The 112,295-nt window shown below is 64.1% G+C and carries 114 protein-coding genes, 5 tRNA genes and 1 pseudogene (2 of these 120 only partly in view); 67 read left to right on the forward strand and 53 right to left on the reverse strand.

Annotated elements, in window-relative coordinates:
• Positions 1–100: the start of an inorganic diphosphatase gene (locus tag NED97_RS11585; RefSeq protein ID WP_252487200.1), read on the reverse strand. Its footprint begins 434 nt before the window's first position; 100 of the gene's 534 nt are visible here — the first part of the coding sequence; its start codon is at positions 98–100; the stop codon falls past the left edge of the window.
• Between the two features lie 203 nt (positions 101–303).
• Between NED97_RS11585 and NED97_RS11590 the strand changes: the two genes are divergently transcribed.
• Positions 304–663 (forward strand): PadR family transcriptional regulator, encoded by a 360-nt coding sequence (locus NED97_RS11590; RefSeq protein WP_252487201.1) that lies wholly within the window; start codon positions 304–306, stop codon positions 661–663.
• A gap of 68 nt (positions 664–731) precedes the next feature.
• Here NED97_RS11590 and NED97_RS11595 read toward each other — a convergent pair whose 3' ends face one another.
• Together NED97_RS11595 and rnhA are read right to left on the reverse strand one after the other, a co-directional pair.
• Positions 732–1,370 carry a DUF7108 family protein gene (locus NED97_RS11595; protein WP_252487202.1) on the reverse strand — a complete coding sequence of 213 codons (639 nt, stop codon included), beginning with the start codon at positions 1,368–1,370 and terminating at the stop codon, positions 732–734.
• Positions 1,371–1,477: 107 nt separating this feature from the next.
• The gene (gene rnhA / locus NED97_RS11600) at positions 1,478–2,071 is read right to left on the reverse strand and encodes a ribonuclease HI (RefSeq protein WP_252487203.1); all 594 of its coding nucleotides are present in this window, start codon (positions 2,069–2,071) and stop codon (positions 1,478–1,480) included.
• Between the two features lie 162 nt (positions 2,072–2,233).
• On the opposite strand from rnhA, the gene NED97_RS11605 reads away from it, so the two are divergent.
• Positions 2,234–3,196, forward strand: coding sequence for a transcription initiation factor IIB (locus NED97_RS11605; protein WP_006108914.1), 963 nt, complete (start codon positions 2,234–2,236; stop codon positions 3,194–3,196).
• Positions 3,197–3,385: 189 nt separating this feature from the next.
• On the opposite strand, the gene NED97_RS11610 is transcribed toward NED97_RS11605, so the two are convergent.
• A complete protein-coding gene (locus NED97_RS11610) occupies positions 3,386–3,661 on the reverse strand; it encodes a hypothetical protein (protein ID WP_252487204.1) in 276 nt (91 codons plus the stop codon).
• Between the two features lie 337 nt (positions 3,662–3,998).
• Entirely contained in the window at positions 3,999–4,649 is a 651-nt protein-coding gene (gene gfcR, locus NED97_RS11615; protein WP_252487205.1) for a transcriptional regulator GfcR, read from the reverse strand.
• Between the two features lie 290 nt (positions 4,650–4,939).
• Between gfcR and NED97_RS11620 the strand changes: the two genes are divergently transcribed.
• The 3 genes from NED97_RS11620 to NED97_RS11630 all read left to right on the forward strand — a co-directional run bounded on the left by NED97_RS11620 (position 4,940) and on the right by NED97_RS11630 (position 8,340).
• Complete coding sequence (locus NED97_RS11620) at positions 4,940–6,190, forward strand: HAD family hydrolase (RefSeq protein ID WP_252487206.1); 1,251 nt, start codon at positions 4,940–4,942, stop codon at positions 6,188–6,190.
• A 233-nt stretch (positions 6,191–6,423) separates the two neighbouring features.
• Positions 6,424–7,107, forward strand: a complete 684-nt coding sequence (locus NED97_RS11625; protein ID WP_252487207.1) for a helix-turn-helix domain-containing protein — start codon at positions 6,424–6,426, stop codon at positions 7,105–7,107.
• A gap of 87 nt (positions 7,108–7,194) precedes the next feature.
• A complete protein-coding gene (locus tag NED97_RS11630; RefSeq protein ID WP_252487208.1) occupies positions 7,195–8,340 on the forward strand; it encodes an acyl-CoA dehydrogenase family protein in 1,146 nt (381 codons plus the stop codon).
• Between the two features lie 125 nt (positions 8,341–8,465).
• On the opposite strand, the gene NED97_RS11635 is transcribed toward NED97_RS11630, so the two are convergent.
• On the reverse strand, positions 8,466–9,749 hold the full coding sequence (locus NED97_RS11635; protein WP_252487209.1) for a hypothetical protein: 1,284 nt from the start codon (positions 9,747–9,749) through the stop codon (positions 8,466–8,468).
• Between the two features lie 316 nt (positions 9,750–10,065).
• On the opposite strand from NED97_RS11635, the gene NED97_RS11640 reads away from it, so the two are divergent.
• Positions 10,066–10,605 carry an HAD family hydrolase gene (locus tag NED97_RS11640; protein WP_252487210.1) on the forward strand — a complete coding sequence of 180 codons (540 nt, stop codon included), beginning with the start codon at positions 10,066–10,068 and terminating at the stop codon, positions 10,603–10,605.
• A 14-nt stretch (positions 10,606–10,619) separates the two neighbouring features.
• Here NED97_RS11640 and NED97_RS11645 read toward each other — a convergent pair whose 3' ends face one another.
• The gene (locus tag NED97_RS11645; RefSeq protein ID WP_252487211.1) at positions 10,620–10,853 is read right to left on the reverse strand and encodes a DUF5822 domain-containing protein; all 234 of its coding nucleotides are present in this window, start codon (positions 10,851–10,853) and stop codon (positions 10,620–10,622) included.
• Positions 10,854–10,957: 104 nt separating this feature from the next.
• Between NED97_RS11645 and panB the strand changes: the two genes are divergently transcribed.
• Positions 10,958–11,770 carry a 3-methyl-2-oxobutanoate hydroxymethyltransferase gene (gene panB, locus NED97_RS11650; RefSeq protein WP_252487212.1) on the forward strand — a complete coding sequence of 271 codons (813 nt, stop codon included), beginning with the start codon at positions 10,958–10,960 and terminating at the stop codon, positions 11,768–11,770.
• 7 nt (positions 11,771–11,777) lie between these two features.
• Here the strand turns inward: panB and NED97_RS11655 are convergent, their stop codons facing one another.
• Complete coding sequence (locus NED97_RS11655) at positions 11,778–12,554, reverse strand: alpha/beta fold hydrolase (protein ID WP_252487213.1); 777 nt, start codon at positions 12,552–12,554, stop codon at positions 11,778–11,780.
• A 240-nt stretch (positions 12,555–12,794) separates the two neighbouring features.
• On the opposite strand from NED97_RS11655, the gene NED97_RS11660 reads away from it, so the two are divergent.
• The 3 genes from NED97_RS11660 (at position 12,795) to NED97_RS11670 (ending at position 15,867) form a co-directional block, all read left to right on the forward strand.
• A complete protein-coding gene (locus NED97_RS11660; RefSeq protein WP_252487214.1) occupies positions 12,795–13,043 on the forward strand; it encodes a DUF7127 family protein in 249 nt (82 codons plus the stop codon).
• Positions 13,040–15,301 carry a CDC48 family AAA ATPase gene (locus NED97_RS11665; protein ID WP_252487215.1) on the forward strand — a complete coding sequence of 754 codons (2,262 nt, stop codon included), beginning with the start codon at positions 13,040–13,042 and terminating at the stop codon, positions 15,299–15,301. Before NED97_RS11660 ends, NED97_RS11665 begins: the two co-directional genes overlap by 4 nt.
• Before the next feature lie 233 nt (positions 15,302–15,534).
• Entirely contained in the window at positions 15,535–15,867 is a 333-nt protein-coding gene (locus tag NED97_RS11670) for a NifU family protein (protein ID WP_252487216.1), read from the forward strand.
• A gap of 36 nt (positions 15,868–15,903) precedes the next feature.
• Here NED97_RS11670 and bcp read toward each other — a convergent pair whose 3' ends face one another.
• From bcp to NED97_RS11690, 4 genes are all read right to left on the reverse strand, one after another.
• Positions 15,904–16,383: a thioredoxin-dependent thiol peroxidase gene (gene bcp, locus NED97_RS11675; RefSeq protein ID WP_252487217.1), complete on the reverse strand. Its 480-nt coding sequence runs from the start codon at positions 16,381–16,383 to the stop codon at positions 15,904–15,906.
• An 83-nt stretch (positions 16,384–16,466) separates the two neighbouring features.
• Entirely contained in the window at positions 16,467–17,408 is a 942-nt protein-coding gene (locus NED97_RS11680) for a DNA replication complex subunit Gins51 (RefSeq protein ID WP_252487218.1), read from the reverse strand.
• Entirely contained in the window at positions 17,405–18,580 is a 1,176-nt protein-coding gene (gene priS, locus NED97_RS11685; protein WP_252487219.1) for a DNA primase small subunit PriS, read from the reverse strand. Before priS ends, NED97_RS11680 begins: the two co-directional genes overlap by 4 nt.
• A gap of 105 nt (positions 18,581–18,685) precedes the next feature.
• A complete protein-coding gene (locus tag NED97_RS11690; protein ID WP_252487220.1) occupies positions 18,686–19,162 on the reverse strand; it encodes a GNAT family N-acetyltransferase in 477 nt (158 codons plus the stop codon).
• 183 nt (positions 19,163–19,345) lie between these two features.
• Between NED97_RS11690 and NED97_RS11695 the strand changes: the two genes are divergently transcribed.
• The 3 genes from NED97_RS11695 (at position 19,346) to NED97_RS11705 (ending at position 22,499) form a co-directional block, all read left to right on the forward strand.
• Positions 19,346–19,765: an archease gene (locus tag NED97_RS11695; RefSeq protein ID WP_252487221.1), complete on the forward strand. Its 420-nt coding sequence runs from the start codon at positions 19,346–19,348 to the stop codon at positions 19,763–19,765.
• A 133-nt stretch (positions 19,766–19,898) separates the two neighbouring features.
• A complete protein-coding gene (locus NED97_RS11700) occupies positions 19,899–20,930 on the forward strand; it encodes a DoxX family protein (RefSeq protein WP_252490617.1) in 1,032 nt (343 codons plus the stop codon).
• Between the two features lie 108 nt (positions 20,931–21,038).
• On the forward strand, positions 21,039–22,499 hold the full coding sequence (locus tag NED97_RS11705) for an RtcB family protein (protein WP_252487222.1): 1,461 nt from the start codon (positions 21,039–21,041) through the stop codon (positions 22,497–22,499).
• 1 nt (position 22,500) lies between these two features.
• Here NED97_RS11705 and NED97_RS11710 read toward each other — a convergent pair whose 3' ends face one another.
• Both NED97_RS11710 and NED97_RS11715 read right to left on the reverse strand, forming a co-directional pair.
• On the reverse strand, positions 22,501–22,731 hold the full coding sequence (locus NED97_RS11710; protein WP_252487223.1) for a hypothetical protein: 231 nt from the start codon (positions 22,729–22,731) through the stop codon (positions 22,501–22,503).
• Between the two features lie 58 nt (positions 22,732–22,789).
• Positions 22,790–23,458, reverse strand: a complete 669-nt coding sequence (locus tag NED97_RS11715; RefSeq protein WP_252487224.1) for a helix-turn-helix domain-containing protein — start codon at positions 23,456–23,458, stop codon at positions 22,790–22,792.
• A gap of 200 nt (positions 23,459–23,658) precedes the next feature.
• Between NED97_RS11715 and moaA the strand changes: the two genes are divergently transcribed.
• Positions 23,659–24,648: a GTP 3',8-cyclase MoaA gene (gene moaA, locus NED97_RS11720; protein WP_252487225.1), complete on the forward strand. Its 990-nt coding sequence runs from the start codon at positions 23,659–23,661 to the stop codon at positions 24,646–24,648.
• A gap of 45 nt (positions 24,649–24,693) precedes the next feature.
• Here moaA and NED97_RS11725 read toward each other — a convergent pair whose 3' ends face one another.
• The 3 genes from NED97_RS11725 to NED97_RS11735 are packed head-to-tail and all read right to left on the reverse strand — an operon-like array spanning position 24,694 to position 28,168.
• Complete coding sequence (locus NED97_RS11725; RefSeq protein ID WP_252487226.1) at positions 24,694–25,242, reverse strand: DUF7519 family protein; 549 nt, start codon at positions 25,240–25,242, stop codon at positions 24,694–24,696.
• Positions 25,239–27,203 (reverse strand): DUF58 domain-containing protein, encoded by a 1,965-nt coding sequence (locus NED97_RS11730; protein WP_252487227.1) that lies wholly within the window; start codon positions 27,201–27,203, stop codon positions 25,239–25,241. Before NED97_RS11730 ends, NED97_RS11725 begins: the two co-directional genes overlap by 4 nt.
• Positions 27,200–28,168 (reverse strand): DUF4129 domain-containing protein, encoded by a 969-nt coding sequence (locus NED97_RS11735; RefSeq protein ID WP_252487228.1) that lies wholly within the window; start codon positions 28,166–28,168, stop codon positions 27,200–27,202. The genes NED97_RS11730 and NED97_RS11735 overlap by 4 nt, the downstream gene beginning before the upstream one ends.
• Positions 28,169–28,363: 195 nt before the next feature.
• On the opposite strand from NED97_RS11735, the gene NED97_RS11740 reads away from it, so the two are divergent.
• The 17 genes from NED97_RS11740 to NED97_RS11810 all read left to right on the forward strand — a co-directional run bounded on the left by NED97_RS11740 (position 28,364) and on the right by NED97_RS11810 (position 36,787).
• Positions 28,364–28,446 (forward strand) — tRNA-Ser (locus NED97_RS11740).
• Positions 28,447–28,519: 73 nt separating this feature from the next.
• Positions 28,520–29,038, forward strand: a complete 519-nt coding sequence (locus tag NED97_RS11745; protein ID WP_252487229.1) for a 30S ribosomal protein S13 — start codon at positions 28,520–28,522, stop codon at positions 29,036–29,038.
• Positions 29,038–29,559 carry a 30S ribosomal protein S4 gene (locus NED97_RS11750; protein WP_252487230.1) on the forward strand — a complete coding sequence of 174 codons (522 nt, stop codon included), beginning with the start codon at positions 29,038–29,040 and terminating at the stop codon, positions 29,557–29,559. The genes NED97_RS11745 and NED97_RS11750 overlap by 1 nt, the downstream gene beginning before the upstream one ends.
• Position 29,560: 1 nt before the next feature.
• On the forward strand, positions 29,561–29,950 hold the full coding sequence (locus NED97_RS11755; protein WP_148860386.1) for a 30S ribosomal protein S11: 390 nt from the start codon (positions 29,561–29,563) through the stop codon (positions 29,948–29,950).
• A 3-nt stretch (positions 29,951–29,953) separates the two neighbouring features.
• Positions 29,954–30,703, forward strand: coding sequence for a DNA-directed RNA polymerase subunit D (locus tag NED97_RS11760; RefSeq protein ID WP_252487231.1), 750 nt, complete (start codon positions 29,954–29,956; stop codon positions 30,701–30,703).
• A gap of 136 nt (positions 30,704–30,839) precedes the next feature.
• A tRNA-Leu gene (locus tag NED97_RS11765) sits at positions 30,840–30,924 on the forward strand.
• A 78-nt stretch (positions 30,925–31,002) separates the two neighbouring features.
• Complete coding sequence (locus NED97_RS11770) at positions 31,003–31,356, forward strand: 50S ribosomal protein L18e (protein ID WP_252487232.1); 354 nt, start codon at positions 31,003–31,005, stop codon at positions 31,354–31,356.
• Entirely contained in the window at positions 31,353–31,799 is a 447-nt protein-coding gene (locus NED97_RS11775) for a 50S ribosomal protein L13 (protein WP_252487233.1), read from the forward strand. Before NED97_RS11770 ends, NED97_RS11775 begins: the two co-directional genes overlap by 4 nt.
• Positions 31,793–32,191, forward strand: coding sequence for a 30S ribosomal protein S9 (locus NED97_RS11780; RefSeq protein WP_148860382.1), 399 nt, complete (start codon positions 31,793–31,795; stop codon positions 32,189–32,191). The genes NED97_RS11775 and NED97_RS11780 overlap by 7 nt, the downstream gene beginning before the upstream one ends.
• A gap of 12 nt (positions 32,192–32,203) precedes the next feature.
• Positions 32,204–32,398: a DNA-directed RNA polymerase subunit N gene (locus NED97_RS11785; protein ID WP_252487234.1), complete on the forward strand. Its 195-nt coding sequence runs from the start codon at positions 32,204–32,206 to the stop codon at positions 32,396–32,398.
• 5 nt (positions 32,399–32,403) lie between these two features.
• Positions 32,404–32,583 carry a DNA-directed RNA polymerase subunit K gene (locus tag NED97_RS11790; RefSeq protein ID WP_252487235.1) on the forward strand — a complete coding sequence of 60 codons (180 nt, stop codon included), beginning with the start codon at positions 32,404–32,406 and terminating at the stop codon, positions 32,581–32,583.
• Positions 32,583–33,794 (forward strand): phosphopyruvate hydratase, encoded by a 1,212-nt coding sequence (eno, locus tag NED97_RS11795; protein WP_252487236.1) that lies wholly within the window; start codon positions 32,583–32,585, stop codon positions 33,792–33,794. Before NED97_RS11790 ends, eno begins: the two co-directional genes overlap by 1 nt.
• A complete protein-coding gene (rpsB, locus tag NED97_RS11800) occupies positions 33,791–34,579 on the forward strand; it encodes a 30S ribosomal protein S2 (RefSeq protein WP_252487237.1) in 789 nt (262 codons plus the stop codon). Before eno ends, rpsB begins: the two co-directional genes overlap by 4 nt.
• A 115-nt stretch (positions 34,580–34,694) precedes the next feature.
• Positions 34,695–34,823, forward strand: coding sequence for a hypothetical protein (locus tag NED97_RS23125; RefSeq protein ID WP_256493262.1), 129 nt, complete (start codon positions 34,695–34,697; stop codon positions 34,821–34,823).
• A gap of 52 nt (positions 34,824–34,875) precedes the next feature.
• Positions 34,876–34,977 carry an HPr family phosphocarrier protein gene (locus NED97_RS23350; RefSeq protein WP_382206724.1) on the forward strand — a complete coding sequence of 34 codons (102 nt, stop codon included), beginning with the start codon at positions 34,876–34,878 and terminating at the stop codon, positions 34,975–34,977.
• 74 nt (positions 34,978–35,051) lie between these two features.
• Positions 35,052–36,038, forward strand: a complete 987-nt coding sequence (gene mvk / locus NED97_RS11805) for a mevalonate kinase (protein WP_252487238.1) — start codon at positions 35,052–35,054, stop codon at positions 36,036–36,038.
• Positions 36,035–36,787 carry an isopentenyl phosphate kinase gene (locus NED97_RS11810; protein ID WP_252487239.1) on the forward strand — a complete coding sequence of 251 codons (753 nt, stop codon included), beginning with the start codon at positions 36,035–36,037 and terminating at the stop codon, positions 36,785–36,787. The genes mvk and NED97_RS11810 overlap by 4 nt, the downstream gene beginning before the upstream one ends.
• 598 nt (positions 36,788–37,385) lie before the next feature.
• On the opposite strand, the gene NED97_RS11815 is transcribed toward NED97_RS11810, so the two are convergent.
• On the reverse strand, positions 37,386–39,704 hold the full coding sequence (locus NED97_RS11815) for an amino acid permease (RefSeq protein WP_252487240.1): 2,319 nt from the start codon (positions 39,702–39,704) through the stop codon (positions 37,386–37,388).
• Positions 39,705–40,088: 384 nt separating this feature from the next.
• Here NED97_RS11815 and NED97_RS11820 point away from each other — a divergent pair, with 384 nt between their 5' ends.
• Complete coding sequence (locus tag NED97_RS11820) at positions 40,089–41,441, forward strand: ribonuclease J (protein ID WP_252487241.1); 1,353 nt, start codon at positions 40,089–40,091, stop codon at positions 41,439–41,441.
• A 1-nt stretch (position 41,442) separates the two neighbouring features.
• Positions 41,443–42,492, forward strand: a complete 1,050-nt coding sequence (gene idsA3, locus NED97_RS11825) for a geranylfarnesyl diphosphate synthase (RefSeq protein ID WP_252487242.1) — start codon at positions 41,443–41,445, stop codon at positions 42,490–42,492.
• Positions 42,493–43,242: 750 nt separating this feature from the next.
• Here idsA3 and NED97_RS11830 read toward each other — a convergent pair.
• Complete coding sequence (locus NED97_RS11830; protein WP_252487243.1) at positions 43,243–43,602, reverse strand: DUF7344 domain-containing protein; 360 nt, start codon at positions 43,600–43,602, stop codon at positions 43,243–43,245.
• Between the two features lie 67 nt (positions 43,603–43,669).
• Positions 43,670–44,329: a helix-turn-helix domain-containing protein gene (locus NED97_RS11835; protein WP_252487244.1), complete on the reverse strand. Its 660-nt coding sequence runs from the start codon at positions 44,327–44,329 to the stop codon at positions 43,670–43,672.
• Between the two features lie 441 nt (positions 44,330–44,770).
• Here NED97_RS11835 and NED97_RS11840 point away from each other — a divergent pair, with 441 nt between their 5' ends.
• From NED97_RS11840 to NED97_RS11850, 3 genes are all read left to right on the forward strand, one after another.
• Positions 44,771–45,259 (forward strand): Lrp/AsnC family transcriptional regulator, encoded by a 489-nt coding sequence (locus NED97_RS11840; RefSeq protein ID WP_252487245.1) that lies wholly within the window; start codon positions 44,771–44,773, stop codon positions 45,257–45,259.
• A gap of 78 nt (positions 45,260–45,337) precedes the next feature.
• Positions 45,338–45,589, forward strand: coding sequence for a HalOD1 output domain-containing protein (locus NED97_RS11845; RefSeq protein ID WP_252487246.1), 252 nt, complete (start codon positions 45,338–45,340; stop codon positions 45,587–45,589).
• 401 nt (positions 45,590–45,990) lie between these two features.
• Positions 45,991–47,724, forward strand: a complete 1,734-nt coding sequence (locus tag NED97_RS11850) for a glutamate--tRNA ligase (protein WP_252487247.1) — start codon at positions 45,991–45,993, stop codon at positions 47,722–47,724.
• A gap of 160 nt (positions 47,725–47,884) precedes the next feature.
• Here NED97_RS11850 and NED97_RS11855 read toward each other — a convergent pair whose 3' ends face one another.
• From NED97_RS11855 to NED97_RS11865, 3 genes are all read right to left on the reverse strand, one after another.
• On the reverse strand, positions 47,885–48,529 hold the full coding sequence (locus NED97_RS11855; RefSeq protein ID WP_252487248.1) for a twin-arginine translocation signal domain-containing protein: 645 nt from the start codon (positions 48,527–48,529) through the stop codon (positions 47,885–47,887).
• Positions 48,530–48,705: 176 nt separating this feature from the next.
• Complete coding sequence (locus tag NED97_RS11860; RefSeq protein ID WP_252487249.1) at positions 48,706–48,873, reverse strand: hypothetical protein; 168 nt, start codon at positions 48,871–48,873, stop codon at positions 48,706–48,708.
• A gap of 50 nt (positions 48,874–48,923) precedes the next feature.
• Positions 48,924–49,409: a DUF456 domain-containing protein gene (locus NED97_RS11865; RefSeq protein WP_252487250.1), complete on the reverse strand. Its 486-nt coding sequence runs from the start codon at positions 49,407–49,409 to the stop codon at positions 48,924–48,926.
• Positions 49,410–49,520: 111 nt separating this feature from the next.
• On the opposite strand from NED97_RS11865, the pseudogene NED97_RS11870 reads away from it, so the two are divergent.
• Positions 49,521–50,207 (forward strand): annotated as a pseudogene (locus NED97_RS11870) (SDR family NAD(P)-dependent oxidoreductase).
• Positions 50,208–50,212: 5 nt separating this feature from the next.
• Here NED97_RS11870 and tmcA read toward each other — a convergent pair.
• Together tmcA and NED97_RS11880 are read right to left on the reverse strand one after the other, a co-directional pair.
• Positions 50,213–52,474: a tRNA(Met) cytidine acetyltransferase TmcA gene (gene tmcA / locus NED97_RS11875; protein ID WP_252490618.1), complete on the reverse strand. Its 2,262-nt coding sequence runs from the start codon at positions 52,472–52,474 to the stop codon at positions 50,213–50,215.
• Between the two features lie 71 nt (positions 52,475–52,545).
• Positions 52,546–52,998 (reverse strand): hypothetical protein, encoded by a 453-nt coding sequence (locus NED97_RS11880; RefSeq protein ID WP_252487251.1) that lies wholly within the window; start codon positions 52,996–52,998, stop codon positions 52,546–52,548.
• A 278-nt stretch (positions 52,999–53,276) separates the two neighbouring features.
• Between NED97_RS11880 and rpl7ae the strand changes: the two genes are divergently transcribed.
• The 9 genes from rpl7ae to NED97_RS11925 all read left to right on the forward strand — a co-directional run bounded on the left by rpl7ae (position 53,277) and on the right by NED97_RS11925 (position 60,492).
• Positions 53,277–53,639, forward strand: coding sequence for a 50S ribosomal protein L7Ae (gene rpl7ae / locus NED97_RS11885; RefSeq protein WP_252487252.1), 363 nt, complete (start codon positions 53,277–53,279; stop codon positions 53,637–53,639).
• Between the two features lie 11 nt (positions 53,640–53,650).
• Positions 53,651–53,875, forward strand: coding sequence for a 30S ribosomal protein S28e (locus NED97_RS11890; RefSeq protein WP_148857529.1), 225 nt, complete (start codon positions 53,651–53,653; stop codon positions 53,873–53,875).
• A 3-nt stretch (positions 53,876–53,878) separates the two neighbouring features.
• Positions 53,879–54,283 carry a 50S ribosomal protein L24e gene (locus tag NED97_RS11895; protein WP_252487253.1) on the forward strand — a complete coding sequence of 135 codons (405 nt, stop codon included), beginning with the start codon at positions 53,879–53,881 and terminating at the stop codon, positions 54,281–54,283.
• The gene (gene ndk / locus NED97_RS11900; RefSeq protein WP_252487254.1) at positions 54,283–54,747 is read left to right on the forward strand and encodes a nucleoside-diphosphate kinase; all 465 of its coding nucleotides are present in this window, start codon (positions 54,283–54,285) and stop codon (positions 54,745–54,747) included. Before NED97_RS11895 ends, ndk begins: the two co-directional genes overlap by 1 nt.
• Positions 54,748–55,007: 260 nt before the next feature.
• A complete protein-coding gene (locus tag NED97_RS11905) occupies positions 55,008–55,394 on the forward strand; it encodes a DUF7344 domain-containing protein (RefSeq protein WP_252487255.1) in 387 nt (128 codons plus the stop codon).
• A gap of 195 nt (positions 55,395–55,589) precedes the next feature.
• Positions 55,590–56,192: a superoxide dismutase gene (sod, locus tag NED97_RS11910; RefSeq protein WP_252487256.1), complete on the forward strand. Its 603-nt coding sequence runs from the start codon at positions 55,590–55,592 to the stop codon at positions 56,190–56,192.
• Between the two features lie 153 nt (positions 56,193–56,345).
• Entirely contained in the window at positions 56,346–59,321 is a 2,976-nt protein-coding gene (locus NED97_RS11915) for an FAD-binding and (Fe-S)-binding domain-containing protein (protein ID WP_252487257.1), read from the forward strand.
• A 68-nt stretch (positions 59,322–59,389) separates the two neighbouring features.
• The gene (locus NED97_RS11920; RefSeq protein ID WP_252487258.1) at positions 59,390–59,659 is read left to right on the forward strand and encodes a DUF5827 family protein; all 270 of its coding nucleotides are present in this window, start codon (positions 59,390–59,392) and stop codon (positions 59,657–59,659) included.
• On the forward strand, positions 59,656–60,492 hold the full coding sequence (locus NED97_RS11925) for an ATPase (protein ID WP_252487259.1): 837 nt from the start codon (positions 59,656–59,658) through the stop codon (positions 60,490–60,492). The genes NED97_RS11920 and NED97_RS11925 overlap by 4 nt, the downstream gene beginning before the upstream one ends.
• Positions 60,493–60,520: 28 nt before the next feature.
• Here NED97_RS11925 and NED97_RS11930 read toward each other — a convergent pair whose 3' ends face one another.
• Positions 60,521–61,099 (reverse strand): MBL fold metallo-hydrolase, encoded by a 579-nt coding sequence (locus NED97_RS11930; protein WP_252487260.1) that lies wholly within the window; start codon positions 61,097–61,099, stop codon positions 60,521–60,523.
• A gap of 185 nt (positions 61,100–61,284) precedes the next feature.
• Between NED97_RS11930 and NED97_RS11935 the strand changes: the two genes are divergently transcribed.
• From NED97_RS11935 to ppc, 3 genes are all read left to right on the forward strand, one after another.
• Positions 61,285–62,484 (forward strand): helix-turn-helix transcriptional regulator, encoded by a 1,200-nt coding sequence (locus tag NED97_RS11935; protein ID WP_252487261.1) that lies wholly within the window; start codon positions 61,285–61,287, stop codon positions 62,482–62,484.
• A gap of 125 nt (positions 62,485–62,609) precedes the next feature.
• A tRNA-Glu gene (locus NED97_RS11940) sits at positions 62,610–62,684 on the forward strand.
• Positions 62,685–63,014: 330 nt separating this feature from the next.
• Positions 63,015–65,705 (forward strand): phosphoenolpyruvate carboxylase, encoded by a 2,691-nt coding sequence (ppc, locus tag NED97_RS11945; RefSeq protein ID WP_252487262.1) that lies wholly within the window; start codon positions 63,015–63,017, stop codon positions 65,703–65,705.
• Between the two features lie 46 nt (positions 65,706–65,751).
• Here the strand turns inward: ppc and NED97_RS11950 are convergent, their stop codons facing one another.
• Positions 65,752–66,702: an AAA family ATPase gene (locus NED97_RS11950; RefSeq protein WP_252487263.1), complete on the reverse strand. Its 951-nt coding sequence runs from the start codon at positions 66,700–66,702 to the stop codon at positions 65,752–65,754.
• Positions 66,703–66,827: 125 nt separating this feature from the next.
• Here NED97_RS11950 and NED97_RS11955 point away from each other — a divergent pair.
• Positions 66,828–66,912: transfer RNA gene (locus tag NED97_RS11955), tRNA-Ser, on the forward strand.
• A gap of 153 nt (positions 66,913–67,065) precedes the next feature.
• Here NED97_RS11955 and NED97_RS11960 read toward each other — a convergent pair.
• Positions 67,066–67,518 (reverse strand): VOC family protein, encoded by a 453-nt coding sequence (locus NED97_RS11960; RefSeq protein WP_252487264.1) that lies wholly within the window; start codon positions 67,516–67,518, stop codon positions 67,066–67,068.
• Positions 67,519–68,037: 519 nt separating this feature from the next.
• On the opposite strand from NED97_RS11960, the gene NED97_RS11965 reads away from it, so the two are divergent.
• On the forward strand, positions 68,038–69,438 hold the full coding sequence (locus NED97_RS11965; protein WP_252487265.1) for a 4Fe-4S ferredoxin N-terminal domain-containing protein: 1,401 nt from the start codon (positions 68,038–68,040) through the stop codon (positions 69,436–69,438).
• A 62-nt stretch (positions 69,439–69,500) separates the two neighbouring features.
• On the opposite strand, the gene NED97_RS11970 is transcribed toward NED97_RS11965, so the two are convergent.
• Positions 69,501–71,150: a hypothetical protein gene (locus NED97_RS11970; protein WP_252487266.1), complete on the reverse strand. Its 1,650-nt coding sequence runs from the start codon at positions 71,148–71,150 to the stop codon at positions 69,501–69,503.
• Positions 71,151–71,675: 525 nt separating this feature from the next.
• On the opposite strand from NED97_RS11970, the gene NED97_RS11975 reads away from it, so the two are divergent.
• Complete coding sequence (locus NED97_RS11975; protein ID WP_252487267.1) at positions 71,676–71,873, forward strand: hypothetical protein; 198 nt, start codon at positions 71,676–71,678, stop codon at positions 71,871–71,873.
• A 40-nt stretch (positions 71,874–71,913) separates the two neighbouring features.
• On the opposite strand, the gene NED97_RS11980 is transcribed toward NED97_RS11975, so the two are convergent.
• Positions 71,914–73,440 (reverse strand): (R)-citramalate synthase, encoded by a 1,527-nt coding sequence (locus NED97_RS11980; RefSeq protein ID WP_252487268.1) that lies wholly within the window; start codon positions 73,438–73,440, stop codon positions 71,914–71,916.
• Between the two features lie 271 nt (positions 73,441–73,711).
• On the opposite strand from NED97_RS11980, the gene hpt reads away from it, so the two are divergent.
• Entirely contained in the window at positions 73,712–74,272 is a 561-nt protein-coding gene (gene hpt, locus NED97_RS11985; protein ID WP_252487269.1) for a hypoxanthine/guanine phosphoribosyltransferase, read from the forward strand.
• A 101-nt stretch (positions 74,273–74,373) separates the two neighbouring features.
• Here hpt and NED97_RS11990 read toward each other — a convergent pair whose 3' ends face one another.
• Positions 74,374–74,739: a DUF192 domain-containing protein gene (locus NED97_RS11990; RefSeq protein ID WP_252487270.1), complete on the reverse strand. Its 366-nt coding sequence runs from the start codon at positions 74,737–74,739 to the stop codon at positions 74,374–74,376.
• Positions 74,740–74,873: 134 nt separating this feature from the next.
• Here NED97_RS11990 and NED97_RS11995 point away from each other — a divergent pair, with 134 nt between their 5' ends.
• Positions 74,874–75,410 carry a DUF7097 family protein gene (locus NED97_RS11995; protein ID WP_252487271.1) on the forward strand — a complete coding sequence of 179 codons (537 nt, stop codon included), beginning with the start codon at positions 74,874–74,876 and terminating at the stop codon, positions 75,408–75,410.
• A gap of 147 nt (positions 75,411–75,557) precedes the next feature.
• Here NED97_RS11995 and NED97_RS12000 read toward each other — a convergent pair whose 3' ends face one another.
• The 8 genes from NED97_RS12000 to NED97_RS12030 form a co-directional block, all read right to left on the reverse strand.
• Positions 75,558–75,755, reverse strand: coding sequence for a DUF5800 family protein (locus NED97_RS12000; RefSeq protein ID WP_252487272.1), 198 nt, complete (start codon positions 75,753–75,755; stop codon positions 75,558–75,560).
• A gap of 195 nt (positions 75,756–75,950) precedes the next feature.
• Positions 75,951–76,139 carry a hypothetical protein gene (locus NED97_RS12005; RefSeq protein ID WP_252487273.1) on the reverse strand — a complete coding sequence of 63 codons (189 nt, stop codon included), beginning with the start codon at positions 76,137–76,139 and terminating at the stop codon, positions 75,951–75,953.
• Complete coding sequence (locus NED97_RS12010; RefSeq protein WP_252487274.1) at positions 76,136–77,200, reverse strand: TrmB family transcriptional regulator; 1,065 nt, start codon at positions 77,198–77,200, stop codon at positions 76,136–76,138. The genes NED97_RS12005 and NED97_RS12010 overlap by 4 nt, the downstream gene beginning before the upstream one ends.
• 28 nt (positions 77,201–77,228) lie before the next feature.
• Positions 77,229–78,323 (reverse strand): ABC transporter ATP-binding protein, encoded by a 1,095-nt coding sequence (locus NED97_RS23235; RefSeq protein ID WP_345781200.1) that lies wholly within the window; start codon positions 78,321–78,323, stop codon positions 77,229–77,231.
• Positions 78,320–79,423, reverse strand: coding sequence for an ABC transporter ATP-binding protein (locus NED97_RS23240; RefSeq protein ID WP_345781201.1), 1,104 nt, complete (start codon positions 79,421–79,423; stop codon positions 78,320–78,322). Before NED97_RS23240 ends, NED97_RS23235 begins: the two co-directional genes overlap by 4 nt.
• Positions 79,423–80,415, reverse strand: a complete 993-nt coding sequence (locus NED97_RS12020) for an ABC transporter permease (protein ID WP_252487275.1) — start codon at positions 80,413–80,415, stop codon at positions 79,423–79,425. Before NED97_RS12020 ends, NED97_RS23240 begins: the two co-directional genes overlap by 1 nt.
• Entirely contained in the window at positions 80,402–81,409 is a 1,008-nt protein-coding gene (locus tag NED97_RS12025) for an ABC transporter permease (RefSeq protein ID WP_252487276.1), read from the reverse strand. The genes NED97_RS12020 and NED97_RS12025 overlap by 14 nt, the downstream gene beginning before the upstream one ends.
• Before the next feature lie 27 nt (positions 81,410–81,436).
• The gene (locus tag NED97_RS12030) at positions 81,437–83,281 is read right to left on the reverse strand and encodes an ABC transporter substrate-binding protein (protein ID WP_252487277.1); all 1,845 of its coding nucleotides are present in this window, start codon (positions 83,279–83,281) and stop codon (positions 81,437–81,439) included.
• Between the two features lie 271 nt (positions 83,282–83,552).
• Here NED97_RS12030 and NED97_RS12035 point away from each other — a divergent pair, with 271 nt between their 5' ends.
• The 6 genes from NED97_RS12035 to NED97_RS12060 all read left to right on the forward strand — a co-directional run bounded on the left by NED97_RS12035 (position 83,553) and on the right by NED97_RS12060 (position 91,116).
• Positions 83,553–85,346 (forward strand): glycoside hydrolase family 13 protein, encoded by a 1,794-nt coding sequence (locus tag NED97_RS12035; RefSeq protein WP_252487278.1) that lies wholly within the window; start codon positions 83,553–83,555, stop codon positions 85,344–85,346.
• A 146-nt stretch (positions 85,347–85,492) separates the two neighbouring features.
• Complete coding sequence (locus NED97_RS12040) at positions 85,493–86,347, forward strand: polymer-forming cytoskeletal protein (RefSeq protein WP_252487279.1); 855 nt, start codon at positions 85,493–85,495, stop codon at positions 86,345–86,347.
• Positions 86,348–86,602: 255 nt separating this feature from the next.
• Positions 86,603–87,466 carry an electron transfer flavoprotein subunit beta/FixA family protein gene (locus NED97_RS12045; protein WP_252487280.1) on the forward strand — a complete coding sequence of 288 codons (864 nt, stop codon included), beginning with the start codon at positions 86,603–86,605 and terminating at the stop codon, positions 87,464–87,466.
• Positions 87,467–87,468: 2 nt separating this feature from the next.
• The gene (locus NED97_RS12050; protein ID WP_252487281.1) at positions 87,469–89,046 is read left to right on the forward strand and encodes an electron transfer flavoprotein subunit alpha/FixB family protein; all 1,578 of its coding nucleotides are present in this window, start codon (positions 87,469–87,471) and stop codon (positions 89,044–89,046) included.
• Entirely contained in the window at positions 89,043–90,716 is a 1,674-nt protein-coding gene (locus NED97_RS12055) for an FAD-dependent monooxygenase (protein WP_252487282.1), read from the forward strand. Before NED97_RS12050 ends, NED97_RS12055 begins: the two co-directional genes overlap by 4 nt.
• A 1-nt stretch (position 90,717) precedes the next feature.
• Positions 90,718–91,116, forward strand: coding sequence for a hypothetical protein (locus NED97_RS12060; protein WP_252487283.1), 399 nt, complete (start codon positions 90,718–90,720; stop codon positions 91,114–91,116).
• Positions 91,117–91,148: 32 nt separating this feature from the next.
• Here the strand turns inward: NED97_RS12060 and NED97_RS12065 are convergent, their stop codons facing one another.
• The 10 genes from NED97_RS12065 to NED97_RS12110 form a co-directional block, all read right to left on the reverse strand.
• On the reverse strand, positions 91,149–93,056 hold the full coding sequence (locus NED97_RS12065) for a helix-hairpin-helix domain-containing protein (protein WP_252487284.1): 1,908 nt from the start codon (positions 93,054–93,056) through the stop codon (positions 91,149–91,151).
• A gap of 135 nt (positions 93,057–93,191) precedes the next feature.
• Positions 93,192–93,863 carry a phosphate signaling complex protein PhoU gene (gene phoU, locus NED97_RS12070; protein ID WP_252487285.1) on the reverse strand — a complete coding sequence of 224 codons (672 nt, stop codon included), beginning with the start codon at positions 93,861–93,863 and terminating at the stop codon, positions 93,192–93,194.
• Positions 93,864–94,617: 754 nt separating this feature from the next.
• Positions 94,618–95,472: a phosphate ABC transporter ATP-binding protein PstB gene (gene pstB / locus NED97_RS12075; protein ID WP_252487286.1), complete on the reverse strand. Its 855-nt coding sequence runs from the start codon at positions 95,470–95,472 to the stop codon at positions 94,618–94,620.
• Positions 95,469–96,404, reverse strand: coding sequence for a phosphate ABC transporter permease PstA (pstA, locus tag NED97_RS12080; protein ID WP_252487287.1), 936 nt, complete (start codon positions 96,402–96,404; stop codon positions 95,469–95,471). The genes pstB (NED97_RS12075) and pstA (NED97_RS12080) overlap by 4 nt, the downstream gene beginning before the upstream one ends.
• Entirely contained in the window at positions 96,404–97,321 is a 918-nt protein-coding gene (gene pstC, locus NED97_RS12085; protein ID WP_252487288.1) for a phosphate ABC transporter permease subunit PstC, read from the reverse strand. The genes pstA (NED97_RS12080) and pstC (NED97_RS12085) overlap by 1 nt, the downstream gene beginning before the upstream one ends.
• Positions 97,318–98,295 (reverse strand): PstS family phosphate ABC transporter substrate-binding protein, encoded by a 978-nt coding sequence (locus NED97_RS12090; protein WP_252487289.1) that lies wholly within the window; start codon positions 98,293–98,295, stop codon positions 97,318–97,320. Before NED97_RS12090 ends, pstC (NED97_RS12085) begins: the two co-directional genes overlap by 4 nt.
• A gap of 397 nt (positions 98,296–98,692) precedes the next feature.
• Entirely contained in the window at positions 98,693–99,484 is a 792-nt protein-coding gene (gene pstB, locus NED97_RS12095; RefSeq protein ID WP_252490619.1) for a phosphate ABC transporter ATP-binding protein PstB, read from the reverse strand.
• 375 nt (positions 99,485–99,859) lie between these two features.
• Positions 99,860–100,789, reverse strand: a complete 930-nt coding sequence (gene pstA, locus NED97_RS12100) for a phosphate ABC transporter permease PstA (RefSeq protein ID WP_252487290.1) — start codon at positions 100,787–100,789, stop codon at positions 99,860–99,862.
• Entirely contained in the window at positions 100,786–101,706 is a 921-nt protein-coding gene (gene pstC / locus NED97_RS12105) for a phosphate ABC transporter permease subunit PstC (RefSeq protein WP_252487291.1), read from the reverse strand. Before pstC (NED97_RS12105) ends, pstA (NED97_RS12100) begins: the two co-directional genes overlap by 4 nt.
• Positions 101,703–102,677 (reverse strand): PstS family phosphate ABC transporter substrate-binding protein, encoded by a 975-nt coding sequence (locus tag NED97_RS12110; protein ID WP_252487292.1) that lies wholly within the window; start codon positions 102,675–102,677, stop codon positions 101,703–101,705. Before NED97_RS12110 ends, pstC (NED97_RS12105) begins: the two co-directional genes overlap by 4 nt.
• A 201-nt stretch (positions 102,678–102,878) precedes the next feature.
• Between NED97_RS12110 and NED97_RS12115 the strand changes: the two genes are divergently transcribed.
• Both NED97_RS12115 and NED97_RS12120 read left to right on the forward strand, forming a co-directional pair.
• Positions 102,879–103,874 (forward strand): phosphate uptake regulator PhoU, encoded by a 996-nt coding sequence (locus NED97_RS12115; protein ID WP_252487293.1) that lies wholly within the window; start codon positions 102,879–102,881, stop codon positions 103,872–103,874.
• A 216-nt stretch (positions 103,875–104,090) separates the two neighbouring features.
• Positions 104,091–104,339 (forward strand): DUF7511 domain-containing protein, encoded by a 249-nt coding sequence (locus tag NED97_RS12120; RefSeq protein ID WP_252487294.1) that lies wholly within the window; start codon positions 104,091–104,093, stop codon positions 104,337–104,339.
• 78 nt (positions 104,340–104,417) lie between these two features.
• On the opposite strand, the gene NED97_RS12125 is transcribed toward NED97_RS12120, so the two are convergent.
• The 3 genes from NED97_RS12125 to NED97_RS12135 form a co-directional block, all read right to left on the reverse strand.
• Positions 104,418–104,789, reverse strand: coding sequence for a 30S ribosomal protein S8e (locus NED97_RS12125; RefSeq protein ID WP_252487295.1), 372 nt, complete (start codon positions 104,787–104,789; stop codon positions 104,418–104,420).
• A gap of 295 nt (positions 104,790–105,084) precedes the next feature.
• Positions 105,085–106,500 carry an outer membrane protein assembly factor BamB family protein gene (locus NED97_RS12130; protein ID WP_252487296.1) on the reverse strand — a complete coding sequence of 472 codons (1,416 nt, stop codon included), beginning with the start codon at positions 106,498–106,500 and terminating at the stop codon, positions 105,085–105,087.
• A 97-nt stretch (positions 106,501–106,597) separates the two neighbouring features.
• Positions 106,598–108,853, reverse strand: coding sequence for an NADP-dependent malic enzyme (locus NED97_RS12135; protein WP_252487297.1), 2,256 nt, complete (start codon positions 108,851–108,853; stop codon positions 106,598–106,600).
• Between the two features lie 140 nt (positions 108,854–108,993).
• On the opposite strand from NED97_RS12135, the gene NED97_RS12140 reads away from it, so the two are divergent.
• Positions 108,994–109,488, forward strand: coding sequence for a phosphopantetheine adenylyltransferase (locus NED97_RS12140; protein WP_252487298.1), 495 nt, complete (start codon positions 108,994–108,996; stop codon positions 109,486–109,488).
• Between the two features lie 138 nt (positions 109,489–109,626).
• On the opposite strand, the gene NED97_RS12145 is transcribed toward NED97_RS12140, so the two are convergent.
• Entirely contained in the window at positions 109,627–109,935 is a 309-nt protein-coding gene (locus NED97_RS12145) for a transcription initiation factor IIB family protein (protein WP_252487299.1), read from the reverse strand.
• Positions 109,936–110,189: 254 nt separating this feature from the next.
• Here NED97_RS12145 and NED97_RS12150 point away from each other — a divergent pair, with 254 nt between their 5' ends.
• The 4 genes from NED97_RS12150 to NED97_RS12165 all read left to right on the forward strand — a co-directional run.
• Positions 110,190–110,363: a hypothetical protein gene (locus NED97_RS12150; RefSeq protein WP_167937937.1), complete on the forward strand. Its 174-nt coding sequence runs from the start codon at positions 110,190–110,192 to the stop codon at positions 110,361–110,363.
• Between the two features lie 46 nt (positions 110,364–110,409).
• Positions 110,410–110,494, forward strand: a tRNA-Leu gene (locus NED97_RS12155).
• A 245-nt stretch (positions 110,495–110,739) separates the two neighbouring features.
• Positions 110,740–111,552: a diadenylate cyclase DacZ gene (dacZ, locus tag NED97_RS12160; protein ID WP_252487300.1), complete on the forward strand. Its 813-nt coding sequence runs from the start codon at positions 110,740–110,742 to the stop codon at positions 111,550–111,552.
• Between the two features lie 2 nt (positions 111,553–111,554).
• Positions 111,555–112,295 carry the 5' portion of a mechanosensitive ion channel family protein gene (locus tag NED97_RS12165; protein WP_252487301.1) on the forward strand. Its footprint extends 27 nt past the window's final position, so only the first 741 of its 768 coding nucleotides appear in the window; its start codon is at positions 111,555–111,557; the stop codon falls past the right edge of the window.

The following is a 112,295-nucleotide window of genomic DNA, read 5'->3' on the forward strand; positions in this document are numbered from 1 at the left end:
ACTCGTACTTGTTGCGCTCGCCTTTGAGACACTCGACGACGGCGTAGATTTCTTCGGGCGCGTTCGGTCCTGTTTCGAGGTCTTCCCAGAGATTGACCATGTACCCGGAAACTCCACGGTGGATCAAAAAGTACTTTCGTAATCGTGTTGGAGATCACAGGTGACGGCTGATAGACAGCCGGCAGAGGCAGGTCTGGATACAGCACCGTGTCCGGGTTAACAGGCCGGTTAGACGCAGTCTGACCGGTCGATTCGAACGAATAGTTGACAAGTCTTAAATAGTTTGGTGACATTTGCGCAGCTATGTCAGAGGCACAATCAATCACCGGCGACCAGAGTATCGCACGCGAACTTACCGCATTCCAGAACAACATCCTCATCATCCTCGCAAAGGAGCCGATGTACGGCCTGGCGATCAAGCGGGAACTCGAGGATTACTACGGAACCGAGGTCAATCACGGCCGACTCTATCCCAACCTCGACGAGCTCGTCGAGCTGGGACTGGTCGAGAAGAGCGAACTCGACAAACGAACCAATCAGTACTCCCTGACCGACGAGGGCTATGAGGCCGTCCTCGACGGTATCCAGTGGACGCTCTCGAAGGTCGTCACCGACGACGACCGCGCAGACGAGATCAACGAGATCGTCGACGAGAGCTACTGAATAGTAGCCACTGAAAGTCAATGGACACCCGAGCGTACGACGACTGTGCGATCGGCGTGTAAATTGCTTCAGTTGGTACCGGAAGACGGCTGCGTCCGGAACTCGGGCACCGGTTCCGCAGCTGTCTGGAAGACGAGACGGATCGATTCATCGATCGCGTCCCGTTGTTCTGCCGACGGCCACGCGTTCCGTACGAAGTAGTCCCGACAGAACTCCTCGAGCTCCGCGGCCGTCGCGTCTTCGATCGGCTTCGCGTAGTGATTCCCGAAAAAGTCCGCGAGCGCGATCGCGTTGTCGCCGTGGACGTCGCCGTGGGCGTCCCTGACCTCGGCGGCGAGTTCGCGGTTGCGCTCGTCCACCGCGTCCCAGTCGTCGGGATCTTCGGCTCCCTCGAGCGGAATTTCGACCGCGCGCGAGATGTCCTCGATGTGGTCCGTCCTGATAACGCCGTCCGCGTTCCACTCCGCCGGGTGGAGCACGAGGGTCGCGTCGTCGTCCTCGCGAACGCGAGCGGTGAAGTCGTACACCTCGAGCAGTTGACTGCGTCGATCGAGGTGGACGCGGCGCTCGTCCTCGGCGGTCGTGGTTCGGGCGAGTCGCGTGAGCCGTTCGGCGTCGTCGACGACGTCGCTTGGGAGTTCTTCGGCAGCACCCTCGCTCTCGTCCTCGTTTTCGAGGTCGCCGTCGCCGGCGGTTCGATCGCTCATACGTCCGCTTGGCACTCGAGGTTTTTTCGCTTGCCGATACGCGTCCGGGCGGCGAGGCTTACGGCGGAAGAGAGGCGAAAGCCTACGGCGTCAGCCGTGAGAGGATATCAGCCCTGATCCAGCGCCTCGTTCGCGAGTCCGTCCGCTCGGTCGTTGACCTCGCGCGGGACGTGCTCAAGCGTCCACTCGTCGAACGAGGTGAACAGTTCAAGCGCGGTCACCCGCTTCTCGCGCAGTTCGGGATTGTTCGTGTCGTACTCGCCTCGGACCTGTTTGACGATGAGTTCGGAATCGCCGCGCGCGTGTACCTCGTCGTAGCCGTACTCGCGGGCCGCTTCGAGCGCCGTAATCAGTGCGGCGTACTCCGCCTGGTTGTTCGTCGCGCGGCCGATCCGTTCGTTACCCTCGGCGACGATGCCGTCGCCGGTGACGATCAGCCAGCCGATAGCCGCGGGACCGGGATTGCCGCGGCACGCTCCGTCGAAGTAGACGTGCGCCCGACCGCCGCCGTCGCGAAGCAGCGACTCGAGTTTTCGCGGAGTTTCGCCCTGAATCACGACCTTATCGTCGTAGGCAACCGCCGTCGCATCGCCGTGAGAGGCCCGCCAGCGCTCGTGGTCGGTGTTTCCGGGCTCGACGGTTACGCCTGCTTCCTCGAGACGGTCGCGGGCCGCGTCGACGTCACACTCGATGACCGGCATTCGTGACTGTGGTCGAGCAGAACCGGATAAATGTTTTCCGGTTTCAGTACGTAAACCTCGACCCTGAACGCCTGTGAGTGCCGTTTTCGGCGAATACTGGTTAGTAGACGAAAACGAAAACCCAGAACTTATATACCATAGTAGTACTACTATAAAAGCGCGATGACACGGTCCACCCGCCAGCGGGAGCGAACGCGTGAGACGGACGAGACCGAGGATCAGGAGGGGGTACGTGCCTGCCCCGAGTGTGAATCGGATAACCTCGTGAAAGACTCCGACAGGGGTGAGCTCATCTGTGAAGACTGTGGGCTCGTCGTGGAGGAGGAGAAAATTGATCCTGGTCCGGAGTGGCGGGCGTTCAACCACCAGGAACGTCAGGAGAAGTCGCGCGTCGGTGCGCCGACGACCCAGACGATGCACGACAAGGGGCTGACGACCACGATCGACTGGAAGGACAAGGACGCGTACGGTCGTTCGATTTCCTCGAAAAAGCGCAGTCAGATGCACCGACTGCGCAAGTGGCAAGAGCGGATCCGAACGAAGGACGCCGGCGAGCGCAACCTGCAGTTCGCGCTCTCCGAAATCGATCGGATGGCCTCGGCACTGGGTGTGCCGCGGTCGGTTCGTGAGGTCGCGTCGGTCATCTACCGACGCGCGCTCAAAGAGGATCTCATCCGCGGACGATCCATCGAGGGCGTCGCCACCTCCGCGCTGTACGCTGCCTGTCGGAAGGAAGGCATTCCGCGCAGTCTGGAAGAAATCTCGGAAGTCTCACGCGTCGAACGAAAGGAGATCGGTCGCACGTATCGGTACATCTCGCAGGAACTCGGCCTCGAGATGCGCCCCGTCGACCCGAAAAAGTACGTCCCGCGCTTCTGTTCTGAACTCGAGTTGTCCGAGGAGGTCCAGACCAAGGCCAACGAAATCATCGAGAAGACGGCCGAGGAAGGACTGCTGTCGGGCAAGTCACCGACCGGCTACGCCGCGGCCGCGATCTACGCCGCGTCCCTGCTCTGCAACGAGAAGAAGACCCAGCGTGAGGTCGCAGACGTCGCGCAGGTGACCGAAGTCACGATCCGGAACCGGTACCAGGAACAGATCGAAGCGATGGGAATCCACGGCTAACTCCGTCACAGCCTCTTTTATCGCGAACCGCGCTGACCACCGTGTCGAGCCCGTACTGGCTGGTGAGTTGCGAGTCACGCCTCGATCGGTGGGCGAGGCGCTCTTCGCGCCGGTCGCCGTTGAGCGCGTTCGGTCCGTTCGCGAAGAAATGCTGACCGGTCGTGAGCGGAATCTCGACCGGCGAGTAGTTCACTCGTCCGTTTCGTTATCTTCCTCATCCGTTTCGTTGTCTTCGGCCGTTTCGTTGTCTTCGGCCGTTTCGTTGTCTTCGGCCGTTTCGTTGTCTTCGGCCGTTTCGTTGTCTTCGGCCGTTTCGTTATCTTCGGCCGTTTCGTTGTCTTCCGGTTCTTCTGCCGGCTCTTCCGTTTCGTTATCTTCCGGCTCTTCTGCCGGTTCCTCCTCCGGCTCTTCTTCTGGCTCGCCGTTACATCCTGCGAGTGCGGCGACGCTAACTGCACCACTCATCGCGATCAGGCGTCGGCGTGTGACGTAGTTATTCATGTTCGATCACTCCAGCAAAAGCCCCCGGGACGCCGAATGCAAAGAGAATGCGCTGCCTATCATCATTGCTGTTGAAACAAAGTGTAGTTACGTACGGTCAGTTTTCGGACGATACAAACTACGTCACTCGAGGAGAATTATACCGCAGTGTATGTGTGTGTGGTATGGGAGGAAACCGTGGATCGATCGACGACTCCGATCGGTTTTCCGGGAAAACTACAATTATCGTCTCGAACCGATCGGATACGAGATCTGAACGCCCCCGGTGCGGCGAGATCAAGGCCCGATACGGACGATTTCGTCAGTCCTCCTTGCCGACGCTGATGACCTGCAGCAGCGAGTAGACGGGAACGCCCTCGAGTTCCTCGAGGCCCTGTTTGTCCGCCAGGACGACACATGCGAGCGGCTCGCCTCCCTGCGAGCGGATCGCCTTGATCGTTTCACGCATCGTCGTGCCGCTGGTGATGGTGTCGTCGACGACGTAACACTCCCGGTTGCGGATCCCGGCGAAGTTACGCGAGAACGTTCCGCCGAGGTCCTCGATGTCGCCTTCCTCCCACTGGTGTTTGGCCGGCGTGTACGTCGAGAGATCGGTCCCGAGCTCCCGCGCGATGAGCGTGGCGATCGGACCACCCGCCTTCTCGATGCCGACCGTCAGATCGACGTCCTCTCCGTGTTTGGCGAGCATGTCGGCCATCGCCTCGGCGATCGAACCCATGCGCTTGCTGTCGCGGCCGACCGCGGACCAGTCGACGTGGATGTCCTGCGGACCGCCAGTTCCGGTCGCCGGCTCGCTGGTCTGGCTCGCGGGCTCGGCCGTCACACCGCTGCGCTCGACCAGCCAGCTTGCGGTCTCTCGAGAGACGTTCAGTTCGTCCGCGATCTCGCCCTTCGAGAGACCCTGGTCAGCGAGTTCGGCGGCACTCTCGATGAGGTCGTCGACGTTTTTCATACCCCGAAGTTAGTACGCCGTTTTTATAGTCGTATCGCAGTCGACGAACGTCGCCTGGAAATCCGCGAAAATCGGGGGCGGATGCGTGAGTTCCGGAAGCGTTCCGCGAACGTAACGAGCCGATCTCCTCTTTCCGTGCATCTTTGCCCGCGCTCGCTCGTCCGTTTCGCCTCGATCTCTGCTCGGACGGCTTCGGTTCCCGATTCCTGGTCGCGTCCGGCAAGCCAGACCCCCTCGAAAAACTGTCAGTATCGGCAATCGTTATCCCCTGCGTCTCCCGTATATCAGGTATGGAACGCTACGATCTCGTCTACCAGCTTTACGACGAGTACGATACGAAGACGCTGCGGGAGTACCAGGAGTTCGTCGACGTCTTTCCCGCGATCGACTCGCGGGTCGCTCTCGAGCACTGGCAGGAGGCAAACGAGGAACTCGAGGAACGAAAGGACGAGATCCGATCGTCGTTCGCGGCCGGCGAGACGTTCGCAGAGGTCGCCTCGCGGGCGACCCGCGATCAGGCGTTTACCGCGCTGGATCTCGACGCCAAGTACGGCCGCGCGGTGAACGTGCTCGTACTGGACGTCGACGAGACGCTGCGCTCCGCCGGCGGGACCGACAACGAGATCCCGCGGGACACGCTGCACATCCTGACGGAGTTTCACGAGGCCGGCGTGCCGATCGTGATCTGCACCGGGCAAACCCTGGAGAACGTCAAGGGCTTTGCCATCCAGGGACTGGGCAGCGAGATCGTCCACTCGGGCGAACTCTCGATCGTCTACGAGGCGGGAACGGGCGTGTTCACGCCGGGCCACGGTGCGGAGACGAAGCAGCTGCTCTACGAGGAACTGAACGACGAGATCCGCGACGTCTTCGACGACGTTCGAACCCGAGTCCTCCCGGAGGCGCCCGACTCGCTCCGGCGCGGCTGTCACCTGCAGGGCAACGAGTTCAACGTCACGATGAAGCCCAACTACGAGACCGGCTCGGCCGACGCCAGAGAGATCATCGACGAAGCGCTGGTCTACCAGATCGACCTCCTCGCGGACGCCATCGGTGATGCCGTCGAGTACGACGCGAACGGTGAGAGCGTCGTCGACTGGACGCGCGCGTTCTACGCCGCCCAGGACCCCGAGATTCGCGCCGTCCTGGAGGAGAGCGGCGCCTACCCCGACCTCGACGCCGACGGCGTCCCCGACGTGCTCGCGGACGTTCTCGAGCGCATCGACGTCGCCTACTACGAGGCCGACGCCGCCGAAATCGGCAGTCTCGAACTGAACAAGGTGGTCGGGGTCGAGCGCGCGCTGGAGGTGCTCGGCGTGGACGATCCGTTCGCGCTCGTGATGGGCGACTCGAAGAGCGACCGCCGCGTGATGCAGTGGGTCGACGAGAACGACGCCGGGATCGCGGCCGCCCCGGAACACGCCTCGCAGGACACCCTGGAGCACGTCCTCGAAACCGACGAACTCGTTTTCGATCGCGGACGGAGCGTCGACGTGTTACAGACGGTGTACGCCCTCAACCGGCTGGCGAGACTCGGCTGATCGGCTTTCGAACCTTCTTAAAGCACTGGAATAGATAGGCCTGTCCATCAACCGTCTCGGAGCTGTCTCTCCGTTCAACACGATCCGAGCGTCCCGTCAACACTACGCACGAGACGTGTGCGGACGACAGCCGGATCGGTGGTCACTATGATAGGTCTCGAGTCCCAGCGCGTCGTCGGCGACAGTATCGGTCAGCAATCGGACTCGACCGCGCCGAGCGAGGTGTACCGACCGTGACGACGATTGCAGAGCTTACGCTGTCCCCCGACGATTTCGCGCTCGGAGAGACGATCCGGTCGCTTCCCGAACTCGAGTTACGCGTCGAGAGCGTCGTCGTCGAGGACTCGACGCGAACGGCGCCCCTCGTCTGGTTCTGTGGAGTCGACTGCGACGCCGTCGAGGAGGCGCTCGAAGCTGACTCCTCCGTCGACGAGTTCGACGGGCTGCTCGAGCAGCCGGAAGACGCGGAGTGGCTGTACCGGATCCGGTACGCCGACGAGACCGGCTCGGTGTGTAACGCGATCCACGCCAACGACGGCACGGTTCTCGAGGTGAGAATGAACGACGGTCAGTGGACGCTCCGACTGCTGTTTCCCCACCGCGAGGGGCTCTCGAACGCCGTCGACGACATCGAGGAGTACGACGCCCGGGTCGACGTCAAACGGATGGTCGAGGCGGACCAGGACGGCGACCTCGAGATGACGGCGACGCTGACCGAGCCACAGCAGGAGGCGATTGCCGAGGCCTACCGACAGGGCTACTACGACGTTCCCCGCGAAATCTCGCTCGAGGAGTTGGCACGAGAGCTCGAGATCTCGCACCAGGCGCTGTCCGAGCGGCTCCGTCGTGCGAACCGCGTACTCGCGGGCGAACAGCTCGAGAGCGGGGGGCCGGCCGACCAGCTGCGAATCAACTGAGGAGTGCCGCTCCGGTCGTGGTTTCGACGCGAACGGCGGCCGACGCATGTGGTGGTGATTTTTGCCACCGCGCTCGAATGGGTCCGTATGGAACTTACCGAGGAGCAGGCGGCGGTCCGGGACGTCGTCCGAGAGTTTGCCCGCGAAGAGATTCGACCGACCGCGCTCGAGGCCGACGAAACCGAGGAGTTCCCCGAGGACGTCTGGGACGGTCTCGCGGAACTCGATCTGACGAGCCTCACGGTTCCCGAGGAGTACGGCGGCTACGACGCCGACCCGGTCACGGCGGCCGTCGTCAACGAGGAGGTCGCCTACGGGATGCTCGCCGTCGCGACCGCCCTTTCGGTCCACTCGCTCGCTACGTCGTGTCTCGCCGAGTTCGGGAGCGAGGACCTGAAGGGGCGCTGGCTGCCCGACATGGCCGAGGGGCGTCCAGTCGGCGCGTTCGCGCTCTCGGAGCCACACGCCGGCTCGAACCCGGCGGAGATGTCGACCGAGGCCCGTCGCGTCGAACGCGCCAGCGGGCGCGCAGGCGACGAGTACGTCATCAACGGCGAGAAGCAGTGGATCACGAACGGACAGCGCGCGGGCGTCTACGTCGTGTTCGCCAAGACCGACCGCGAGGATCCCTCGACGGTGACCCAGTTCCTCGTGCCGGCGGACGTCGACGGCCTCTCCGTCGGCGAGAAGGAAGACAAACTCGGCCTCCGCGCGAGCGACACGACGAGTCTCACGTTCGACGACGTCCGAATTCCCGCCGAGAACCGACTGACCGAGGAAGGGAAGGGGCTCTCGGCCGCGTTCCACATCCTCACCGGCGGCCGGATCGCCATCGCCGCCCAGTCCGTCGGACTCGCACAGTGCGCGCTGGACGAGGCGCTCGCCTACAGCCAGGAGCGCAAGCAGTTCGACCAGCCGATCGGCGACTTTCAGACGATCCGGCACAAACTCGCCGAGATGGCCACGCGAACCCAGGCGAGCCGTCTCCTGACGCGAGACGCCGCCCGCCGGCGCGCGACCGGCGACGCCGCGCTCACCGCGAGCATGGCGAAGTACTTCGCCAGCGACACCGCCATGCACGTTACGAACGAGGCCGTCCAGATCCACGGCGGCTACGGCTACGTCACCGAGGGCGAGGTCGAACGCCTCTACCGGGACGCCAAGATCACCGAGATCTACGAGGGGACCACCGAGATCCAGAAGAAGGTGATCGCGCGGCACCTGCTCGAGTAACCGCGCGTGATGCGGCTTCCGAACGGGTTCCGTCTCGCGGTCGTCGCCACAATCGACGACGGTCGTCGCTGGCCGTTCGAGCGCGACCGTCGAAACATCGAATCGGTCTCCGTCAGGCCCGCTGATCAGAACAGGAGCGAGCGCGTTCTGACGGATCCACTGACGACGAGAATCCGGTTGGACGCGTCGACCTCGTACTCGCTGAGGGTCGCCCACCGGTCGTCGAGGTCACGGTTGGTATCGACCTGTTCGCGAAGGGCATCGGCGTCCGCGGCACTCGCGGACTCGTAGAGGAACGCCTCGGTCAGTTCGGTCGTTTCGTCCTCGATCTCGAGCGAGCGGATCGATCCCACGAGGCCGTCCTCCCAGTCTTCGATGTCGATGCTGTCCTCGACCGACTCGAGTTCGCGGTTGACCTCCTCTTCGAACGACGCGACGTCCTGCTCGATGTCGTCGCGGAGCCGCTCGCGTTCCTCTTCCGGTACTTCGTCCGGATCGTCGACTCCGTACCACTCCCGAAGTTGATGGTCGACCAGTTCGTCGACATCGGTGGTCGCGATACCGAGCCGTTGCTCGATCCGGTGAGCCAGCAGTTCGTCGGCATCGGCCGTCTCGACGCCGAACTGCCGTTCGATTTGCTCCGCGATAAGGGTCTCACGATTGTGCGGTTCGTGAAGTTCTCCCTCGGAGAGATGACCGACGCCGGCCCGATCCAGCAGCTCCTGGACCTCCTCGTCGTCGGTCCAGCGGTCCGTACCGGTTTCGCGCCCGTTCAGCACCGCCTCGAGGGCAGCTGTGGTCTCGATAATCGACTCGGTCTGGACCTCGATGACGCGGTCGGAGCCGACCGCGAACCCGTATTCGCCTGCCTCGTAGAGCTCGTATCCGTCACGCTCGCCTTCTCGCGAGAGGCCGTCCTCGTCCTCTTCGTCGTCCTCCGTCTCGTTCTCGAACTGGTCCTCGGCCCAGCTTTCGAGCGCCGTTTCGATCTCGTCGGGATCGAACGAGCCCGCGAGAACGTTGATCCGGACCCTCGCAGAAGCGGTTTCGCTCTCGGCGGAAAACTCCCAGTCTACCCGCTGGCTGAGCTGCCACTCGAGGTCGATCGCAGGGATCCCAGTCCTGTCGCGCACTCCCGTGGCGTCTTCCAGCGGCCAGTAGACGACCAGTTCCTCCTCGTGGTCGAACACCGCCTGGACGTCCGTGTAGTCGAATTCACGGTCTCGGAGTTCCGCGTCGACGACGTCGACGTCTCCGTACGCTTCCGTCAGTCGGTCGTCGTCGAGGATCTCCGCGAGCCCTGGCTCGGCGAGCCAGCTCCCGATCTCATCGTTCCCGGCCCCGTCGTCGCTCATTCCCGGGAGACTGCTGGTACACCCGGCCAGTCCCGCCATCCCGATTGCCAGCATACTACCCCCTCCGTTGCGGACGAATTCTCGTCGCGAAATATCCACCATTACATCAGTATCTGTGAAAGTATCGTAATTTAATACTTCTGATCCGGACCGGGTCGTTAGCCCGAAAGAACCGGGATAACAGCCGATTCGAAGACGGCAACTCTTGCTATCGACTCCCGGTGGAGGGAACCGACGAAACGACACCGAACGAGAACGAGAGGCGATCGTCTAGCGCCGTTTCGAGTAGTCACCGACGTCGAACGCGGCTGGCTCCAGCCGCCGCCTGGCGACCGAAGTTGCTATTCCGTTCCCGGCCGTACCGACGACCGTGACCGAGTACGACGCTATCGTCTACGACCTCGACGGGACGCTCGCCGCCCTCGACGTCGACTGGGCGGCCGTCTCGACCGACGTCCGGGCCGTCTACGATGACGCGGGCGTGACGCCGCCCAGCGACGGCCTGTGGGACATGCTGGAGGCCGCGGCCGACGCCGGACTCGCCGCCGACGTCGAGTCGGCGATCGCCGAACACGAACGCGAGGGGGCGCGGCTGTCGAACCGACTGAGCCACGCGGACGAGTTGCTCGACCGATCGGTGCCGGTCGGGGTCTGCTCGCTCAACTGCGAGGCGGCCTGTCGCATCGCGCTCGAGGAACACGGACTCGACGACGTCGTCGAGACGGTCGTCGGCCGCGACACCGTCGCGACGCGGAAGCCGGAACCGGAGCCGCTGCTCGAGACCGTCCGCGGGCTCGACTCGGAGCCGGAGACGACGCTGTTCGTCGGCGACTCCGCTCGAGACGAGCAGACGGCGGATCGGGCCGGCGTCGACTTCGAGTACGTCGGCGCCGGCCCGTCGGGCGTCTGAACCGGACGAACGAACTATCCTTGCTTGTGTTTCGCGTACGCGAACACCGAGAGCGCGACGACCATCCAGATGACGGCACCGACGCGGACGGCGAACTCGGCTCGCGAACCCCAGGTCGGCAGGTCGACGCCGGTCGACAGGAAGGCGACGATCGGCGCGCCGACGAGGATCGTGACGACGAAGGTGACCTGCATCACCCATCCGTAGTCGACGCCGTCGGGTGTGGTCGTTTCGACGGGTTCTGGCACGTCCGAAGGTGCTAACCCGCTCCTCTTAAGCACCGCGACTGTGGCTCTTCGTCGCGGGCGATGGCAAACGATGACGTTTACCTATGGGAGACGAACGAGGTGGTATGCCAACGGTACGGGAGCTCAGGGCGATGGCCGGGGAGGAACCGATCACGATGCTGACGGCGTACGACGCGCCGACGGCCGAGATCGTCGACGAGGCCGACGTCGACGTGATTCTCGTCGGAGACAGCGTCGGGAACACCTCGCTCGGCTACGAGACAACGCTGCCGGTGACCGTCAACGACGTGGCGAGACACGTCGGAGCGGTCTCGAGAGCGACCGGGGAGGCGCTGATCGTCGCCGACATGCCGTTTCTCTCCTTCGGCGTCGACGAGGCGGACAGTCTCGAGAACGCCGGTCGAATGATCAAGGAGGAGGGCGCTCACGCGGTCAAACTCGAGTGCGGATCTCACACCGTCGAGCTGACGGAGACGATGGTCCAGCTCGGCATTCCGGTGATGGCACACCTTGGGCTGACGCCGCAGCACGTCAACCGGTACGGCGGCTACCCGCGCCAGGGGACCGACCGGGAGGCTGCAGAGCGGATCCTCGACCTCGCCGTCGAACACGAGGCGGCCGGGGCGTTCGCGCTCGTCCTCGAGCACGTCCCCGCGAACCTGGCGGCCGAGATCACGGCGGCGCTCGAGATCCCGACGATCGGGATCGGTGCCGGTCCGGACTGTGACGGACAGGTGCTCGTCGTCGACGACGCCGTCGGTCTCAGCGGGTGGTCGCCCTCCTTCTCGAAACAGTTCGGGAACGTCCGCGAGGAGATGGAGTCCGCGATCGAGCGGTACGTCGCGGCGGTCGAGTCCGGCGAGTTCCCCGCCGACGAGCACAGCCACGAGGAGCGCGACCTCGACGAACTCTACTAACGCGTCGTTAGCGCTCGAGATCGTCGAGAAACGCCGCGACGTCGTCGTTGAACGCCGCCGGCTGCTCGAGCATCGTCATGTGTGCCGCGTCCCCGATCTTGACGAGTTCGCTCTCTTCGATCTCGTCGGCGAGATACTCGTGGAACCACGGCGGCGTCAGCTGGTCGTGTTCGCCGTAGATCGCGAGCGTCGGAACGTCGATCTCGCTGACCCGATCGCGGACGTCGAACTCGTGGCAGGTCAGAAAGTCCCGCCGGGTGACGGCCTGCCCGCACGTGTACATCTGTTCTATCGACCGCTCACGGAGTTCGGGATCCGGGTCGTGAAAGAGCCGATCCTGGCCGTGAAGGAACTCGACGGCGCGGTCGAAGTCGTCCTCGAGCCAGTCGAGGAGATCCTCGAGTACGCCCAGTCGAGCGCCGGTTCCCGTCAGGATCGCCGCCTCCAGATCGAGATCCCGCTCGAGCAGGACGTGCATGACGACGGCACCGCCCAGCGAGTTGCCGACCAGCGCTCGAGCGTCGGTGGCCTTGATGACGGCGACGAGGTCGGCTGCGTAGGCCGACAGCGTCCCGTACCCCGGATCCGCGTCGACGTCCTCGGAGTCGCCGTGACCGCTGAGGTCGAGGGTGACGACCGGGTGGCGGTCGGCGAGTCGATGCTGTGACTTCCAGACGTCCCGCGAGCCGCCGCTGCCGTGAACGCAGCAGAGTGCCGGACCCGACCCCCCTCGGTCGGCGATCTCGTAGGCCGTCTCGCGGCCATGGTGACGAACCGTTTCCATACCCGGTTCAATGCGGGGTGCCAGTATAAAGCCTCGAGCCGCGACGCGAGATCGCTGGCAGTACACGTTTCCGGTGATCGGTCGATAGCTCCTGACGGAGAGCGGTATCTGCCGCGCACCGCGCGGACTCGTCGCGCTGTGAACCGCGAACAATCTCTTTCGACGGTACCCCGGAGCCGTATCCGGGTACCTAGGCGAAAGTTTTATATAGTAATATAACTTACCCTGGGTTAGTACCAAATGACACTCGAACAATTCACCCAGTCGGACGGGCAGATCGCTCGTCGCTACGACTACGAGGACGAATCGGTGTTGGCCGTCGACTTCGGATCCGCGGATGCGGACGCTACCTCCGATCTCGCCGATGGAACAGTTATCGTCGTCATCGACGACGAGCAGTACGAGTTCGATCTTCCGGAGGGCGCAGCTGACGCGCACACGTTTATCAGAAACGGGATCCTCACTGTCGAACTGGAGGGCAACCAATGAAACTCACCGTCAAACCCCTGAAACAGAAGGACGCCGGACGCGGACTCGCCGCGATCGATCGCGTCTCGATGCGTGAACTCGACCTCGAGAACGGAGACTACATCGTCATCGAGGGCAAGAACGACAGCCAGGCCGTGGCTCGCGTCTGGCCCGGCTATCCCGAAGACGAGGGGCGCGGGATCGTTCGAATCGACGGCCGTCTCCGGCAGGAGGCCGAGGTCGGTATCGACGACAACGTGTCGATCGAACCCGCGGACGTCAAGCCCGCCAACTCGGTGACGGTGGCGCTCCCGCAGAACCTGCGGATCCGGGGCGACATCGGACCGCTCGTCCGCGACAAGCTGAGCGGACAGGCCGTTACCGGGGGACAGACGGTCCCGTTCTCGCTGTCGTTCGGTCCGATGGCGAGTTCCGGCCAGTCGGTGCCGCTGAAGATCGCGAGTACCGATCCGTCCGGCACCGTCGTCATCACCGACTCGACGAACATCGAGATCTCCGAGACGCCCGCGGAGCAGGTTAGCTCCACCGGCGACAGCTCGCCCGAGGGCGTTCCGAACATCACCTACGAGGATATCGGCGGTCTAGACAACGAACTCGACCAGGTCCGCGAGATGATCGAGCTGCCGATGCGCCACCCCGAGCTGTTCCAGCAGCTCGGCATCGAGCCGCCGAAGGGCGTCCTCCTGCACGGCCCGCCGGGCACCGGGAAGACGCTAATGGCCAAGGCCGTCGCCAACGAGATCGACGCCCACTTCGAGACGATCTCCGGTCCGGAGATCATGTCGAAGTACTACGGCGAGAGCGAGGAGCAACTCCGCGAGGTCTTCGAGGAGGCCGAGGAGAACGCGCCCGCGATCATCTTCATCGACGAACTCGACTCCATCGCCGCCAAGCGCGAGGAGGCCGGCGGCGACGTCGAACGACGGGTCGTCGCCCAGCTCCTCTCGCTGATGGACGGCTTAGAGGAGCGCGGTCGCGTCACCGTCATCGCGGCGACCAACCGCGTGGACGCGATCGATCCCGCGCTGCGCCGCGGCGGCCGGTTCGACCGCGAAATCGAGATCGGCGTCCCCGACAAGCAAGGTCGCAAGGAGATCCTGCAGGTCCACACCCGCGGGATGCCCCTCACCGAGGACGTCGACCTGGATCAGTACGCCGAGAACACGCACGGCTTCGTCGGCGCCGACCTCGAGAGCCTCGCCCGCGAGGGCGCGATGAACGCGCTCCGGCGCATCCGACCCGACCTCGACCTCGAGTCCGAGGAGATTGACGCCGACATCCTCGAGTCGCTCGAGGTCACGGAAGACGACATCAAGGATGCGATGAAGGGCATCCAGCCCTCGGCGCTGCGGGAAGTGTTCGTCGAGGTCCCCGACATCACCTGGGACGACGTCGGCGGCCTCGGGGACACCAAAGAGCGGCTCCGCGAGACGATCCAGTGGCCGCTGGACTACCCCGAGGTGTTCGATCAGATGGACATGCAGGCCGCGAAGGGCGTCATGATGTTCGGTCCGCCGGGCACCGGGAAGACGCTGCTCGCGAAGGCCGTCGCCAACGAGTCCCAGTCGAACTTCATCTCGATCAAGGGACCCGAACTGCTGAACAAGTACGTCGGCGAGTCCGAGAAGGGTGTCCGCGAGGTCTTCGAGAAGGCCCGCTCGAACGCTCCGACCGTGATCTTCTTCGACGAGATCGATTCAATCGCCGGCGAACGCGGCCAGCGTCAGGGTGACTCCGGCGTCGGCGAACGGGTCGTCAGCCAGCTACTGACGGAGCTGGACGGCCTCGAGGAACTCGAGGACGTCGTCGTGATCGCCACGACCAACCGACCGGACCTGATCGACAGCGCACTGCTCCGTCCGGGACGACTCGACCGGCACGTCCACGTGCCCGTCCCCGACGAGGAGGGACGCAAGCGGATCTTCGAGGTCCACACCCGAAACAAGCCGCTGGCCGACTCGGTCGACCTCGACTGGCTCGCGAGCGAGACCCAGGGCTACGTCGGCGCCGACATCGAGGCGGTCTGTCGCGAGGCCTCGATGGCCGCCAGCCGCGAGTTTATCAACTCCGTGGATCCCGACGACATGCCCGACACGATCGAAAACGTTCGCATCAGTCGGGAGCACTTCGAGCGCGCACTCGAGGAGGTCCAGCCGAGCGTGACGCCCGAGACGCGCGAGCGCTACGAGGAGATCGAAGAGGAGTTCCAGACCGCCGAACCCGAGACCGAAGATCAGGTCGGCCGGACGTTCCAGTAATCTGATCGTCCGTACTGTCGGCCGTAGCCGTCTGTGGGATTCGCCGGGCCGTCTCGGCGAATCCAGCTCACTGACTTACAGCCGGCAGTACTGCTGTCGTTGCGTGATGTCGATGCGAACCGCTAGCTGAGCCGTCGTATCGGCTACCCGATTCCTCCGTCGACGGCTCCGTCTTCGCTCGAGTCTCGTTGGAGCGCAGACAGGGCTATACCCGCACAGTACCTGTACTACGTATGAGTTCCCCGGAATCGACGCAATCGACGGAGGAGCGGGTTCGAGAAGCAGTCTCGCTGTTTTTGCAGCGGAATTTTCCGCAGATCCAGGCCCACGGCGGCGACTCCTCGATCACCGACGTCGATCTCGACGAGGGCCACGTGATGATCAATCTCGGCGGCGCCTGCAGTGGCTGCGGCATCAGTCCGATGACGACGCAGGCGATCCAGAGTCGGCTTCCGAACGAGGTCGACGAGATCGATTCCGTCTCGGTGAGCACCGGATTCGACGGACTACCCGACGAACAGCCCTCGTTTCGCGACGGATCTCCCGCTCCCGACGCGCCGTTCTGAGCGATCGGCGGATCGGAGTGACCTTCGGAATCGGCGTTACGGCGTGACTTCGGGCGAGTCGGTTTCGATTCCCTCGAGGACGTCCGCCGCGTGTCCCTCGGGGGAGACGTCCTCGTAGACCGCTTCGATGGCCCCGTCCGGGCCGACGACGTAGCTGTTGCGGAAGACGCCGTCGAAGGTGTTGCCGAACATCTGTTTCTCGCCGTGAGATTCGTAGAGCGTCGCGACCTCTCCCTGTTCGTCCGAGAGCAGGTCGAACTCGAGGTCGTGCTCGTCGGCGAACGGCTCGAGGTCGTCGACGGGGTCGTCGCTGATCCCGACGACGCTCACGTCCCGCTTGGCGAAGCGGGACCGGGCTGCCTCGAACTCGCTGGCTTCGGTCGTGCAGCCGTCGGTGTTGGCTCGCGGATAGAAGTAGACGACGAGTCGTTGGCCCTCGAAATCGGAGCGGCGGACGGTCTCGCCGTGCTGGTTGGGCAGTGCAAACTCGGGCGCATCGTCACCGACGTCGAGCATAGTGGTGGCTTCGAGAGCGATACCCTATACTTTCTGATTAGTCGGTGATATGCCCCGATAATCCGCAGAACGAGCGGTAGATTTTATTCGAGCTGTTCCGCAGCGTCGCGCTCGAGCAGCGGCGACGCGTTCTGTTCGGGGAGGGTGACGACGTCGTCGGACGACAGCGTGTACTCGCGATCGTCGACGCCGAGGATCGAGCCGACGTCCCGCGTGATCCGAACCGTCACTCGGTCGACGGCGGCGTCTGCGTCGCCAGCGTCAACGGTTGCGGTAGCGTCGTCGCCGGGCTCCGATTCCGCACCCGTGTCGGAACCGTCGCCCGCTCGTTCGCGCTCGAGTGAGTCGCTTCCGTGGTCGTCAGAACCGGCACCGGTCTCGTCGACCGTCGGCCCGTCTCCGCCCATGACGTCGGCGGGCGTGACGCTACCCGACTCGCTCGAGGGCGGCTGATCGTCGCCGACCGGGTCGATCTCGGTCGGATCGGTGTCGGCCGCGGGCTCCGGCGGCGTCGGCGGACCGTCGTCCGCGCGGGTCGGATCCGTCGGCCTATCGGCCGGTCCGGCGGCGTCGACCGCGCTCGAGTCCGTTCCTCCCGCGCCGGCACCGGCGTCGGCGCTGGTGTCCGGTTCGACGTCGACTCCCTCGAGCACGTCGAGAACGCGGGTCTTGTTCGACTGGATGCGGTCGACGAGGTCGTCGAAGAGATCCGCCTCCTCGGCGGTGAGACCGTCGTCGTCGGCTGCCATCCCGGCAGCCGCGAGGCTGGCCTGTTTGACGAGCTTTCCCATCCGCCGCTCGTAGATCGCCTCGACGACGTCCTTGGCGGTCTCGATCTCGTCGGTGAGTCGGCCGACTTCCGGCGAGGAGAACGGATCGTCGACCTGCCCGGCGACGCGTTCGCGTTCGTCCTCGAGGTCGGCGATGTACTCGCCGACCTCCTGGTAGAACGAGGGGCGCAGATTCTGGAGGCTGTCCTTCTGGCGCTCCTTGCTCTGGACCGAGCGTAACTCGTCTAGATTCATTCTTTTTCCTTTTCAGCTCTCCCGCGCGCCATGAGAAACACGGCAACGTACTCCGGGAGTGACTGGTCACCCTCCGAGACCGTAAAGATATCGCCCCCGAGTTCGACCTCGCCACCGTCGGTGACGTCGACGGTAATCTCGTGGCCCGTGAACGTCTCCGGAACGGCGTCGACGAGCGGCTCGAAGTCGTCGAGCTCGTCGCGCCCGAGGCGAACCGTCTCGAGCCCGCTCCCGCCGTGGAGACTCCCGGGCAGACGGATGAGTCGGTTCGTGTCGGTCGTTACCGGCTCGTCGATCGGCGCGTTGTCCCGGTCGACCGCCCGCTGAGCGAAGCGCTCGGCCAGCTGAGAGACCGCGGTGTGGACGGTGACGTTGCCCGCCTCGAGCTGTTCGCGGTTGTTGCGGGCGGCGTTCAGCGTCGCCGTCGCCTTTCCTTCGCCGATGCCGTCGAACGCCTGTAAGCGCTCGAGGGCGTCGTCTTCCTCGAGTTCGAGCAGCTCGTCGACAAACGCCATGAAGTGGTCGTGGGTCCGCGCGCCCCACCCGCCTTCGGTCCGAAGACGGCGGCGCTCGGTCGGCGTCTTCCGACCGAGTCCCGCGACGGTCTCGGTCTCGATCAGCTCCTCGAACTCGAGGCCGATACCGCGGACGTAGTCGACGATCTCGCGGCGGTGCTCCCGGTCCAAGTAGAGCACGCTCTCGTCGCGGACGTGAACGTGGTAGCCCCGGCCGCCCGAGAAGACGATCTCCAGCTCCTCGAACCCGAAGTCGTCCTCGAGAAAGTCGAGCAGCCGGAGGAGGGCGGTCTTACACTTCGAGAGCATCTCGGCGTAGGAGTCCTCGCCGAGCGTGACCCGCGGCAGGTGGTCGGCGTCCAGGTCGAAGACCAGATCCGACGAGCGCCACTCCTTCTCGCTCATCGACCCCGCGCCCGGATCGCGGTAGCGCCCGGCGGAGAAGTAGACGTGGCGCGGTCGCTTCCGGACGAGAAACTCGGAGAGATCGCCTAACTCGAGCAGCGAACGGTGCCGGACCATCGTCGTCCCCGGTCCCTCGGTCCAGGGAATGAACCCCCACTCTCGCTCGTTGGCCTCGGGCGGCGGCGTGATCTCCGTCCGTCGGTAGTGATCACGAAATCGGCCGCGAAGGTAGGCCCGCGTTCGCTCTTCCATGCGCCTCGCCTACTCGTCGTGGGTCCGGTATAATTGTATTGAAGTGGCGGCGAGAAGTATCGAACCGCCGAGAGAACCGCGGTACAGGTGCACGAACGCCGCGGGTCAGCGCCGCACGAGTTCGGAGATGCGGTCGGCGAGGCCGGCGTCCGAACCCAGTTTCAGGTAGTAGGCGTCGCCGCCGTCCTCGTAGTAGTTGTCGATCCGGCGCTTGATCTCGAAGCCGAGGTGTTCGTAGAACTGTAACGCGTTCTCGTTGCTCGTCCGGGCGTGACAGGTGATCGTATCGTGCTCGTCCGCGACGCGGGCGACGAGCCGTTTCCCGAGCCCCTGCCCTCGACAGTCCGGGGAGACGGCGAGAAAGAGAATGTAGCCGTCCCGTCGGACGGCCGCGAACCCCACGAGTTCGTCCTCCTGCAGGTAGCAGTAGACCGTCGAGCGGCGGTACGCGCTGGTAAAGAAATCGTACCGCTGTTTGAGGACCCCCTCCTGGCGGTTTATCGCTTCCTTGAGCTGCCAGGCTTCGTCGACGTGATCGTCACTCCCCGAAGTGACGACGCGACTGTCGATGTTGACGCTCACTACCACACTGTAACAGCGTCGTCAATATAATTCCACCGGGAGCGCCGTCGTCCGACGGGAAGAGCGCATCAACGGATTGACTGAACTGGAGGCGTCGCGCAGCTCCAAAACGAGTGCCTTCCCGCCGGAATCCCCGTGCGTCGGAAGCGACGAGCATACGTCGGGAGCTCGAGAATACAGCCTATGGAATACGAACTTCGGGATCACACCGCTGACGTCGCCGTCGCGGCGACCGGCGACACGCTCGAGGGAGTCTTCGCGGCGGTAGCCGACGGGCTCGCGGCCGCCTCGTGCGAGGACGTGCCGGCCGACGTCGGCGAGCGGTTCAGCGTCTCGGTCACGGCGGAGAGCCGCGAGGCCCTGCTGTTCGACTTTCTGGACGAACTGATCTACCTGCGGGACGTCCGAACGGCGCTGCCCGTCGACCACCGCGTCGAGAAGATCGACGAACTGGACACCGACGGCTGGCGACTCGAGGCCAGCGCACGCGAGGTCCCGCTCGGAGCGATCGACGCCCGCGAGGTGAAGGCCGTCACCTACTCGGAGATGCGACTCGAGGAGTCCAACGAGGGGTGGGAGGCGTACGTCGTCTTCGACGTCTGAGCGGCGAGTGCAATCGTACGGTCCGCGAGAGCGGGAAGGCGTGCGCTTTTCCGTCACATTCGCCTCCGACTAGCCAATGAAGCTCGCTCGCCGCCCGCGACCGCTCGAAACCGTTCTCTCCATCACCCTCTCAATGCTGTTCCTGGCGGGCGCCGGCATCGGATCCGCGAGCGCCCACGAGGAGTACGTCGTCGACGACGAGTACGACGTTTCCACCGGCGAATTTCTTGCGGACGCGCTGACCGATCCGCTGGTCGTCGGGCCGTTGCTCGCGGGTGGATTGGCCGCTCTCGTCGCCGTCGTGGCCTACCGTCGAATCCGGCCCGTTCCGCGGGACGTCGCGGCCTTCAGGGACGCGATGGGCGAATACACCGGGTACGTGCCGTGGCTGTTGCGGATCTCGTTCGGCATTCCACTGATCGGCGCCGGCTTCGGCGGCTACTTCATCAGTCCGGACCTCGAGGTCGACCTTCGTCTCTTGCAGGTCGCACTCGGCTTTCTGTTGCTGTTCGGGCTCGGGTCCCGGATCGTCGCCCTTCTGACTCTCGGCGCGTATCTCGTCGGCGTACTGCTCTGGCCGACGCTCCTGTTGCAACTCGAGTTCGCGGGCGGCCTGCTCGCGATCGCACTCGTCGGCAGCGGCAAGCCGAGCGCCGATCACGTGCTCCAGCGGATGGCCGGCACGCCCGGAACCGTCTACGGACGGTTCGACGTCGTCTACGACTACACGCGCCGTTTTCAGGACTGGAACGCGGCCCGCGAGCGGTATCTGCCGACGGTCACCCGCCTTGGACTCGGCGTCACGTTCGTCTACCTCGGCCTGACCCAGAAAATCCTGCGACCGGGTATCGCGCTCGCGGTGGTCGATCAGTACGATCTGGCCGCCGTCGTTCTCGTCAGCCCGGAGCTGTGGGTGCTGGGTGCGGGACTGGCGGAGATCGGGCTGGGAGTGGCGTTAATCGTCGGCCTGTTCACCCGCGCAACGGCCACGACGGCGATCGCGATGTTTTCGCTCACGCTCTTTGCGCTCCCCGACGACCCCGTGCTCGCTCACGTCGGCCTCTTCGGGATGGCCTCCGTCCTGCTGATAACCGGTAGCGGACCGCTCGGTCTCGACGGCCGACTGACGATGTCGAATCGGACTGTCACCGGAGATGCCGAGTAAAGACTGTACGGGTAGCCCGCAGCAACTCTCGGTTGTGTGACGTGTGGTCGCCCCCCGGGGCCGGAGGGAGGCGAACGTTCTTTGATCGTCGCGGACCGACATTCACGTATGACCACCTTCGACGCAGACGGCGTCACGCTCGAGCGCGTTCGCGAGTACGTCTGGGAAGTTCCCCAGGAGGAGGGGATGCGCGTCCCTGCCCGAATCCTCGCAAGCGAGGCGCTACTCGAGGAGATTCAGGAGGACAAGACCATCGAACAGATCAAAAACACGACGCACCTGCCGGGGATCACGAACTACGCGATCTGCATGCCCGACGGTCACCAAGGTTACGGCTTCCCCGTCGGCGGCGTCGGCGCACTCGACGCCGAAGACGGCTGTATCTCGCCGGGTGCGGTCGGCTACGACATCAACTGCGGCGTCCGGATGATGCGGACGAACCTCACCTACAACGAACTCCAGGGTCGCGAGGAGGAACTCGTCGACTCGCTGTTCGCCAACATTCCGTCGGGGCTGGGCGGCGGCGGCATCGTTGAGGCCGGCGTCGACACCGTCGACGAGATTCTGGCTCGAGGGGTCGACTGGGCGCTCGAGCACGGTCACGCCGTCGAGGACGACCTGCGCCACTGCGAGGACGAGGGGATGCGCGAGGGCGCGGATCCCGACAAGGTCAGCCAGAAAGCGAAAGACCGCGGCAAGAACCAGATCGGCTCGCTGGGCTCGGGGAACCACTTCCTCGAGGTTCAGCGCGTCACGGACGTCTTCGACGACGAGGTGGGCGCCGCGTTCGGGCTCGAGGAGGACCAGATCGTCGTCCTGATCCACTGCGGCTCCCGCGGGCTGGGCCACCAGACCTGTAACGACTACCTCCGCAAGATCGAGCAGCAACACCGGGGGCTGCTGGACCAGCTGCCGGACAAGGAACTGGCCGCGGCGCCCGCGGGCTCGCAGCTCGCCGAGGACTACTACGGCGCGATGAACGCGGCGATCAACTTCGCGTGGGTCAACCGCCAGCTGATCATGCACCGCACGCGGAAGGTGTTCGAGCGCGTGTTCGATCGCTCGTGGGAGTCGATGGAGATGGAGCTCCTGTACGACGTGGCCCACAACATCGCGAAGAAAGAGCTTCACGACGTCGACGGGGAAAAACGCGAACTCTACGTCCACCGGAAGGGCGCGACGCGGGCGTTCCCGGCGGGCCACCCCGAGGTTCCGAAGGCGTACCGCGACGTCGGCCAGCCGGTGATCATCCCCGGCAGCATGGGTGCGGGAAGCTACGTGCTGCGCGGCGGCGAGAACTCGATGGATCTCACCTTCGGCTCGACCGCACACGGCGCGGGACGGCTGATGAGTCGGACGCAGGCGAAAAACGAGTACTGGGGCGGTGACGTCCAGCAGGAACTGGAGGACCAACAGCAGATCTACGTGAAGGCCCAGTCGGGCGCGACGGTCGCCGAGGAGGCACCGGGCGTCTACAAGGACGTCGACGAGGTCGTCCGCGTCTCCGACGAACTGGGTATCGGCGACAGGGTCGCGCGGACGTTCCCCGTCTGCAACATCAAGGGGTAGCTCAGTTCACTCGGAACGGGTTGTCCTCGTCGCCTCCGTCTTTGCCGTCTCCGTCGCTCTCCTCGTCGCTCTCGTACGGTTTTCGGGCGGTGATCGTCACGGACGCCTCCGGATCGTCCTCGTCGGCCCACGGGCTATCGTAGGCCGAAATCTCGAGGTCGGTGACGTCCCAGCCTTCGGCTTCGACGAGTTCGACGAGGCGACGCTGGTCGGCGAGCATCTCCTTATCCATAGCGGGCCTTCGACACCGACGGTGGTAGGTGTTCTGCCGGAGCGGGCCAGCGAAACGGTCACTCGTCGACCTCGGAGTCGGCGACGCCGACCGCCTCCTCGACGAGAGATCGATGTGCCCGCCGCAACCGCTCGGACAGCGCCTGATGCGAAATTCCGAGTTCGCTCGACAGTCCCTCCATATCGATCGTTCGCGGGATGTCGTAGTAGCCGTGATCCAGCGCCGAGACCAGCGTCTCGTGCTGGGCGTCGGTCAGATCGAAGCGACTGTGGCGGGTCTCGTCGAGTCGGTGGATCTTCTGGAGTTCGATCGACACTCCCTGATCCGTCGCGAACTCGTAGGTCCGGGACAGCACGTCTCGTTCCGGGAAGAGCGCGCGAAAGCGCCACTGCGTGTCCTCGACCGTGGCGTCGAGTACCGTCGACCGGTCTCCGGTCAGCAACTGGAGGACGACGGTGACGTCGTCGGTCCAGTCCATCGCGTACAGGCGCTCGTCACCGAGATCGGAGAGCAGTTCGGCCCGCTCGACGCTCGAATCCGTCGCGAGGGCGTCGTCGGCGTCCTCGAGCGTCGACTCGTCGCCGAGAAGCCAGACGTAGGGCATGACGCGGTCGGGATCGTAGGCGATGACGCGCTCGATCTCGACGCCGAGACCGGTCGTGGCATCGAGCGTCTGCCACAGTGCGAACTCCTCGGCGGGAACGGTGAGTTCGGCGATGGTACTCATAGCAGTGCTCACAACCTCCGTCCTCAAGAGTTATACACCACCGCCGCCGCGCCGACGCGGCGCTCGCACTACCGAATGAGCGGCGCCGGCGTGGCGACCGCGGCGTGACGCGCCGATCCGCCGACCTTCGAAACCAAAACAAGTTACATCGGTGTGGGTTTTCCGGCGTATTTAAGCAGTTTCACCTGCAAAGGGTGAGTATGCTCACCGACGAGTTCGGGCGCGAGGTGACTGGGGTTCGGATCTCGCTCACCGATCGGTGCAACTTCGACTGCATCTACTGTCACAACGAGGGGCTCGGAGACACCCGTGGTCCGATGGATCCACAGGACGACGAGATGACCGCCGACGACGTCGTTCGCTTCCTCGAGGTTGCCGCCGAGTTCGGCGTCGACTCGGTCAAGTTCACCGGCGGCGAACCCATGCTCCGACAGGATCTCGAGGAGATCATCGAACGCACGCCCGACCAGATGGAGGTCTCACTGACGACGAACGGCACGTTTCTCCCCGGCCGGGCCGAGGACCTCGTCGACGCAGGCTTAGAGCGAGTCAACGTCTCCCAGGACGCGCTCGATCCCGAGGACTTCGCCGCCGTGACCAAGAGCGGCGCGTACGAGAAGGTACTCGAGGGCGTCGACGCCGCGCTCGAGGCCGGACTCGACCCGGTCAAACTCAATATGGTCGTCTTCGAGCACACGGCGGGTTACGTGCCGGAGATGGTCGACCACGTCGCGGAAAACGAGGGACTGCAGCTGCAACTGATCGAGTACATGCCCGAACTCACCGGCAAGCCGGAGTGGAACATCGACATCCAGCGGGTCCACGACTGGCTCGCCGAGCAGGCCGACGAGATCGAACGCCGCGAGATGCACGACCGGAAACGGTACTGGGTCAGTAGCGACAACGGCGACGGGCGAGGGATGGTCGAGATCGTCGACCCCGTCGAGAACCCCACCTTCTGCGCGAACTGCCACCGCGTCCGGGTCACCCACCAGGGCTACCTGAAGGGCTGTCTCAACCGCAACGACGACCTTCGGCCGATGGGCGAGATGTCCAAGGCCGAGATCCGCGAGGCCTACCGCGAGGTCGTCGCGAACAGGGTCCCCTACTACGGCGAGTACATGATCAAGAACGACGACGACGAGTGGGAGGTCAACGACGAGTACATCGAGGAGTACGCCGAGGTGTAGTCAGCGACTCCGGGTAGCGGTAGTGGGAATCTATTTTGGCGCGTGTCAGCGCCTGTGTGGTCGGTTTCGCCGACCCGATGTCGAACCCTTCGACCGCCGGCTGCCGAATCCGACGACGATGAGTACCGCTGCGACCACCAGCAGCACTACTGCAGCGATCGGCTGTCCCTCGCCTCCGACGACGTAGACCGCGTAACCGGCCGTCCCCGACAGCAGGCCGACTAGCAGACTCGAGACGATTTGCACCGCCTCGAGCCGGCTCGTCTCGGCTTCCCGGCCGAGCTGATCGCCGAGGTCGACGGCGCCGTGACCGACGTCCCAGGCGACGACCGTCGCGACCGTTCCGACGACGGTCGGCTCGACCGCGAGCGTCTCGATCCCGCCTGCGACGACGCCGAAGAAGAGCACGATCCCCCCGGCGTCGACCGCCCGGCGGTGGCCGCGTCCCAGGCCGGCGGCAAGGATCACGAACCCGAATGCGGCGAACGCGAGTCCGCCGGGCGTCCCGATCCCGGCGGCGAAGACGGTGACGAGGCCGGCGAGACCCGCGACGACGCTCGAACGGACCGCCGGCCGGCGCGTGATCTCGGTCATCGGCGACCACCCGCGGAGTGGCGGGCGAACACGTCGTCGATCGATTCGTCGGCGGGCCAGTCGACGACCGGGATTCCCGCGCGCTGCAGGTCGAACCGTCGAACGCGGCGGGCGACGCGAGCCAGCCGTTCGCCGGCGGTCTCGTCGGCCGTCGGATCCGGACTGACGACGGTGACCGGGTGTCCGTGCGCGTCGAGTCGGCGGGTGACGTCCGCCGACACGTAGTCACAGAGCGGCGTGAGGAGGACGATCTGCGTCTCCGCCGAGAGTCGCCGCCTGATCGTTCGTAGCTGCCAGAGCCACCGTCCCTCGTCAGCAGGCGGCGACGCCGAGAACTGCGGATGCGTCGCGAGCAACTCCGCGAACTGGACCTCGTGGTGGCGGCCCGACGCGGGCGCGAGCCAGCACGCGTCCCCGACCGATTCCGTGCTGTCGTCCCTGGCGACCGGGCCGAGCCCGGCGAGTCCGACGGTGTCGCCCTCGGCGAGCAGCGAGGCGGCGATCCGTCCCGCGGCGGCGACCGACCGATCGATGGCGTGAGTGGCGTCGGATTCCGGGGCGAGGTAGGCCGCCTTCCGCGCGTCGACGACCACGACGACGCGCGCCGCCCGCTCCTCGTGGAACTCGAGCGTCGCGAGGTCGCCCGTCTTGGCGTGGCGGTTCCAGTCGACCCTGGAGAGCGGATCGCCCTTGCGGTACTCCCGAACGGAGTGAAACGTCGTTCCCGACCCCCCTTCGGTCGTCCGGAGCCGGCCCGAGAAGGAGGTCGCCGTCGCTCGTAGCGGGACGGGCGCCGCGACCGGTCGCAGTTCCGGTTCGCAGACGATCGTCGTCTCGCTGCCGACCAGGTACTCGCGCTCGGTCGACCGCGAGAGGTCGCGCACGACCGCGAGCGCGGGGTCGAACACGTGATTGCCGCGCCCGACGGTGGCGGTGTACTCGAGGGAGACCGACTCGCCGGGCCGCAACGCGGTGCCAAGCCGGCTCGAGCCGTCGGTGACTGCCAGTCCCGAGGGGACGCCATCGACGAACCGGAGGTCGGGGACGAACCCGTCGCGCTCGTTCGTGATCGTCACGGTGACGTCGACCTCGTCGCCGGGCACCGGTTCGTCGTCGCTCAACTGGCGGTCGACCGAAAGCTCGAGTTCGGGGGGCTCGAGCGCGCGAGCGAAGGCGGCGTAACCGACGCCGACGACGCCGGCGAGCACGACGGCGGGGGATTCGGAGACGACGCCGATACCGACGGCGAACAGCGCGACGACACTGATCCCGTACCAGTAGTCGGTCGAGCGCTCCCGCGTGCGAGTGACGCCATCGACGGTCTTCGTCGTGGTTCGTGCCGCACGATCGGTGTCGTCGCGTTCGTCGTCAGTTCGATCGTACCGCGGCAGGGACCGCGCTGCGGCGTCGCCGGTCTCGTACCCGATCGCGGCGATAGCGGCGACTGCGCGTCGAACCTGGGTGTAGAAACGGCTCTTGCGGCTGGCGACGGCCGCTAGTCGGTCACGAACCGATCGCGATGGGGGCTCGATCGAGGACGAGAGGAACGCGGCCGCCACCGGATCGTCGGTCCAGGTTCCGTCCTCGAGTTGCTGGGTGGCTTCTTCCTCCGTGCGGCCGTCGAAGCGGGTGAGGGCGGCGATCGCTGCCGCCCGCAGTCCGTCGGTCGTTCGTCGGCTGGTGGGCGTATAGCTGGTCTTGGCCGTTCGAAACGCGCCGATCGATTCGGCCAGCGTCTCGCCGGGAACGGGAACGGCGGTTCGACGCTCGGGATCCGGCGTCGGTGTGCGGTTCGCGTCACCGCGGTTGAGAAGCGACCTGATCCCGATCACGACCGCGAGCAGACCGACGATGACAGCGATCGATTGGGAGAGAGCGATCTCGAGTACGCCGAACAGGGCCGCGACGCCGGCGGTGAACGCGGCCAGGCCCAGCACGAGCAGCGTCGGTCGGACGTTCACGTCGAACCACCGCCGTCGGTGATCCTGCGGTCGTCTCCAGTATCGGCCGACTCCGATTCGTCTCGAGCGTACTCGGTCTCGATCCGGCGAAGGACCGAGACCGCACGCTCCTCCATCGCTGCCGTGGTTTCGACGTCGCCGTACCTGACGTCCTCGAACAGCCGGGTGAGTTCCTCGACGTGGTCGCGCTCGAGTCCGGCGTCGACGGCCGCGTCGGCGAACTCGCGCGGCGTACTCGACTCGGGACGCTCGACCTCGAGCAGGGCTGTCATCTCCCGCCAGGCGCGATACACCTCGTTGTCGACGGCGGTCCCTTCGTCGATTCGATCGGCCGCGCGACCGGCGGCGGAGCCGACCGCGGCGGCCTCCGCCTCCTCCGTCGTCGGTGCGGCGGCGCCCGGTTCGGCTACCGCTCCGTCGGTCCCGCCGGAATCGCGTGAGAGCAACACTCCGCCGACGAAGACGGCGGCGAGCAGCGCCAGAACCACGAGCAACGGACTGGTCGGCATCGAACTGCCGTCGTCACCGGATCCCGGTTCACCACCGTCGCCGGGAACGACGGGGGATTCGTTGGCCGGTTCCTGGGGAGAGACGTTCGACGAGAGAACGACGTCGCCCGCGGTCACGAGTCCGTACGCCAGTACGACGGTGACGAGGGCGACGATCAGGCCGATCGCGATCAGTTTCACCGCCTCTCGCCGATTCGCGAGGAGGTACCAGACGACGACGACCGCGACGAGGGCGACCACCACGTAGACGAGGTACTCGAGGAAGGGTGGAATCTCGCCGCTCCCAGAGGGATCCGCCGGCGGCGGTTGGCCGGTACCGGAGCCGGAACCACCACCGCCGGTCCCGCCGGAACCGCCGGTCTCGAGCGGAGAGCGGACGGTCGCCGCTGCCAGCGCGATCGCGACGATTCCCGCGACGGCGGCGACGAGCCGGATGAATGGTTCCCTTCGTGACACTCGTTACGGTCGGTACGAACGCGACGGTAATAAGCGGAGGTCCTTCGTTCCCGGCGGACGGCCGACAGCTCCCTTTCGAGGGGCGCTTTCCGTCGCCATTCGTTGCGCTTAAGTACCCATCGCCGATAGGTTTGCATGCAATACGTGCAGGGGACGCAGTCCCCGAGTCCGGACGGGCGACGATAGACAAACGGTGTCGTGGTAGCCAAGCGGCCCAAGGCGCATGGTTGCTAACCATGTGGCGTCAAGCCTCCGGGGTTCGAATCCCCGCCACGACGTCGGTTTCACTCGACCGGCACTTCAGCCGGTCGTCTTTGCAACGCGCGCACACCAGACACACATACACAACACATGAGCGAGGAAGAACCTCAAGAACAAGAGGACGAAGACCTTCAGTACTTCGTCCGCATCGGTCAAACCGACCTCGACGGGACGAAGTCCGTCGAGCGCTCGCTCTCGGAGATGAACGGGATCGGTCGACGGACCGCCCGAATCATCGCCAACGAAGCGGGCGTCGACCGAACGGCGACGTTCGGCCGACTCGACGACGACGTCATCGACGAGGTCGTCGAAACCGTAGAGAACTACGCTGACGAAGTCCCGAACTGGCTCAACAACCGCCAGCACGACTTCTACTCCGGTGAGACGAGCCACGAGATCGGGAACGATCTCCAGTTGACCCGGCAGCACGACATCAACCGGATGAAGATGATCGACTCCTACAAGGGATCGCGCCACAAGCGCGGTCAGAAGGTTCGCGGTCAGCGAACCAAGTCCACGGGTCGTACCGAGGGCACCATCGGAGTCAACGTCGAAGAGATCCGCGAAGAACAGGCAGAGGAAGCTGCCGCCGAGGAGGATGACGAATAATGCCGCTCGGAACTGACACCAAACAGTACGAGACGCCGAACCACCCGTACCAGGGAGAGCGCATTTCGGACGAGCACTCGCTGGTCGACCGCTACGGCCTCAGCAACAAAGAAGAGCTCTGGCGAGCGCAGTCCGAGCTTCGTTCCTACCGGCGCGAGGCCCGCGACCTGCTCGGTCAGGCCCAGGACGACGAGATCGTTATTCGTCGCTCCGAGGAGTTCCTCGGGCGACTCAAGCGCGTCGGCATTCTCGACGAAGCGGACGAACTCGGCGACGTCCTCAGTCTCGAAATCGAGGACGTCCTCGAGCGTCGTCTCCAGACCGTCGCCTACCGCAAGGGGCTCGCCAACACCACCCAGCAGGCCCGGCAGTTCATCACGCACGGGCACATCGTGGTCGACGGCCAGCGCCACTGCATCCCGTCGTACGTCGTCGACGTCGACGAGGAAGACCTCGTCGCCTTCGAGGAGAACAGTCCACTTGCAGACGAACTCCACCCGGAACGGGCGGAGGGTCAATAACATGAGTCAGGACGACGATAAGTGGGGAGTCGCCCACGTGCACGCATCGTTCAACAACACGGTCATGACCGTGACCGACCTCACGGGCGCGGAGACGATCGCCAAGTCCAGCGGTGGCACGGCGGTCAAGCAGAACCGCGACGAGGCGTCGCCGTACGCGGCCATGCAGATGGCCGAGTCCGTCGCCGAGGAGGTCAAGGCTGCCGGCATCACGGGTCTGCACGTTCGCGTGCGTGGCCCCGGCGGCAACCTGCAGAAGTCCCCCGGACCCGGCGCACAGGCGACGATCCGCGCGCTCGCCCGCTCGGGCATCGAGATCGGTCGCATCGAAGACGTCACGCCGATCCCGCACGACGGATCGCGCGCGCCGAAAGGGAAGGGCGGCTACTAACCCATGAGTGAAGAGTACGACGTCGAGTTCGTCGAACGCGAGGATCGCGAGGCGCGGTTCCTCGTCCGTGGGGTGACGCCCGCGTTCGCCAACGGCATCCGTCGCGCAATGGTCGCCGACGTGCCGACAATGGCGATCGACACCGTCCGGTTCATCGAGAACTCGTCGGTCATGTTCGACGAGCAGATCGCACTCCGGTTCGGGCTCGTCCCGCTGACGACGCCTCCCGAAGGCGAGTTCGTCGAGGACGATACCGTCACACTCTCAATCGACGTCGAAGGACCGGCCACCGCATACTCCGGCGATCTCGTCTCGAACGACGACCTCGTCCAGCCTGCGGACGAGAACGTCCCGATCATCGAACTCAAGGACGGACAGCGTCTCGAGGCCGAGGCGGACGCCGTGATCGAGCGCGGGAAGAATCACGCGAAACATCAGGGCGGCGTTGCGGTCGGCTACCGACACCTCCAGCGCGTGGAGGTCGTCGACGACCTGCCGGAGTTCGAAGAGCAGGAGTCCCAGATCGTCCGCGGCGTGATCGAAGAGGACGGCGAACTCGTGTCGACGTCCGAGTTCGACCACGACCTCTCGAAGCGATATCCGGGCAAGGAAGTCCGGACCGAGGACGTCCCGAACGCCTTCGTCTTCCACGTGGAGACGGACGGATCGTTCACGATCGAGGAACTGGTCACGCGAGCCGCGGACACGATCGAGGCGCGTGCGACCGAGCTCGAAGAAGCAGTACAGCTATAAACTAACATGAACCGACGCCCCCAATCCCATATCGCCGAAGCCGCCTTCGCCAGCGCCGTGTGCAACGAGACTGGCGAGGCTTCGGCAGTCGGAATCGAAAGGGGTTTGAAGGGGCGACGGGTAGACAGAAGTGCGAGCAGGGATAGCCAAGTCAGGCCAACGGCGCAGCGTTCAGGGCGCTGTCTCGTAGGAGTCCGCAGGTTCAAATCCTGCTCCCTGCATCACTTCTATCAGACCGATTCAACGATCGGCGAGACGGTTCCACGTGTCGCCGAGTTTGCAGTACTTGGAGGAAATCAATGAGTAGCAAAACGAACCCGAGGCTCAACGATCTCATCGCCGAGCTGAAGTCGACGTCCCGCGAGACGGACGCCGACGTCTGGCGAGACGTTGCGGATCGACTCGAGAAGCCCCGTCGAACCCACGCTGAGGTGAACCTGGGCCGCATCGAGCGATACGCACGTGAAGAAGAGACCGTCGTCGTTCCCGGCAAGGTGCTGGGATCCGGCGCACTACAGAAGAATGTCACCGTCGCCGCCGTCAACTTCTCGTCGTCCGCAGAGACGAAGATCGACCAGGTTGGTGACACAGTACCGCTCGAGCAAGTGCTCGAAGAGAACCCGGAAGGATCCGACGTACGGGTGATTCGATGAGTATCGCAGAATTCGACGCGGACGTCGTCGTCGACGCCCGTGACTGTATTCTCGGCCGCGTCGCCAGTCAGGCCGCACAGCGCGCCCTCGACGGCGAGCGTGTCGCAATCGTCAACGCCGAAGACGCAGTGATCACCGGCGACAAGGAGGACATCTTCGGAACCTACCAGAAGCGACTGCAGCTCGGCTCCGACAGCGGGCCGTACTACCCCCGCCGACCGGATACGATCTTCAAGCGATCCGTTCGCGGGATGCTGCCGTACAAGAAACAGCGTGGTCGCGACGCGCTCGATAACGTCCGCGTATACGTCGGCAACCCCTACGAGGACGACGACCGCGAGACCGAAGTCCTCGAGGACACGTCGCTGGATCGACTCTCGAACATTCGCTTCGTGCACCTGCACGAGGTCAGCGAACAGTTAGGTGCTAACGTCACATGGTAACGAACACGAGTGGCAAGAAAAAGACCGCCGTCGCCCGCGCGACCGTTAGCGAAGGTGAGGGCCGCGTCCGAATCAACTCGAAGCCGGTCGAACTTGTCGAGCCCGAGATGTCGCGTCTCAAGATGCTCGAACCGTTCCGCATCGCTGGCGACGAACTCCGCAGCGAGATGGATATCGACGTTCGCGTCGAGGGTGGCGGCATCAGCGGCCAGTCGGACGCCGTCCGCACCGCCATCGCGCGCGGAATCGTCCAGCACACGAACGACGCCGAACTCCGCGACGCCTACATGGAGTTCGACCGCTCGCTGCTGGTCAACGACGTTCGCCAGTCCGAACCGAAGAAGTGGGGCGGCCCGGGCGCTCGGGCGCGCTACCAGAAGTCCTACCGCTAAGGTGATTCAATCATGATGGTACCGGTCCGGTGTTTCACGTGTGGCAACGTCGTCGGCGAACACTGGGAGGAGTTCGACGAACGATCCAACGAGGGCGACGAGGATCCGGAAGAAGTGCTCGACGAACTCGGCGTCGACCGCTACTGCTGTCGACGCATGCTCGTCAGTCACAGGGACCTCGTCGACGTGGTCTCCCCCTACCAGTGATGTCCATGCAACAGGAACGCCACAACCGATACGAGAAAGCACGCATCCTCGGCGCGCGAGCGTTGCAAGTCTCCTACGGGGCGCCGGTACTGATCGAGACTGATCAGACCGAGCCGATCCTGATCGCCGCTGAGGAGTACGACGCCGGTGTGTTGCCGTTCACCGTCAAACGAGGAAGCAACTAATGACGCTCATTACAGACATCCGGCTCCGACGAATCCTCGACTCTCGCGGAAATCCGACGGTCGAGGCGGACGTCGTGACCGAAAGCGGCGGGTTCGGACGCGCAGCCGCGCCGAGCGGGGCGAGTACGGGCGAGTTCGAAGCCATCGAACTCCCCGCGGACGAGGCGATCGCTGCGGCCCGCGAACACGCCGTTCCGCGCCTCGTCGGCGAGGCCTACGCCGGAAACCAGCGTGAAATCGACTCGATCCTGCGCGCCGCGGACGGCACCGACGACTTCTCGGAGATCGGTGCCAACAGCGCGGTCGCGATCTCGATGGCCGCTGCAAAAGCGGGTGCCGACGTACTCGGCGCGCCGCTGTTCCAGCATCTCGGGGGCGCGTTCCGGGGCGAGAATTTCCCGACACCACTCGGTAACGTCGTCGGTGGCGGCGAACACGCCGCCGACGCGACGGATATCCAGGAGTTCCTCTCCGCACCCGTCGGCGCACCGAGCGTCGAGGACGCCGTCTTCGCCAACGCCGCCGTCCACGGCGCCGTAGCGGACTTACTCGAGGAGCGCGACCTCCCCTCCGGAAAGGGTGACGAGGGCGCGTGGGCGCCGTCGGTCGACGACGACGAGGCCTTCGAGATCGTCGACGAGGCCGTCTCGCAGGTCGAAGACGAGGTCGGCTTCTCGATCGGCTTCGGTCTCGATGTCGCGGCCGCAGAGATGTACGACGAGGACTCGGAAACCTACGAGTACGAATCCGCCGGCATCAGCCGCGACACCGACGAGCAGATCGAGTACATCGCCGAACTGGTCGACGAGTACGATCTGGTCTACGTCGAGGATCCGCTCGACGAGAACGACTACGACGCGTTCGCCGATCTCACAGACGAGGTCGGCGATCAGACGCTCGTCTGTGGCGACGACCTGTTCGTCACCAACACCGACCGTCTGACCGAGGGCATCGGCCGCGGTGCGGCAAACAGCATCCTGATCAAGCCGAACCAGATCGGGACGCTGACCGACGCCTTCGACGCGATCGAACTCGCGACCAAGAACGGCTACGAATCGGTCATCTCCCACCGCTCGGGTGAGACCGAGGACACGACGATCGCACACCTCGCCGTCGCGACCGACGCACCCTTCATCAAGACGGGTGCCGTCGGCGGCGAGCGAACCGCCAAGCTCAACGAGCTCATCAGAATCGCAGACGACGCGACATGACAGACAACGACGCAACCCAGGAAGGGCTCGACGCCGCTGACGAGGAAATCGACGAGGAGCCGGCCGAAGGGCCCGGCCCCGCCGCCGAACCCGACGAAGACGTCGAGCCTGCGGAGGAACAGGACGCCGAGGCCGAACTCGAGGCCGAGGCCGAAGCAGAAGACGAGGGGCCGTCCCTCGACGACGACGTAATGTCCGACGAGGAAGCGGACCTGCTGATCCCCGTCGAGGATTACCTCGGCGCCGGTGTCCACATCGGTACCCAGCAGAAGACCAAGGATATGGAGCGGTTCATTCACCGCGTCCGGACCGACGGGCTGTACGTCCTCGACGTCTCGAAGACGGACAACCGCATCCGGACGGCCGCAGACTTCCTCGCGAACTACGACCCGGAGCAGATCCTGGTCACCTCGAGCCGCCAGTACGGTCGGTTCCCGGCCAAGAAGTTCGCCGAGGCCGTGGGCGCTCGCGCCCGCACCGGCCGCTTCATCCCCGGAACGCTGACCAACCCCAAGTACGACGGCTATATCGAACCCGACGTCCTCGTCGTCACCGACCCGATCGGCGACGCACAGGCCGTCAAGGAGGCCATCACGGTCGGCATCCCGGTTATCGCGATGTGTGACTCGAACAACCAGGTCAGCAACGTCGACCTGGTCGTCCCGACGAACAACAAGGGTCGCAAGGCCCTTTCGGTCGTCTACTGGCTGCTCGCCAACGAAGTCCTCGACCGCCGCGGCGCCGAGCCGTCCTACTCGCTCGAGGACTTCGAGAGCATGGTCTAACCGGCGTTTTCGATTACCGCTGTTTTCTCTTGTAGCGTCACCCGCAGTCGAGCGGGCGCGCTCGCGGGTTCCGACGGAGCGACAGAATTAGGTCGACGACGACGAATCGAACAGTATGCTCGACCGAGTATTCGAGTTCGAAGAGGAAAAGATGCCGCTGCCCGTCCTGCTGTCGACGGCCGGGTTGATAGCGATCTTCGCGCTCGGAATCGTCTACCGTCTGGTTTCCTTTCTCGTCTTCTGACACCCGTCCGGAATCGGATCCGATCGGTCCGACCGGTTCGATCGACGTGGACGTGACTCGAGTGCCGGGGGGCGATCGCGTCCGGATCTCCGCGACGGGGCCGGAGGCCGACGCGACACTGGATTCGATCGAGGACGCGTTCTCCGAGGACTGAACCGGGAGCCGCGGTTCCGGAGTCGGTGGACCGACACAGACAGGTTTTACTCCCGATCGTTCGAACGGTCGGTTATGACACGCTCGAGCGCTCCCGGGAAGGTGTATCTCTTCGGGGAGCACGCGGTTGTCTACGGCGAGCCCGCGGTGCCGTGTGCGATCGAACGGCGGGCCCGCGTCGGCGTACGACGACGGGACGACGGGAAACTCCGCGTCCACGCCGAGGATCTCAGTCTGGACGGGTTCACGGTCGAGTACGGCGGGAGCACGAACCAGCAACCGGACGTCGACGTCTCCGAATCCCTCGTCTCGGCGGCGATGGGCTACGTCGACGGCGCGATCGAGCAGGTTCGCGACGTGACCGGCACCGAAGACGCCGGCTTCGACGTAACGATCGAGAGCGACATCCCGCTGGGTGCCGGTCTCGGCTCCTCCGCGGCCGTGGTCGTCGCCGCCATCGACGCCGCGACCCGCGAACTCGGCGTCACCCTTGAGCCGACCGAGATTGCGAAGCGCGCCTTCCGGACGGAGTACGAGGTCCAGGACGGCCAGGCCTCCCGCGCGGACACGTTCTGTTCGGCGACCGGCGGCGCGGTCAGGGTCGAGGGCGACGACTGCGGCCCGATCGAGGCGCCCGACCTCCCGCTGGTGATCGGCTTCGACGGCGGCGCCGGCGACACGGGCGAACTGGTCTCCGGCGTCCGGCGCCTCCGTGAGGAGTATCCGTTCGCGAGCGACACCGTCGAGGCGATCGGCGACGTCGTCAGGAACGGCGAGGATGCGCTCGAGGCGGGCGATCTTGAGGAACTGGGCCGACTGATGAACTTCAATCACGGACTGCTGTCGGCCCTCGGCGTCTCTTCGCGCTCGCTCGACTCGATGGTCTGGGCGGCGCGAGACGCCGGCGCCTACGGTTCGAAACTGACCGGTGCCGGCGGGGGCGGCTGTATCGTCGCGCTCGATCCCACCGACGAGACCGAGACGGCGCTCTCGTACACGCCCGGCTGCGAGGAGACCTTCCGGGCGGAGCTCGCCGACGACGGGGTGAGGCGGCTCGAATGATCGTCCTGAAACTCGGCGGCAGCGTCATCACGGACAAGGAACGCGCGGAGACGCTCGACGGCGAGTCTCTCGGCCGGGCGGCCGACGCCGTCGCCGCCGCGCTCGAGGCACCGACGGACTCGCTCGCGGAGGGACTCGTCGTCGTCCACGGTGGCGGCAGCTTCGGCCACCACAACGCGAGCGAGCACGGCGTCAGCACGACGGCGGGAACTCACGACACGGCTGCGATCCACGATATTCACGGCGCGATGAAGACGTTGAGCGCGTTCGTGCTCTCGCGGCTGCTCGAGCGCGAGGTGTCGGCGGTACCGGTCCACCCGTTCTCCGCGGGTTATCGCGACGCCGACGGGAGCCTGCAGTTCCCGACGGAACAGATCACGACGCTGCTCGAAGAGGGGTTCGTCCCCGTCCTCCACGGCGACGTGATCGGACACGCGGGCCGGGGTGCGACCATCGTCAGCGGCGACGAACTCGTCGTCGAACTGGCGCAGGCGCTCGAGGCCGACCGCGTCGGGCTCTGCTCGACCGTCCCCGGCGTGCTCGACGCAGACGACGCGGTCATCGACCGCATCGGCTCCTACGCGGACGTCGAGAGCGTGCTCGGCGAGAGCGAGGCGACCGACGTCACCGGCGGGATGGCCGCGAAGGTGCGGGCGCTGCTCGCGCTCGAGGCCGACGCGTCGATCTTCGGACTCGAGGAGCTAGAAGGGTTCCTCGAGGGGACGGAACCGGGGACGACGATCGAGTAGCCGAAAATCCTTCGTCAGCGAATATTTCGCATTCGGACGGCTGAGCCGGGCGATATTCGTACTACTGGTTCCGTTGAACTCCTCTTTGGAGAGACGTCGTCCGAGCAGCGGTTCCGTACGGCGGCGAACTGATCGGCGATTATACTCGATCAGGGTGAGTAATTAACCCAGATACTCACAACAATTGAGTCGTAATGACGGATGAAACCGAGAGCGAGCGAGCAGCAGCGATCTGCGAGAACTGTGAAACGATCCACGCAGCGCACATCGGTTCCGAAGGAGATATCCGGCCAATTGGGACCGGACAGTGCACGTGTGAAGAGGGTGATCTTCGCATCGTCCGTACTGATACGGACGTTCTGGACGAGGTGAGTCCGGAGACGTCTCAGTGAAGCGATTGACCGTACTGGGAGCCGTAACGTGGTCGTGCTACGCCGAACAGCGAGGACCACTGTCGATCTTCTACCGAGAACTGCGACGAAGCCGCACGTTCGACCGAGAGGACGCTCGAGGGACGTCGATCCCGCGTCGTGTCAGGATCGGGACGGCTCGAGGAACGAACGCGAGCGACGCGGTGAGCCGCGCGACGCTGAGTCCGTCAGTCGAACAGGATGCGGTCGAGGATCGGTCGCAGGAACGACCCTCGGCGCGTCTCCTTGGAGTGGACCAGTAAGACGGGCTGTTCGATGGCCGCGGCGAGTCTGTCCGAGCGCTGTTCGATGAGCAAATCGGGGAGCCGACGGTGCGTGACCGTGCTCAGCATGACCAGGTCGGCCGACCCGAGCTCCCGCGAGAGCCCGGCGATCTCGTCGTCCGTGCGGACGATGGTCGACTCAACGGGGACGATACAGAGTTCGTCGAGTTCGTCGTGGTACTCCTCGATCGTCTCGAGCAGTTCATCGGGCGCGTTCTCGGAGACGGCAAAGAGGAACCGAACCGAGGCGCCGAGGGTGTCGGCCATCGCGTCCGCGAGCTCGACCTTGAGTGGATCGTTGAACGGACTGCGATCGGTGACGACGGCGATCTCGTCGACGCCGACGCGCTGTTCGTGCTGGACGAAGACGACGTCACAGGGGGCGTGCTCCAGGATCCAGTCGGCGTCCCGACCGAACAGGGTACCCAGCCGGCTCGTCGCCTGCCGGCGAGCCAGCACGAGGTCCGCACCGGTGCGTTCGGTGAAGTTGACGACCGCGTGGCGCGTATCGTGGCTGACGATCTCGCCGACTTCGACGGGGACCTCGAGATAGCGGACGAGTTCGTCCGTTCGCTCCTCGAACTCGACTTCGGCCTCGGAGAGCTCCTCGGCGGCTGTGTCGAGGGGTATCTGGTCGGGGACTTCGTCGAACCGGACGACCCGGATGCGGCCACCCCTGCGGCGAACGAGCGGCGCGGCCATCTGGATCAGGGCGTCCTCCTGCTCGCGGGTGACGTCCCGGCGGATCGGGATGAGAACCTCGTAGCGATCCTCCTGCTCGAGTTGCTCCTCCGTATCGCGGACGAACTGTCGGCCGGCCTCGCGACGGGCGAGCCCCTTCGCGACGCCCTCGCGCTCGACCTTCTCCTCGGCGTACCACTTGAACCAGAGGTACCCGAGGATCACCATCCCGATCGAGCCGACGATCTCCTGGGGATCCATCTGCGCGATGATGAAGATCCCCGAGACGATCCCGAACAGCTGCACCCAGGGATAGCCCGGAGTGAGGAAGTCGGGATTGTACCACTCGAGGTCGCGTTCACGGAAGGCGATCAGGGCACCGCAGACGAGGATGTAGACGAGGATCTGGAAGGCGCCGGCCATCTTGGCGATCTCGTCGACGTCCTGGGTCGCGACGATGAAGATGATGATCGCACCGGTGGTGAGGATCGCGGCGAACGGCGTGTTGAATCGTGGATGAATGTACTCGAACCTGCTCAAGAAGAGGTTGTCGCGGCTGAGCGCGAGCGGGTATCGAGATGCAGTCAGGATCCCCGCGTTAGCGGTACTGACCAGCGCCAGCAGGGCCGCGAGGATGATCGTGGCGACCGCCAGGAAGCCGACCGGAAATCCACTGCCGAACACCGGAACGGAGACCGACAGTCCGCCGAAGAGCAGGTCCGTCGCCTCCGCCATCGGCTCGTTCGAGTCGGCCAGTTCGCCGCCTTCCATCACGCCGACGAGCACGAATACGAGCAGGGCATAGAGAAACGCCGTCACGATCAGCGAAAGCAGGAGCCCGAGAGGGAGATTTCGTCCGGGATTCTCGATCTCCTCGGCGACAGCGGCGACCTTTGTGACTCCGGCGTAGGAGACTAACACGAGCGCGGTTGCGGTGAGAATGCCGTCCAGTCCCTCGTCGAAGAACCCGTCGAAGTTCGCGCCCTCGACCTGAACGATCGAGGCGACGACGAACCCCGAGAGGATTACGAGCATGATGATGACCATGATCAACTGGAGCCCGCCGGTCTGTTTGACCCCGATCAGGTTGACGGCGATGAGCACGAGCGCGAAGGTGATTCCCAGCGCTCGAACGCCGGGGATCGGGAGCGCCATCCCGAGTCCGGGAAGCGCGAGGCTCCAGGTCGGGAGTTCGTAGATGAAGTTGATGTAGAACATCCCGCCGTACAGCGCCAGCGATCCCTTCAGCATGAGCATGAGCCAGGTTCCGAGGCCGGCGATCGTCCCGAACGACGGCCCGAGCCCCCGTTCGATAAACACGTAGTCGCCGCCGGCTTCCGGCATCGCCGTCCCCAGTTCGGCGATGCTGAGCGCGGCGGGAACGACCAGGATCGCCGCGATGACGAACGCGAGGATGACCGCGGGACCCGCCTCGGCCATCGCGATTCCCGGCAGAATGAAGATGCCGCTGCCGATCATCGCACCCATACTGATCGCAATCACGGCAAACAACCCAAGGTCGCGCTCGAGATCTTTCGCCATTAGCTGGCCGTTTCCGGTGAAGAGTAAGAAGCCTTGCCGTTCCGGAACCGAGTGTGATTTTTATCCCGGCTAAATTAAAAACAAGGAGATAATCTCTACTCGCCCGGAACATATGTTGTTTTCCAGTCGAGCCGATCTTCCGCGGTGTGAGCGGGGAAATCAACCCACTGCGTTTTTAACACCTGAGCGTGTAGGGTGGATCAACGAACCCGCGGGCAAGTGCGTTCGCGGTTCACAGCCTTGCTGTGAGCCACTCGGCGGGATACTCCGCCGTGAGCGCATAGCGGGATGGCCGACGCGCTGTAAGACGCCGGGGCCGCATAACCGGGAGTCCGCGGACCGTTTCAGTGAGAGTCCACAACGCGGCTTTCAGTGCTAGCAACCATGGAAATTGAAATTGCAACGATTGGCGGTTACGAGGAAGTCGGACGGCAGATGACTGCCGTTCGCGCCGGTGACGACGTCGTTATCTTCGACATGGGGCTGAACCTCTCGCAGGTTCTCATCCACGACAACGTCGAAACCGAGCGGATGCACAGTCTCGATCTGATCGACATGGGTGCGATTCCCGACGACCGGGTAATGAGCGACCTGGAGGGCGACGTGAAGGCCATCGTCCCGACGCACGGCCACCTCGACCACATCGGCGCCATCTCGAAACTGGCCCACCGGTACAACGCGCCGGTCGTCGCGACGCCGTTCACGATCGAACTCGTCAAGCAACAGATCGAGGGCGAACAGAAGTTCGGCGTCGAGAACGACCTGATCAAGATGGAGGCCGGCGAGACGATGTCGATCGGCGACTCCGGCGAGGTCGACCTCGAGTTCGTCAACGTCACGCACTCGATCATCGACGCGATCAACCCGGTGCTTCACACGCCCGAGGGCGCGGTCGTCTACGGGCTGGACAAGCGCATGGACCACACGCCGGTCATCGGCGATCCGATCGACATGGAGCGCTTCCGCGAGATCGGTCGCGAAGGCAACGGCGTCCTCTGTTACATCGAGGACTGTACGAACGCGAGCAAGAAGGGCCGGACGCCCAGCGAGAACGTCGCCCGCGAACACCTCCGCGACGTCCTCTACAGCATGGAGGACTACGACGGCGGCATCGTCGCCACCACCTTCTCCTCCCACATCGCCCGCGTGAAGAGTCTCGTCGAGTTCGCCGACGATATCGGTCGACAGCCGGTCCTGCTGGGGCGCTCGATGGAGAAGTACTCCGGCACCGCCGAACGCCTCGACTTCGTCGACTTCCCCACCGACCTGGGGATGTTCGGCCACCGCAAGTCCGTCGACCGCACGTTCAAGCGGATCATGAACGAGGGCAAGGAGAACTTCCTGCCCGTCGTGACTGGTCACCAGGGCGAACCGCGCGCAATGCTCACGCGAATGGCCCGCGGGGAAACCCCGTACGAACTGGAGGACGGCGACAAAGTCGTCTTCTCCGCGCGAGTGATTCCGGAGCCGACCAACGAGGGGCAGCGCTACCAGGCCGAGAAGCTCCTCGGCATGCAGGGCGCCCGCATCTACGACGACATCCACGTCTCCGGCCACCTGAACCAGGAAGGCCACTACGAGATGCTCGACGCGCTCCAACCCCAGAATATCATTCCCGCACACCAGGACCTGAAGGGGTTCTCCAGCTACGTCGATCTCTGTGAGAGCGAGGGATACAAGATGGGTCGGGACCTGCACGTGACGCGCAACGGCAACCTCATCCAGCTTGTCGACTGATATGACGAGCCCCGAGGCACGCGAAGAAGCAGTGCTCGAGGCCGTCGGGAAGCGCCGGGAACTGGTCAACGAGGCCATTCCGGACGAACTCCCGATCCAGCGACCCGAACGGCTTTACGAGGCGTCTCGGTACCTGCTCGACGCGGGCGGCAAGCGCCTTCGCCCGACCGTCCTGTTGACGACCGCGGAGGCGCTCGCCGACGTCGAACCCCTCTCGACGGAGTATCGAGAGTTTCCCGCGCTCGACGGGAGTACGATCGACGCGATGGCCGCAGCCGTCAGCGTCGAGGTCATCCAGTCGTTTACCCTGATCCACGACGACATCATGGACGACGACGACCTCCGTCGGGGCGTCCCGGCCGTCCACAAGGAGTACGATCTCGAGACGGCCATCCTGGCCGGCGACACGCTTTACTCGAAGGCGTTCGAGATCATGCTCGAGACGGGCGCCGACCCCGACCGGGCGGTCGAGGCGCTCGGAATCCTCGCGACGACGTGTACGAAGATTTGCGAGGGACAGTCGCTCGACGTCGCCTTCGAGAACCGCGGCGACGTGACGACCGACGAGTACCTCGAGATGATCGAGCAGAAGACGGCCGTCCTCTACGCGGCATCGGCGTGTCTACCGGCCATCTTGCAGGGCGCCGACGAGGAGACGATCGACGCCCTCTACGGCTACGGGCTCGACATCGGCTGTGCGTTCCAGATCCAGGACGACGTTCTCGATCTGACCGTTCCGAGCGAGAAACTCGGGAAACAGCGCGGTAGCGACCTCGTCGAGCACAAACAGACCCTAATTACCGTCCACGCCCGCGAGAACGGCGTCGATATCGAGGGGTTAGTCGACACGGAGGACGTCGACGCGGTAACCGAGAGCGAGATCGACGCCGCCGTCGCCGAACTCGAGGCGGTCGGCTCGATCTCCTACGCGAACGAGACGGCTCGCGAACTCGTCGATCGAGGGAAGGGCCGACTCGAGGTGCTGCCGGACAACGAGTCTCGCGAGTTGCTGTGTGACATCGCGAACTACCTGATCGAGCGCGGCTACTGACGGCGCTGCAGTCGTCGATTTTTCGGTCTCGAACCGAGCCCCGAGCGGTGCGACTGCGTTCCGGACGTCCCTGCTTTCGTCTACGGGTCTTTCGATCACCACCTACACGAGACGACCGCGAATCCGTCTCCGACTGACCGGGCCACGTCGCGGTGACGCGCGCTGGACGACAGTGAGCGACAGCGAGGCTCGAGCATCGTGAGTGCCTCGAAAGGAGACTAACGAAGGACGCAAGCCGTCGTCTGCCACTGCGCGAGCGAATCAGCTGGGGATGACGTGATGATTCCGTAATGCCAACTGAGCATAAAATCCAGCACCGTGTGCCGATCCTACAGAGCAGAATAGAGAGCATGAATTTAGCACGGCGGCTTCGTTTGTTCCACGCCGAAACCGATGAACCGCCTGCTCAGTAGACCTGCTTATTGACCGCATCTCCACTCAGACACCACTGATACGGACCGCTGTAAGTCATTTCCGGAGCAACTGCGACCGCCCTGCGATTGCTCCGGTAAACAGTTACAGCAATCCGTATGACAGGCCGTCACAGAACGTTTGTCACGGGTGTGTTAACAATAGACCTGTCCTGTCCTCAGTCGGGTGATTAGCGGTTTCACCCGTGATTTAAAGAAGCCGATTACGCTGATATCGACCGCAAGAAAGCGTCGGGGTGTGTGAGCCTTTCTGTGACGGCCACATCCGTATGAAGTAATCCAAGCGCCATATCGTAAACAAAAAGTTGCCTACACGAACTCACAACTCAATCGGTTCGTCGAGATCCGGATCGATACCGAGGATCTCAGACAGATGAGGCTGTAGCTGGTCGAACTGTTCCGTTGGTTCCACGAGTTGACGTTCCGAATCGTAGTCAACAACCCCTGCCGATTCTAACTTCGGAATGTGCGTTTTGTATAGCGAGTGCTGAATTTTCGTCAGCACCTCTTCAGAAACTTCGGTAACTGGCGTATGATGATTATAGGTGAGAATCGTCCTCCTGAGGTCATTCACCGTCAACGAACGCTGTTCTTCTGCGAGTACTGCGAGGACGATGCGACAGTGCTTATCTTCACACAGGTCGAGCACCGTGTCGAATGTGATGGGACTCTCGCTCATTATACCATTTTAGAAGACCTGTGCGAATTACGGTCACTTTTTAGTATCCAATATGTTTTTAAACCCTCTATTGAGAGCGAGCCGATATGTCGGATAGCGTGTTCCCGAGGATGTGCTTGATTCCGCGCCGAAGTCTGGATGCGACGGCCTGCTGTGTGATGCCGAGATCGTCGCCGATTTCTTCCATCGTTGCCTCGCGCGGGGATTCGAAGTAACCGTGCTCGTAGGCGAGCACCAGCGCTTCTTGTTGGGTGTCGGTTAGGGCCGCCTCGGTAGCCGTCTCGACAGGCGTAAGCGCGTGCAGCTCCGTAAGTGTGATCGGGATGTCCAACTCCCGACAACGGGATTGAAAATCAGCAATATCGCCACGAGTGTCACCACGAATATCGAACGTCCACTGCGTGTTCGTTCCGACGGCTTCGATGAGCGCGACCTTCGTCTCCGTCAGCGTGGTTAACACGTCGTCGTAATCCAACGCCCACTCGACGCGCAACAGATTCTCGTCTTCGACGGAGTCAATGAACTGGATTTCCTTCACGCCCGGATGCTCCGAGAACGCCCCTTCCACATTTTCAACTGTGGTTCCCCGAACCCAGAAGTAGGGGATTACCACGTCTCGGGCGGGGATAATTCGCTCCAATTCGACCGACACATCTGGCAGTTGCTCGAACACCGTCCCCAGCGGGAACTCCTCGGACGGTACCGTAAAGGAAGCCTCTGTAGCCATCGTCCAATCCGTGGTTCCCTGAGCGTAAATATCCACCACGGACTATGGAACGGAGTCACGAACAGATTCGCGTTTCGTGTTCGGCACCGACTCGGTATGTCTTTGCCCTGTCCTGAGCGATCACTACTTTCGCAAATCGAGCCAGACCTCGTGCGGCATTCGCGCCCTGAGTTCAGCATTCACTCAATGAACTATTCGGGTACTGTCAGAAACGCCGTGACCGGCTCAGAGGATATATGCAACAGGGCCAGTTTGTTTATTTCACCATCACTGGGCTGAATCAGCCGATACATACAGATGCGAACTGATCGTCAGGATCAAATCAAATATTATATACTTTCACCGAGGCGTACAGAACCTAAAGTACAATATTCAGGCGTAGTCAGCGTATGTTGACCGCCTGAAAAAAACGTCTTTTGGGTTCGTCCTGTAACGGTACATATGGTCTCCGACGAGCTCGATAATGTAGACAAAGGGATTATCTACCTCCTCCAGCAGGACGCCCGAAAACGAACGGTCGCCGATATTGGCGAGAAAGTTGGTGTCTCCTCCAGTACGGTCGCCAATCGAATCGACGGGCTCGAAGAACAAGGTATCATCAAGGGCTTCCACACAATCGTTGACTACCCGGAAGCTGGGTTAGGCCATCATCTCCTTGTAACTGCGACAGTTCCTCTAACGGAAAGAGAGGAACTATCAGATGAAATTATGGAAATATCCGGTGTTGTGAGCGTACGTGAATTATTGACAAATAACGAGAATTTGTCGTTAGAATTAGTTGGTGCCTCCCAAGAGGACATAGAAGAGAGCCTTGCGGAACTGGATTCACATGGCGTTCATATAGAACGAATGGAGATAATGAAGCAGGAACGAGCCCAACCCTACAACCACTTTGGCCAAAAATTCGCAAATGAGGATAACACTGGCTGATTTCCAGACCCATTTAAGTATCACCGGATATTGTTTATTATACGACATGTTTAAAAGGAGTGACGGACTAAGGGCTTCATGAACAAGATACAGGCCGAAGTAGCAGAGGAGAGTCGTGTCAGTCAAAAAGTGGTTGAAGCAATTGCTGAAGCGGAAGAAACCGAGCCTATCGAACTCACACCCCCCTTGTATGAGGTCATAGACCTTGAGACCTTGGAGAACCTCCTTACCAATAACCGGACACTTGCAAAAGTTGTTTTTAACTACAACAGTTGTGAGGTTACTGTTTTCTCCGATGGCTATATTTCGGTCATGAAGGAGAGTATATAATTACGATTATCAAGTGGTAGATCTAGTTGATTTGACCGAGATAGAGCGCAATCTTCTGCTGAGTTTGATCCCCTCTACTCAGTACGTGGCTATTGAGTCAAGATAGATTGTACCCCGTCACGGTACGTCGCTCTCCTGTACCGACTGATCACCACTTTTGCAAACCAAGCCGAATCTCGTGCCACATTCGCGCTTTGTATTCAACACGGTTCTATAAAAATCACCGGTAGCTGACAGAAGTAATAGCGTTAGGTACGCACTCTCTACGTACCGGAGTAGCCGGTTCGAATCCGAACCCGACTCGTCTCGACGGAAGTACGGATCGAGGACCTCCCCGAACGACACCGCCATCCGAACCGACACCGCGGAGGTTTTGACAAGGGGACGAATACCCCACGGTAATGGACGACGATCTACGCGAACGCGTCGAACGCGAGGCGGAGAAACACGCCCTGCTGAACGCGGTGAAACATGAAAGCGACGCCGACGTCGGCGCCGTGATGGGACCGTTGATGGGCGACAACCCTGAGTTTCGTGAACACGCCGACAATGTGCCGGGGATCATCGGCGGCGTCATCGGTCGGGTCAACGACCTCGCATACGCCGAGAAGCGCGACCGACTCGAGGAACTCGCACCCGAGGAACTCGCCGAGATCGAGGCCGAGGACGAGGAAGACGAACACGACCTGCCGGACCTCCCGCGGGCCGACGAGTACAACGAGATCCGGATGCGGTGTGCACCGAACCCGAACGGACCGTGGCACGTCGGCCACGCCCGAATGCCCGCGGTCATCGGGACCTTCAAGGAACGCTACGACGGCTGGTTCTGCGTCCGGTTCGACGACACCGACCCCGAGACGAAACGGCCCGACATCGAGGCCTACGACGCGATCCTCGAGGATCTGGACTACCTCGGCTTCGAGCCCGACGCGACGTTTAAGGCGAGCGATCGCCTCGACATCTACTACGACCACGCCCGGAAGCTGATCGACATGGGCGGCGCCTACACCTGCTCGTGTTCCGGCGAGGAGTTCTCCGAACTGAAGAACAACGGGGAGGCCTGTCCGCACCGAGACAAGGACCCCGAAACGGTTCTCAGCGAGTTCGAGGACATGATCGCGGGGGTCTACGACAGCGGCGAGATGGTGCTGCGGATCAAGACCGACATCGAACACAAGAACCCCGCGCTCCGCGACTGGGTCGCGTTCCGGATGATCGACACCCCTCACCCCCGCGAAGAGGCCGAGGAGTACCGCTGCTGGCCGATGCTCGACTTTCAGTCGGCGATCGACGACCACATCATCGGTATCACGCACATCATCCGCGGGATCGACCTCCAGGACTCGGCGAAACGCCAGAGCTTCCTCTACGATTATTTCGGGTGGGACTACCCCGAAGTCGTCCACTGGGGACACGTCCAGATCGACGCCTACGACGTGAAAATGAGCACCTCGACGCTGGACGAACTGATCGAGGACGGCGAACTCGACGGCTGGGACGACCCGCGAGCGCCGACGCTCAAGAGCCTCCGTCGACGCGGCATCCGCGGCGAGGCAATTGTCGAGGCGATGATCGGTCTCGGAACCTCGACCAGCGACGTCGATCTCGCGATGAGCGCGATCTACGCTAACAACCGCGAACTGATCGACGACGAGACTGACCGTCGGTTCCTCGTGCGCGACGGTACTCGGGTCCCGCTCGGCGGCAGCCCGCCGGACGAGGCGAACCCGCCGCTGCACCCCAACCACGAGGACCGCGGCGTCCGGGAGATCCCCGTCGGCGACTCCGTCCTGCTCGAGCCCGAGGACCTCCCCCAGCGCGAAGAGCGCGTCTGGCTCAAGGGACTGGGCTGTTTCCAGTACACCCGTGACACCCTCCAGTACACCGGCGAGGATATCGACGTCGTCCGCGAGGGCGACGTCGACGTCGTCCACTGGGTGCCGGCCCGCGAGAGCGTCCCCGTCCGGATGCGGACGATGGGCGGCGACGTGACCGGACGCGCCGAACCCGGCGTCGCCGACCTCACAACCGACGAGATGGTCCAGTTCGTGCGCGTCGGCTTCGCACGAATCGATAGCGTGACTCGAGACGACTCCGATGACGAGGAGGTCGTTACGTACTACGCCCACCCCTGAGCGAGGCTCCAAACAGACGGTCATCTCGGGGTAACGAACGGTCGCTCATTCGCACACAATGCGGTGCGAGTGGATCGGGGACTCCTCGAAACGAGTTACGTGTCGAATCGATCGGTATCACCGACCCCGTTCACGGGTGGACGGGAACGGAGTCCGCTGATCAGGTGTCCGTCTCGTTATCCTCCGTCTCGTTGTCCTCTGTTTCGTTATCTTCGGTCTCGTTATCTTCCGTTTCGTTATCCTCGGTCTCGTTATCTTCCGTCTCGTTCATCTCACCCCCGTCTTCGCCGCTCTCGACCTGGAGCTCGCCGTTCATCGTATCCTGGTGGGGTTCGCAAACGTAGGCGGCCATCTCGCTGCTGGCGTCGAACTCGAGGAACTGATCCTCGCCGCCTTCGTCGCTGACTTCGGTCGAGAGGTCATCGACGACCTCGTCGCTGTCGTCGCGAATTTCGATGTTGTGGCTGCTGCCGTCGCCCTCCTCCCAGCCGATCTCGTACGACTCGCCCTCCTGGAGAGTGATCGTCGGGTTCTCCTCGTCCGCGATTTCTTCGGGCTCTTGCCCCTGCCAACCCTGGGTCTCCGCCATGAGGACGATTCGGGTATCTGGCTCGAGCGCCTCACCGCCCCCTCCGGTTTCGTTATCCTCGGTTTCGTTCCCTTCGGCCGGCTCTTCTCCGTTTTCTTCGGCCGGCTCTTCTCCGCCGTTTCCGTTTCCACCACAGCCTGCAATGAGCGCCGTCGCACCGGTGGCACCGGCGATCTTGAGAACGTTACGTCGGGTTATCGGGTCTGTTTCCCTCATATCTCTTCCTATAGAACCCAGCGGTGTTAAACCAAATCCGCGATAGGAAAGAAGTTCTAAAATCCGTTGTACAAATATTTTGGTTGTCCGACGGATTTTTCCAGATATAACAACAGTATCGTACTCCGGACACTCGTCGGGCCGATCCAATCGAACGGTACGCGTCCGTGCCCACCTCAGCGCTCGAGCAGGTCGTCTCCCCTGTCGGGGTCGGGATCCGCGACGACGCCGTCCTGTCGACCGAGAACGCGCGCGTGGGCGGCGCAGACGGCCCTGTTCTCCTCCCACGGAACGTGGAGTTCGACGCAGGCCGCTCGATCACAGTCGTTCTCTGAGCACTCCATACTGGATAAACGACGGCGACGGATTCAGCGTTTCGGTCGTTCGCGTCGACTCAGAACACGAACACCGCGACGAGAAATCCGAGCAGGATCGCGGTCGTCAGCAGAACCTGAACCGCCGTCGAGGCGAGGATACCGACCGTCGCGTAGAACGCCGAACGGGTGCTCCCGTCCACGTCTCCTCCCCGGGCGTACTCGAGGAGGAACACGGTTCCGAAGAGTCCGATCAGCAGGCCGAGGGGGCCGGTAACGATCATGAGGGTGATGCCGACGACGGCCGCGGCACCCGTCGTGGTCCAAGAGGCGCCGCCGGCCCGTGCGGCGATCGAACCGCCGAAGAACTCGACGAGCAGCGTTATCACGCCGAGGGTCGTCAGCACCACGATCGACGCCGGCCCGGGTTCGGTAAACCCGGAGTTCCACCAGTAGAGGACGAGGCCGGAAACCGAGAGCAGGCCCCCGGGAACGAGGGGGGCGACGGTCCCGACGACACCGCCGACGAGCAGGGCAACCGCAAAGAGGGCAACCGCATCGACCATACAGCGGTAGACGTCCGGACGCGGCAAAGGCCTACTGCCTCCAGAACCGTTACGTCGTCGGCATCGAACGTCCGTTCACGGAACGGACGCGCGGAGCGATCGTCGTCGGGAATCGGCGAGGCGCTTGCTCGCGAACTCGCCGCGGAGGGGTACGAGATCGGACTGGCCGCCAGGCGGACCGACCGCCTGAAACGAATCGGCGAGGAACTGCCGACCCGATCGTACGTCGCAACGATGGACGTCACCGAGACCGAGGACGCTCGAGTGGGGTTCGGCGAACTCGCGAACGCGATGCCGTCCGTCGATCTCGTCGCCGTCAGCGCCGGCACCGCCCACGCGAACGACGCCCTCGAGTGGGAGCAAGAGCGACGGACGATCGACGTCAACGTTCGCGGGTTCACCGCGATCGCGACCGCCGCGATGGAGTACTTCGAAGAGGAATCCGAGAGTGACGGCCACCTCGTCGGCATCTCGTCGGTCGAAGCGCACTTCGGGAACGGCGGCACGCAGGCGTACAACCCCTCGAAAACGTTCGTCTCGGCTTACCTCGAGGGCTCCGAAATCGGGCGGCGGGGAACGAGACGGACGTGACGATCACGACCGTCGAGTCAGGATTCGCCGACACTACGCCGTCCTACGGCCCGTTCTGGGAGAGCTTACTCGAGACGGCAGCCGTAACAGATCGCGCGGGCAATTCGGAAGGAGCGCGACCGCGTCTACGTCACCCGCGTGCGGCGACTCGTCGCACGGCTGTTCGAGGCGACGCCGAATCCGATTCTCCGGCGAGTGCTCTCGTAGAACGCTCACGAGCCGGTGAACCGATCCCGGACGTCGAGCGCGACCTGGGTCCCGTACTGATCGACCAGCGGGCAGAACGCGTCGCCGAGCGACCGCATGCACTGCCCCGACGAGTGGTAGCCGAGTCGGTCCGCGACGGTCTCCCACTCCCGGGCCTGTAGTACCCGGAGAACGAGCAGCCGCTCCTCCCGATCTGTCAGCTCGATCGGATCCGGCGCCTCGAGGAAGTAGCGAACGGCGAGTCGGCGGAACGGCCCGGGATCGACGTCGAACAGCCCGGGACCGTACGCGGCGCCGGCGACGACCCGCCACTCGTGATCGGTCAACTCGAGCGGTGGAGTGGCGTCCCCGTCGACGCTTCCCAACGCTGCGCGGGCCACGTCGGGCTCGAGGTCGTCGAGCGCGTCCGAACAGAGCGCGGCGAACCGTCGAGCGAACCACTCCGCGTGGCGGTCGTAGAGGTCGCGTCCCGCCTCGCTCGTCGGGGAGAGCAACAGCGCCGAGTACTCCCCGCTGGCGACGTTGCGCGTCGTCGAGAGGTGAACCGCCGAGTAGCCGTTCTCGCGCCAGAACTTGAGGAGTCCGGGCGTCGCCCCGAACCCGGTGCCGATCCAGTCGACCTCGGAAGCCAGTTCGTCTCGGATCTCCGCGAGCAGCCGCGAGCCGAGTCCGCGTGATCGAACCGCGTGGTGGGTCGCAATACGAACCACGCGGATCCCGGCGGGTTCGCTCGCCCGCTCGTCGCGAAGTTGGCTCGTGAGCACGTCCGGGAGCATGTTGCCGCGGATGCGTCCGCCCTCGTACATCATCGCTCGATCGTCCGCCGGGAGGTTCCCCTCGCGGGCGAGTAACGCGACGCTGACGACGCGTCCCTCGTGGACCAGCGCGCGGGCCTCGAGGTTCGGCGCGTCGAGGAGTCGCGCGAGGTCGTTCGGCTCGGTGCGGTAGTGGGCGAGGACGAGCAGGCCGAACGCCTCCCGCAGGAGGCGCTCGTCGGCCAGCAGGTCGTCGGGCTCGAGCCGGCGGTACTCGACCGATTCGGGCGTCGCGTCCGTCACGAGCGGCTCGACCGGCGGGCGGGCGTCGAGCAGCAGGGCTCGAAAGGCCCAGACCTCGACGGGATCGCCGGCTGCGTAGCGGATCGGCGCCGTTAGCGTCCGTTCGGTAACGGTGTGGTCGCTCTCGTCGAGACGGTCCCGGAATCGGACGGAGAACCCTCGTCCCGCGCCCTCGTAGCCGTGGACCGTCGTCGCGAAGGCGACCCGATCGGCCGCGAGCAGCGATTCGAGGACCGCCACCGGGAGTGCAGCGGCTTCGTCGACGATGAGAACGTCCGCCGTCTCGAGTCGCTCGACCGCCTCGGTCGGCTCCAGGTAGCGGACGCGCCCGCCGGCCGTCGTCTCGATTCGGCGCGATTCGACGGTCGCGTCTCGCTCGAGCGTTTCACAGAGTTCGCCGGCGCGGTCGAACACCTCGCGCGCGTTCCGGGAGCCGGGTGCGGTCACAAGGACGTCCTCGCCCTCGGCGGCGAACGCGCCGGCCGCCAACCCCGCCGCGCTCGACTTGCCCCGTCCGCGGTCGGCCTCGAGCACGACGGCATGCGGGGCGTCGAACAGCGACTCGAACGCGGCGACGGCGTCTACTTGATCGTCGGTAAGGCAGGCGTCGTAGGCCGCGGTCGGAAAGCGGTGGTCGGACGGCGCCTCGATTGGCGCCTCCGTTCCTCGTTTCGGCGGGGGATCGGTCAGGCCGTCGTCGACGACGCGCTCGGTCTCGAGGTCGACGATCCCGACCCCGCGGTGTGCTCGAAGCGTTTCGACCAGCCGGCGCCTGAATCGTCCGGTGACGTCCGACAGCGAGAACGGCGGGACGGCGAGCGACTCGTCGAACGCGCCCCGGCGCTCGGGCCAGGACTCGAGCGATGGCGTCAGGAGGATCAGGAGCCCGCCGCCGTCGACCGTCCCGACGAGTTTCCCGAGCGCGTTGGGCTGGAGTTGCTCGTGAGCGTCGAGGACGACCACGTCCCGGGTCGTTCCGAGCAGCTCCCCGGCGTGAGTCTGTGAGAGCTGTTCGCAGCGAAGGCGGTCCTCGGGACCGACGAGCGTCGTCCGGGTGATCGGGACGGCGAGCCGATCGAGGACCGACTCGAGCGCGTCGTACCCGCGTTCCCGGTCGCCGGCGAGTACCAGCAGCCGTCGCTCGTTCGTCCGCGTCGCTTCCGCGCGGAGCGACCGTGCGAGTCCGACGACGTCCACGTCCGCGGCCATATACTCGAGTTGTCGGCTCACGTGTAAGAGGTCACGGTCTGGGCCGTGCTCTGGCGCGTACGGTGTTCGGGTCAGGCTCTGTTCGCATACCGTCCCTCGAGCCGCCGGAGGAGGTGTCCGACGAAGTACGCCGCGCCACCCAGCACGACCGCCCCGGCGAGCGCGTAGACGGGCCCGAGGGTAATTCCCTCGAGCAGTTCGCCCGGCGGATCGCGCTTGTATCCGAGCAGCCGCGGCGGCGTGTATCGCGTCTCCCACGACCATCGGAGGTAGCCGACGAGCGGTGGGAAGACGAACCGCCAGAGGATCGTGAGAAAGACGGCACCGGCTCCCGCGAACAGGCCCGCTCGCGTCCACCCGGCGTAGAGCGCGATGACCAGCGAGACGTACAGCAACGACGGGGTGAGAACGGCGTCGTACTCGAGCAGAAACGCCGCGGAGGCGAGAGCGGGGACCGAGACGCCGAGAACCGCGACGCGAGTGCGCGTTCGCGGGTCACCAGTCAGGGCGTTTCGAAGCCGCATATGATGGTTTTTCAACCAAATTCTCATAAGCGTTCGTACGGCCGGGAGCGGCAGTGACGCTGCAGATCCAATCCAGAACATCCGGCGTGCGGACTGATCCCACGCGTTCTTGCGTTTGGACACGCTTTTAAGGGGGGCAACGCTACTCGGTAGTACACCCTACGCGGGGTTGATGATGCTCCTAGCTTCACAGGACTTCCGCCGAGCGTAATTCGGCCCGGGACCCAGCCCGGACGGCAGGGGAGCGCGAGCCCGCGCGTAGGAGAGGTGAACAACCAATGTCAGTCTACGTAACAACAGACATCCCAGCCGACCTCGCTGAAGACGCCCTCGAGGCGCTCGAGGTCGCACGAGACACCGGACGCGTAAAGAAAGGAACCAACGAAACGACCAAGGCCATCGAGCGCGGCAACGCCGAACTCGTCTACGTCGCCGAGGACGTCTCCCCCGAGGAGATCGTCATGCACCTTCCCGAGCTCGCAGATGAGAAGGGCATCCCCGTCGTCTTCATCGAGACCCAGGACGACGTCGGCCACGCCGCCGGCCTCGAGGTCGGCTCGGCCGCTGCGGCGATCGTCGACACCGGAGAGGCTTCCGACGATGTCGAAGATATCGCCGACAAGGTCGAGGACCTCGACTGAGGTGACCTGAGATGAGTGCTGAAGAGAACGAAAGCGGCTCCACGCCCGCCGAGGTCATCGAGATCGTCGGTAAGACCGGCATGCACGGCGAGGCCATGCAGGTCAAGTGCCGTATCAAAGAGGGCGAAAATCAGGGACGAATCATCACCCGAAACTGCCTCGGGCCGGTCCGCGAGGGGGACGTACTCCAGCTTCGCGAGACCGCCCGCGAGGCGGACTCCATCGGAGGACAGTAACCAATGGTCGAGAAGCGAACCTGCGACTACACCGGCGAAGAGATCGAGCCCGGCACGGGCATCATGTACGTCCGCAACGACGGTACCATACTCCACTTCGTCGACTCGAAGGCGGAGAAAAACTACAAGCTCGGCCGCGAACCGCGCGACCTCGAGTGGACCGAAGCCGGCCGCGCCGGCAAGGGTCCCGCCGACGCCGACACGCCCGCCGACCAGGACGATGTCGTCGAAGCGAGCGAGGACGAGGACCTCCTGACCGAGGAGGAAGCCGTCGACGAGGACGAAGGTAGCGAACCCGCCGGCGACGAGGACGTCGCCGAGGGTGAGTCCGTCGAGGGCGAAGCCGAGCGCGCCGCCGAGGGCGAACTCGACGACGTCGCCGGCGGCAAAGAGGACAGCGAGGAATAATGAGCGATCACGAACGCACCTTCGTGATGGTCAAGCCCGACGCGTTCGCGCGCGGGATCGTCGGCGAAGTTATCTCGCGACTCGAGGGCCGCGGGCTGAAGCTCGTCGGCATCAAAGTCGAGAACATGCCCCGCGAGCGGGCCGAAGAACACTACGGCGAGCACGAGGACAAGCCGTTCTACGACGACCTCGTGGACTTCATCACCTCGGGCCCGGTCGTCCCGATGGTCTGGGAAGGCCAGGACGCGACCCATCAGGTCCGCCAGATGATCGGCGAGACTGATCCGCTCGAGGCCGAACCGGGTACGATCCGCGGCGACTACGCGCTCGACCTCGGTCGAAACGTCGTTCACGCGGCCGACCACGAGGACGAGGGCGCTAACGAGCGAGAGATCTCGATCCACTTCGACGACGACGAGCTGATCGATTACGATCAGCACGACGCCGAGTGGCTCTACGAGTAACGCGACGACGTAGCAAATCCAGCTGTCGATCACGGTTGCGACGGTCGTCGCTGTAACCGACGGTAACCTTTTTCTGTCGTATCACCGTTCCACTAGGAGTGAAATAGCTGCTATCGGTGACTTCAGGCCCCCTCTTGGGTCACTCTCCTGTGTAGTACAGTTCACATGTATCATTTCAGGTAGACGCAACATCTAATGTGTCTGCTGCAGTAGAAGGTACTGGTGGTTTCGAATGGTAACCAACGGTAGGTGGTTCGCGGATGCGTGAACGGGAGCGAGGGTCAAAACCGATTACTGACAGGACGGCTCCGTCGCTAGACCTCGTTTTCGACCTTCTCTCGAACCGTCAACGGCGATACGTGCTGTATTACCTGTACGAACAACCCGACGGCGTTGCGACCGTCGACGAGCTGACAGACCACGTCGTCGCGCTCGAACACCGGACGGCGAGTTCGGAGGGCGAGGATGCGTCGGACGTCCACCGGGAGACGATACGGACGGAACTGCAACACGTCCATCTCCCGAAGCTCGCCGACGCCGGGATGGTCGAACACGACCAGCGAAGCGATACCGTCCGATACTGGAGCCAACCGTCCCTCGAGGAGTGGCTGGAACACGCCCATCACAAGGAAATTTCGCACTCCTGACACCGGCACCCGGTAATACCGGGACGGTTGTTGTAACAGGCGCCGCTGAAAGGTTTAAGACGCGGTTCGTGGTGGAACCAGCCACGGGGCGACAGATTAGCCGACTGCAACGTGGCGCCCCATGAGGCGTGGTATCATTTCACTCCTCAAAGCTTAACATGAGAGCTACCGATACAAACGGTACGAGGTGTACTTATGACTGATCACGAACTTCCACCACTTCCATACGATTACGACGCGCTAGAACCGGCAATTTCCGAACAGGTCGTAACCTGGCATCACGATACGCACCACCAGGGGTACGTCAACGGCCTGAACAGCGCCGAAGAGGAACTCGCCGAGAACCGCGAGTCGGGCGAATTCGACTCGACGCCTGCGGCGATGGAGAACGTCACCCACAACGGCTGTGGACACTACCTCCACACGCTGTTCTGGGAGAACATGTCGTCCGACGGTGGCGGCGAACCCGAGGGCGACCTCGCCGACCGCATCGAAGAGGACTTCGGCTCCTACGAGGCCTGGAAGGGCGAATTCGAGGCCGCAGCCGGCGCCGCCGGTGGCTGGGCACTGCTCGTGTACGACCCGGTTGCGAAGCAACTGCGTAACCTCAAGGTCGACCGTCACGACCTCCACGCGCTGTGGGGCGCCCATCCCATCCTCGCGTGTGACGTCTGGGAGCACTCGTACTACTACGACTACGGCCCGGACCGCGGGAGCTTCATCGAGGCCTTCTTCGACGTCGTCAACTGGGACAAGGCCGCCGACGAGTACCAGACGTGCCTCGACCACTTCGAGTAGTACTGCCGCCTGCAGCCGCAGTATAAGCGACGACTCGGTTCATCCTCCCGTTTTTTTGCAACCGGCTCCGAAGCGACGGCGACGAGTACCGATCGGGTTGCGAGACTGATAGCCACGGCACACTTTAACAGGCACCGTATCGTCGTCACGTGTATGGCCGCCGAGGAGACAACACGGCGCACTCACGGGAGCGAATCGGTGAATACAGGGCGAGACGGCGATGATAGCGCTCTCGAGGCCGATCTCCGGGAGCGCTGCGCCGGAGACGTTCGCTTCGACGAGTACACGCGGGTGCTGTACGCGACCGACGGCAGTATCTACGGCGCCCAGCCCGCCGGCGTCGTCTTCCCGCAGGATACGGACGACGTCCAGACCGCCGTCCGCGTCGCGAACGAGCACGGTGCGCCGGTGATTCCCCGCGGTGCCGGCTCGTCGCTCGCCGGACAGGCCGTCGGCCCCGGCTGCGTCGTCCTCGATCTCTCGCGACACATGGACGATACTCTCGAGATCGATCCCGATCGACGGCGAGCAGTCGTCCAGCCCGGCGTCGTTCAGGATCACCTCGACGCCGCGCTCGAGCCGCACGGCCTGAAGTTCGCGCCCGACCCCGCCTCCTCGAACCGGGCGACGATCGGCGGCGGGATCGGGAACAACTCGACGGGCGCCCACTCGGTCCGGTACGGGATCACCGACGCCTACGTCGACGAGTGCGAGGTCGTCCTCGCGGACGGCTCGCTGATCCGTACCCGCGACGTCGTCCTCGACAGCCCCGAGTGGGAACGGATCGTCGAGAAGGACGATCGCGAGGCCGCGATCTACCGAGCGGTTCGCGCCGTCGTCGAGGACAACGCCGAGGAGATCGAAGACCGGTATCCGGAGCTCAAACGGACCGTCAGCGGCTACAACCTGCAGAAAGTGATTCGGACGGATCCGGAAGGAAACCGGATCATCAACCTCTCGAAACTGATCGTGGGGGCGGAAGGAACGCTCGGCGTCGTCGTCGAGGCGACGCTCTCGCTCGTAACCCGACCCGAGGAGACCGCCCTCGTCGTCTGCTGTTACGACGACCTGCTCGAGGCCCTGGCTGCGGTACCGAGGGCCCTCGAGTGCGAGGCCAGCGCGGTCGAGCTCATGGACAGCGAGGTGTTCCGTCTCGCAGCGGAGTCGACGGAGTACGCCGAGTACGCCGAGCCGATCCCCGAGGGGACCGACGCGGCGCTGATGCTCGAGTTCGACTCCGAGGTGTTTTCCGACCTGCCGGGCGCGATCGATGCGGCGACGACCGAGCTGGTCGCCGAGGGCGCGGCGTTCGACTCGATCGAGGCGTTCAGCCCCGAGAAACGGAACCGACTCTGGAAGCTCCGGAAGGCCGCTATCCCGCTCTTGATGGGGATGGACGGCGATCCGAAGCCGTACCCGTTCGTCGAGGACGCCTCCGTGCCGCCGGCGGAACTCGCCGAGTACGTCGCCGGCTTTCAGGAGATTCTCGAGGACCACGAGACGACGGCCGCCTACTTCGCCCACGCCGGCGCCGGGACGCTGCACATTCGACCCGTCCTGAACCTCAAGAGCGAGGACGGGATCGAGACGATGCGCTCGATCGCCGAGGACGTCACCTCGCTCGCGCTCGAGCACAACGGCTCGTTCTCCGGCGAGCACGGCGACGGTCTCGCCCGGACGGAGTTCAATCCCAAGCTGTACGGCCCCAATCTCTGGGAGGCCTTCAAGGAGGTCAAGTCGGCGTTCGACCCCGATTGGCGCATGAATCCGGGCAAGGTGGTCTACCGCGAGGACGAAGACGGCCGGACCGACATGCGCGACCACCTCCGGTACGGCGCGGACTACGCCTCGCTCGAGCCGCGGACGAGTCTCGACTTCGACGACGAGGGCAGTTTCTCGCACCTGGTCGAACTCTGTAACGGCTGTGGCACCTGTCGGCAGACGGACGGCGACGTGATGTGTCCGACCTATCGGGCGACCGAGGAGGAGATCACGACGACTCGAGGGCGAGCCAACCTGCTCAGGGCGGCGATCAGCGGCGAGATAGACCCCGACGAGCTGTATTCGGAACGCTTCCAGTCCGAGGTGCTCGACCTCTGTATCGGCTGCAAGGGCTGTCAGAGCGACTGTCCGACCGGCGTCGACCTCGCGAAGCTCAAAGCCGAGGTGAAACACCAGTACCACGACCGGGAGGGCGTCGGGTTGCGCGAGCGGCTCTTCGCAAATATCGACCGACTCGCCGCGGCGGGGAGCACGCTCGCGCCGATCGCGAACCGCGCGCCGGAGCTGCCGGGCGCTCGGACGGTGCTCGAGCGAACCGTCGGTATCGCCGCCGAGCGCACGCTCCCGACCTTCGAGCGTAAGACGCTCGTCTCTTGGTTCGCCGAACGCGGTCCCCGGGTCGATCCGGAAACGGCGACCGCCGGTGTCGTCCTCTACCCCGACACGGACACGAACTACTCGAACCCGGCCGTCGGCAAGGCCGCCGTCAGGGTGCTCGAGGCCGCCGACGTCCGCGTCAGGGTTCCGGACCTCGGACCGACGGGACGGAGCGCCTACTCCCAGGGACTGCTCGACCGCGCGGCCGCGGACGGGCGGGCGCTGCTCGACGACCTCGAGCCGTACCTCGAGCGCGGCTGGTCGGTCTGCTTCGTCGAACCCTCCGACGCTGCGATGGTGACCGACGAGTATCGCTCGCTGCTGGACGACGAGCGGACCGAACGCCTCGCCGCGAACGCCTACGACGTCTGCGAGTACCTCGACGAACGCCGCCTCGTCGAGAAGTTGCCGGTCGACGGAGGGGGAGATCAGCTGACGTATCACGGTCACTGCCACCAGAAAGCCCGCGGAACCGACCACCACCCCGTCGGCGTGTTGCGCCGCGCCGGCTACGCGGTCGACCCCGTCGACTCGGGCTGCTGCGGGATGGCCGGAAGCTTCGGCTACGAGGCCGATCACTACGAGCTCTCGCGAGCGATCGCCTCCCTGCTCGAGGAGCAACTCGCGGCGAGCGACGGGACGCCCGTCGTCGCACCGGGGACCTCCTGCCGAACCCAGATCGGCGATCTCGAGGGGTACGACCGGCCAACTCACCCCGTCGAACTACTCGAACGGGGGCTCGAGGGGTAGACTCCACGCGTTCGCGGGACGATCCAGGACCGGTGCGGTCTTGTGGCACCGCACCGATAGCAACGTTCATGCCAGTGCCGAAATCCGAGTTCGATCAGCTTCCGCCGTGTGACTTCTACACGCCGGACGAGTTGCTCGAGGACGACCAGATGTACACCGTCTACGAGATTGCCCGCCTGCTCCAGGGGATCGAGCCCGACACGGACATCGATCGGGAGACCGAGGACATCCTGCTCGACTGGGCGATTCCCTGGATCATGACCAACGCGGACGAACTCGTGGTCGCGGAGCCACGAGACGAGGACGAGCCCGGATTCTACGGTCTGAAGGAGGAATGATCCTCCTCGTGGTCGGTTCCGATCGCGTCGACGCCGGCAAGACGACGTTCTCGGTCGGACTGCTCGAGCGCACCGGCGCGGTCGGCTACAAACCGCGCGCCGGCAACGACTACTGGTTCGACCACGACGACTGCCGGCGGGCGCTCGGGAACGGACGACTCTACGGCAAGGACGCCGCACGGCTCGCGACTGCGGAGGAATGCGGACGGCTCCCCGAGCAACTCAACCCGGTCCACCGACTGTGGCGGCCCGCACCCGGCGGCGGAACCGGGCTGCTCGGCCAGACCGACCGCGAGTTTCTCGTCGACAGAATCGGCCGCACGGGCGACGCGGCGGAGCCGACGTTCGTCCGGAACGCGACCGTCGATCTTCCCGACGCCGTTTCGTCGGCGCTCCCGCTCGAAGACGCGATTCCGGTCGAGACGGTCGAGGCACTCAACGACGTCGTGGCGGAGCGATACGTCCCGGCCTTCGAGAACCTCGCGACCGACCTCGAAGCGACGGAGGTCGCGGTCGTCGAGTCCTACAGCGACATCGCCCAACCTCTGACGGCGCTCGACCCCGCCGAAATCGCCGCCGTCGCGGCCGTCGAGCCCAGGCGGGCGCGGATCTACCAGGGGGATCGATACTGCCGAGCCTGCGAGGTCGCCAGTTCGAGCCCGAAAGACGGCGCCCTCGAGAAGCGCGTCCCCACCGTCCTCGACTACCTCGATCCCCTCGATCGGGTCCGGCTTCCACCGCTCGGCGGTGAGGAACGGGACGATCCGGCACGGATCGCCGAGGCCTACGCGGACGCGTACGACGCCCTGCTGGACGCTGCCGGACGCGTGTGAGGACAGCGGGTCGTCGAGGACTCGTGACTCAGGCCTGTCGGGCCATCCGGGCGGCGAGTTCGACGTGATCGTAGGGCTGGCTCGCGACGCTCGGGCCGTGGCCCGTATGCATCTCGGCGAGTTCCGGCGAGATCCGCTCGAGCAGCCGGTCGATGCTCTCGATCAGCGTTTCCCGGTCGCCTTCTTCGAGATCGGTCCGACCGAAGCTGCCGTTCTGGAAGACGAGGTCCCCCGCGAAGAGCAGACCCTCGTCCGCCGAGTAGAAACAGAGATGATCGTCCTTGTGGCCGGGCGTGTGGAGTGCGACGTACTCGTGATTGCCCAGCCGGACCGTCTCCTCGTCTGCGATCGCGTGATCGACGCCGTCGATCGACGGATCGTATCCCCAGGCGTCGACGTCGAACGCCGTTTTCACCGACTCGAGGTTCCCCACGTGGTCTGGATGGGCGTGCGTGAGAATCACCGCATCCAGGTCGTCGATACGGGACTCGAGCCGTTCGACGACATCGAAGTTTGCACCGGTATCGACGAGAATCGTTCGCTCACCGGTGACGAGATAGACGTTGCTCGTAAACGCCTGCACGCCCTGCGCGAGATTCGAGATCATGGGCGGGAGTACAGTATCAGGTGGCTTGTGCGTGTCGACACGGTCACGACTGCGTCCCCCGAACCGTCGTGATCGATTCGGGGTCGTGGGGCGCCGTTTCGGGCGATAAAGGCGGATGCTCGGCGTTCCACGCGGAGCCCCGATATTCACAAGGATTTTTAGCTCCGGCACGTAGTGGGTGACGAATGACTCGGCCGGTCTCCGTCGGGGTTGTCGTCCTCGTCGCCGTCGTCGTACTCGCAGGCATCAGTGGTCCGATGATACTGGTCGGGGTTGGAACCGCCAACTCTGCCGGTCCACAGCAGCCGTCGGGGGAGGATACGGTCTCCACGGCGAGTACCGCCGCGTCCGACGACGTCGACTCGCAGGATTTCGATAGCACCACGTTCGAAATCACCGTCCACGAGAACGGGAGCGCCACCTGGACGTTCCGCCACGAGCAGCGGCTCGAGGACGCCGAGGCGGAGCGAAACTTCGACACGTTCGCCGAAGAGTTCGAGTCGGAGGAGACCGGCCTCTACGACCGCTTTACCAACCAGGCGGAGGCGCTGACGGAAACCGGCAGCGAGATGACCGACCGAGAGATGGAGGCGACGGATTTCAACCGCTCGGCGTCGCCCGAACACGGACTCAACACGATGGGGGTCGTCGAGATGTCGTTCCGCTGGGAAGGGTTCGCCGAGGTCGAGGACGACAGGATCGTCGTCGGTGACGTGTTCCGAAACATGTACATCAGCGAGGATCAGTCGATCGTGATCGTTCCGGACGGCAACCTCGTATTCACCGAGGCGGAGCCGGACGGCGAGTACACCAGCAATTCGCTAACGGACGCCAGTTCGATAACCTGGAACGGTGAACAGGAGTTCCTCGACGAACGGCCTCGAGTCGTTCTCCAGGACGCCGACGATGTCGGCGGCAGCGGCTCCGGAAACACTGGCCCCTCGAACAGTGGAACCGAACTTTCCTCGGTATCGGTGCTGCTCGGAATCGTCGTGCTCACGCTCGGTATCGGGGTCGCGGCCCTCTGGTACCGAACCCAGCAGTCGGGCGACGAGACGACGAGCGCAGAGCCGACGGAGACACCGCCAGCCGCAGCGTCCGAATCGGAACCGGAGACGGATGACGATGCGGACACGAACGTGCTTCCCGAGGACGAACTCCTGACGGACGAGGACCGGGTACTCAAACTCATCCGGAAGAACGGTGGCCGGATGAAACAGGTCAACATCGTCGAGGAGACCGGCTGGTCGAAGTCCAAGGTCAGTATGCTCCTCTCGGAGATGGAAAGCGAGGGCAACATCAGCAAACTCCGCGTCGGTCGCGAAAACATCATCAGCCTGGAAGGGTTCGAACCCGAGGCGACGAAGTCGCCGTTCGACGAGTAATCGCAGGGCAAACCGGTTACAGTCACCGCCAGTGGCCGTGTCACCGCTCGACACTGAGGGGACGAAACGGAATCCTTAAACATCAATCTCCACTACGAACGAATGCGGACAAGCACACGAGGCCCGCTCCGATAGTGTAGTCCGGCCAATCATATTGCCCTCTCACGGCAATGACCAGGGTTCGAATCCCTGTCGGAGCACTTCTTTCTGATACCGTCCCTTAACTTTGAGCTCGTGCTAACCGCAAATATCTTGGGATTCGAAATCAACGGCGATCGGCTCTGATCGGCTCTCCAGTCCGACGGACATCTCGAGGAGCATTGCGGCCAGATGCGCTCGCGGTCGTCGGTGAGGACAGCGACGACAGTGCTGTGCGTGCAGACGACGGACGAGCGAGTCCCGCGTCCCCGACCACCTGTTCGACGACGATGCCCGTGGCGACAACGTGTAATCTTCACGGAAAAACATGTGTGAGGCAAACATTCGGGACTCTACGGGGCTTTTTAACCCAGGAGACGTACGATCCTGTAATGACACTGCATAACAGGAATGTCCGTCAGGATGTCCGGGAGCTCGGAGCACTCCTCGGCGACGTGCTCGAAGACCAGACCTCTCGGCGGGCGTTCGAGACGGTCGAGTCCTGTCGGACCGCAGCGATCGACTACCGCTCCGGCGACCTCGAGTCCCGCGAACCGCTCGCGACGGAACTCGAGGCCCTCTCCCCGCACGAGCAGCGAATCGTCGCCCGGGGGTTTACGACCTACTTCGAGCTGATCAACCTCGCCGAAGAGCGCGAGCGGGTGCGGTCGATCCGCACCGGGTCACAGGAGAACACCCTCGAGGATAGCCTCGAGACGGCTGCGGCCGAACTGAGCGAGGCGGACATCGAGACCGTCCAGGAGGTCCTCGAAGACGTGCTGATCGAGCCGACGTTCACCGCCCACCCGACGGAGGCGCGGCGAAAGACCGTCAAGTCGAAGCTCCGGGCGATCGCGACGCACCTCGAGACGCTCGACGAGCGGCTCCTGACCGACAAGGAACGCGAGCAGGTGTGGCGAGACGTCGACGCCGAGGTCACGAGTCTCTGGCAGACGCCGCAGGTACGAAAGCGCCAGCCGGAGGTCGAAGACGAGGCGCGCAACGTCCAGTGGTACCTCGAGAACACGCTGTTCGATGTCGTCGGCGAGGTCTACGACGAACTCGCGGACGCGATCGACGAGGAGGTCGGTCGGAATCTCGAGATCCCGAAGCTGTTCGAGTTCCGCTCGTGGGCCGGAAGCGACCGGGACGGAAACCCGTACGTGACGCCGGAAGTGACCGCGAACACGCTCGAGCGCCAGCGCGAGGTCGTCCTGGAGCAGTACCGTACCCAGCTCAAGCGGCTCTCGGGCGTCCTGAGCCAGGACGGCAGCCGGATCGACGTCGGGCCGGAGTTCGAGGCCGCCCTCGAGGCGGACCAGGAACGGCTGCCCGGCAGCGCTCGCACTGCCGAAGATCGGTACCCGGGCGAGCCCTACCGACAGAAGCTCAAGCTCATGCGCGAGCGCCTCGCGCGCGTCGGCGACGTTCGTCCCGGTGGCTACGAGGAGGTGGACGGACTGCTCGACGACCTCGAGATCATCGCCAAAAGCCTCCGGAACAACGGCGCCGAGAGCGTCGTCGATGCACACATCGATCCGATTCGCCGGCAGGTCGCCACCTTCGGGTTCTCGCTCGCGAGCATGGATCTGCGGGAACACCAGCAGAAACACACCGACGCCATCGCGGCGGCGCTCGAACGCGAGGGAATCGACTACCACGGGCTGAACGAAGACGAGCGGACCGAGCTACTGACGGACGCGATCCTCCAGGACGAGCAGGTGATCGACCTCGAGGACACCGAGGAGCTCTCGGAGGATTCCGCGCGCGTTCTGACGCTGTTCGAGAGCCTCGGCGACTGGCAGACCGAGTACGGGGTCGAAGCGATCGACACCTACGCCATCTCGATGACCGACGAGCCCAGCCACGTCCTCGAGGTGCTGTTCCTCGCCGACCAGGCCGACGTCGTCTCCCTGCCCGAACACTGCGGGATCGACATCGTTCCGCTGCTCGAAACCGAGTACGCCCTCTCCGGCGCTCGCCGCATCATGGGGACGCTCTTCGAGAACGAGGCCTACGCACAGGCGCTCGAGGCGCGGGGGAAGACCCAGGAAATCATGCTGGGCTACTCCGACTCGAACAAGGAGAACGGCTTTCTCGCGGCCAACTGGTCGCTGTACAAGAACCAGCGTCGGCTCGGCGAGATCTGCGACGATCACGACGTGACGATGCGGCTGTTCCACGGCCGCGGCGGCTCGATCTCGCGCGGCGGCGGTCCGATGAACGAGGCGCTGCTTGCCCTGCCGAACTCGACGGTGACGGGCCAGGTCAAGTTCACCGAGCAGGGAGAGGCGATCGCCGAAAAGTACGGTAACCCGCGCATCGCCGAGCGCAACATCGAGCAGATGCTGAACGCACAGCTTCGGTCGCGTCTTCACGCGAAAGACCGGCCCGAAGAAGCAGTCGACGAGGAGTGGGTCGAGGCGATGGAGACGATGGCCGACGCCGCCCGCCAGGAGTACCGCGACCTCCTCGAGACCGAGGGCTTCGTCCGGTACTTCGAGCAGGCGACGCCGATCACCGTCATCGAGAACCTCGACCTCGGCTCGCGGCCCGCCTCGCGGTCGGGCGAGCGGACCGTCGAGGACCTGCGGGCGATCCCGTGGGTCTTCTCGTGGACGCAGTCCCGGTGTATCCTGCCCGGCTGGTACGCTCTCGCGACGGGAATCGACGCCTACCTCGAGGACGGCGGCTCGGAGGAGACCCTCCAGGAGATGTACGACGAGTGGCCGTTCTTCCGGACGACGCTCGACAACGCCGCCCTCTCGCTGTCGCGGACGGAACTCGAGATCGCAGAGACGTACTCGGGAATGGCCGACGAGGACCTTCGTGAGCGCTTCTTCCCGCGGATGAGCGGCGAGTACGAGCGCGCCGCGGAGTTGGTCAAGACGATCGGACAGCGCGACGAACTCCACACCCGCGACTGGCTCGGCGAAAACCTCGAGCGACGGAACCCGTATGTTGACCCGCTGAACCTGCTGCAGGTCTACCTGCTCGATCGCACTCACCGAACCGACATCGAGGAGCGGACGCTGCGGCTGACGGTGAAGGGGATCGCTGCGGGGATGAAGAACACCGGATAAGAACCGGCGACGGCCGTCGAGCGTTTTGCGTTCGAGGACGAGACGGCTACTCGAGCGTCGGCACCGGCACCGACTCGAGGACGCTCTCGATCACCCGATTCCTGTCGACCTGATTGACCGTCGCGTCGGGGGTCAGGACGAGTCGGTGAGCGAGCACCGGCTTCGCGACTCGCTTGATGTCGTCGGGGGTCACGTACTCGCGGCCGACGAGCGCCGCGTACGCGCGGGCCGCCTCGAACAGGCGCTGGGTGCCGCGCGGAGAGACGCCAACCTCGACGCGACCGTCCGTCCGGGTCTCCCGGGCCAGTGCGGCGACGTACTCGAGGAGGTCCTGGTCGACCCGCACGGTTTCGGGAACCCGTCGAAGCTGATCGATCTGATCCGGTTCGAGAACCGTCGAGATCGTCGGACTCCCTTCCTCGCGACTGGCGCGCCGTCGCAGGAGTTCGACCTCGCCGGCCTCGTCGGGGTAGCCCATCGACGTCTTGACGAGGAACCGGTCGACCTGGGCCTCGGGCAGCGGAAACGTCCCCTCCTGCTCGACGGGGTTTTGCGTCGCGATGACGAAAAAGGGGTCCGGCAACTGGCGCGTCTCGCCGTCGACCGTGACCTGGCCCTCCTCCATGGCCTCGAGCAGGGCGGCCTGGGTCTTCGGCGGCGCGCGGTTGATCTCGTCGGCGAGGACGATGTTGGCGAAGATCGGCCCCTCGTTGAACTCGAAGGTGCGCTCGCGCTCGTTGAACACGTGCGTTCCGGTCACGTCCGCGGGCAGCAGGTCGGGCGTGAACTGGATGCGCGAAAAGGAGAGGCCGAGTGCGGTGGCGACGCTCCGAGCGGTCAGCGTCTTGCCGGTCCCCGGGACGTCCTCGAGGAGGACGTGGCCGCGGCCGACGACCCCGACGAGGATCTCCTCGAGAAACGACCGGTCGCAGATGACCGCGTCGCCGATCTCCTCGAGGACGGCCGTACACTCGCTGCTGGCCTGGGTAGCGTCCATGGAATCGTCGTCGAAGCCTCGCCTAAAACGTGTTTCGTTTGGCTGTCAGGTTCGTGCGTGATCCAATCACAGAGGACGAATCGAATCGAAACCGGTAAAAACGTTACCGCGGTAGAGAGGAGTGAGCCGAGATAGCCTAGCCCGGCCAAGGCGGCAGATTCGAAATCTGCTGTCCTCACGGACTCGGGAGTTCAAATCTCCCTCTCGGCGCTTCTCAGCGACACAAGACGACGAACACAGCGAGTCGTCCGCGTTGCTGGAACCAAAAATTGAGATTTGGAGTGGACCGAGGTTCTGCGCGAAGCGCAGGTTCTCGGACACGGTTCAAATCTCACGCGGTATTTCGGTGATCGCGTTTCGACGTCAGGTCGAGGACGTCAGGCCGACGCGGTTTCCCTCCGTATCCGCAACGACCGCGTAGTAACTATCCATTTCGGGAATGTTCTCCTTCGGAATGAGAACCTCTCCGCCGCTTGATTCCACGTGAGAGAGCGCGGTGTCCAGATCCCCGTCAACAGTTAGATAGACGACGGGTCCGCTGTCAACGGTCGGCGTGTACGGAATCGTCGCCCCGCTCTCGGCGGTGAATTCCTCGTTCTCGAGGATCATCCCACCGACGTCGCCGTCCTCAGTGTGAAACATTCCAGCCCTCCCGTTCTGGGAGTCTTCCTCCTCAGGATCGTATACGTCTATATCACGCCCCGTTATTTCCGAATAGAAGTCGACAGCCCTGTCAAAGTCGGTGCTTGGGAGTTCGACCCAAGTAAATGCGTGCGTCATGGTCTTTTTCTCCTCGTAGAGGGCCGCTTCCTCCACTACGCCGTAGGTGCTCAGCGATAGTATAGACGCGCCTAGCGGAGTGTAAGTAGACATATTTTCAATCCCAAGTCTGTGAGATCGGATTCGAAATCACCGCCGATTCGCTCATCCGGATCAGCCGTAACTCAGTTGGAGGCCGTCGGCAGCGGTCGAATGAGACGCGTTCGATCTGGCTGCGTGCGAGTAGTGAACCGTCGGAATTATAGTAGCCACTGAAAGTCAATGCACATCCGATCGCACGACAGGAGCGCGGTTCGGAGCGAGCGAAGCAAGCGAGAACCGCGGACAGTGCGATCGGTGTGTAAATCGTTTCAGTGGCTACTATAGCGAACGACGATACCCGTTCGTACTCCGATACGTTCTCTCTCGGTTCACGCTGTAGTCGCGCTCGCTGCTCGCGGCTCCCATCATTCGCAGGGTGGTTTTTTATCCCAGCAGGAGTGGGAGGTCGCCCTACATGGTGACAATGTCAGGAATTGAAAATGAAAGGGCGGACGGGAGAGGTGGGGTTCTTCGATGAGTTCCGACGACGAGCACCCGGATAGCGACCTCTTCCACCCGTTGGGAGAAGCCGCGGAGAAAGACTACAGGGCCATGCTCGAGGAGACCGAGTACGATGCCGACCTCGGCATGGAGATGGCTCGGGACGCCATGCGGCTCAACAAGGGGGAAATCACGGAGGAGGAGTTCTACGATCGGTACCACGAGGACGTTCTCGAGGAGTTCGGCGAGGACAGCCGTCCGATGGCCGAGCGAGTCGAACAAGCCCGCGAGGAGGAGGGGCGACTCGAGCGGGCGCTGTCCCGCTTCGGCGACGACGAGGACTCCCGGCGGGACGCGATGAAGAAGATGGGTGCCGGCGCCGCAGCCGTCGGCCTCGGCGCGTGGGGGACGGCCGAGAGCGGGGACGACTCGGAGCCGAACGTCGCCGCAGCCCAGGAGGACGAGGGGGACGAAGGTGGCGGTGACGGGACCCAGTGGGGGATGGCCCTCGACCTCGAGGTCTGTGACGGCTGTCTCTCGTGTGTCGTCGCTTGCAACCAGGAGCACAACTGGAACGAGGGGGCGAACTGGATGTACATTCTCGCCTACGACGACGGCACCGTCGAGTCGCCCGAGGCGGACGAGTTCGAGGATACGCGGGACTTTAACTACCTGATTCGCCCCTGCCAACACTGTACCGACGCCCCCTGCGAGAAGGTGTGTCCGACGACCGCCCGCCACACGCGAGAGGAGGGGGGCCTCGTCCTCACCGACTACGACGTCTGTATCGGCTGCCGGTACTGCCAGGTCGCCTGTCCGTACGGGGTCAACTACTTCCAGTGGGAGGAGCCCTACGTTGATGCCCCGTCGGAAGACCTCGGCGAGGACATGATGTACGACGAACGCGGTCGCTGGGTCAGCGGTCGCGGTCCGCGCGGTGTGATGCAGAAGTGCATCTTCGATCCGGCCCGCCAGGACGGTAACCTGGGCGAGGATATGGTCGGCACCACAGCCTGCGAGCAAGCCTGCCCCCCTGGCGCGATCCAGTTCGGCGACATGAACGATCCCGACAGCGACCCACAGCAGTACATCGAGAACGTCCCGCTCGCCCGCGCCCGGGAGGAGGACCCGGACGACCAGGAACTCCAGGACGCGATCACCGTCCTCAAGGAGGGCGAGGACGCGGGCGGGATGACCCAGGAGGAAGCGGAGCGTCTTCTCCGCGGCGAGTACGGGAGCGCCGACTCGACCTTCAAGCTCCTCGAGGAGTACAACACCGATCCGAACGTGATCTACATCGGGAACGAGCCGGGGCCGAACGCCGAACAGGTTCCGGGACCGGTCGCCTACGACGACGTCGGACAGGTCGACAACGAGAAGAACGTCCTCGACGACAGGACGGTTAACGAGGGACTCGAGGGGCTGTCACTGTAGGCAGCCGCAACCGTCGGTATGGCTGCCTCCGACGGGGACGAAGGAGGGGATACGACCGGTGCCTAGACGCTGTAGCCAAAGTTGAAATCGCCCTGCCAGTTCGTCCGTTGGCCGTTGAAGATCGTCTGCGCACGGTGCCGGTTCCCGACCCACAGGACGTTCTGCAGCGTCGTGCGGGAATCGCTCATCACGATCCCCTCGAAGAACGAGTTCGTGATGTTGTGTTCCCTGCCGCTCTCGCCGAACCGGAGGCTCGCCCCGTCGGTATCGATCTCGCAGTGGTCCAGCGAGAGTCGGTCGACGTTCGTTCCCTGCCTGCTGACGAAGATTCCGTGCCGATCGACGTTCGACTGCGGATCGATATCGTACTCGCAGTCTTTGAACGTCACGTTCGACGATCGAACGTAGATCGGATAGTCCGAAATCGTCGGGCTCGACCTGTCGATGAGCGAACATCCCTCGAAAACCGTGCGCGAGTTGTCGTCGTCAGAGACTCGGATCGCGCGCCCGTCGGTGCCTTCGTCGACGATGTGCATGTTCGAGATTCTCGCCGAACCGTCCTGCGTGAGTCGAACGATCTCGGTGTCCTTCTCGACCTCGTTGTGGACTCGAAGCCCGTTGACGACCTGTCCGCTTCCGAGCTGGAGCCAGAGCCCGGACCACGCACGTCCCGGGTGTTCGTCCATCGTGATCCGGCAGTTGTACATGTAGTCGTCGGCGCCGAGGCGGAAGCATCCGCCGCCGCAGTTGCGGGCGTGACAGCCCTGATAGATGTTCCGACCGGAGTTGGACGACGCGTAGAACGCGCTGGTTTTGAAGCCCGACACCTGGCACCCTTCCCAGATGTTCACGCCGACGTTGTTCACTTCCGAACTGAACGCGAGTGCGTACGGCCCCTCTCGGCCGTGGTACGTGTCGCCGTCGTTCAGGTGAACGTTTCTGATGATATTCGTCGTCTCGGGCGTTCTTCCGTCGATCATGATCGTGTGGAGATCACCGCCGTACGCGGCCCCGCGATTGCGCTGTCCTACCAGCCGGATGTTCTCTATACGCCCGCACCCGTGCGTGTACCACCGACCGATTCCAGAATCGTAATCGCCGGTGATGTCGATGCGCAGGTCGCGCATCACCGTCCGCTGGGCTTGCCCAGCCGACGTATTGATTCGTCCGACGGTCATCATCCGGTCAACGTTCTGGTCGTTGACTCTGAGCGTGGCGGTCGGCTCTCCGACCAGGCCGAAGAACCGGTGGCTGGGCAGGTCGAGATTGTTCGACCGGACGAACCACGTCTCGGCCGGGACTACGTACAGATGGTTCCGATTCGCGGGGGAGAACGAGTTGTAGTGTCTCCGTATCGCGGCCCACAGATCGTCCTGTCGCGGGCGCACGCCGAGATCCACGCGCACGTTGACGACGTTCGGGTTCGTCGCACTCTGAACCTGTACACTGTTAGTATCACCGTCTTGAACGGCGGGCGAAAGAGATCCCTCGAAGTCGAGTCGGGTGATACCGTCACTGACGTCGGTCCCCGAGTCACTTACCGTGATTCCGTGCGCGGCACCTTCGCCGTCGGGAGCCGCCGCGGCGACGTCGTTGCCGGACATCGTTGCCTGTACACCCGTTCCCAGTCCGACGGCACCGAGCAACTGCATGTACGATCGTCGCGATACGTCTCTCTCGTTCGATTCGTCGGGGGATTCGTTCTCTGACATCGCGAGATGACAGTCATGATTTCACTAATTTGTAGTCCGCAAGTTACCGAGAGTTCGGTATCGCCTACTCGAGTTTCGAGAAATGAACTTCTAGTATTTCCTATCAGTATTAAAAATAATATATTTAAGCGATAGTATTACAATATATGACTGTAGCTGTTCAGTAACTATTTTAGTCTCCATTGACACGCTCCACACCTACCAGTAAACGGCGTAGACTCTCCGCTTCAATGATCGAACGGACTCCGATACGCTATCACCGTTGCCCGAGAAACTCGAGCGGCGTTGACGAGACGCGAAGCGTCTCGTTCGCACACCAGAAATCGAAGATTTCTGACTGCCAATCAGAACGCATAGCGTTCTGATGACGCTCGCTGAGAGAGGGGGCTTAGCACCTCGATTCAGCTAATTCTGGACGGGGTCGTGATAACGAGCCGATGCTCGCCGTCGATCACGATTGTCCTCGGCAGTTCATTTTCGACTGAAACACCCGCATTCATGCGTCTCGAGTGCGATCCGCTGCGTATGGACCTTCGTCAGCGGCTGATCGTCGGACTGCTCTGGATCGGCGTCGCGGGGCTGATGGCGCTCACGCTCTATCCCGCGCCGTCCCTGTCCCTGAGTGTGCTCGTACGGCTGTTCGTCGTGGCGTTCGCGCTCTTTCTCGCTTTCGTCTACCTGTTCGACCCGCGGGGCGTACTCAGCCGCCAGCCGTTTCACTGATCGCGTCCGGAACGTGCATCGAACAGTGAACGACGAGGGGTCAGTCGTCGGCCGGCGCGAGCGGTTCCGCGTCGGACTCGAGCAATCGGTCGAGCGCGTCGACCATCGCTTCGACGCTCGCCCGCGTAATGTCGGCCTCGCTGCGGGCGACCGTCACCGATCGGTCGTTTCGAACCATCGTCACCTCGACGGTAACGACGGCGTCGGTGCCACCGGTGACCGCGTCGACGTGATAGGACTCGAGTTCGGCGTCGGCCATCGAGCCGAGCGCCTCTCGGACCGCGGAGACGGCGGCGTCGACCGGACCCGAGCCGGTACCGCTGGCGACCCGCTCCTCGCCACTGACGTCGAGTCGGATACTCGCGGTGGGAACGGGGCCGCCGCTCGTGGCGTTCAGATCGAGGAGTTCCACGACGCGGTCTCGGTCGTCGCCGGTGACGTCCTCGGCGACGGCGAGCAGGTCGGCGTCGGTAACGCGGCGGCCGCGGTCGCCGAGTTCGGTGACGCGGGTCGCGATCGCCGCGACCTCGTCCTCGCTGGCGTCGACGTCGTGTTCCTCGAGCGTCGCCCTGACGCCGGCTCGGCCCGTGTGTTTGCCGAGCGCGAGGCGGCGTTCGCGACCGACCGTCTCGGGCGCGTACGGTTCGTACATCTTGTCGTCCTTCAGCGTCCCGTCGGTGTGGATACCGCTCTCGTGCGTGAAGGCGTTCTCGCCGATGACGGCCTTATTCGGCGGTAGCGGGACGCCGGTCGCCCGCGAGACGAGCTGAGCGAGATCGTACAGCTCCTCCAGCTCGACCGACTCGACGTCGTAGACGTGCTCGAGCGCGATCGCAACCTCCTCGAGGGCGACGTTGCCGGCGCGTTCGCCGAGGCCATTGACGGTACAGTGAACGAGGTCCGCACCCGCCGAGACGGCCGCCAGCGCGTTTGCGACGCCCAGCCCCAGATCGTCGTGGGTGTGGGCGCTGACCGGGCCGAGCGCGGCGAGTCGGGAGACCGCCTCGGCCGTGCGCTCGGGGCCGGTGTGACCGACGGTGTCGGCGAAGCAGGTCCGGTCGGCGCCCGCGTCGAGGGCGGTCCCCATCAGTTCCTCGAGGTAGTCGAGGTCGGCACGGGAGCCGTCCTCGCCGATGACCTCCACCCACAGCCCGTGGTCGGTGGCGTACTCGACGAGCTCGGCGGTCGCCTCGAGGTTCGCCTCGCGGGAGGTGCCGACCTTCCCCTCGACGTGGCGGTCGCTCGCGGGGACCACGAGGTGGACCCCGTCGACGTCGCAGTCCAGCGCGAGATCGATGTCGACTTCCATTCCGCGACAGAAACTGGTGACGCGGGCCTCGAGGCCGAGGTCGGTCACTCGCGAGATGGCCTGTCGCTCGCCCGCGCCGGTGCAAGCGCTGCCGGCCTCGATGACCGAAACGCCGGTTCGCTCGAGCCCGCGAGCGATCTCGACCTTCTCGTCGGGTGAGAGCGAGACACCCGGGGCTTGTTCGCCGTCACGAAGCGTCGTATCGAGAAGGCGGACTGTACGATCAGATGCAATTGTCTGCTCCGGAGTGGGGGTCACGAAGGAAGAATTATTTCCGTCCTGGAATTTCGCGCCCAGCCGGGTTGCCCCGACTTCCTCTATCCTCGGAATCCGGCGTTGAGAACGAATCTCGTGCCATTGTACTGTGTGCTATTGGCGCATGCTGACTTAACCCCGCCGGTCGCGGCACCATCTGCGCGGCTGAGAGATCGATCGAAATTACCGGACCGAATCGGATCGAACGACCCGAAGCGAGAGTCGAGGACAACCACCCGAACACCCATCCGTCACCTCGCCGTACCCCGCGTACATGGACGCGAATCTGGAGCCACTCGCCCGATCGCTTCGTGCGGCGCCGATCGTCGACCGGGACGGGTACGAGTACTTCGTTCACGGCGTCACCGACGGAATCCCGCCGATGGAACCCGACGTACTGAACGCGATCGCCGACGGATTCCGCGAGCGGATCGAGTTCGCCGACGTCGACGTGATCGTCGCTCCCGAAGCGATGGGGATCCACCACGCCGCGGCGCTCTCGCTCGCAACCGACGTCCCGTTCGTGGTCGTCCGCAAGCGCTCGTACGGCTTTCCGGCGGAGGTCGCCGTCCACCAGAAAACCGGCTACGGCGAGAGCGAGTTCTTCCTGAACGGAGTCGACGCCGGCGACCGCGCGGTCGTCGTCGACGACGTCCTCTCGTCCGGAAACACGATCGAGACCATCTGCGAGGCGCTCGAGTCCGCCGATGCGGAGATCGTCGACGTCGCAGTCGTCCTGCGGCGCGTCGACAGTGACCGCGAGGAGTTTTCCAGAAGGGTGACGCACCTGCTCGACGTTCGCGTCGAGGACGGAGAACTCGTGATCGTCGACTGAACGGTGTACTGCCGGACAGACCTATTCGAAGATCGGTCTCGAATTCGCGGCCATTGCCGGTGACAACGGCCGCACTCGACCGACCAACTTCTCACCGACTTCTACCCGGCGGTACAGTCGTCTTCGAGCACGAGTTGATCGCCGGGCTCGACGCCGGCCGCCGCGCCAGCGGGAAGTTCGGCGATCAGGTCGCACGTTTCGCGGGCGAAGCCGCGCCAGGGGCGAAGCCGCTCGACGCGCTGGACGACGCCGTCGACGACCCAGACGACGTCGAGCGGGACGAAGACGAACAGCATGTGCACGTCGCGAGTCCTGGCCGTCCCGAACCGGAACGCGAGCGCGTAGTCGTCGGGGAGCGACCGGCGAAACGTGAGCCCGCGGAACTGACTCGCGATCGAATCCGCGGTCTCGACGGTCGAGGCCAGGGTCTCCGCCGGTTTGCGCTCCGACTCGTGGACGAGTTGCACGCACTCGAGTCGCGGTGGATCGGTGAAAAAGGTCCCGTTCGCCGACGATTTCCCTCTAATCCACTCGTGCGTCGCGGCACAGTGTCGGATCGACCGAGGGTTCAAATTCCCGGCGCTCGAACGCGGGCTATAGCATGGAGAAGACGCCACAGGGAACGTCGGTCGGCGTCGACGATCCGTACGAGTTCGCGGGCGTCTGTGACCACCTCACCGGCGAGGGCCGGTGTCGGTACGCGTTCGACCACTACGAACACGACCCCGATTTCGCCCGCGAACGCGCGACCGATGACTACGAGTGTCCCGTCGTCGACCCCGAAACCGACGAGACGTGGACCGACTGTCCCCACTTTCGCTCGCGCAACCGCGACCGCGAGTGCGTCCGCTGCGGACTCGAGGAGAAGCGACTGGCTCACGACGACGAGCGGCCGCTGCTCGAGGAGCACCACCTCTCGTACGCACGCAACGGCGAGGAACTCTCCCACGAGATCACGGTCTACCTCTGTCGGTGGTGTCACTCGAAGGTCCACAACTCGTGGGCGCGGATCACCGACGACGCCGCGCCGGACCCCGACGCTGTCGCCGCGCTCGAATCGCGTCGCGGCCGCGAACGGGACGAACTGGGGTTCGAGTCGGCGGCGACGCGCTACGAGAACGGCGAGACGGGGGAGTAGGCGGGCGCATGCGGACTCCCGAGATAGAGACGTCCTCGAGCGGGGAGCGTCGATTGCGTCGCCACTCGAGACCGTTCGACTCCTCCTCACCGGCCGGATCAGGAAGTTGCAAGTACCGTTCCGACGCGCGCTTCCCGGGCTTCGATCTCAGGGAAGGATATCGCCGACGCGGCGCGGTTCGCCCTTCAGGTCCGGCTGTTCCGCGACGATCTTCAGCACCTCGTGGTCCGTCACGTCGTAGTAGGACTTCTCGGTAGCCTCTTCGATGAGTTCCCGCTCGAGGCGGAACTCGGTTCCTTCGTACACGACGTCGACTCCATCGTCGTCGAACGCGAGCGTCGTCATAACCGCCAGTAGGTGACGGGGTGTTAAAAACCGGACGACTGGTTTCAGCCCGCCCTCAGCGGTGGAGACAGCGGCCAACGAGACATACGCAGACCGAAGTACCACCGAAGGCGGTGGGAATGTCGCTCTGAGCGGGTCTCAGACCGATTGAGACACCCACGAGAGGAATCCCACGACTTCAGTCGCGGGCGGATGTCAACGAAACGGATCCCACTCGAGTCGGATGATCCCCGCGAGTCCGACCATCGAGGCGACGATGAACACCAGGCTGACGACCGTGATCGTCTCCGCCGACGAGCCGGGTTCGACGAACGGCCAGGTGAGCACCAGTAACGCGAGCAACACCGCGTTCATGGTGAACAGGAGCCGCCAGATCGTCGTCATTCGACCGGCCGGAGCGTCGTTTCGTTCGCTCGCAGGTCCTCGACGAACGCGCCGTCGCCGCCGACGCTGAGTCGCTCACCGTCGTCGGTCTCGACGCTGAGGCTGTTTTCGACGGGGAACGAGTTCGTGAACGGCTCGACGAGCCCCTGTCGGATTCCGACGACCCGACCCGTCACGAACCGAGGTTCGTCCGTATCGGTCGTTCGACCCGACACCTCGATTCGAAGCATTCGGCCGTCGAGTTGCGCGAGTACCGCGTTGAGTACCGCCGGTCGGGCCATCGTGTAGGTCGCGGGAAGCGACGCGGAATCGCCGGTGTAGACCTCCTCGCCCGCGGCCCAGAAGCCGCCCTGGAAGGCGCCGAACATCGATCCGACGACGTGGGATTCAGAGACGGCGACGGCTTCCTTGTCGTTGTCGTCGCTCCGGAGGAGTTGCCGCTCGCCGACGATTCCCGATCCCGAATCGCCGGTCGCGACGAACGACATGTCGTGGTGCCACTGACGGACGACGTGCGCGACGCCGTCGAACCGTCGCTCGACTTCTTCGCTCGACTGCGGCTCGACCGCACCCTCGAGCAACACGACCATTACGCCGCGATCGAACGCCGATTCGATCTCGTTCTCGAGTTTTTCGACCGCGTAGTGGGGAAGCGCGAGGAACACCTCCTCGGTTGCCGAGCTGACGATCCGTCGGATCTCCTTGAGCACGGTCTGGCGGCTCTTGATGACGTTGAACGAGGCCGTCTCCTGGGAAGTCTCGGTGAACCGGGTCTCGAGACCCGGTTGGAGCGATCGCAGCCGACTGACGAGCCCCTCGATGGCCTGTTCCGGCGGTACGGCGGCGATCGTCGTCGGTTTCGCGTGGTCTTTCACGATCGCCAGTCCGCGTTCCTCCAGGTCCTCCGCGATCTGGTAAACGTACCGCTGAGAGACGCCGGATTCGTCGGCGATCGCGCTGGTCTTGGCCTCGCCGAGCGCGAGCAACGCGAGATACGTGTCGATCTCCTTCTCGGAGAGTCCGAACGCCGCCAGCTGTGATCTGAGTGTAGCTTCCTGCATACCGTCCCCTGTGTCGAGACGATGGAGCTCAGTGGGTTTCAAGGTGTGTGGATTCGGCCCCCTCGAGGAGGTCACTGGACCAGTACTCGTGGTCCGGATCGTCTCGGAAACACTTCGCGCAGTGGCCCCGGTCGTCCGCCTCGCGCTGCGAGAGCGCGGGCGTTTCGGACGTGCAGACCGCCCGCGCCTCGGGACACCGCGGATGGAACCGACAGCCCGCCGGCGGGTTCACCGGATCGGGAATGTCGATGTCGCGAACGGGCGGCTCCGTGGCGTCCCAGCTACTCGGGTCGACGTCCGCGGTCGCCCACCGCAACACCTTCGTGTAGGGGTGTTGCGGATTCTGGAGCACCTCGTCTGCGGGGCCGATCTCGACGATCTCTCCGAGGTACATCACCCCGAGGCGGCCGTTCGCGTTCTCAGCGAGGTAGCGGGCGTTCGAGAGGTCGTGGCTGATGAACAGGAACGACGTGCCGAACTCCTCCTGGAGTTCGAGCAGCAGGTCCATCGTCTCCACGCGCAGGGAGACGTCGAGCGCGGAGACGGCCTCGTCCGCGAGGATGAGATCCGGATTCATCAACAGCGCCCGGACCAGCGCGACGCGCTGTTGCTCGCCGCCCGAGAGCTGGTGCGGGTAGCGACTCGCGTAGTCGCCCGGCGGCTTCATCCCGACGCGCTCGAGCATCCGCAGGACTCGCGCCCGGCGATCCTCGCTGTCCATGTCGGGTTCCCACCGGGCCAGCGGGGTCGTGAGGCTCTTCATCACCGTCCGGTTCGGGTTGAGTGCCCCGCCGGGATCCTGGTGGATGATCTGCAGAGACTTGCGAATCTGCTCGTAGGGGATCTCTCCGGTACCGTCCTTGGCCTCCCAGATGTCCTGTCCGCGGTAGCGAACGCTGCCGCCCGTCGGACGCTGGACGCCGATAGCGGTCTTGCCGAGCGTCGTTTTCCCGCAACCGGATTCGCCGACGAGCGCGACGACGTCGTTCTCCGGAATGTCGAGCGAGACGTTGTCGACCGCCTTAACGCGGTCGGGATCGTTGAACAGGCCCTCGACCAGACCCTGTTCCTTCTCGAAGTGCACCTCGACGTTCTCGAGGGAGACGACGTGGTCGTCGGTCATCGGTTCACCTCCGTCTCCCCGTTGGCCGTCTGCGCTTGCGGATCGAGATCGACCGCCTCGTCGGCGTCTTCCCAGTGGAAACAGGTTACCGCGTGTTCGCCGCCGTCGTCGACCTCGTGGAAGTGCGGTTCCGTCGTCCGACACTCCTCGTCCGCGATCGGACACCGTGGCGCGTAGGTACACCCCTGCGGGATGTTCACCGGGTCCGGGGCGGAGCCCTCGATCGGCTGCATCGTCTCGAGCGGCGCGTCGAGGTTGGGGACCGCCTTGAGGAGCGCTCGCGTGTACGGGTGCGAGGGATTCCGGACGACGTCCTCGGCCGGTCCGACCTCGCGGAGGTCGAAGGCGTACATGACCGCGATCCGGTCGGCCAGCCCCGCCACGAGCGGGAGGTCGTGTGTGATGAACACGACCGTCAGCTCGTACTTCTCCTGAAGGTCCGACAGCAGGCTGAGGATCGACCGCTGCATCAGCAGGTCCAGTGCGGCCGTCGGCTCGTCCATCACCAGCACTTCGGGCTCGAGGATGAGACTGAGCGCGATCAGCGCGCGCTGGGACATCCCGCCGGAGAGCTCGTGCGGGTAGGAGTCCAGCACGCGCTCGGCGTCGAGATACAGATCCGAGAGCAGCTCGCGGGCGCGCTCCATTCCTTCCTGGCGGTCGGCGCCGTGAGCGTCGAGCGTCTCCTCGAAGTGGCCCCGAATCGTCATCGTCGGGTTGAACGACCGCGAGGCGCCCTGGAATACCATCGCCACCTCCTCCCAGCGGAACTCCTTGAGTTCGCGATCCGAGAGTTCGAGGACGTTGATCGGGTCGCCGTCTTCGGGGTAGTAGACCACGTCGCCCGTGAGCCGACCCGGTTCGTCGACGGCGTCGAGCATCGCGTTCGCGAGCATCGACTTGCCGGAGCCGCTCTCGCCGACGATGCCGACGATCTCCTCGCGATAGACCTCGAAGTCGACGTCGTCGACGACCCGGGAGGTCCCCCGGTCCATGTCGAACTCGACGGTCGTGTTCTCGAGCGAGAAGACGACGTCGTCCGATCGTTCGTCGCTCGAGTCGTGCTGTCCCCCTGCGGTTCGTTGTGTCGCGTTTGCCATCAGGAACTCACCTCGTCGTCAGTGTCGTCTCCGCCGACCGTCTTCGCGTGGCGGGCGCGCACCCGCGGGTTGAACAGGCGGTCGGCCGACTGTGCGAACAGCGTCAGCCCCATCGAGAGGAAGATTACGGCGAGCATCGGCATCAATAGCCAGTGGAACGCCACCATCGACGAGGTCGCGCCCGCCTGGGAGACCGCGTCGTTCATCATGACGCCCCAGTTGGTCCGGTTGTACGGGAGGATCCCCAGGAAGTACAGTCCGACGGAGCCGAAGATCACTGCCCGGGCCTGCTGGACGAAATTCATCGTGATGTAGGGCATCAGGTTGGGGATGATGTCCGTGGTGAGGATCTTCGGCGTCGAGACGCCCATGATCCGCGAGGCCTCCACGTACTCTGCGTCCCGCAGAGTCAGGACCTGCGACCGCAACGCGCGGGCCAGTCCCGCCCAGGCGTTGATCGAGAGCAACACGCCGATCAGGTACGGGTTCCCGCCGATATCCGTAACGCCCGCGAGGACGATCACCAGCGGCAGCCCGGGGATCGTCAGCATCACGTCGGTCACCGTCATCAGCCCCTGATCGACGGCTCCGCCCTTGTAGCCCGAGGTCGTGCCGACGACCGTCGCGACGACGACCGAGAACACCGCCCCGGCGGTGATCATCTGAATCATCGGCACCGTCGCGTAGACGACCTGCGAGAGGATGTCGACGCCGGAAGCCGTCGTCCCGAGGGGGTGCTCGAGCGTGCGGAACGCTCCGACGAGTCGATCGCCCTGGTTCGTCCGGGGTTCGTCGACGAGCCGGACGCCGACGGTCCCCAGGAAGAGGAAGAAGGCGATGATCGTCACGGCGATTCGCGCTCGCCAGTCGTGCCAGACGATTCTGGCGGGTGCGAGCACGAACTCGTCGACAAGCTGGCGGTACCGCTCCGATCGCGTGAGGTTGGTCTCGGAGACGGTCTCGAAGTCGGAGGCTGCCTCAGTACGACTCACGGGAGCCACCTCCTTTGGCGCGGGGGTCGAGTTTTCCGTACGTCAGGTCGGCGATGTAGACGCCGATGACGACGGCGATCGTGATCAGGATGAACGCGCCCATCATCACCGGGTAGTCGCGCTGGTCGATCGCGCTGATCAGATAGAAGCCGATGCCGGGATAGGCGAAAATCTCCTCGATGATGATCGCGCCGCCGAACATCAGTCCGATGGCGATCATCAGGTTGGTGTACATCGGCAGGATCGCGTTGCGCGCGACGTACCGGAGCGCGATCCGGTGTTCGGAGAGCCCGCGCAGCCGGGCCACGTGCAGGTAGTCAGCGCCGAGGACGCGGATGCTGTTGCCTCGCATGTCGAGCGCCCAGCCGCCGAAGGCGACGACGGCCATCGACAGGACGGGCAAGGCCCCGTGGTAGGCGACGCTCGCCAGAAACTCCGGGTGAATCCCGGGCTCGAGGCCGGAGGCGTAGCGCCCGCCGGTCGGGAACAGCCCGGTCTGGTGGCCGAGAAACGTCAGGGCGAGCAGCGCGACGACGTAGTCCGGGATCGAGTTCAACAGCAGCGCGACGCCCGTCGAGGAGACGTCGAACGTGCTCCCCTCGCGGTAAGCCATGTACGCGCCGAGGCTGATCCCGACGACGAACGCCAGGAACAGCGACGTGGCCATGATGAACACCGTCCAGGGGAGCGCGCTGCCGAGGATGTCGGCGACGGGTTCGTTGTGCCAGGTAGAGATACCGAAGTCCCCCGTCAGGATGCTCGCCATGTACTCGGCGTACTGGACGTACAGCGGCTCGTCGGGTGCGATGTTCATCTGCGCCTCGATCTGGCGATTGATCTGCTCGCTCGTCAGATCGTTGCCCTGTTCTAGCATCTGCGCCCGCATGGACTGTGCGGGACCGCCCGGAAGGAGCCGGATGAGCGCGAACGTGAGCGTGATCGTGGCGAAGACCGTGAAGATCGCCTGCGCGGTGCGCTTGAGTATGTAGTGCATGCTGGTGGTAACTGGCGAATCCGTCGGCTACTCCTCCTGGGCCATCGTCGCGAGCGAGTCGACGATCTCCGCGGGATCGACCGCCTCGCTCTCGCGGACGTCCTCGTGGAGCGGCTCGACCTCGAACTCGTCCGGGAAGCTCCCCGACTGCTGGAGGCTGCCCTGGCCGCCCGTGTAGATGTGATCGTAGTGGTAGTACGGGTACGTGTGATCGAAGCTCGCCCAGCCTTCGACGGCGGCGACGAAGTCGCCCTCCGGGAAGTCCTGTCCGAAGTACGTCTCGTTGCCGCGGGTGAGCATCGCCGCGTCGAAGCCGAACTCGTCTAACTGGTCGACGAGCGTCTCGACGCCCGACACCCAGTCGGAGAACCCTTCGGGCACTTTGACCGGGATCTCGATCGGCTCGCCGTCCTCGTCGACCCACCGGCCGTCCTCCTGACTGTAGCCCGCGTCCTCGAGCAGCTCCGCGGCGCGATCCTCGTCGGTCTCGTAGCGGTTGAACTCGTCGGCGACGCCCTCAAGCCACTCGTCTTCGACTCGGCCGGTGAAGTCGCCGGTGAGACCCGAGGGGATCGTGACGCCGAGTTTGGATCCGGTGCCCGCCGCGGAGTTGTCGGCGACCAGTTCGCGATCGATGACGTGGGCTACCGCGTGGCGAACCGCCCGCTCGCTCATGTGCTCGTCGTCGTAGTTGAAGACGAGTCCCATCCCCCAGTGGCGCGGAATTTCGGCGATCTGGACGTCGTCCGAGAGCTGCTCGACCTGGTTCTGGGGCATGAACAGCGTCGCCTCGCCGTCGAGTTCGCCGCTCTGGAGGGCGTTCCAGCGGCTCTCGTTGTCCGGCATGTACCGGTACTCGGCGTAGTCGAAGTTGATCTCGTCGGCGTCCGGGTGGTCGTCGAACACCGAACAGAGAACGCGCTGTGAGTCAGCCTCCTCGAACTGGAACGGGCCGCAGCCGATCGGCTCGTCGATCGATAGCTGGGTGAGGTCGCTGAAGGCGTCGAGTTCCTCGTCCTCGTCTTCGGCCTCGTCCATGCGTTCGACGTACTCGCCGTAGACGCTGTCCTTGGCGGCCAGGTGCGTCGGCTGGAGCGTCCCGACGACGACCTGCGTGTTGAGCGTAGTGTTGAAATCGATCCGTACCGTGTCGTCGTCGATCGCTTCGACGTCGTCGCTGACGTCGTCGATGAACGAGCGGAGCGTCCCGCCCCCGTACATGTCGAGTTTGACCTGATTGGCGACGTCCGTGGCGGTGACGTCGTCGCCGTCGTGCCAGATCAGGCCGTCTCTGACGACGAGCTCGATCGAGTCGCCGTCGAACTCCCAGTCGGAGATGGCGTACCCTTCGTACTCGGCCTCGACGATGTTGTAGCTCATGAATCGATCGTAGATGCCGCGGTGGGCCTCGGGATACTGCGTCAGGTTCCAGGGGTTGTACTGGGCGTCCGCCGGCACGTCCCACTGGGTGAGGCTCAGCGTGTCGTCGTCGCCGCCGGCCCGCCAGTCGCCGAACCGCGGGAGCCACTCCGTCGGCCAGTAGTACATGAGGTCGGACGTGTCCGGCTCTGGCACGTCCCACTCGTCGGTCCGCTGGAACGACTGGGCGAGTTTCTCCATGACCGGCAACACGGGGAGTTCCTGGTTCGTGATCCAGGCGAGCTCCTGGATCATCTCGAGTTCCGCTTCGGTCGTCTCGATGGTATCGCCGGCCTCGAAACCGTCGTCATCGTCGTCACCGTTTCCGTCTCCGGCTTCCTGTCCACCGCATCCGGCCAGCAGTGCCGCACCGCCTGCGGCACCGATTCCTTTCATAAATCGCCGGCGAGCGAACGCCGGGACCGCCGTGCTGTGAGAGTCCTTCTCGCGCATGAGGAAGGCGAACAGACCGATCCGTAATAAAAATTAGGTCGAAATATTACTTCTAGAATTTGTTCCACGTTAGTTAGCATTAATATATATAATATAGATCGTGATTTCTCATAATTATCATCATCGATAGTCTCGCACGTAACGTTTAACGAGACAACTAGGTAACATCAGGAGTCGGCCGGCTGAACGATTCGGTTCCGAACGACCTACACTACCATCTCGTTGAAAAAATTCAACGCGTTTTTGTCACCCGTCGACGACGGTACTGACGATGACTAGCAATGACCACGGCGGCGACCGCCGGTGGTGGAAGGAAGCGGTCGTCTATCAGGTGTATCCGCGGAGTTTCAACGACTCGAGCGGAGACGGCGTCGGTGACATTCCCGGCATCGTCGAGAAGGTCGACTACCTCGAGGCGCTGGGCGTCGACGTCGTCTGGCTCAACCCGGTCTACGAGTCGCCGATGGCGGACAACGGCTACGACATCGCCGACTATCGGTCGATCCACCCGCAGTTCGGGACGATGGACGACTGGGAGCGCCTGCTCGAGGAACTTCACGCCCGGGACATGCGCCTGATCATGGACCTGGTTGTCAACCACACCTCGGACGAACACGAGTGGTTCCGCCGCTCGCGCGAAGAGGACGCGGAGTACGAGGACTACTATTACTGGCGGGAGGGCGAAGCCCCTCGCGCCTCGGAAGAGTCGAGCGGTGGGAGGCGAGAACGAAGTGAGGTCCTCGATGAAGCGAACGGCGAAGCCGTGAGCGGCCCGCGAGGCGGTGATAACGGGGAAGAGCCGCCGAACAACTGGGATTCCTTCTTCGGCGGCTCCGCGTGGACGTACGACGAGGAGCGCGGCGAGTACTACCTCCACCTGTTCGACGAGAAGCAACCGGATCTGAACTGGCGCAACGAGACGGTCCGCGAGGAGGTATACGAGATGATGCGCTGGTGGCTCGAGCGGGGGATCGACGGCTTCCGGATGGACGTCATCAACCTCGTCTCGAAGACGCGAGGGCTCCCGGACGGCGATCCGGACGACGGGATGACCGGCGACGAACACTTCGTCGACGGCCCCCGCTCGGCCGAGTACATCAGCGAAATGTGCGACCGCGCGCTCGCGGAGTACGACGTGATGACCGTCGGCGAGATGATCGGCGTCGACGCCGACACCGCCCTGGAGTACGTCGGCGAGGACGGCTGCGGTCTGTCGATGCTGATTCACTTCGAGCACATGGGCGTCGACACCGGCGACGGCGGCAAGTGGGACGTCGCGGACCTCGATCTCCTCGAACTGAAGGGGATAATCACCGACTGGCAGGAGACGCTCGCGGACGAAGGCTGGAACTGTCTCTACCTGAGCAACCACGACCAGCCGCGTGCGGTCTCCCGGTTCGGCGACGACGGCGAGTACCGCGAGGAGTCGGCGAAGATGCTCGCCACGTTCCTCTTTACGCTGCAGGGGACGCCGTTCGTCTACCAGGGCCAGGAGATCGGGATGACGAACACGACGTTCGAGGATCCCGGCGACATTCGCGACGTCGAGGCCGAGAATTTCGTCGACTCGAGCCTCGAATCCGGCGAGTACGACTCCTACGACGAACTGCGGCCGATCGTCGAGTCCCGGAGCCGCGACAACGCGCGGACCCCGATGCAGTGGTCGGACGAGGAATACGCAGGGTTCAGCGAGAGCGAGCCCTGGATCGGCGTCACGGGCAACTACGAGGAGGTTAACGTCGAGGCGGCCCGCGCGGAATCGGATTCCGTCTGGCACTACTACCGCGAACTGATCGACCTGCGCGAGGAGCGCGATATCTTCGTCTACGGCGAGTACGACCCGCTCCTACCCGGCCATCCCGAGGTGTTCGCCTACCGGCGGACGCTCGAGGACGAGGAACTGCTGATCGTCTGTAACTTCTTCGACGGCGAACCCACCGTCGACCTGCCGCGGCTCGCCGACGTCGAGGCGCCCGAACTCGTGGTCGGCAACTACGAGGACACCGAGCCGAAAGACGGCGCGCTCGAACTTCGACCGTACGAGGCGCGCGTTTACGAACTGTAACTCGGCGCTTCGACGGCGCTCACACCGCCGCTGGAACGGTTTCGGTGACGATCCCGGGCGTCTCGTTCCGAATCACCCCGTTATCGTCCGCCGCCCGTCAGACATCGCGCGAGGTTTATTACCCGGCGTTCACATTGGTTGCGAGTGTGGCCTTCAGCAGGGATCCGCTCGACGAACTCGCCGTCCCCGACGGGACGGAAGCCAAGGAAGTCGCCCTCGAGACCGACGGAGACGTCCTCATCGGGAGTCGCTCGACGGTCGAGTTCGGCGTCCGCGGACGGAACGTCCTCGCGGGCGAGAGCGTCGAGTTCGGCGGCGACATCGAGGCCGAAGGAGACTGTCGACTCGACATGTGGTGTGACGTCGCGAACAACGTCCTGGTCGGCCAGGACGCCTACATCGGCGAGCGCGTCCACGTCGCCGGCGAGATGAAAGTCGCCGGCGACCTGGACATCGGCGACGACGTCGAGATCGAGGAAGGGTTCGAGGCGAACGGCTGGATCGTCATCCGAAACCCGATGCCGACGATTATTTTCCTCTTCGTCTACCTCAAACAGCTACTGCTCATCGGCGAGGAGGACGCCGCCCAGCGGCTCATCTCCGAACTCGTCGACGAGGAAGAAGAAGTCGAGGCCGAACCGCTGATCATCCCCCGGAACGCGACCGTCAGCGACGACGCCTGGCGGGTCTCGACGCCCGCGACGATCGGCGACGACTGCCGACTCCACGGCAACATCCGGGCCGAGACGATCGACGTCGGTCGCGACTGCGATATCTTCGGCAGCCTCAGGGCTCGCGGCGACGTCACGGTCGGCGAGGGGACGCGCATTCACGGCGATCTGACCACACGCAGCGGCGACGTCGTCGTCGAACGGGACGCCCGCATCCTCGGCGATGTCTCATGTGAGAACCTCGAGCTCGGCCCGGAAGCCGAGGTCGACGGCTCGATCCGCGCGAACGGCGAAATCACGATGCGGACGACCGAGCGCGAGCAGGAGTAACTCGAGTTCAGTCGGTCCCGGACAGTGGGAGAAGTTTTCTGCGCTCGTTACCGACGAGAATCGTCCGTCCGACGAGAGTCGGCGTCGCGACCGCGACCAGTACCTCGTAGCACTACAGCGTCTCGCCTCCATTGGGATCGATGGCGTGCAGCCGCCCTCAAGCGGCGACTTTCACCCCTATTCTTAATAGCCATAGTTGCGATAGGATGATACGAGAATGGCAAGCGAAACCACATCACACGCACAGGGGGGAGTATGCGATCGCTCGTACTGACGAAGGGCGTCCCGGACTTTTCCGAAGGAGCGGTGTCGTTCGACGAGGACGGCCACCTTGAGCGCGGGAAAACGCCGACGGTGATGAATCCGAACGACGAGTTCGCCGTCCGGGCGGCGCTGCAGACGAAGGTTCGCCACGGCGGGCACGTCAGCGGGATGAGCATGGGTCCGCCGGGCTACGGCGACGTCCTGCAGGAGGCGATGGAGTCAGTCTACACCGACGACAGCTACCTGCTCTCGGATCGGGAACTCGCGGCGTCGGACACGTGGGCGACGGCGATCACGCTCAGCGCGGGCATCGAGAAGTACCGGGAGGAGGTCGCCGACGTCGACCTCGTCTTCGCGGGGTTCAAGACGGCCGACGGGGAGACCGGCCAGACCGGCCCCCAGACCTGCTGGGCGCTCGACTGGCCGATCGTCACCCACGTCATCGCGCTGGACATCGACCCCGACGAACGCCGACTCCGCGCGAAGCGCCTCGTCGAGGGTGACGTCGACGAAATCGAGACCGTCGAGGCGCCGCTGCCCTGTATGGTCATCACCGATCCGGAGTTCGAGCCCGCCTATCGCAAGGCCTCCCACCGGCTGACGCACAAACGGCTCCGGGACGAGACCGAAGAGCGGGCGGCCGACCACGACGAGCACCTGACGACGTGGGATCACGTCGACCTGAATCTCGATCCCGACTATATCGGACTCGACGGCTCGCCGACAATCGTCTCCTCGGTCGATCCGATTCCGAAGGCGCCGTCGGAGCGGGAGGCGACGATGATCGATCCCCACGACGGCGACGCGATGGAACCGGTACTCGAGGAACTGCAGCCGTTCGCGGGGAGTGACTGACCATGGCACTGGATCCAAACGACCACACGGTGGACGAACTGGCGGACGAACTCGAGACGGTCGACGACGTCGACGAACTCCAGGCGGCGCTCGAGGCCGAGCAGGCCGGCCGGGATCGCAAGACTGCACGGGAGGCGATCCACCGGCGACTCGAGATCCTCGACGAGGCGGGGAGCGATCACGAGGGCGTCGAGGAGGGAACCGAGACGGAGGGCGAGTACGAGGAGACGAAGGAGGACGTCGGCGACGAGGCGGAGGGCGAAGAGGTAGACGAGGTCGACGACGGCGACGAGGGTGCGGACGAGGAAGCGCCAGCGGACGAGGAGGATGACGGTCTCTCTCGTCCCACTCGAGACAAGAAGCACGTTCGAGCGCTCGACGGCGGCGAGTACGCCGACATGTGGGTGTTCTGTGAGACCCAGCAGGGCGAGTTGCTCGAGGTCTCGCGGGAGATGCTCGGCAAGGCTCGAGAGCTGATGGACCAGTTCGAGGAGGATTACGGCGAGGAAGAGCGAGTCGTCGCGTTCCTGATGGGCGACGACTGCGAGGGACTCGCCGAGGAGTGTATCGCCTACGGCGCCGACGTCGCGGTCTACCACGACGACGATCGGCTCGAGCGGTTCCTCCACAAGCCCTACACCGAGGTCGCGGCCCACATGGCTCGCGGCCAGGGCACCGTCGAGAGCACCGACTGGCGCGAGTACGACGCGCCCAGATACGTCCTGTTCCCGGCGACGAACAACGGACGGGACCTCTCGGCGAAGGTGCAGGCCGAGTTGGACTCCGGGCTCGCTTCGGACTGTTCGGACCTCTTCATCGAGGAAAACGAGGTGTCGAACCCGGTCAAAACCGGCGAACCCGGCGTCAAGAAGACCTTTGAGAAAGTGCTGCACATGAAGCGGCCGGACTTCTCCGGCTTCGAGTACTCCACGATTCTCTGTCTCGACAACCCCGGCCGGGACTTCCACCCGCAGGGCGCGTCGATCATCCCGGGTAGCTTCGAGCCGATGGAGCCCGATTACGATCGGGAGGGGATCGTGATCGAACACGACATGGAACTCGAGGACGACTGGTTCCGCGTCGAGATCACCGAACACGACGAACTCGAGGCCGGAATCGATCTCACCGGCCACGAGGTGATCGTCTGTCTCGGTCGGGGCATCGCCGACGACCCCACTGAGGGGATGGAACTCGGCCTCGAACTCGTCGACGCCTTCGAGGACGCCGAACTGGGCATCACCCGGGGGATCGTCACCTCCGCCTACCAGTTCGAGGGCCACGTCGAGGAGTACTCGAAGGAGGAACGCCAGATCGGCGAGACGGGACAGGTCGTCGCGCCCGACCTCTACATCGCCGCGGGCGTCTCCGGGGCGGTCCAGCACAAGGTCGGGATGGACGAGTCGGACACGATCGTCTCGATCAACACCGACACCGACGCGCGGATTCGCGACTTCAGCGACTACTTCATCGAGGGCGACCTGTTCGAGGTGCTGCCGCGGCTCAGGGCGGCGGTCGAAGCGGGCGAGACGGAACTCGAGACAGTTGCGGACGGAAGCGGTGACGGAGGTGACGACCAATGACGGAAGAGAGAGAACACTACGAGGCCGTCGTCGTCGGCTGTGGCCCCGGCGGAGCCGCGGCGGCCGCCCGACTGGCCGACCACGGCGTCGAAACGCTCGTTCTGGAACGCGGCGTCGAGGCGGGCTCGAAGAACGTCTCCGGCGGGCTGATCTACGCCGAGGAGTCGGCGCCCTACACGATCGACGACCTCTTCGAGGGCTTTCGCGAGGAGGCGGCCGAGCGACCGGTTACCGACTACCAGATCCACAACATCGCCGGGAACAAGGTCAAGAGCTACGATCTCACCGACCTCCACGAGCACGACACCGACTGGTGCGACGCCGTGCTCCGCCGGAAGATGGATTCGCGGCTCGAGGCCCGCGTCCACGAGAAGACGAGCGAGACGGGCGGCGGCGTGCTGACGAACGTTCGGGTGAACGGGCTCCTCCGAGACGACGGGGAGATCGTCGGCGTCACCTGCGACGAACTCGACCCGATCGAGGCGGATCTGATCGTCGCGGCCGACGGCGTCAACTCCGAACTGGCCCGCGACGCCGGGCTCATGGACTGGGAGGAACCCGACGAGTGGTTCCAAGGCGTCAAGGCCGTCGTCGACATGGAGCCCGACGTCATCGACGACCGGTTCGACATCGACGAGGACGAGGGCGCCGCCCACCTGTTCTCGGGCGACCTCTTCGAGGACGTCCGGGGCGGCGGCTTCCTCTACACCAACGAGGACTCGCTGTCGATCGGGACGGTCTTCCACCTCGACAGCCTCGTCGCGGAGCAGGCCGAGCCCCACGAACTGCTCGACGCGCTGCTCACTCACCCCGTGATGGCCCACTGGCTCGGCGACGAGTACGACGAGCGCGAGTACGGCGCAAAACTCGTCCCCGACTCGAAGAAGGTCGCCCACCGTGAGCCCTACCGCGACCGCCTCGTCCTCGTCGGCGACGCCGCCGGCCAGATGCAGGCCCAGGGCCCGATCATCAAGGGGATGAACCACGCCGTCACCGGCGGCGCGCTCGCGGCCGACGCCTTCGCCATCACCCGCGGGAACGCCGATCCCGAAGCCGCCGGCCGCCGGTACGCGAAACTCCTCGAGGAGTCGGGCACGATGGACAAACTCCGCCCGCGGCGGTACGACCTCGCCCGCACGGTCGGCGAGCGAGACGTCGTGACGAACGCCGTCGAACGCGTGCTCGACTCGCGAGTTGGGAGCCTCGCGCTCGGCAATCCCGTCGCCGATCGAGTGCTGAAGCGGGCGTACAACTCGCCGTTCCTGGTGTCGATGATTCCCGACACCCGCACCGGCTACGTCACGGTGCCGGCGATCGTCGGCGAGGAGCACGGTCGAACGATCCGCTGGGAGAACGGCGTCGAACCGCCGAGCCTCGAGGCCCGAATCGGCGGCCTCACGTACGATACGGACGTCGGCAACCCCCACATCGAACTGCTCGACGACTCCGCGGAGGCGAGCGAGGCCGCCGTCTACGCCTGTCCCGTCAGCGCTGAGGACTTCGGCGGCGGCTGCTACCGAACCGAGCAGGTACAGACGAACGGCGACGAGGAGACGGTCGTTAGCCTCGACACTCAGCCATGCGTCGAGTGTGGCACCTGTGCGATCGTCGCCGACACCGCGTGGGAACACCCCCGCGGCGGCAAGGGCGTCGAGTACCGCGAGGGGTAACGTGGACCGGTACGGACCCAGAATCGCCGCGCTCGACCGCCAGGCCGAGCGCGACCGGAAAGCCTTCGATCCCGACGCGTCCGGCCCGGAGGACGGACTCGAGTACCTGCGTGAAGGGGCCGGCCAGGCGATCTGGCTCTACGTCGAGGCTCGAACCGGCGGCCGACTCGTCCCGTTCTCGGAGGCCGAGTTTACCGCCCTCGAGTCCGCGATGAACCGGTGGCTCGAGTGTTACGCCCGGTGTTACGGCGTCGACCTCGAGGCCGACTTTACGATCAGAGCGGCGGCCGAACTGCTGCTCGAGACGAGAAACGTTGTCGATACGGCGCAGTTACTGACGGGCGTACCCGAACGGAAGCGAACGCGAGCGCCCGAAACGGGTCGCTCGACCGATCCGTGACGCCAGCCTGAAACGGACGTTCGCGCGGCGTCTCAGGCCGCAGCCTGTTCGATCCAGCTTTCGGCGCGTTCCTCCGTCACTTCGGCGGCTTCCGCGACGGTCTCGACGTCGGCGTACGCGAGGTCGTCGAGCGTAGTGATGTCCGCATCCTCGAGACGCTCGCGGTACATCGAGTCGAGGCCGTCGACGAGTTCGAGTCGGCGCTCGAACGTCCGCTCACGGTTCGCCGACTCCGGCGAGTCGCGTCGTCGCTGGAGCGTTCCGGTGTCCGACCGCGATCGGTCGGCAGCGCTCTTCGTCGACTGGTGCTCGGAAGACGGCTTCGGTGGCTCTATCGATTCAGCAGCCTCGACGGGATCGGGAGTCACCGCCCGGAACAGTTCGAGCCCCTGGCGCTGGAGTGCCGTCTGCCCGCGGAGCGCGCTCAGTGCGATTCTGTTGACGTCCCGCTGGACTGCGAGTCCGTCCTCGAGCAGTTGCTGGCTCTGTGCGATCGCCGTTTGCTGCGCATCGAGCATCGCCCTGACCGGCGACTCGACATCACCTCGCTCCCCGCGGCTTCGATTCGCCTCGTCGGTCACGGATTCGTTCGTCGCCGCCGGCTCGTCAGTATGCTGATCGAGCACCGGCTCCGCCCCGAGAGCCGCGTGACTCGTCGACTCCATCGAACGAGGGGCGGCCGCGTCGGACGTCGTCTCGGTGTCAGTTTGCGGACCCGGGAACGCGTCGGCGTCGACTGCGGCGCCTTTCTCGGAGTCCGTCTCCGCCGCCGGTTCGACGTCGACTCCCTGATCCAGTTCCTCGACGAGGTCCATCTCCTCGGTCGGCTGCTCGCCCACATCGCGGTCGGACGTCGCCGACGGCGCGTCCTCCTCGATCGCGTCGAAATCGACGCCTCGTTCGAGTTCGTCGGCGAGATCCATCTCCTCGGTTTCGGGCCGCTCCGGCGATCCCTCCGACCGGTCCGCTTCCGACACGAGGTCGCTCCCGCGGGATAGCTCGTCAGCCGCGTCTCTCTCCGCAGTTCGCTCCGAGGCGTCGCTCTCGGCGTCGACCGACTCGAGATCGGTGCCGCGATCCAGTTCGTCGGCGAGGTCCATCCCTTCGGTCTCGCGCTCCGCGTCTTCGACGACCTCGGACTCTGTGTCCGTGGCGTCCCCGTCGTACTCGGGTTCCGCGTCGTCAGTATCCTCGTCCGTCTCGAACGCTTCGTCACCCTGCGACTCGTCGATTACGTCCATCGATTCCGCGTCTCCGGAGCTCCCGCTCCGGCCCAGTTCGTCCGGTTCACTTCGTTCCGCGGCTTCTGCTCTCTCCGCGGTCGAGTCCGACTCCGAGGTGTCGCGGTGCTCCTCACTCGTTGCCAGTTCCTCAGGTACGTCCGTCATCTCGGCCGTCTCACCGCCCGCAGTTTCGGTCGCCTCGTCGATCGCGTCACGCACCTCACTCTCTGCCGGCGGCTCGACCTCGGGTCCGCGGTTCAGTTCGTCCTCGAGATCCTGCTCGGTCGCGGTCGTCTCCGGGGAAGGGTCCGCCGTCTCGTCCGGTTTCCGTCGTTCTCCGCCCTCGAGGCGGTCGATTTCCGGACCTCGAGTCGAAGCCTCGTCGGACTCGAGCCCCGCGCCGCGGGCCGTTTCGTCCGGTACGTCGCCCGTGGGTCCCGACTCGTCGGCCGCGGGTCCCGCCGCTTCGTCCGCTTCCAGCGGCTCCGTCCCGAGGTGAATTACCTCATCGGTGATCTCGTCGACTGCATCCGCCCGGACCGAGACGGCTTCCCGCGTTCGCGTCCACCCGAGCGTCGCCCGGATCGAGTCCATCACGCCCGCCCTGGGTTCGACTTGCGCAACGTCGCCCTCGACCGCCGTAACGGTCCCGATAGTTTCCCCGTTCGCGTCCTCGACGGTCTTCTCGAGGTCGTCGTCCGTAAACTGTGCACTCATGATCGGAGCTAGCATCTCTCCGAGACAAGCGTATGCTGCCTGCATCCGCGGGGACGATCGCGGTGGTGCAACCGTCGGTTCGGTACCGTCCGAAACCGGCTGTCGGATCGTCACGGAAGAAGCGAAACGGAGCGGTCAGTAGATGAGTTCGTCGTCGTTCTCGACCATGTACAGCGTTCGCGCGGCGATGTTCACCGCGTGGTCGCCGACTCGCTCGAGGTCGCGGATCGTCAGGAGGAGTCGGGAGACGTCCTGGAGCACCTGTTCGATCTCGTCGGGTGAGTCGAGTTCGCGCTCGATGAGGTCCCGGACGACGATTCCGCTCGCCCGCTCCGCGAACTGATCGACGTCGTCGTCGCGGACGGCGAGCTCCCGGCAGCCGTCGGTGTCCTCGGTATCGTAGGCGATCATCGCGTCCTCGACCATCTCGAGGGTGAGTTCGCCCATCGCCTGTACGTCGACGTCGGGGAACCGGTCGTGTTTGGCCTCGTGCGTGTACTCGCCGAGGTTGACCGCGAGGTCGCCGATCCGTTCTAAGTCGGTGATGATCTTGAACGTCGAGGCGATCAGCCGCAGGTCGCTCGCGACGGGCTGTTGGAGCGCCAGCAGTTCGATGCAGTCCTGCTCGAGGTCGAGATACAGCTGATTGACCTCGCTGTCGCCCTCCATCACTTCGTTGGCGAGCTCCTCGTCTTTCTGCTCCAGAGCGTCGAGCCCCATGCGGAGTCGCTCCATGACGACCTCGCTCATGTAGAGGACGTCCTCGCGGAGCGCCGTCAGTTTCTCCTGATACGACTTTCTGGCCATACCTCACACACTTCTCCCCTTCTTGATGTAGCTTGCGCCTGATAGCGTTTTTGTGTCGATCCGTTCAGCGGACGACGGCAGATGATTGGTGAACCACTCATCTTCTTGCCAGGGCACCCAATATCTGTCACCTGATCTGCGACAGCCTGTTCAGGACGTCAGGAGGACCTCGTGCCGCCCAACTCTCGGTCGTCGGACCGTTCGAGCATCTCGGATGGGGCGTCTCGCTGTGAACGGTACCGAGTTCCAAGTGGCGCCGAATTGGGGGCCGACCGCTGATCTCGGGCGGTGGTGGCCGACTTCATCTCCGATTACGTCGAAATCTCGCGCTCGTTGATTCACGACCTCGAGCCCCGCTTCCGAACCGCCGTTTCTGTCCACCCCGGTGAAGTTGCCGACTATCGTCTCGAAACGGAGGTGCGGATCAACTCGCGCCCTATCCGTAATATCGCGCTACAGTTCGAAAGCGTCCGCCCCATTTTACACTCGAAACACCGGCTATCGGATATGGATACGACCCTCCACCGCCGCCGGATTCTACAGGCGGAGCAGGCCGAGTGCCTCGGGGCTTGACCCCGAGGCGGTTCACCGCTGACGGCGAGATCTCGCGGACGGATACCGAGTAAGTCGTCCGTCTCGGAACGGCGAATAGAATCTTACTCCGAGGCTGGTATCGTACCCGATCGAACACGGCGTGGGTTCTGGTCGCAACTGCGACTCCGACCGAGATCGAAAAAGTCGACACCCCGCCGACTCAGCCGAACTTGCCGGTGATGTAGTCTTCGACCCGATCGCTCTGGGGGTTCTCGAAGATCTTGTTGGTGTCGTCGAACTCGACGAGGTTGCCGCCGGTGAGGAAGACGGCCGTCTTGTCGGAGATTCGAGCCGCCTGCTGCATGTTGTGAGTGACGATCGCGACCGTGTACTCCTCGGCCAGGTCCTCGATGAGGTCCTCGATCTTCGAGGTCGCGACCGGGTCCAGCGCCGAAGCCGGTTCGTCCATCAGGATGACCTCCGGGTCGGTCGCGATCGCCCGAGCGATACAGAGGCGCTGTTGCTGCCCGCCCGAGAGGTCGAGTCCGCTCTCGTCTAACTGGTCTTCGACCTCTTCGAGCAGTGCAGCCCGCTCGAGCGCCGTGTAGACCTTCTCCTCGACGTTGTCGTCCTTGCCCTGGACGCGGAGACCGTAGGCGACGTTGTCGAAGATACTCTTTGGGAACGGATTCGGTTTCTGGAAGACCATACCGATCTTTCGGCGGAGGGCGACGGGGTCGACGTCCTCGTCGTAGATGTTCTTCCCGTGGAAGTAGAGGTCGCCTTCGACGCGAGCGACGTCGATGAGGTCGTTCATCCGGTTGATCGAGCGCAGGAAGGTGGACTTGCCACAGCCCGAAGGGCCGATGAGCGCCGTCACCTGCTTCTCGGGGATGTCCATGGAGACGCTCCGAAGCGCCTGGTCGTCGCCGTAGAAGACGTCGAGGTCGCGCACTTCGAGGATCGTCTTCTCGCGGGATTCGCCGATTCGATCGGCGGGGCTGGCGGTAGTCGACGTCGGCACGGTTCGCTGATCGTCGGTCTGTTCCGTCTCGAGGGAAACCTGTCGTGTCATTGTCCGTTCTTCCGCTGATACTTATTTCGGATGAGGATCGCGATCGAGTTGATCGACAGCAGGATGACCAGCAGCGTCACCACGCCGGCCGCGACGACGCCGTACTGGAACTCCATCTCGGGTCGATCCGCCCACGTGAAGATCTGCATGGGCATGGCGCTGATCTTGCTGAACAAGCTGTTGGGAACGCCGAATACCGCGGTCGGAGCGCCGATCATGATCAGCGGGGCCGTCTCGCCGATCGCGCGCCCGAGCGCCAGGATCGTTCCGGTGAGGATCCCAGGCATCGCCCGCGGCAGGATGACGTTGCGGATCGTCTGCCACTTCGTCGCACCCATCCCGTAGCTGGCTTGCCGCTGGGAGTCGGGAACCGAGCGGATCGCCTCCTGAGCCGAGATGATGACGATCGGCAGGATGAGCAGCGAGACGGTAAAGCCCGCGACCAGCAGCGTCCCGAATCCGATGTTTAGCAGACCCACGAACAGCCCGAGTCCGAGCAGTCCGTAGACGACGGACGGGACGCCGGCGAGGTTCGCGATGTTGAGCTGGATGAACCGCGTGAGGTAGCCGTCACTGGCGTACTCCTCGAGGTAGATCGCCGCGCCGACACCCAGCGGAAACGTGATCAGCGCGATTACGATCATGAGCGCGATCGAGCCGACGATCGCCGGGAAGAATCCGGCGTCGTACGGATCGCTGAAGCTCGGCGGGTTCGTGAGGAACTGCCAGTTGAGCCACGGGCTGTACTCGGGCTCGAACAGTGCGAGCGCGTCGACGAGGACGTTCAGCAGTAACACGGCGAGCGCGACGATTCCGACCAGCGCCGCCGCGAGGGTGAGCCACCGGAACGCCACGTCCTTCGTTCGACTCACGCGGCCGAAGTTCGATTCCGACGCGTCGACCGGGTCCGAGCGTTCGGTTTCGGACGACATTAGCGGTACACCTCCCGGTAGCGCGACGAAACCCACTCGCTGATAAGATTCATGGCAAAGGTAATGACGAACAGCGTCAGCCCGACCGCGAAGAGGCTCTTATACTCCGTCGATTCGCCGATGACGTCGCTGGCCCCGATCTGGACCATCGCGGCGGTCATCGTCTGGACCGACTCGAGGAACATCCCGCCGGGATCGGTCAGGTCGATCATACGCGAGGTCTGCCCGGCGGCGATCGCGACGATCATCGTCTCGCCGATCGCCCGCGAGAGCGCGAGGATGTACGAGGAGAGGATCCCCGACAGCGCCGACGGCACGACGACGGACGTCGAGACGGTGAAATTCGTCGCCCCGAGGCCGTAGCTCGCCTGGCGTAGCGAGTCGGGAACCGCGCTCATCGCGTCCTCGCTGATCGAGGAGACCATCGGAATGATCATGATCCCGACCATGATCGACGCCGAAAGCGCGTTGAACGTCCCGAGTGGAAGGATCCGGTCGAGTACCGGCGTGATGTACACTAGCGCGAAGTAGCCGTACACCACCGTCGGTACGCCCGCGAGAACCTCAAGGGCGGGTTTGAGGTACGCCCGTCGGCGGTCAGTGGCGTACTCGCTCAGATAAATCGCCGTCAGCAGCCCGATCGGGAGGGCGATCAGCGCCGAGCCGAGCGTGATGATCAGCGTGCCCGATATCAGCGGCCACACGCCGTATACCTCGTTTTCGGGCGTCCACGTCGTCCCCGTAAAGAATTCGACGGGGGAGACCGCCGCGAAGAAGTCGACGGCGTCATACAGCAGCGTCGCGACGATCGCGACCGTGGTGAGAATCGAGAGGAACGCACACAGTGCGAAGAACACCTTGAACGCGGCGCCGCGAGCCGATCTGGCTCCGTCGTGTGTGAGATCGGGCGCGCTCATTCGTCGGTCACCTCCTCAATCGCGTCCTCGAATCGTTCGAGGTTCTCGTCGCGCACCTCCTCGGTAACCGGGACGTAGCCGACCTCGTTGACGAGATCGGTCGACGACTGCTCGAGGTAAAAACGGACGAAGTCTCGAACTTCGGGCCGCGCCAGCGACTGTTTCGCGACGTAGATGAAAAGCGGCCGGGACAGCGGCGTGTACTCTTCTTTCTTCGCCGTCTCGAGCGACGGCTCGACGCAGCCGTTTCCGTCGTCGATTCCGAGGGCCTTGATCTCCTCCGGATTCTCGTCGTAGTACGCGAACCCGAAGTAGCCGACCGCGAACTCGTTACCCTGTACCCCCTGTACGATCGTCCGGTCGCGCTCGGTTGCGTGGTAATCGGTTCGGTGGGTCGCGTCCTCGCCGAGGACCGCCTCGACGAAGTAGTCGTACGTTCCCGAGGTCGTGTCCGCGCCGAAAAACTCGATCTCCTCGTCGGGCCACTCGTCGCGGACGTCGCTCCACCGTTCGGCGCCGTCGGCGCGCCATAGTTCGCGGAGCTCTTCGATAGTGAGACAGTCGATCCAGTCGGCCTCGGGACTGACGACGACGGTCAGCGCGTCCGTCGCGACCGTGAACTCGATCGGCGTGACTTCGTTATCTCCGCACTGTTCCACTTCGGGATCGGCTATCTCGCGGCTGGCGTTGTTGATGTCCGTCATGCCCGGACAGAAGAAGTTCGAGAAGCCGCCGCCGGTCCCCGTTTGGCTGATCGAGACGGTAACGTCCTCTCGATCCTTCGAGAACGTCGACGAAACGACCTCGGTGATCGGGAATACCGTCGAACTGCCGGCGATGTTCACCTCTTTCGCCCTATTCGAGACCGAAGCAACGCAGCCGGACAGTCCGGTTACCCCTGTGATGGCCGTCCCGGCCAAGAAGTGCCGTCGTCCGAGTTCGAACGACGGTGGTCCGGTGGTGTCTTTCGACATCACTAGAGGAACGCTAACTGCCGGATAAGTACCCTACTATGATAGATATATAGACGAATATAGATCGGGCGGACAGTTAATCGTGATCGAGACTACGCCGTTATCAGCCAAAAGTAGCCGAGTAACACCACGATACGGCCCGAGAGAGATACAGAGGGGCTCAAATACCGTGGGTGTGATGAGACTGTCAAGTCGTCCGCAATATGGTATATAGAATAACTCGTGAGTACGGTAGCCGTCGCTCGCCGTCCCGAAACTCCGTATACCTCGACATTCAGATAACAGACGAAAAAGCCGAACCGATAGCAGGACCGCATACCATACGAAACCGACCTGATCCACCGTCGCGACGGCGACGTTCGAACGACCGAGTCGGTTTCGCTCGATCGTTCGGTCGTTATCCGAACTTGCCGGTGATGTAGTCTTCGACCCGATCGCTCTGGGGGTTCTCGAAGATCTTGTTGGTGTCGTCGAACTCGACGAGGTTGCCGCCGGTGAGGAAGACGGCCGTCTTGTCGGAGATTCGAGCCGCCTGCTGCATGTTGTGAGTGACGATCGCGACCGTGTACTCCTCGGCCAGGTCCTCGATGAGGTCCTCGATCTTCGAGGTCGCGACCGGGTCCAGCGCCGAAGCCGGTTCGTCCATCAGGATGACCTCCGGGTCGGTCGCGATCGCCCGAGCGATACAGAGACGCTGCTGTTGGCCGCCCGAGAGGTCGAGTCCGCTCTCGTCTAACTGGTCTTCGACCTCCTCGAGCAGTGCAGCCCGCTCGAGGGCGGTGTGAACCTGCTCGTCGAGGTCGTCGTCCTTGCCCTGGACGCGGAGGCCGTAGGCGACGTTGTCGTAGATGCTCTTCGGGAACGGGTTGGGTTTCTGGAAGACCATGCCGATCTTTCGGCGGAGGGCGACGGGGTCGACGTCCTCGTCGTAGATGTTCTTCCCGTGGAAGTAGAGGTCGCCCTCGACGCGGGCGACGTCGATGAGGTCGTTCATCCGGTTGATCGAGCGCAGGAAGGTGGACTTGCCACACCCCGAAGGGCCGATGAGCGCCGTCACCTGCTTCTCGGGGATGTCCATATTGATCCCGTTCAGGGCCTGCGTGTCGCCGTAGAAGACGTCGAGATCCCGGGCCTCGATGAGGGCGTCGTCGACCCGGGGCGAACCCAGCGGCCTGTCGGCACTCGACATTTCGACGCCGGTCGTTGATCCCGTTGCGGTCGTTGATCCCGTTGCGGTCGTCGATCCCCCTTCAGTTCCCGGACTCTCGACCGCCTCGGATTCGCTGGTGTTCGCAGTCATACCAGTTGTGTTGGCATTGGCTCTGAGCAAGTTACCTGTTGTGAAACGCTCGCGACCAGGGTTGATCGACGCGAGCGTCGATTTCAGCCCGTCGAACCGGCCGTTCGTCTCGTCACCCATTACGTAGTTCGAGCGACGGGGCGCCTAAATACCATACTATGTCTTCTATATAGTGCTATAGTCTCCCGCGGCCGATCGGAGGCCGACGACACGGAGCACCGGCTACTCGAGGAGATCGATCGAGAATCAGCGACGGGTCGAGAACTACGTCCGCCGGTCGTACTTGTTTCTGATGAAGATCGCGACCGCGTTCATCAGCAGCAAGATCGTCAGGAGGACCACGATCCCGGCCGCAGTCACGTGCTGGAACTCCGCCTCGGGGAGCGTCGCCCACTCGAAGATCTGCATCGGCATGGCGCTGAAGGCGCCGGTGGGGCTGTACGGCGGGCGGAACATCATCGTCGCCGCCCCGACCATCAGGATGGGGGCCGTCTCGCCGATCGCGCGCGAGAGCGAGAGGATAATCCCCGTCATGATTCCCGGAACCGCTTCCGGGAGGACGACGTTGCGGATCGTCTGCCACTTCGTGGCGCCCGCGCCGTAGGATGCACGACGCATCGAGTCGGGGACGGCTCGAAGCGCCTCCTGGGAGGAGACGATGACGATCGGTAGGATGAGCAGTGTCAGCGTCAGCGCGCCCGCGATGAGGCTGCTTCCCATCTGCAGGGCGCGAGCGAACATCGCCAGCCCGAGCAGCCCGTAGACGATCGACGGAACGCCGGCGAGGTTCGAGATGTTCGCTTCGATGAAGCTCGTAAACCGGGTATCGGGAGCGTACTCCTCGAGATAGATCGCCGCTCCGACGCCGAGGAACAGCGTGAACACGGCAGTGAGCGCGATCAAGTAAATCGAGCCGATAAGCGCGGGGTAGATTCCACCCGGACCGGTCTCGAGACCGCCGTAGTTCGCGGGATTATAGTTCTCGATAAGGTTCGACGGGGGGTAGGTCAGGAACTCTATCGTGAGCCACCCCCACGCCTCGTAAGCGACGTCGGCGAGCAGCGCGATCAGGGCGACGATGCCGACCATCGTCGCGGCGAGACACGCGCCGAGGAACACTTTGCCGAGCAGTCGCTTTCGTCGAATCGCCGAGCCGTCGAACTCGTACTTGGATCGGGTCGTATCCGTACTCATTGGTACTCCTCCCGGTATCGGGACCGGACCCACATGCTGAAGATATTCATCGAGAAAGTCATGATAAACAGCGTTAAGCCGACCGCGAACAGGCTCTGGTAACCGATCGAACCGACCGAGACGTCACCGGTCCCGATCTGTACCATGTACGCGGTCATCGTCTGAATCGGTTCGAACGGGTTCGTAGTGATCTGCGGAAGCATCCCCGCTGCGAGCGAGACGGCCATCGTCTCGCCGATCGCTCGCGAGATCGCGAGGATGTACGCGGCGACGACCCCGGATATCGACGCGGGAAAGACCACCTGCGTCGAGACCTCGAGCCGCGTCGCGCCGAGCCCGTAAGCGGCCTGCCGGAGGTCGTCGGGAACGGAACTCATCGCGTCCTCCGAGAGCGAGGACACCATCGGGATGATCATGATCCCGACGACGATCGCCCCTGCAGCGGCGTTGAACGTTCCCGTTTCGGGGTAGATCCGCTGGAGGATCGGCGTGATAAACGACAGCGCGAAGAATCCGTAGACGATCGTCGGGACTCCCGCGAGGACCTCGAGAACGGGCTTTACCGTCCGTCGTACCTGCGGATCGGCGTACTCAGAGAGGTAGATCGCGGTCAACGTCCCGACCGGCAGCGCGATCAGTGCCGATCCGGCGGTGATCAACAGTGTTCCGTAGATCAGCGGGAGGACGCCGTAACTTCGCGGTCGGATACGCGGCGACCAGTTCGTGCCGGTGAGGAACTCGACCAGCGACACGTGGGAGAAGAAGTCCATCGATCCTTCGATAAGGACGAGGATGATCGCGACGGTCGTGATCACCGAAAGGGACGCACACGCGAAGAAGACGTAGCGAGCCACCCGGTCCCCGATCGTGCCGACGTCGTTACTACCTCGAGAGAGGTCTATCCGTTCTTGGGTCATTCGTATTCCTCGATTCGCTCTTCGAGTTTCTCGCGCTGTGCTTCGATCGTCTCGTCCGGGATCGCGTAGTAGCCGACTTCTCGCGCCGTCTCCTGCGTATTATCGAGATAGAAGCGAGTGAACTCGCGAACTTCCTCTCGCTCGAGTTCCCGCAGCCGGATGTAGATGTACATCGGCCGGGACAGCGGCGTGTACTCGTTGGTCTCGATCGACTCCTCGGTCGGCTTCACGCAGCCGTCGCCGTCGTCGACGGCGACCAGTTTCAGATCGTCCTCGTTCTCGTAGTAGTAACCGGCGCCGCCGAACCCGATCGCGTCCTTGTTACCGCTGACGCCGCGAACGATGACGTTCGTGTCCGGCGTTCCCGTGTAGTCCGAGCGGATGTTCCCCGCCTCACCGTTGATCGCCTCGGTGAAGTAGTCGAAGGTGCCGGAGGCGGAGTCCCGGCCGTAGAGATCGATCTCCTCGTCCGGCCACGAATCGTCCAGATCGCTCCAGGTCTCGACGTCCGATCCCGACTCCCACAGCTGATTCAGTTCGTCGACGGTGAGGCAATCGACCCAGTCGTTCTGGGGATTTACGAAAACCGCGAGTCCGTCCATGACGACCTCGAGTTCGAGCCACTCGACGCCGTTCGCCGAACACTGCTCCCGTTCGTCGTCCGTGATCTCGCGGCTCGCATCCTGTATTGTGCTCTCACCGGCACAGAACCGCTGGAAGCCGGCGCCCGTCCCGGAACCGCGGACCGGAATGCGAACGCGGTTGTTCTCCCACATGAACCGCTCCGCGACTGCGGCGCTGTTCGGGAGCAACGTGTCGCTTCCGTCGATAATGATCTCACCTTCGAGGCCGCTATCTTCGCCGCGAACGAGACAGCCCGACAGCCCCGTCAACCCCGCACCGACGGTACCGAGCAGTACCTGACGGCGCGAGAGCGCGCCACCAGAACCAGATCCCGGATCAGTTCCCATCAGTGCACTCTATAGAAGATCGCATCTAAGTACTCTACTATGTTTTCTATATATCCCTATGTTCTAGACCAGTTCCCAGTGTGTCCAGTTCCGCCTACGCGGGTGAGAGGTCGCCCGACGAATCCGGTCTCCAGGAACGCGTATTCGTCGCCAGCTCTATAGAGTGATGGCATTTATACGCACCCGGTCGAAATCGCGCGTATGGAGACCCGCAAGGTCCAGGTGACGGGCGGCTCTACGTTCACCGTCTCGCTTCCGAAGACCTGGGCGACCGACAACGGCGTTAGCGCCGGCACGACCGTCGAGTGTTATCCGGAGGACGACTCGCTGTTGCTCACACCGACCAGCAAGACGGATCGCCAGGAGGGAACTCTCGACGTCTCGGATCTCGAGGGCGAGCGGCTCACCCGCGCGGTGATGACGATGTACGTCAGCGGCTTCGACATCATCCGCCTCGAGGCGACCCGTATCACGACCGACCAGCGCCGAGCGATCCGCGACGCGACCCAGAGTCTGGTCGGCGTCGAGGTCTTAGAGGAGACGACCGACAGCGTCGTCATCCAGGACCTGCTCGACTCCTCGGAGCTGTCGATCGTCAACGCCGTCTCTCGGATGCGTCTGATCGCCCAATCGATGCTCGAGGACGCCGTCACCGCGCTGATCGAGAACGACGACGACATCGCCCACGACGTCATCCAGCGCGACGACGACGTCGACCGACTCTGGCTCGTCGTCTCCCGCATCTTCCGGGCGACCCTGCGCTCGCCGCGAGCCGCCGAGGAGCTGGGCGTCCTCCGCGAGGACTGCTTCGACTACCACTCGAGCGCCCGCCAGCTCGAGCGCGTCGCCGATCACGCCGCCAAGATCAGCAACCTCGCGCTCAAACTCGAGGAGATTCCGGAGCCCGTCGCCGAGGGGCTCGTCGCGCTCCACGAGGACGCCTTCGACATCCTCGAGAAGTCGATGGACGCGCTGTTCGCCGACGAGACCGACGAGGCGAACCGGCTCGGCCACGCCGCCCGCGAGGCGATCCTCGAGATCGATCAGCACACCCGGGAGATCGACGACAAGCTTCGGGGTCTCGATCCCGCACAGGCCCAGTCGCTGGGACTGATCGTCGACTCGCTTTCCCGGAGCGCCGACTACGGCGGGAACATCGCCGAGACGGCGCTCCAGAAGGCCGCACCGCGACCCTGAACTCTCGGGGCTGTCGTCTCTCGATCGGGCGCTGTAGCGACTCCGACCGGTCTCAATCGCCCGAGGGCCGTTCGATCGGCGGGGAGCTCGTTTCAGTCGGTACCGTAACCGGTTTTCGACCGTATCGGCCGCGGCTCCTGACGAACCACGAGGCGTACGGACGGCTCAATAGTACAACTAGCAATCGCCTTATGACGATTCCTCGTCGGACGACGTGTGGCACTCAGTGCCAGATCGATCATGCATAGACGCTCCAGCGGTGACGACGAGCCAGTCCGAGAGCAACGGACCGATCCCGAATCCGCGGCTTCGACGCCGCCAGCGCTCGAGGCCGACGTCGTTACATACGAAACCCGACCGGATCGGCAGACGATCTACCCGTCCGACTGCACGGAGGATCGGAAGCTGACGGCGTGGCTGAGCGCGAACACGAGCGCGTTCGTCGATCTCGGAGACCGCCGCTGATCCGACCGCGCGATTCGCGAGGCCATCGCTGTCAGGATTCGAGAAGCGGTCGAAAACGGTTCGTCGGCGAATCGGCGATTACTCGAGAAGAACGGCGTTGACCTGACCGCTCTGGCCGGGTCGGGACGTGACGCGTGCCTTCCCTTCGGAGGTTTCGACGACTGCGCCCTTCGTGATGATGTTTCGGCGGACGTAGTTCGGGTTGGCGTCGTTTTCGACGACGTCCTCGATCTCGGCGGTGACCGTCTCGTCACCGTCGTTGACGCTCGCCACGTTGGTCGCGAGTGCACGGGTCTTCGTGCCCTTGCCGCGGACGTCGACGATCCGGAAACGGGGCTCGCCGACCTGCGTCTCCGTCGGCAGTCGACCGATTTCGGACTTTCGGCGTTTTCGGACGTTCTTCAGTCGGCCTCCGGTTCGCTTGCGCGTCGAGTTGCCCTGGTTTTGCATACTCGGATAACGTTCTGGCGGATACTTGAATGCACGCTTTCACGCCGACCTTTTTCCGTTCGGGTAGCTCACTACGTTCACCACCTCTCTCTGCTCGCGAGCGCGAAGCGCTCGTTCACGGGTCACTCCGTTCCACGTTCTCATCGCGGTTCTCGCTCACGCCGTTCGCTCCGAACCGCGCACCGTTCGCACGGCTCGCGGGACCTCCGGTCCCGCGCTAACGCAAAAAATCTCGACCAAAAAGAGCCGCTCACTCACTCCGTTCGTTCGCGGTACTACTCGTGAGTTACTCGGTTCACTCATCTTCGACGAGACAGTAGGCGTGACCCGGCGCCTCGAGGATCGTCTCCTCGTCGTCGTCCCAGTAGTTCGAGAAGACGCCGCGCTCGGCGTAGTAGATCCGGCCGTCGTGGAGAACCGGCGCGCTCGTGACGTGGCCGCGGTTCTCGACCCGCCAGCGGCGCTCGCCGGTTTCCTTGTCGAGCGCGTACAGGTGCGAGTCGTAGGAGCCGACGAGGATCGTCTCGGCGGTGGCCGTCAGCGCGCCGATGATCGACCCGTTGACGTCCGTTGACCACAACTCCTCGCCGGAGTCGCAGTCGAGGGCGTAGACGTGGTCGTCGTTGCTTCCGGTGTAGACGACGTTTTCCTCGGGATCCAGCGCCGGGTTGGCCATGATTCGCCCGTCCGTCTCGAACGCCCACTCCTCGCCGCCGTCCTCGAGGTCCAGACAGTAGAAGTGTTCGTCCCAGGAGCCGAAGTAGCCGTACCCGTCGTGGGCCGCGATCGTTCCCTTGATCTCCGCGCCGAGGTTGAACTCGCCGTCGGCCTTCGACTCGCCATCGGGACCGTCCTCGCCGCCGGTCTGGAACTCCCAGGCGAACTCGAGGGAAGGGAACTTCCAGCAGTAGACGGCGCCGTCGTTCGATCCGGCGCAGATCCGGCCCGTCTCGAGGTCCACCGTCGGGGAGGGATGGGCCTGCCCCCAGATCCGGTCGTCGCTCCAGGTCGGGTCGCCGGTTTCGGCGTCGAGCGTCCAGAGCGCACCCGAGGAGGGACTGCCGTACTCCGCGATGACGTAGAGCGTGCCGTCGTAGTAGACGGGACTCGAACCGATCGCCAGCGTGTTCTCGAGGTCGCCGGATCGCGTTCGCCAGACGATGTCGCCGGTCTCGACGTCGAGCGCGTACATGTCGCCGTCGTAGCCGCCGACGTAGGCGGTCCCGTCGACGATGGCCGGCGAGCCGTGGAATCCGAGATCGGTCGCGCCGGTCCTGGTCGCCCAGCGGAGCTCGCCGGACGGCTCGACGGCGTGAACCCAGCCCGTGTCGCCCGCGATCACGATCGTCTCCCCGTCGGGCGTCGGGAGCGGACTCGACTTCGCCGCAGCGTGGCCGACGTTGTTGATCGGGAACGACCAGTTGACGCTGACGGCGTCCGGAACGACCTCGTCCGGGAAGTAGCCGAGTCGACGCAGTCCGCGACGGAACATCGTTACGTCGTCGTCCGGATGGGTCACGTACTCCGAGACGGTATCGGCGACGCCGTCGGACGAATCGGACGTCCTGTCGGGCCCGGACTCGTCGTCCGTCGGTTCCCACAGGGTACAGCCGGCGAGTCCGGTGGCTGCGGCGACGCCGGCTGCGCGGAGAAACGTCCGTCGGATACGACCGCCATCGGCGGATCGGAGGGTATGAGGTTCATCTGACATACGGCGAGACTCTGCCGGAACTCGAGCGGTGAGTCGATAAAAGAATCCCGATGTCCGTCGAATTCCGTGACAGTTCGGTTTCGAAACCGGTCGCTCGCTACTCGTTCTGGGCGTCGACCACCGCGACGCCCGCCAGGTTGACGATGTCCTTGACCTCGTCGCCCCGCTGGAGGACGTGAACCGGTTTGTCCATGCCGACGAGCATCGGTCCGATCGCCTCCGCGCCGCCGAGGCGCTGGAGCAGTTTGTAGCCGATGTTGCCCGCCTCGAGGTTCGGGAAGACCAGCACGTTCGCGGGCTCTTCGAGTTCCGAGAAGCCGTACGTGCCTTCGAGAATGTCCTCGACGACGGCGGTGTCGGCTTGCATCTCCCCGTCGACGGGGAAGTCGACTTCGGGATCGTTCTGGAGGAGTTTCGCGGCCCGGCGGGGCTTGCGAGTGCCCTCGTTGTCGACGCTGCCGAAGTTCGAGTACGACAGGAGGGCCGCCCGAGGTTCGACGTTGAACCGGCGGGCGAGCATCCCGGTCTGTTTCGTCACCTCCGCCAGGACGTCCTCGTCGGGCGACTGGTTCACCGTGGCGTCGGCGATGAAGACCACGCGGTTCTTGAACGTGAGCATGTAGACGCCGGCGGCGTAGTCGACGTCCTCCGCGGTGCCGACGACCTGTAGCGGCGGACGAAGCGCCGAAGGGTAGTGGTGGGAGAGGCCGGTCAGGAGCGCGTCGGCGTCGCCCTGTTCGACCATCACGCTGCCGAAGTAGTTCGAGTCGCGCTCGACGAGTTCGCCAGCCTCGGTCCGCGTGATGCCTTTCCGCTGGCGCAGTTCGTGGAGTCGATCGGCGTACTCCTCGTAGTCACCGACGGCCGGGTCGGCGACCTGCGGTTCGAAGTCCAGTCCGAGATTCGCGGCCGTCTGTCGGATCTCGCTCTCGTCGCCGATGAGGATCGGCATGGCGATCCCCTGCTCCTCGATCTGGTAGGCCGCCCGGATCATCTTCTCGTTTTCGCCCTCCGCGAGCGCGACCCGCTGGGGATCGCTCTTGGCCTTGTTCAGGACGACTCGCATCATCTCGCGGGATTTGCCCAGGCGAGCCTCGAGTTCCTCCTCGTACTCCTCGAGGTCGATCTCGGTTCGGGCGGCGCCGGACTCCATCGCGGCTTCGGCGACCGTCGGAGCGACCCGAAACAGCACGCGCGGATCGACCGGCTTCGGGATGATGTACTCGGGGCCGTATTGAAGGGGTTCGTCCCCGTAGGCCTTGACGACGGCGTCGGGGACGTCCTCGCGAGCGAGGTCGGCGAGCGCCCTGGCGCAGGCGACTTTCATCTCCTCGTTGATCTCGGTGGCTCGAACGTCGAGCGCCCCGCGGAAGATGAAGGGGAAGCCGAGCACGTTGTTGACCTGGTTCGGGTAGTCGGAGCGTCCGGTCGCCATGATGACGTCGTCGTCGCGGGCCGACTTGGCCTCCTCGTAGCCGATCTCGGGATCGGGGTTCGCCATCGCGAAGATGATCGGATTGTCGCCCATCGACTGAACCATCTCCTGGCTGACGAGGCCGCCGATCGAGAGACCGACGAAGACGTCCGCACCCGCCATCGCGTCCGCGAGGTCGCCTCCCGAAGCGTCGCGAGCGAACTCTCGTTTGTACTCGTTGACGTCTCCGGCTTCGGCGCGTCTTTGCGTAATGATCCCGGAGGAGTCACACATCGTGATGTTCTCCTTCCGGCAGCCGAGCGAGACGTAGAACCGAGCCGTCGCGATGGCGCTCGCGCCGGCTCCCGAGAAGACGATCTCGAGGTCCTCGAGGTTCTTCTCCGCGATATCGGCGGCGTTGACGAGCGCGGCGCCGGAGATGATGGCGGTGCCGTGCTGGTCGTCGTGGAAGACCGGGATGTCCATCTCCTCGCCCAGCCGTTCCTCGATGGTGAAACACTCCGGGGCCTTGATGTCCTCCAGGTTGATCCCGCCGAACGTCGGCTCCATCATCTTCACGGCGCGGATCAACTCGTCCGGGTCGGCCTCGTCGAGTTCGATGTCGAAGACGTCGATGTCCGCGAACCGTTTGAACAGGACGCCCTTCCCCTCCATCACCGGCTTCGAGGCCTGCGCGCCGATGTCACCGAGACCTAACACGGCGGAGCCGTTCGAGACGACGCCGACGAGGTTTCCCTTCGCCGTGTACGTGTAGGCATCCGTCTCGTCCGCGTCGATTTCCATACACGGCGCGGCGACGCCCGGCGAGTACGCGAGCGACAGATCGCGCTGCGTATTCGTCGGTTTCGTGGTCGATATTTCGATCTTTCCGGGGGGGTCCGTCCGATGGTACTCCAGCGAATCCTCGTCAAGTCCCATACCGATGGCACTGTGGGGGGAATACTAAAAACAATGTGAAAGAGGGGTTCGACGGTCGTCGAAATAGTCGTTCAGACGTAACGGCCGATTGCGTCCACGGAGTCGACCGTTTTATACGCACCGCGCCAGTGAGATGGGGTATGGACGTCGCGCTTGGTGGGACGTTCGACCCCGTTCACGACGGCCACCGTCGGCTGTTCGAACGGGCGTTCGAACTCGGAGACGTGACCGTGGGACTAACGAGTGACGGACTCGCACCGCAGACTCGCCACGTCGATCGGCACGTCAAATCGTTCGACGAACGAACGCAGGCTCTCGAGGAGGAACTCGAGCCACTCGCGAGCGAACACGACCGCGAGTTCGAGATTCGTCCGCTGGAGGAACCGACGGGAATCGCGACGGAGCCGCAGTTCGAGTATCTGGTCGTCTCGCCGGAGACCCTCGAGGGTGGTAAACGCATCAACGAGATTCGCCACGAGCGCGGGCACGATCTCCTCGAGATCGTCGTCGTTCCGCACGTCCTCGCCGCCGACGACGAGATCATCTCGAGTACCCGGATCGTCAACGGCGAGATCGACGAGCACGGGAACGTTCTCGAGGCGGACGCCGAAACGGGTCAGCAGGATCCCGACTGACCGACCGGACGGTTCATCAGCCACTGTTCGTTCAGCCTGACTGCCAGTTTGTGGTCACGTTTACGACCGTCGGCACTGTTTTCGTCCGCGTATCGTTCACTTACGCGGACGCAGGATCGGAATGCCTCGCTGAAACGATTACCAGCGCGGTGGCTCGAGCCCGGCGTCCTCGAGCAGGGCCTTCCACCGGGACTGAATCGAGAGTCGAGAGACGTTCGCGGCGTCCGCGACTGCACCTTGCGTTCGGCCGTCGCCGGCGACGAGTGAACCGGCGTAGAGGCTGGCTGCGAGCAGCGCTCGCTTCGAACGGTCAGCCTCTGGGACGTCCGTCAGGAAGAGTTCCGTAGCACACGACCGCGCCTCGCTCGACAGCTCCAGCCGGTCGGCAGCCTGTTCGAGTTTCTCGAGCCAGGGTTCGTATTCAATGCGATCCCGGGCGCTATGCATACGACGAGGTATCGCTCCATCCGGGATAAATCCACGGTCCGCGTCAGTGTCTCGAGCGCGAGCCAGTAATCGCGGGCCGATTCGATCGTCTCACCGCCCAATACTGGGCTAGGAACGGCAACATTCAGCTACGAACGACTCAGCAAACCGGCCGTTCACCCGCGATTTCACTAGGATACAACTACTAAAGCCCCAAACCACCGAACCCAGGATTGACGTCCGTCGCTCCGACGAGGCCGGCGGTTCGCGTTACCATGAAAGAACCAACATGCAAGCTGGTGTGTACCGGGTGTGGCCTCGAGATGCCGTACCGGGATCGATCGTTGGCCGAACAGGCGGCCGAACTCCACCAGCTTCGCGATTCGGAACACGTGACCTTTATCGTTCCACCCGACTGGTCTCCCGAGGAGCCGGTAAAACACGAGTGAGTCGGATCGACAGCTTCTTACTCGATTCGTGACAAGCGGGGGACGAGCGCGGGTAGCCAAGCTAGGCCAACGGCGCAGCGCTTAGGACGCTGTCCCGTAGGGGTCCGCCGGTTCGAATCCGGTCCCGCGCATTCTGTCGCGAGCAAACTCGCGAGCGACAGCAATCGCATGTCCGGTTCGAATCAGGGAGTGACGCGAACGAAGTGAGCAGAACGACCGTGGTTCGAATCCGGTCCCACACACTGTCTACAAATCTCCGATTTGAATCCGGTCCCGAACAGGATCGGCCTTGCTCGAGAATCCGTGATAGACGCTAGCAAGACGGGCGTCAGACACTCCACAATGCTTATTCGCGCGGGTGCGGCTTGTATGAGCAATGGCCGGGTTAGACGATGTCTTCGGGGACCTCTTCTCGAGTGTGGATGCAGTCGCACTCTTCTCACCGAGCGGATCGTACTACGAACGGTTCGCGACGGTGGACGAGGTCGACGTGATCGTTATCGGGACCGAGAACGACGTCGGTGCGGAGACGTTCGTCGAACTGCCACTCGAGTTCGACAACATCTCCGACCGGATCCGTTTCGGGCTCGAGGGCGCGCTCGATCAGGACATCATCGAGGACGGCGACACGATAGCGTGTGCGACGAGCGTCTTCAGCGACGACATCGACACGGTCTCTCGCGTGCGTGCGGACGCAGATTCCCGCACCGGAATATACGACCTGTTCGCGAAGTCCCGCGCGGATCCGGAGGTAATCAAGTCGGTGCTGGAACTGGCGATCGAACTGGGTCAGAAGGGTCAGAAGGGCAAGCCGGTCGGGGCGCTGTTCGTCGTCGGCGACGCGGGCAAGGTGATGAACAAGTCCCGGCCGCTGTCGTACAACCCGTTCGAGAAGTCCCACGTCCACGTGGGCGACCCGATCGTGAACGTGATGCTGAAGGAGTTCTCCCGGCTCGACGGCGCGTTCGTCATCTCGGACGCGGGCAAGATCGTCTCGGCGTACCGCTACCTCGAGCCGTCCGCGGAGGGGGTCGACATTCCGAAGGGGCTCGGTGCACGCCACATGGCCGGCGGCGCGATCACGCGAGACACGAACGCGATCACGATCGTGCTTTCGGAGAGTGATGGTCTCGTCCGGGCGTTCAAGGCCGGAGAGATCATTCTGGAGGTCGACCCGGAGGCGTACTGAGTATGGTAGAGTGGCAGACGCTCATCGACGAGCCGGCGGTCATCGCGACGGCGGTATTGATCCTGGGTATCGTCGTCGGCTACCTGGTCGGTCGACTTAACGAGGAGTTGCTGACGGCCTCGGGTGTGCCGGAGGCCGTCGAGGGGACGCCCTTCGAGCGGACTGCCCAGTCGCTCGGGACGTCGACGGTCGAGATCGTCGCCCGGTTGAGCGCCTGGTTCATCTACGGAATCGCCGTGCTGACGGCGATCCACATCGCCCAGTTGCTGGATACCGACGCTTTCTGGCTGCGCGTGACGGAATTTATCCCGCAGGTGTTTATCGCCGTTCTCGTCGTGATCGTGGGGTTCATCATCGCGGACAAGATGGAACTCGCCATCAGCGAGTATCTCCGCGGCGTCAAACTGCCGGAAGTCTCCCTGCTCCCGAAACTCGTCAAATACTCCGTTCTCTACGTCGCGCTGATCATCGCGCTGGGACAGGTCGGCGTCCACGTCCTCGCACTGATGATTCTCCTGACCGTCTACGCTGCGGGCCTCGTTCTCGTCGGCGCCTACGCGTTCCAGGACTTCCTCGTCTCGAGTGCGGCCGGGATCTATCTCCTCCTCAACCAGCCCTACGGCATCGGCGATCGGGTACGGATCGGAGAGCAGACCGGCATCGTCCAGGAGGTCGACCTCTTCGTGACCAAGATCGAGGACGACTCCGAGGAGTACATCGTGCCAAATCGGAAGGTGTTCGAG

It is taken from the genome of Natronococcus sp. CG52 (genome assembly GCF_023913515.1).
Classification (GTDB): Archaea; Halobacteriota; Halobacteria; order Halobacteriales; family Natrialbaceae; genus Natronococcus; species Natronococcus zhouii.

Coding starts and splice junctions, on each gene's coding strand:
- pstB (WP_252490619.1), bottom strand. CDS start 99,484: ATGTCGAGTGCCGACAGGCCGCTGGGTTCGCCCCGGGTCGACGACGCC.
- dacZ (WP_252487300.1), top strand. CDS start 110,740: ATGGCCGGGTTAGACGATGTCTTCGGGGACCTCTTCTCGAGTGTGGAT.
- rnhA (WP_252487203.1), bottom strand. CDS start 2,071: ATGCCGGTCATCGAGTGTGACGTCGACGCGGCCCGCGACCGTCTCGAG.
- NED97_RS11755 (WP_148860386.1), top strand. CDS start 29,561: ATGAGTCAGGACGACGATAAGTGGGGAGTCGCCCACGTGCACGCATCG.
- NED97_RS11670 (WP_252487216.1), top strand. CDS start 15,535: ATGAGTTCCCCGGAATCGACGCAATCGACGGAGGAGCGGGTTCGAGAA.
- NED97_RS12025 (WP_252487276.1), bottom strand. CDS start 81,409: ATGCACTACATACTCAAGCGCACCGCGCAGGCGATCTTCACGGTCTTC.
- NED97_RS12065 (WP_252487284.1), bottom strand. CDS start 93,056: ATGAGTGCACAGTTTACGGACGACGACCTCGAGAAGACCGTCGAGGAC.
- NED97_RS11975 (WP_252487267.1), top strand. CDS start 71,676: ATGGACCTTCGTCAGCGGCTGATCGTCGGACTGCTCTGGATCGGCGTC.
- NED97_RS23235 (WP_345781200.1), bottom strand. CDS start 78,323: ATGACCGACGACCACGTCGTCTCCCTCGAGAACGTCGAGGTGCACTTC.
- NED97_RS11665 (WP_252487215.1), top strand. CDS start 13,040: ATGAAACTCACCGTCAAACCCCTGAAACAGAAGGACGCCGGACGCGGA.
- pstC (WP_252487288.1), bottom strand. CDS start 97,321: ATGAGCGCGCCCGATCTCACACACGACGGAGCCAGATCGGCTCGCGGC.
- NED97_RS11785 (WP_252487234.1), top strand. CDS start 32,204: ATGATGGTACCGGTCCGGTGTTTCACGTGTGGCAACGTCGTCGGCGAA.
- pstA (WP_252487290.1), bottom strand. CDS start 100,789: ATGAGTACGGATACGACCCGATCCAAGTACGAGTTCGACGGCTCGGCG.
- NED97_RS11695 (WP_252487221.1), top strand. CDS start 19,346: ATGGAATACGAACTTCGGGATCACACCGCTGACGTCGCCGTCGCGGCG.
- NED97_RS11835 (WP_252487244.1), bottom strand. CDS start 44,329: ATGGCTACAGAGGCTTCCTTTACGGTACCGTCCGAGGAGTTCCCGCTG.
- NED97_RS11750 (WP_252487230.1), top strand. CDS start 29,038: ATGCCGCTCGGAACTGACACCAAACAGTACGAGACGCCGAACCACCCG.
- NED97_RS12125 (WP_252487295.1), bottom strand. CDS start 104,789: ATGCAAAACCAGGGCAACTCGACGCGCAAGCGAACCGGAGGCCGACTG.
- NED97_RS12055 (WP_252487282.1), top strand. CDS start 89,043: ATGACGGAAGAGAGAGAACACTACGAGGCCGTCGTCGTCGGCTGTGGC.
- NED97_RS11610 (WP_252487204.1), bottom strand. CDS start 3,661: ATGAGTGGTGCAGTTAGCGTCGCCGCACTCGCAGGATGTAACGGCGAG.
- NED97_RS11915 (WP_252487257.1), top strand. CDS start 56,346: ATGGCCGCCGAGGAGACAACACGGCGCACTCACGGGAGCGAATCGGTG.
- NED97_RS23125 (WP_256493262.1), top strand. CDS start 34,695: ATGCTCGACCGAGTATTCGAGTTCGAAGAGGAAAAGATGCCGCTGCCC.
- NED97_RS11920 (WP_252487258.1), top strand. CDS start 59,390: ATGCCAGTGCCGAAATCCGAGTTCGATCAGCTTCCGCCGTGTGACTTC.
- panB (WP_252487212.1), top strand. CDS start 10,958: ATGCCAACGGTACGGGAGCTCAGGGCGATGGCCGGGGAGGAACCGATC.
- NED97_RS11770 (WP_252487232.1), top strand. CDS start 31,003: ATGAGTAGCAAAACGAACCCGAGGCTCAACGATCTCATCGCCGAGCTG.
- NED97_RS11630 (WP_252487208.1), top strand. CDS start 7,195: ATGGAACTTACCGAGGAGCAGGCGGCGGTCCGGGACGTCGTCCGAGAG.
- NED97_RS12145 (WP_252487299.1), bottom strand. CDS start 109,935: ATGCATAGCGCCCGGGATCGCATTGAATACGAACCCTGGCTCGAGAAA.
- NED97_RS11595 (WP_252487202.1), bottom strand. CDS start 1,370: ATGAGCGATCGAACCGCCGGCGACGGCGACCTCGAAAACGAGGACGAG.
- NED97_RS11830 (WP_252487243.1), bottom strand. CDS start 43,602: ATGAGCGAGAGTCCCATCACATTCGACACGGTGCTCGACCTGTGTGAA.
- NED97_RS12090 (WP_252487289.1), bottom strand. CDS start 98,295: ATGTCGAAAGACACCACCGGACCACCGTCGTTCGAACTCGGACGACGG.
- NED97_RS11820 (WP_252487241.1), top strand. CDS start 40,089: ATGGAAATTGAAATTGCAACGATTGGCGGTTACGAGGAAGTCGGACGG.
- NED97_RS11810 (WP_252487239.1), top strand. CDS start 36,035: ATGATCGTCCTGAAACTCGGCGGCAGCGTCATCACGGACAAGGAACGC.
- bcp (WP_252487217.1), bottom strand. CDS start 16,383: ATGCTCGACGTCGGTGACGATGCGCCCGAGTTTGCACTGCCCAACCAG.
- NED97_RS11725 (WP_252487226.1), bottom strand. CDS start 25,242: ATGACCGAGATCACGCGCCGGCCGGCGGTCCGTTCGAGCGTCGTCGCG.
- NED97_RS12110 (WP_252487292.1), bottom strand. CDS start 102,677: ATGGGAACTGATCCGGGATCTGGTTCTGGTGGCGCGCTCTCGCGCCGT.
- NED97_RS11760 (WP_252487231.1), top strand. CDS start 29,954: ATGAGTGAAGAGTACGACGTCGAGTTCGTCGAACGCGAGGATCGCGAG.
- pstB (WP_252487286.1), bottom strand. CDS start 95,472: ATGACACGACAGGTTTCCCTCGAGACGGAACAGACCGACGATCAGCGA.
- NED97_RS12035 (WP_252487278.1), top strand. CDS start 83,553: ATGACTAGCAATGACCACGGCGGCGACCGCCGGTGGTGGAAGGAAGCG.
- NED97_RS11890 (WP_148857529.1), top strand. CDS start 53,651: ATGAGTGCTGAAGAGAACGAAAGCGGCTCCACGCCCGCCGAGGTCATC.
- NED97_RS11930 (WP_252487260.1), bottom strand. CDS start 61,099: ATGATCTCGAATCTCGCGCAGGGCGTGCAGGCGTTTACGAGCAACGTC.
- idsA3 (WP_252487242.1), top strand. CDS start 41,443: ATGACGAGCCCCGAGGCACGCGAAGAAGCAGTGCTCGAGGCCGTCGGG.
- NED97_RS11935 (WP_252487261.1), top strand. CDS start 61,285: ATGACTCGGCCGGTCTCCGTCGGGGTTGTCGTCCTCGTCGCCGTCGTC.
- rpsB (WP_252487237.1), top strand. CDS start 33,791: ATGACAGACAACGACGCAACCCAGGAAGGGCTCGACGCCGCTGACGAG.
- NED97_RS11680 (WP_252487218.1), bottom strand. CDS start 17,408: ATGAATCTAGACGAGTTACGCTCGGTCCAGAGCAAGGAGCGCCAGAAG.
- NED97_RS11590 (WP_252487201.1), top strand. CDS start 304: ATGTCAGAGGCACAATCAATCACCGGCGACCAGAGTATCGCACGCGAA.
- mvk (WP_252487238.1), top strand. CDS start 35,052: ATGACACGCTCGAGCGCTCCCGGGAAGGTGTATCTCTTCGGGGAGCAC.
- NED97_RS11715 (WP_252487224.1), bottom strand. CDS start 23,458: ATGAGTACCATCGCCGAACTCACCGTTCCCGCCGAGGAGTTCGCACTG.
- NED97_RS11780 (WP_148860382.1), top strand. CDS start 31,793: ATGGTAACGAACACGAGTGGCAAGAAAAAGACCGCCGTCGCCCGCGCG.
- NED97_RS11895 (WP_252487253.1), top strand. CDS start 53,879: ATGGTCGAGAAGCGAACCTGCGACTACACCGGCGAAGAGATCGAGCCC.
- NED97_RS11965 (WP_252487265.1), top strand. CDS start 68,038: ATGAGTTCCGACGACGAGCACCCGGATAGCGACCTCTTCCACCCGTTG.
- NED97_RS11845 (WP_252487246.1), top strand. CDS start 45,338: ATGAACAAGATACAGGCCGAAGTAGCAGAGGAGAGTCGTGTCAGTCAA.
- rpl7ae (WP_252487252.1), top strand. CDS start 53,277: ATGTCAGTCTACGTAACAACAGACATCCCAGCCGACCTCGCTGAAGAC.
- priS (WP_252487219.1), bottom strand. CDS start 18,580: ATGGAAGAGCGAACGCGGGCCTACCTTCGCGGCCGATTTCGTGATCAC.
- sod (WP_252487256.1), top strand. CDS start 55,590: ATGACTGATCACGAACTTCCACCACTTCCATACGATTACGACGCGCTA.
- NED97_RS11700 (WP_252490617.1), top strand. CDS start 19,899: ATGCTGTTCCTGGCGGGCGCCGGCATCGGATCCGCGAGCGCCCACGAG.
- NED97_RS11865 (WP_252487250.1), bottom strand. CDS start 49,409: ATGGTCGATGCGGTTGCCCTCTTTGCGGTTGCCCTGCTCGTCGGCGGT.
- NED97_RS11880 (WP_252487251.1), bottom strand. CDS start 52,998: ATGCGGCTTCGAAACGCCCTGACTGGTGACCCGCGAACGCGCACTCGC.
- phoU (WP_252487285.1), bottom strand. CDS start 93,863: ATGGCCAGAAAGTCGTATCAGGAGAAACTGACGGCGCTCCGCGAGGAC.
- NED97_RS12030 (WP_252487277.1), bottom strand. CDS start 83,281: ATGCGCGAGAAGGACTCTCACAGCACGGCGGTCCCGGCGTTCGCTCGC.
- NED97_RS11655 (WP_252487213.1), bottom strand. CDS start 12,554: ATGGAAACGGTTCGTCACCATGGCCGCGAGACGGCCTACGAGATCGCC.
- NED97_RS12115 (WP_252487293.1), top strand. CDS start 102,879: ATGGAGACCCGCAAGGTCCAGGTGACGGGCGGCTCTACGTTCACCGTC.
- NED97_RS11925 (WP_252487259.1), top strand. CDS start 59,656: ATGATCCTCCTCGTGGTCGGTTCCGATCGCGTCGACGCCGGCAAGACG.
- NED97_RS11950 (WP_252487263.1), bottom strand. CDS start 66,702: ATGGACGCTACCCAGGCCAGCAGCGAGTGTACGGCCGTCCTCGAGGAG.
- NED97_RS11745 (WP_252487229.1), top strand. CDS start 28,520: ATGAGCGAGGAAGAACCTCAAGAACAAGAGGACGAAGACCTTCAGTAC.
- gfcR (WP_252487205.1), bottom strand. CDS start 4,649: ATGAAAAACGTCGACGACCTCATCGAGAGTGCCGCCGAACTCGCTGAC.
- NED97_RS11710 (WP_252487223.1), bottom strand. CDS start 22,731: ATGGATAAGGAGATGCTCGCCGACCAGCGTCGCCTCGTCGAACTCGTC.
- NED97_RS11860 (WP_252487249.1), bottom strand. CDS start 48,873: ATGGAGTGCTCAGAGAACGACTGTGATCGAGCGGCCTGCGTCGAACTC.
- NED97_RS11605 (WP_006108914.1), top strand. CDS start 2,234: ATGACACGGTCCACCCGCCAGCGGGAGCGAACGCGTGAGACGGACGAG.
- NED97_RS23240 (WP_345781201.1), bottom strand. CDS start 79,423: ATGGCAAACGCGACACAACGAACCGCAGGGGGACAGCACGACTCGAGC.
- NED97_RS12005 (WP_252487273.1), bottom strand. CDS start 76,139: ATGACGACGATCTGGCGGCTCCTGTTCACCATGAACGCGGTGTTGCTC.
- NED97_RS11970 (WP_252487266.1), bottom strand. CDS start 71,150: ATGTCAGAGAACGAATCCCCCGACGAATCGAACGAGAGAGACGTATCG.
- NED97_RS11660 (WP_252487214.1), top strand. CDS start 12,795: ATGACACTCGAACAATTCACCCAGTCGGACGGGCAGATCGCTCGTCGC.
- ndk (WP_252487254.1), top strand. CDS start 54,283: ATGAGCGATCACGAACGCACCTTCGTGATGGTCAAGCCCGACGCGTTC.
- NED97_RS11840 (WP_252487245.1), top strand. CDS start 44,771: ATGGTCTCCGACGAGCTCGATAATGTAGACAAAGGGATTATCTACCTC.
- NED97_RS11815 (WP_252487240.1), bottom strand. CDS start 39,704: ATGGCGAAAGATCTCGAGCGCGACCTTGGGTTGTTTGCCGTGATTGCG.
- NED97_RS11790 (WP_252487235.1), top strand. CDS start 32,404: ATGCAACAGGAACGCCACAACCGATACGAGAAAGCACGCATCCTCGGC.
- NED97_RS12000 (WP_252487272.1), bottom strand. CDS start 75,755: ATGACGACGCTCGCGTTCGACGACGATGGAGTCGACGTCGTGTACGAA.
- pstA (WP_252487287.1), bottom strand. CDS start 96,404: ATGTCGTCCGAAACCGAACGCTCGGACCCGGTCGACGCGTCGGAATCG.
- NED97_RS11850 (WP_252487247.1), top strand. CDS start 45,991: ATGGACGACGATCTACGCGAACGCGTCGAACGCGAGGCGGAGAAACAC.
- pstC (WP_252487291.1), bottom strand. CDS start 101,706: ATGACCCAAGAACGGATAGACCTCTCTCGAGGTAGTAACGACGTCGGC.
- NED97_RS12150 (WP_167937937.1), top strand. CDS start 110,190: ATGAAAGAACCAACATGCAAGCTGGTGTGTACCGGGTGTGGCCTCGAG.
- NED97_RS12010 (WP_252487274.1), bottom strand. CDS start 77,200: ATGCAGGAAGCTACACTCAGATCACAGCTGGCGGCGTTCGGACTCTCC.
- NED97_RS11855 (WP_252487248.1), bottom strand. CDS start 48,529: ATGAGGGAAACAGACCCGATAACCCGACGTAACGTTCTCAAGATCGCC.
- NED97_RS11635 (WP_252487209.1), bottom strand. CDS start 9,749: ATGCTGGCAATCGGGATGGCGGGACTGGCCGGGTGTACCAGCAGTCTC.
- NED97_RS12140 (WP_252487298.1), top strand. CDS start 108,994: ATGGACGTCGCGCTTGGTGGGACGTTCGACCCCGTTCACGACGGCCAC.
- hpt (WP_252487269.1), top strand. CDS start 73,712: ATGGACGCGAATCTGGAGCCACTCGCCCGATCGCTTCGTGCGGCGCCG.
- NED97_RS11905 (WP_252487255.1), top strand. CDS start 55,008: ATGCGTGAACGGGAGCGAGGGTCAAAACCGATTACTGACAGGACGGCT.
- ppc (WP_252487262.1), top strand. CDS start 63,015: ATGACACTGCATAACAGGAATGTCCGTCAGGATGTCCGGGAGCTCGGA.
- NED97_RS12045 (WP_252487280.1), top strand. CDS start 86,603: ATGCGATCGCTCGTACTGACGAAGGGCGTCCCGGACTTTTCCGAAGGA.
- tmcA (WP_252490618.1), bottom strand. CDS start 52,474: ATGGCCGCGGACGTGGACGTCGTCGGACTCGCACGGTCGCTCCGCGCG.
- moaA (WP_252487225.1), top strand. CDS start 23,659: ATGCTCACCGACGAGTTCGGGCGCGAGGTGACTGGGGTTCGGATCTCG.
- eno (WP_252487236.1), top strand. CDS start 32,583: ATGACGCTCATTACAGACATCCGGCTCCGACGAATCCTCGACTCTCGC.
- NED97_RS11775 (WP_252487233.1), top strand. CDS start 31,353: ATGAGTATCGCAGAATTCGACGCGGACGTCGTCGTCGACGCCCGTGAC.
- NED97_RS11705 (WP_252487222.1), top strand. CDS start 21,039: ATGACCACCTTCGACGCAGACGGCGTCACGCTCGAGCGCGTTCGCGAG.
- NED97_RS11620 (WP_252487206.1), top strand. CDS start 4,940: ATGGAACGCTACGATCTCGTCTACCAGCTTTACGACGAGTACGATACG.
- NED97_RS11995 (WP_252487271.1), top strand. CDS start 74,874: ATGGAGAAGACGCCACAGGGAACGTCGGTCGGCGTCGACGATCCGTAC.
- NED97_RS12135 (WP_252487297.1), bottom strand. CDS start 108,853: ATGGGACTTGACGAGGATTCGCTGGAGTACCATCGGACGGACCCCCCC.
- NED97_RS12130 (WP_252487296.1), bottom strand. CDS start 106,500: ATGTCAGATGAACCTCATACCCTCCGATCCGCCGATGGCGGTCGTATC.
- NED97_RS12050 (WP_252487281.1), top strand. CDS start 87,469: ATGGCACTGGATCCAAACGACCACACGGTGGACGAACTGGCGGACGAA.